81 protein-coding genes, 3 tRNA genes and 3 pseudogenes (1 of these 87 running past the window's edge) are annotated in these 99,150 nt (G+C 65.1%); 46 read left to right on the top strand and 41 right to left on the bottom strand.

Annotation, left to right across the window (positions count from 1 at the left end; genetic code table 11):
* Nucleotides 1-577 precede the first annotated feature (577 nt).
* Nucleotides 578-901, top strand: coding sequence for a hypothetical protein (locus AB4061_RS03450; RefSeq protein ID WP_441630894.1), 324 nt, complete (start codon nucleotides 578-580; stop codon nucleotides 899-901).
* A gap of 196 nt (nucleotides 902-1,097) precedes the next feature.
* Here the strand turns inward: AB4061_RS03450 and AB4061_RS03445 are convergent, their stop codons facing one another.
* Both AB4061_RS03445 and AB4061_RS03440 read right to left on the bottom strand, forming a co-directional pair.
* Entirely contained in the window at nucleotides 1,098-2,333 is a 1,236-nt protein-coding gene (locus AB4061_RS03445; RefSeq protein ID WP_441630892.1) for an FAD-dependent oxidoreductase, read from the bottom strand.
* A 49-nt stretch (nucleotides 2,334-2,382) separates the two neighbouring features.
* Nucleotides 2,383-2,868, bottom strand: a complete 486-nt coding sequence (locus tag AB4061_RS03440; RefSeq protein ID WP_441630890.1) for a hypothetical protein — start codon at nucleotides 2,866-2,868, stop codon at nucleotides 2,383-2,385.
* A gap of 113 nt (nucleotides 2,869-2,981) precedes the next feature.
* Here AB4061_RS03440 and AB4061_RS03435 point away from each other — a divergent pair, with 113 nt between their 5' ends.
* From AB4061_RS03435 to AB4061_RS03400, 8 genes are all read left to right on the top strand, one after another.
* Nucleotides 2,982-3,848, top strand: a complete 867-nt coding sequence (locus tag AB4061_RS03435; RefSeq protein WP_441630888.1) for an AraC family transcriptional regulator — start codon at nucleotides 2,982-2,984, stop codon at nucleotides 3,846-3,848.
* Between the two features lie 139 nt (nucleotides 3,849-3,987).
* Complete coding sequence (locus tag AB4061_RS03430) at nucleotides 3,988-4,425, top strand: MarR family winged helix-turn-helix transcriptional regulator (protein WP_441630886.1); 438 nt, start codon at nucleotides 3,988-3,990, stop codon at nucleotides 4,423-4,425.
* A gap of 42 nt (nucleotides 4,426-4,467) precedes the next feature.
* Complete coding sequence (locus AB4061_RS03425) at nucleotides 4,468-6,003, top strand: efflux transporter outer membrane subunit (RefSeq protein ID WP_441630884.1); 1,536 nt, start codon at nucleotides 4,468-4,470, stop codon at nucleotides 6,001-6,003.
* A gap of 73 nt (nucleotides 6,004-6,076) precedes the next feature.
* Nucleotides 6,077-7,348, top strand: coding sequence for an HlyD family secretion protein (locus AB4061_RS03420; protein WP_441630882.1), 1,272 nt, complete (start codon nucleotides 6,077-6,079; stop codon nucleotides 7,346-7,348).
* 110 nt (nucleotides 7,349-7,458) lie between these two features.
* On the top strand, nucleotides 7,459-9,024 hold the full coding sequence (locus AB4061_RS03415) for a DHA2 family efflux MFS transporter permease subunit (RefSeq protein WP_441630880.1): 1,566 nt from the start codon (nucleotides 7,459-7,461) through the stop codon (nucleotides 9,022-9,024).
* 254 nt (nucleotides 9,025-9,278) lie between these two features.
* Complete coding sequence (locus tag AB4061_RS03410) at nucleotides 9,279-10,493, top strand: NnrS family protein (RefSeq protein ID WP_441630878.1); 1,215 nt, start codon at nucleotides 9,279-9,281, stop codon at nucleotides 10,491-10,493.
* A 115-nt stretch (nucleotides 10,494-10,608) separates the two neighbouring features.
* Nucleotides 10,609-12,060, top strand: coding sequence for a MocR-like pyridoxine biosynthesis transcription factor PdxR (gene pdxR, locus AB4061_RS03405; RefSeq protein ID WP_441630876.1), 1,452 nt, complete (start codon nucleotides 10,609-10,611; stop codon nucleotides 12,058-12,060).
* 96 nt (nucleotides 12,061-12,156) lie between these two features.
* A complete protein-coding gene (locus tag AB4061_RS03400) occupies nucleotides 12,157-12,594 on the top strand; it encodes a carboxymuconolactone decarboxylase family protein (RefSeq protein ID WP_441630874.1) in 438 nt (145 codons plus the stop codon).
* Nucleotides 12,595-12,638: 44 nt separating this feature from the next.
* On the opposite strand, the gene AB4061_RS03395 is transcribed toward AB4061_RS03400, so the two are convergent.
* Nucleotides 12,639-13,163 carry an RrF2 family transcriptional regulator gene (locus AB4061_RS03395; RefSeq protein WP_441630872.1) on the bottom strand — a complete coding sequence of 175 codons (525 nt, stop codon included), beginning with the start codon at nucleotides 13,161-13,163 and terminating at the stop codon, nucleotides 12,639-12,641.
* A 301-nt stretch (nucleotides 13,164-13,464) separates the two neighbouring features.
* On the opposite strand from AB4061_RS03395, the gene AB4061_RS03390 reads away from it, so the two are divergent.
* Nucleotides 13,465-14,676, top strand: coding sequence for a globin domain-containing protein (locus tag AB4061_RS03390; RefSeq protein ID WP_441630870.1), 1,212 nt, complete (start codon nucleotides 13,465-13,467; stop codon nucleotides 14,674-14,676).
* Between the two features lie 74 nt (nucleotides 14,677-14,750).
* On the opposite strand, the gene AB4061_RS03385 is transcribed toward AB4061_RS03390, so the two are convergent.
* Nucleotides 14,751-16,175: a heavy metal sensor histidine kinase gene (locus tag AB4061_RS03385; protein ID WP_441630868.1), complete on the bottom strand. Its 1,425-nt coding sequence runs from the start codon at nucleotides 16,173-16,175 to the stop codon at nucleotides 14,751-14,753.
* Entirely contained in the window at nucleotides 16,172-16,843 is a 672-nt protein-coding gene (locus AB4061_RS03380) for a heavy metal response regulator transcription factor (RefSeq protein WP_441630866.1), read from the bottom strand. Before AB4061_RS03380 ends, AB4061_RS03385 begins: the two co-directional genes overlap by 4 nt.
* Before the next feature lie 147 nt (nucleotides 16,844-16,990).
* Here AB4061_RS03380 and AB4061_RS03375 point away from each other — a divergent pair, with 147 nt between their 5' ends.
* The 4 genes from AB4061_RS03375 to AB4061_RS03360 all read left to right on the top strand — a co-directional run bounded on the left by AB4061_RS03375 (nucleotide 16,991) and on the right by AB4061_RS03360 (nucleotide 19,671).
* Nucleotides 16,991-17,632: a hypothetical protein gene (locus tag AB4061_RS03375; RefSeq protein WP_441630864.1), complete on the top strand. Its 642-nt coding sequence runs from the start codon at nucleotides 16,991-16,993 to the stop codon at nucleotides 17,630-17,632.
* 61 nt (nucleotides 17,633-17,693) lie between these two features.
* Nucleotides 17,694-18,341: a cytochrome b/b6 domain-containing protein gene (locus tag AB4061_RS03370; RefSeq protein ID WP_441630862.1), complete on the top strand. Its 648-nt coding sequence runs from the start codon at nucleotides 17,694-17,696 to the stop codon at nucleotides 18,339-18,341.
* A 29-nt stretch (nucleotides 18,342-18,370) separates the two neighbouring features.
* On the top strand, nucleotides 18,371-19,123 hold the full coding sequence (locus AB4061_RS03365; RefSeq protein ID WP_441630918.1) for a molybdopterin-dependent oxidoreductase: 753 nt from the start codon (nucleotides 18,371-18,373) through the stop codon (nucleotides 19,121-19,123).
* A gap of 245 nt (nucleotides 19,124-19,368) precedes the next feature.
* Nucleotides 19,369-19,671 carry a hypothetical protein gene (locus AB4061_RS03360; protein WP_441630860.1) on the top strand — a complete coding sequence of 101 codons (303 nt, stop codon included), beginning with the start codon at nucleotides 19,369-19,371 and terminating at the stop codon, nucleotides 19,669-19,671.
* Nucleotides 19,672-19,906: 235 nt separating this feature from the next.
* On the opposite strand, the gene AB4061_RS03355 is transcribed toward AB4061_RS03360, so the two are convergent.
* The 3 genes from AB4061_RS03355 to AB4061_RS03345 are packed head-to-tail and all read right to left on the bottom strand — an operon-like array spanning nucleotide 19,907 to nucleotide 23,474.
* Nucleotides 19,907-20,902, bottom strand: a complete 996-nt coding sequence (locus AB4061_RS03355) for a hypothetical protein (protein ID WP_441630858.1) — start codon at nucleotides 20,900-20,902, stop codon at nucleotides 19,907-19,909.
* Nucleotides 20,857-22,836: a zinc-dependent metalloprotease family protein gene (locus AB4061_RS03350; RefSeq protein ID WP_441630856.1), complete on the bottom strand. Its 1,980-nt coding sequence runs from the start codon at nucleotides 22,834-22,836 to the stop codon at nucleotides 20,857-20,859. The genes AB4061_RS03355 and AB4061_RS03350 overlap by 46 nt, the downstream gene beginning before the upstream one ends.
* An 8-nt stretch (nucleotides 22,837-22,844) precedes the next feature.
* The gene (locus tag AB4061_RS03345) at nucleotides 22,845-23,474 is read right to left on the bottom strand and encodes a DUF2345 domain-containing protein (protein ID WP_441630854.1); all 630 of its coding nucleotides are present in this window, start codon (nucleotides 23,472-23,474) and stop codon (nucleotides 22,845-22,847) included.
* 615 nt (nucleotides 23,475-24,089) lie between these two features.
* Here AB4061_RS03345 and AB4061_RS03340 point away from each other — a divergent pair.
* Together AB4061_RS03340 and AB4061_RS03335 are read left to right on the top strand one after the other, a co-directional pair.
* Nucleotides 24,090-24,416, top strand: a complete 327-nt coding sequence (locus AB4061_RS03340; protein WP_441630852.1) for a hypothetical protein — start codon at nucleotides 24,090-24,092, stop codon at nucleotides 24,414-24,416.
* Between the two features lie 198 nt (nucleotides 24,417-24,614).
* Nucleotides 24,615-25,211 (top strand): annotated as a pseudogene (locus AB4061_RS03335) (IS4 family transposase); the annotation flags it as partial.
* 35 nt (nucleotides 25,212-25,246) lie between these two features.
* On the opposite strand, the gene AB4061_RS03330 reads toward AB4061_RS03335, so the two are convergent.
* The 10 genes from AB4061_RS03330 to AB4061_RS03285 all read right to left on the bottom strand — a co-directional run bounded on the left by AB4061_RS03330 (nucleotide 25,247) and on the right by AB4061_RS03285 (nucleotide 44,413).
* Entirely contained in the window at nucleotides 25,247-25,516 is a 270-nt protein-coding gene (locus tag AB4061_RS03330; RefSeq protein ID WP_441630850.1) for a CopG family ribbon-helix-helix protein, read from the bottom strand.
* Between the two features lie 201 nt (nucleotides 25,517-25,717).
* Nucleotides 25,718-29,764: a phosphoribosylformylglycinamidine synthase gene (gene purL / locus AB4061_RS03325; RefSeq protein WP_441630848.1), complete on the bottom strand. Its 4,047-nt coding sequence runs from the start codon at nucleotides 29,762-29,764 to the stop codon at nucleotides 25,718-25,720.
* 406 nt (nucleotides 29,765-30,170) lie between these two features.
* On the bottom strand, nucleotides 30,171-32,099 hold the full coding sequence (locus tag AB4061_RS03320) for an alkyl/aryl-sulfatase (protein WP_441630846.1): 1,929 nt from the start codon (nucleotides 32,097-32,099) through the stop codon (nucleotides 30,171-30,173).
* Between the two features lie 259 nt (nucleotides 32,100-32,358).
* Nucleotides 32,359-32,817 (bottom strand): (2Fe-2S)-binding protein, encoded by a 459-nt coding sequence (locus AB4061_RS03315; protein WP_441630844.1) that lies wholly within the window; start codon nucleotides 32,815-32,817, stop codon nucleotides 32,359-32,361.
* Between the two features lie 16 nt (nucleotides 32,818-32,833).
* The gene (locus tag AB4061_RS03310; RefSeq protein WP_441630842.1) at nucleotides 32,834-35,110 is read right to left on the bottom strand and encodes a molybdopterin cofactor-binding domain-containing protein; all 2,277 of its coding nucleotides are present in this window, start codon (nucleotides 35,108-35,110) and stop codon (nucleotides 32,834-32,836) included.
* On the bottom strand, nucleotides 35,110-35,262 hold the full coding sequence (locus AB4061_RS03305) for a hypothetical protein (protein WP_441630841.1): 153 nt from the start codon (nucleotides 35,260-35,262) through the stop codon (nucleotides 35,110-35,112). The genes AB4061_RS03310 and AB4061_RS03305 overlap by 1 nt, the downstream gene beginning before the upstream one ends.
* Before the next feature lie 28 nt (nucleotides 35,263-35,290).
* Complete coding sequence (locus tag AB4061_RS03300; RefSeq protein WP_441630839.1) at nucleotides 35,291-37,174, bottom strand: GMC family oxidoreductase; 1,884 nt, start codon at nucleotides 37,172-37,174, stop codon at nucleotides 35,291-35,293.
* A 21-nt stretch (nucleotides 37,175-37,195) separates the two neighbouring features.
* Nucleotides 37,196-39,559 (bottom strand): hypothetical protein, encoded by a 2,364-nt coding sequence (locus tag AB4061_RS03295; protein WP_441630837.1) that lies wholly within the window; start codon nucleotides 39,557-39,559, stop codon nucleotides 37,196-37,198.
* A 459-nt stretch (nucleotides 39,560-40,018) separates the two neighbouring features.
* Nucleotides 40,019-43,669: a hydantoinase B/oxoprolinase family protein gene (locus tag AB4061_RS03290; protein WP_441630835.1), complete on the bottom strand. Its 3,651-nt coding sequence runs from the start codon at nucleotides 43,667-43,669 to the stop codon at nucleotides 40,019-40,021.
* 105 nt (nucleotides 43,670-43,774) lie between these two features.
* Complete coding sequence (locus AB4061_RS03285) at nucleotides 43,775-44,413, bottom strand: winged helix DNA-binding protein (protein ID WP_441630833.1); 639 nt, start codon at nucleotides 44,411-44,413, stop codon at nucleotides 43,775-43,777.
* Between the two features lie 315 nt (nucleotides 44,414-44,728).
* Between AB4061_RS03285 and AB4061_RS03280 the strand changes: the two genes are divergently transcribed.
* The 8 genes from AB4061_RS03280 to pgi all read left to right on the top strand — a co-directional run bounded on the left by AB4061_RS03280 (nucleotide 44,729) and on the right by pgi (nucleotide 55,002).
* Nucleotides 44,729-46,072 (top strand): amidase, encoded by a 1,344-nt coding sequence (locus tag AB4061_RS03280; protein WP_441630831.1) that lies wholly within the window; start codon nucleotides 44,729-44,731, stop codon nucleotides 46,070-46,072.
* Nucleotides 46,073-46,218: 146 nt separating this feature from the next.
* Nucleotides 46,219-47,181: a TRAP transporter substrate-binding protein gene (locus AB4061_RS03275; protein ID WP_441630916.1), complete on the top strand. Its 963-nt coding sequence runs from the start codon at nucleotides 46,219-46,221 to the stop codon at nucleotides 47,179-47,181.
* Nucleotides 47,182-47,374: 193 nt separating this feature from the next.
* Nucleotides 47,375-47,926 (top strand): TRAP transporter small permease subunit, encoded by a 552-nt coding sequence (locus tag AB4061_RS03270; RefSeq protein ID WP_441630829.1) that lies wholly within the window; start codon nucleotides 47,375-47,377, stop codon nucleotides 47,924-47,926.
* Nucleotides 47,926-49,236, top strand: a complete 1,311-nt coding sequence (locus AB4061_RS03265) for a TRAP transporter large permease (RefSeq protein ID WP_441630827.1) — start codon at nucleotides 47,926-47,928, stop codon at nucleotides 49,234-49,236. The genes AB4061_RS03270 and AB4061_RS03265 overlap by 1 nt, the downstream gene beginning before the upstream one ends.
* A gap of 13 nt (nucleotides 49,237-49,249) precedes the next feature.
* On the top strand, nucleotides 49,250-50,539 hold the full coding sequence (locus AB4061_RS03260) for a D-amino acid dehydrogenase (RefSeq protein WP_441630825.1): 1,290 nt from the start codon (nucleotides 49,250-49,252) through the stop codon (nucleotides 50,537-50,539).
* Nucleotides 50,540-50,541: 2 nt separating this feature from the next.
* A complete protein-coding gene (locus tag AB4061_RS03255; RefSeq protein WP_441630823.1) occupies nucleotides 50,542-52,167 on the top strand; it encodes an NAD(P)H-hydrate dehydratase in 1,626 nt (541 codons plus the stop codon).
* Complete coding sequence (locus AB4061_RS03250) at nucleotides 52,164-53,129, top strand: DMT family transporter (RefSeq protein WP_441630821.1); 966 nt, start codon at nucleotides 52,164-52,166, stop codon at nucleotides 53,127-53,129. Before AB4061_RS03255 ends, AB4061_RS03250 begins: the two co-directional genes overlap by 4 nt.
* 238 nt (nucleotides 53,130-53,367) lie before the next feature.
* Nucleotides 53,368-55,002, top strand: coding sequence for a glucose-6-phosphate isomerase (pgi, locus tag AB4061_RS03245; protein ID WP_441630819.1), 1,635 nt, complete (start codon nucleotides 53,368-53,370; stop codon nucleotides 55,000-55,002).
* Nucleotides 55,003-55,014: 12 nt separating this feature from the next.
* Here the strand turns inward: pgi and AB4061_RS03240 are convergent, their stop codons facing one another.
* The gene (locus tag AB4061_RS03240) at nucleotides 55,015-55,713 is read right to left on the bottom strand and encodes an ABC transporter ATP-binding protein (RefSeq protein ID WP_441630817.1); all 699 of its coding nucleotides are present in this window, start codon (nucleotides 55,711-55,713) and stop codon (nucleotides 55,015-55,017) included.
* On the opposite strand from AB4061_RS03240, the gene AB4061_RS03235 reads away from it, so the two are divergent.
* Entirely contained in the window at nucleotides 55,712-56,395 is a 684-nt protein-coding gene (locus AB4061_RS03235; protein ID WP_441630815.1) for an arylesterase, read from the top strand. The genes AB4061_RS03240 and AB4061_RS03235 overlap by 2 nt on opposite strands.
* A gap of 72 nt (nucleotides 56,396-56,467) precedes the next feature.
* Here the strand turns inward: AB4061_RS03235 and AB4061_RS03230 are convergent, their stop codons facing one another.
* The 8 genes from AB4061_RS03230 to mnmC form a co-directional block, all read right to left on the bottom strand.
* On the bottom strand, nucleotides 56,468-58,417 hold the full coding sequence (locus AB4061_RS03230) for a SurA N-terminal domain-containing protein (protein ID WP_441630813.1): 1,950 nt from the start codon (nucleotides 58,415-58,417) through the stop codon (nucleotides 56,468-56,470).
* Between the two features lie 245 nt (nucleotides 58,418-58,662).
* Nucleotides 58,663-58,739: transfer RNA gene (locus tag AB4061_RS03225), tRNA-Asp, on the bottom strand.
* A gap of 56 nt (nucleotides 58,740-58,795) precedes the next feature.
* Nucleotides 58,796-58,871: transfer RNA gene (locus AB4061_RS03220), tRNA-Val, on the bottom strand.
* A 282-nt stretch (nucleotides 58,872-59,153) separates the two neighbouring features.
* Nucleotides 59,154-61,565 carry an endopeptidase La gene (lon, locus tag AB4061_RS03215; RefSeq protein ID WP_441630811.1) on the bottom strand — a complete coding sequence of 804 codons (2,412 nt, stop codon included), beginning with the start codon at nucleotides 61,563-61,565 and terminating at the stop codon, nucleotides 59,154-59,156.
* Nucleotides 61,566-61,814: 249 nt separating this feature from the next.
* Nucleotides 61,815-63,089, bottom strand: coding sequence for an ATP-dependent Clp protease ATP-binding subunit ClpX (gene clpX, locus AB4061_RS03210; RefSeq protein WP_006160855.1), 1,275 nt, complete (start codon nucleotides 63,087-63,089; stop codon nucleotides 61,815-61,817).
* Nucleotides 63,090-63,335: 246 nt separating this feature from the next.
* Nucleotides 63,336-63,986 carry an ATP-dependent Clp endopeptidase proteolytic subunit ClpP gene (gene clpP / locus AB4061_RS03205; RefSeq protein ID WP_043345919.1) on the bottom strand — a complete coding sequence of 217 codons (651 nt, stop codon included), beginning with the start codon at nucleotides 63,984-63,986 and terminating at the stop codon, nucleotides 63,336-63,338.
* Between the two features lie 73 nt (nucleotides 63,987-64,059).
* Nucleotides 64,060-65,421, bottom strand: a complete 1,362-nt coding sequence (tig, locus tag AB4061_RS03200; protein WP_441630808.1) for a trigger factor — start codon at nucleotides 65,419-65,421, stop codon at nucleotides 64,060-64,062.
* Nucleotides 65,422-65,646: 225 nt separating this feature from the next.
* Complete coding sequence (gene mnmC / locus AB4061_RS03195; protein WP_441630806.1) at nucleotides 65,647-67,671, bottom strand: bifunctional tRNA (5-methylaminomethyl-2-thiouridine)(34)-methyltransferase MnmD/FAD-dependent 5-carboxymethylaminomethyl-2-thiouridine(34) oxidoreductase MnmC; 2,025 nt, start codon at nucleotides 67,669-67,671, stop codon at nucleotides 65,647-65,649.
* A gap of 236 nt (nucleotides 67,672-67,907) precedes the next feature.
* Between mnmC and AB4061_RS03190 the strand changes: the two genes are divergently transcribed.
* Both AB4061_RS03190 and AB4061_RS03185 read left to right on the top strand, forming a co-directional pair.
* On the top strand, nucleotides 67,908-68,765 hold the full coding sequence (locus AB4061_RS03190; RefSeq protein WP_043345913.1) for a 23S rRNA (adenine(2030)-N(6))-methyltransferase RlmJ: 858 nt from the start codon (nucleotides 67,908-67,910) through the stop codon (nucleotides 68,763-68,765).
* 159 nt (nucleotides 68,766-68,924) lie between these two features.
* Nucleotides 68,925-69,581: an SOS response-associated peptidase gene (locus tag AB4061_RS03185; RefSeq protein WP_441630803.1), complete on the top strand. Its 657-nt coding sequence runs from the start codon at nucleotides 68,925-68,927 to the stop codon at nucleotides 69,579-69,581.
* A 47-nt stretch (nucleotides 69,582-69,628) separates the two neighbouring features.
* Here AB4061_RS03185 and AB4061_RS03180 read toward each other — a convergent pair whose 3' ends face one another.
* A complete protein-coding gene (locus AB4061_RS03180; protein WP_043345911.1) occupies nucleotides 69,629-69,880 on the bottom strand; it encodes a DUF1488 domain-containing protein in 252 nt (83 codons plus the stop codon).
* A gap of 353 nt (nucleotides 69,881-70,233) precedes the next feature.
* Between AB4061_RS03180 and AB4061_RS03175 the strand changes: the two genes are divergently transcribed.
* The 10 genes from AB4061_RS03175 (at nucleotide 70,234) to AB4061_RS03130 (ending at nucleotide 80,614) form a co-directional block, all read left to right on the top strand.
* Complete coding sequence (locus AB4061_RS03175; protein WP_441630801.1) at nucleotides 70,234-70,725, top strand: hypothetical protein; 492 nt, start codon at nucleotides 70,234-70,236, stop codon at nucleotides 70,723-70,725.
* A 278-nt stretch (nucleotides 70,726-71,003) separates the two neighbouring features.
* Complete coding sequence (locus tag AB4061_RS03170; RefSeq protein ID WP_416048292.1) at nucleotides 71,004-71,507, top strand: sigma-70 family RNA polymerase sigma factor; 504 nt, start codon at nucleotides 71,004-71,006, stop codon at nucleotides 71,505-71,507.
* A 69-nt stretch (nucleotides 71,508-71,576) separates the two neighbouring features.
* Entirely contained in the window at nucleotides 71,577-72,590 is a 1,014-nt protein-coding gene (locus AB4061_RS03165) for a FecR family protein (protein WP_441630799.1), read from the top strand.
* 180 nt (nucleotides 72,591-72,770) lie between these two features.
* Nucleotides 72,771-75,227: a TonB-dependent receptor gene (locus AB4061_RS03160; RefSeq protein WP_441630914.1), complete on the top strand. Its 2,457-nt coding sequence runs from the start codon at nucleotides 72,771-72,773 to the stop codon at nucleotides 75,225-75,227.
* Nucleotides 75,228-75,300: 73 nt separating this feature from the next.
* Nucleotides 75,301-76,464, top strand: coding sequence for a DNA polymerase IV (gene dinB, locus AB4061_RS03155; protein WP_441630797.1), 1,164 nt, complete (start codon nucleotides 75,301-75,303; stop codon nucleotides 76,462-76,464).
* A gap of 115 nt (nucleotides 76,465-76,579) precedes the next feature.
* The gene (locus tag AB4061_RS03150) at nucleotides 76,580-78,271 is read left to right on the top strand and encodes a sensor domain-containing diguanylate cyclase (RefSeq protein ID WP_441630794.1); all 1,692 of its coding nucleotides are present in this window, start codon (nucleotides 76,580-76,582) and stop codon (nucleotides 78,269-78,271) included.
* 229 nt (nucleotides 78,272-78,500) lie between these two features.
* Nucleotides 78,501-79,022 carry a hypothetical protein gene (locus AB4061_RS03145; RefSeq protein ID WP_441630793.1) on the top strand — a complete coding sequence of 174 codons (522 nt, stop codon included), beginning with the start codon at nucleotides 78,501-78,503 and terminating at the stop codon, nucleotides 79,020-79,022.
* Nucleotides 79,023-79,182: 160 nt separating this feature from the next.
* Nucleotides 79,183-79,704 carry a hypothetical protein gene (locus tag AB4061_RS03140; RefSeq protein ID WP_441630791.1) on the top strand — a complete coding sequence of 174 codons (522 nt, stop codon included), beginning with the start codon at nucleotides 79,183-79,185 and terminating at the stop codon, nucleotides 79,702-79,704.
* 194 nt (nucleotides 79,705-79,898) lie between these two features.
* Nucleotides 79,899-80,279: a helix-turn-helix domain-containing protein gene (locus AB4061_RS03135; RefSeq protein ID WP_441630789.1), complete on the top strand. Its 381-nt coding sequence runs from the start codon at nucleotides 79,899-79,901 to the stop codon at nucleotides 80,277-80,279.
* Between the two features lie 101 nt (nucleotides 80,280-80,380).
* Nucleotides 80,381-80,614: a DUF2188 domain-containing protein gene (locus tag AB4061_RS03130; protein WP_174424498.1), complete on the top strand. Its 234-nt coding sequence runs from the start codon at nucleotides 80,381-80,383 to the stop codon at nucleotides 80,612-80,614.
* Between the two features lie 68 nt (nucleotides 80,615-80,682).
* Here AB4061_RS03130 and AB4061_RS03125 read toward each other — a convergent pair whose 3' ends face one another.
* Nucleotides 80,683-81,114 (bottom strand): GNAT family N-acetyltransferase, encoded by a 432-nt coding sequence (locus AB4061_RS03125; RefSeq protein ID WP_441630788.1) that lies wholly within the window; start codon nucleotides 81,112-81,114, stop codon nucleotides 80,683-80,685.
* A 327-nt stretch (nucleotides 81,115-81,441) separates the two neighbouring features.
* Between AB4061_RS03125 and AB4061_RS03120 the strand changes: the two genes are divergently transcribed.
* Nucleotides 81,442-81,777 carry a hypothetical protein gene (locus AB4061_RS03120; RefSeq protein WP_441630786.1) on the top strand — a complete coding sequence of 112 codons (336 nt, stop codon included), beginning with the start codon at nucleotides 81,442-81,444 and terminating at the stop codon, nucleotides 81,775-81,777.
* Nucleotides 81,778-82,190: 413 nt separating this feature from the next.
* Complete coding sequence (locus AB4061_RS03115; protein ID WP_441630912.1) at nucleotides 82,191-82,943, top strand: carbonic anhydrase family protein; 753 nt, start codon at nucleotides 82,191-82,193, stop codon at nucleotides 82,941-82,943.
* A 150-nt stretch (nucleotides 82,944-83,093) separates the two neighbouring features.
* On the opposite strand, the gene AB4061_RS03110 is transcribed toward AB4061_RS03115, so the two are convergent.
* From AB4061_RS03110 to AB4061_RS03100, 3 genes are all read right to left on the bottom strand, one after another.
* A complete protein-coding gene (locus AB4061_RS03110) occupies nucleotides 83,094-83,561 on the bottom strand; it encodes a MarR family winged helix-turn-helix transcriptional regulator (protein ID WP_441630784.1) in 468 nt (155 codons plus the stop codon).
* Between the two features lie 14 nt (nucleotides 83,562-83,575).
* On the bottom strand, nucleotides 83,576-84,349 hold the full coding sequence (locus tag AB4061_RS03105) for an alpha/beta fold hydrolase (protein ID WP_441630783.1): 774 nt from the start codon (nucleotides 84,347-84,349) through the stop codon (nucleotides 83,576-83,578).
* A 1,394-nt stretch (nucleotides 84,350-85,743) separates the two neighbouring features.
* Nucleotides 85,744-86,211, bottom strand: a complete 468-nt coding sequence (locus AB4061_RS03100) for an RcnB family protein (protein WP_441630781.1) — start codon at nucleotides 86,209-86,211, stop codon at nucleotides 85,744-85,746.
* 380 nt (nucleotides 86,212-86,591) lie between these two features.
* Here AB4061_RS03100 and AB4061_RS03095 point away from each other — a divergent pair, with 380 nt between their 5' ends.
* Nucleotides 86,592-86,954 (top strand): hypothetical protein, encoded by a 363-nt coding sequence (locus AB4061_RS03095; RefSeq protein ID WP_441630779.1) that lies wholly within the window; start codon nucleotides 86,592-86,594, stop codon nucleotides 86,952-86,954.
* Between the two features lie 74 nt (nucleotides 86,955-87,028).
* Here AB4061_RS03095 and AB4061_RS03090 read toward each other — a convergent pair whose 3' ends face one another.
* Nucleotides 87,029-87,199 (bottom strand): hypothetical protein, encoded by a 171-nt coding sequence (locus tag AB4061_RS03090; RefSeq protein ID WP_441630777.1) that lies wholly within the window; start codon nucleotides 87,197-87,199, stop codon nucleotides 87,029-87,031.
* Nucleotides 87,200-87,544: 345 nt separating this feature from the next.
* Nucleotides 87,545-87,709: pseudogene (locus AB4061_RS03085) on the bottom strand (DUF2514 family protein); the annotation flags it as partial.
* 289 nt (nucleotides 87,710-87,998) lie between these two features.
* Here AB4061_RS03085 and AB4061_RS03080 point away from each other — a divergent pair.
* Nucleotides 87,999-88,202, top strand: a complete 204-nt coding sequence (locus AB4061_RS03080) for a hypothetical protein (RefSeq protein ID WP_441630775.1) — start codon at nucleotides 87,999-88,001, stop codon at nucleotides 88,200-88,202.
* Nucleotides 88,203-88,299: 97 nt separating this feature from the next.
* On the opposite strand, the gene AB4061_RS03075 is transcribed toward AB4061_RS03080, so the two are convergent.
* Complete coding sequence (locus AB4061_RS03075) at nucleotides 88,300-88,776, bottom strand: hypothetical protein (RefSeq protein WP_441630774.1); 477 nt, start codon at nucleotides 88,774-88,776, stop codon at nucleotides 88,300-88,302.
* A 1,747-nt stretch (nucleotides 88,777-90,523) separates the two neighbouring features.
* On the opposite strand from AB4061_RS03075, the gene AB4061_RS03070 reads away from it, so the two are divergent.
* The 4 genes and pseudogenes from AB4061_RS03070 (at nucleotide 90,524) to AB4061_RS03055 (ending at nucleotide 92,100) form a co-directional block, all read left to right on the top strand.
* Nucleotides 90,524-90,769 carry a hypothetical protein gene (locus tag AB4061_RS03070; RefSeq protein WP_441630772.1) on the top strand — a complete coding sequence of 82 codons (246 nt, stop codon included), beginning with the start codon at nucleotides 90,524-90,526 and terminating at the stop codon, nucleotides 90,767-90,769.
* A 10-nt stretch (nucleotides 90,770-90,779) separates the two neighbouring features.
* Nucleotides 90,780-90,986, top strand: a complete 207-nt coding sequence (locus tag AB4061_RS03065) for a hypothetical protein (RefSeq protein ID WP_441630770.1) — start codon at nucleotides 90,780-90,782, stop codon at nucleotides 90,984-90,986.
* A gap of 55 nt (nucleotides 90,987-91,041) precedes the next feature.
* Nucleotides 91,042-91,464, top strand: coding sequence for a hypothetical protein (locus AB4061_RS03060; RefSeq protein ID WP_441630768.1), 423 nt, complete (start codon nucleotides 91,042-91,044; stop codon nucleotides 91,462-91,464).
* Nucleotides 91,454-92,100, top strand: a pseudogene (locus AB4061_RS03055) (SOS response-associated peptidase). The gene AB4061_RS03060 and the pseudogene AB4061_RS03055 overlap by 11 nt, the downstream one beginning before the upstream one ends.
* 507 nt (nucleotides 92,101-92,607) lie before the next feature.
* On the opposite strand, the gene AB4061_RS03050 reads toward AB4061_RS03055, so the two are convergent.
* The 6 genes from AB4061_RS03050 to AB4061_RS03025 all read right to left on the bottom strand — a co-directional run bounded on the left by AB4061_RS03050 (nucleotide 92,608) and on the right by AB4061_RS03025 (nucleotide 98,010).
* Nucleotides 92,608-92,865 (bottom strand): hypothetical protein, encoded by a 258-nt coding sequence (locus AB4061_RS03050; RefSeq protein ID WP_441630766.1) that lies wholly within the window; start codon nucleotides 92,863-92,865, stop codon nucleotides 92,608-92,610.
* Nucleotides 92,866-93,500: 635 nt separating this feature from the next.
* Nucleotides 93,501-93,587 (bottom strand) — tRNA-Leu (locus tag AB4061_RS03045).
* Nucleotides 93,588-93,835: 248 nt separating this feature from the next.
* Nucleotides 93,836-95,167, bottom strand: a complete 1,332-nt coding sequence (locus AB4061_RS03040) for an MFS transporter (RefSeq protein ID WP_441630765.1) — start codon at nucleotides 95,165-95,167, stop codon at nucleotides 93,836-93,838.
* An 88-nt stretch (nucleotides 95,168-95,255) separates the two neighbouring features.
* Entirely contained in the window at nucleotides 95,256-96,590 is a 1,335-nt protein-coding gene (locus AB4061_RS03035; RefSeq protein ID WP_441630763.1) for an amidase, read from the bottom strand.
* The gene (locus AB4061_RS03030) at nucleotides 96,587-97,264 is read right to left on the bottom strand and encodes a DUF2848 domain-containing protein (RefSeq protein ID WP_441630762.1); all 678 of its coding nucleotides are present in this window, start codon (nucleotides 97,262-97,264) and stop codon (nucleotides 96,587-96,589) included. The genes AB4061_RS03035 and AB4061_RS03030 overlap by 4 nt, the downstream gene beginning before the upstream one ends.
* 47 nt (nucleotides 97,265-97,311) lie before the next feature.
* Nucleotides 97,312-98,010, bottom strand: coding sequence for a GntR family transcriptional regulator (locus tag AB4061_RS03025; protein ID WP_441630760.1), 699 nt, complete (start codon nucleotides 98,008-98,010; stop codon nucleotides 97,312-97,314).
* Between the two features lie 417 nt (nucleotides 98,011-98,427).
* On the opposite strand from AB4061_RS03025, the gene AB4061_RS03020 reads away from it, so the two are divergent.
* Nucleotides 98,428-99,150, top strand: partial view of an IclR family transcriptional regulator gene (locus AB4061_RS03020; protein ID WP_441630758.1) — the 5' portion only. The gene runs 117 nt beyond the window's last position; only the first 723 of its 840 coding nucleotides appear in the window; it begins with the start codon at nucleotides 98,428-98,430; its stop codon lies beyond the right edge, outside the window.

Here is a 99,150-nt window from a genome sequence, read left to right as displayed (position 1 = left end):
TAGATAGATAAGCTGACCAAAAAAAACGGGGATTCCCCGGGTGATGCGCTGGATCCTCTTTCCTGCTTCAGCTTTTCTTGCTGGGGCGGAGCAGCGGCTTCCATGTCGTGAATATTATCTACTGGTAGATAGATAGTCAAGGGGTTTTTTGATCGGATACCAGAAATCCAGGATATCGCGCAAAGCGCACATGGACCGAGGCGATGCGCTCGAAGAAAAACCAGGATAGCCAGGAACGCCAGAAAGATCAGGGGAATGCACCGGCCGCTGCGCACGTTTCGCGCTCCGGGACAGGGCGCTGCCGAAAGGAAAAAACGCAACAAGGATTTACAACGTTTTACTACGGCCTCCCCGGGATTCGCTCCTACGATGAACTGTGCGGGACGCGGCATAGGCGGGCGCGGGGCGAGTACTCATATGCCCTGGCCTGCCTTCACTTGTGTGCCCCGCTGGCCCACCGAGGTTACCGCCCCAGTTTGTCTGGCGTGGCGCAGATGCCAGCTATTCCGGCCAGCCTGTGCCCGAGCGCTCCCTCGCTGAACCATAGGCGACCACCTCCTTACCACCGGAGCAAGAGATGCGCAGAGTACTCACGTTGACGTTACTTGTCGCCGCCGCAACGGCTTCAGGCTTGAGCTATGGCCAGCAGAAAAAGTTCGACCCGTACACCGACGGGGCCAAGGCCAGCAAGGCCGATCCCTATACGGATGGAGCGAAAACCGGCAAATTCGATCCCTACACGGATGGCGCGAAGCAATCCACGCAAATGGACCTGAATGCCACGCAGGGCAAGCCCGATCCTTACACGGACGGGGCCAAGGCCGGCAAGGCGGATCCCTATACGGACGGCGCCAAGGCCGGCAAGGCCGACCCGTACACGGACGGCGCGAAATCGAAGTAACGAGCAGCCGAAAGGCGCGGCACCCTACGTTGCCGCGCCGCCGCGTGGCAATGCTGATGCCTGGGCAATAGCGCCCCGGCTTCGGACCTTTGCAGCGGCAACCCCGCGCGACCCCTTGCCTGGCCGCGGAGGCTGTACTTGTGTGCGCAAATTCACGTTGCCCTCCCCCCCTTGCCCGCTTCCCCCATCGCGACGTCTAGCCAGCCAGGATCCGCTCCGGTTGCCGGCCGCTGGCGCCCAGCAACACCTCCGTGCCGCGCTGCGATGCCAGGATGGCGCGTGCACTGTATTCGCGCATGGCGGTTTCGTAGCCGCCAATGGCCGCCCGCAGCGAGCGGCGGCCGGCGGCGGCCTCGCCCAGCTGCCGCGATAGCAGGAGCGCATCGTGCAGCGCCGTGTTCGCGCCCAGGCCGCCGGCCGGGCTCATGGCGTGGATGGCGTCTCCCAGCACCGTGACGGCACTGCTTGGCCAGGCAGCGGGCACATCTGCCGTCCTGACTGGCACCACGGCCAGCGAGGCACGATCGCTCTGCTGGAACAGCGGGCGCAGCCCGGCATGCCACCCCGCCGTGATGCGTTCGAGGCGTGCGGCAAGCGCGTCCTGTTGCAACGCATCCCCGGCTTCCCAGCCGATGCCAAGGGCTTCGCGCGCGCCAAAGATGGCCCAGTAAAGGTAGTCGCCAGGCATGCTCAGGCGGTACCCCGCGGGCGGTGGCCGGAACCGCATCGGATCGATGATGACGGCCAGGCCATCGCCGAAGACGATCGACGTCCTGGCCGGCAGCAAGCCGGATAGCCGCACCAGCGTGGCAGGCGTGGGATAGGTCTTGCCGTAGAGGCAGGCAAACCCGGTATCGGCCGGTGCCGCGCTCGGCAGGCGCCGCCGGCGCACCCTTGAATTGACGCCATCCGCCGCGACGAGTAAGTCCGATACGGTGGATGAACCATCGGAGAAGCCCGTTTGCACGCGAGCGTCGTCGTCCTCGCGGTAACGCACGAACGCCTTGCTGAAATGCACCCGGTCCTCGATGCCATGCATCAGGACTTCGCGCAGCGTCTGGCGGTTCACGCTCAGGTCTTCTGCTTCTGCTTCTGCTTCCGCTTCCGCTGCGGCGGGCGCATCGCCGCGGCCACGCCGCCACGACTCCACCCACCTGCCGCTGACGGCCTCGAGCCCGGTGTCGACTATGTTGACGCCAGCGTTGGGGATGGCACCAGTCGCCTGGAACACGCTGAGCAGCGCCGCAGGCAGGCAACCCTTCAAGGCCTCTTGGCCCGCGTGGTCGATCCGGATGCGGTAGCCCTGCGTACGGCTGGCCAGCGCGGCGTCGCGCTCATAGACGTCGAAGGCAATGCCGCGCCGCTTGAGCCCTTGCGCCAGGCATAAGCCTCCCAGGCCGGCGCCGATGATGGTGATGTGCAGTGGTTTCATAGGCAGGAAGAATGTCGCGGTTTGGGCCATGACGGTGGTTGTACAGCGCTCAACGGGCGGCTGCCCCGGGTGCCGGTGCATCCGCGGGTGCATCCGGCGTGGTCTCGTCCAGCGCCCGCGCGGCCAGCGCAAGCGCGTCGGCCATGGTGGCGGAAATCGCCATGGGAATGCCAAAGGCCTTGACGGCAAGCAATGCCTGGGCCCTGAGCGCGGCCCGCTTGATCGGGTCGGGCTCGATGTGGATCAGCGCCTTGCATACCGCGCCGAGCGGCGCCTTGCACTGTTTCAGCCACAAGGCGCGCTGCTTGCGGTCCTCCTGCGTCTCCTCGGCTGGCCGCTGGTCATGGATCAGGACAAAAGGCCGGCCCTGCTCGACCAGCGCGGTCATCTCCTCGCGCCACTGGATGGCATAGCCCGGCTGCATGGCCTGCGTGCGGCCGATCACGATGGGAAAACGGCTGGCGTCGTAAATCTGGCAGCTGGGAATTTCCGATATTGCGGGTATTGCCGGCATGGCGGGGATTGCGGTCTGCATGTGGATCTCCTGCGGCGCGGGGAAATGTGGATGGCGGCGCCTTGGGAGCAGTATCTGGCGTAAACGCGTAGACTCGATATCGTTATCCTGCCTAAAAATAATGCATTTCAGCCATGTCGTCGCATCCATCCCATCCTGCGCCCTCTGCCCGCGTGACAGCGGAGACGGAAAGCCTGCTGGCCGCCTTTGCCGACACCAGCGAACAGCCGGACGGCCCTGCCCTGATCGCGATGCGCGGCGCCGACAAGGCGGACAACGAGTTCCGGCTCGGCACGCGTGAGCTGGGCTGGCACAGCCACGTGCGCGGCCAGCTGTTCTGCATCGACAACGGCCTGGTGCATGTCCGCACGCAGCGCGGCTCCTGGCTGCTGCCCGCCCAGCGGGCTGGCTGGATGCCGCCGGGGGAAATGCACCGGGTCACGATCAGCGGCGTGCTGAGCGGCTGGAATGTGTGGATCGCGCCCGCCGCGGCGCAGGACCTGCCCAGCATGCCCTGCGTGGTGGGGACCAGCGATGTCATGCGCGCGCTGATCAGCCGCGCTGCGTCGTGGCCTTCACCGTTCACGCTGGACGCCGCACAGGAGCGGATCATCGCCGTGCTGCTCGATGAGATCCGGCAGGCGCCACAACAACCCCTGCACCTGCCGCTGCCCAGCGACCGGCGTGCCTGCCGCATCAGCGACGCCATCCTGGCGCAGCCCGATGACCACCGCAGCCTGGTGGAATGGGCGGCCTGGGCCGGCTTGTCTGCGCGCACGCTTTCGCGCGTGTTCCTGGGCGAGACCGGCCTGAGCTTCGCCAACTGGCGGCAGCAGGCGCGCCTCACGCTGGCGCTGGAGCGGCTCGCGCGCGGCGAGGCCGTGGGCGAGGTTGCGCAGGCGCTGGGCTACGCCACGCCAAGCAACTTCATCGCCATGTTCCGCCGCGCGTTTGGCGATTCTCCGGCCCGGTATTTCGCCAGCCGCGGGGTGCATGCGTAGCCATCCGTGCCGGGAAGCGGCGCATTGGGAACCTGTTGGTCGCCTTCTGCGCACGCGCTAAACAATGTAGATTCTGACCTTGAATTTATCTGACTTATCAAATATTATCCAGCCAGCAGACGGCAGACAGGAGGTAACCATGAAGCACTACACGAAAGGGACTTTCAACCTGACGGATAGCGTCGGCTTTTATCTCAACAAGGCTCGCAATCTTGTGCTGATGGAGATGGACGCGGCCCTGAAAGAGCTGGATATCACCGCTCAGCAGATGGGCATCCTGCTGTCGCTGTCGCGCGGCACGGCCACCACCCCGTTCGAGCTGAGCAAGCTGCTGGTGATCGACACCGGCCTGATGACCCGCATCCTCGACAAGCTGGAGCACAAGGGCCTCTTGACCCGCTCGCGCAGCGTGGATGACCGCCGCGTGGTGAACCTGGAACTCACCGCCAAGGGCCACAGCGTTGCCAACCAGATCCCGGAGATCGCCCCCGAGGTGCTCAATGCGCGCCTCAAGAATTTCAGCAAGAGCGAGTTCGACGAATTGTTGCGCCTGCTCGACAAATTCTCGGCCGCCTGAGCGCGCGTCTTTTTTTTAACCATTTATCTGACAAATCAGAAAATGAAAACGCAGACTTCTCGAACGACCGGCCGCGCCCTGCGCTCCGCCAAGGTCCTGCCCCTGCTGCTCAGCGCCTGGCTGGCCGGCTGCGCCAGCTACGCGGGCATCTCCAGCGACAAGCACGTCGCCGAGCCCAACGCGCTGGAAACCACTGCCAGCCTGCCCGCCGAGCAAGGCCACTGGCCCGCGGCCGACTGGGCCGCCCAGTTCGGCGACGCGCAGCTGCGCGCGCTGATTGCCGAGGCGCTCGAAGGCAGCCCGTCGATCGACATGGCCAAGGCTCGCCTGGCCGCCGCCGCTGCCTACAGCGAAGGTGCCAATGCCAACACCTTGCCGCGCGTGGATGCGGCTTACGCCTTGACCCGCCAGCAGTATTCGGCCACGGCCATGGTGCCGCCGCCCATCGCGGGTTCCTGGCAGACCGAAAACCGTGGCCTGATCAGCGCCACCTATGAACTCGACCTGTGGGGCAAGAACCGCGAAGCCCTGGCCTCATCGGTCTCGGCCCGCCGTGCCGCCGAGGCGGAATCGGAGCAGGTCCGCCTGTCCGTCAGCTCGGCCGTGGCCCGCGCCTATAACGAACTGGCCCGCCTGTACGCCCTGCTCGACATCGCCCAGGACGAAGTCAGGCAGCGCAGCGCGCTGGCCCGCATCACCCACGCGCGCGCCGCCTCCGGCCTGGACACCGAAGTGGAACAGCGCACCGCCGACGCCAACCTCGACGCCAGCAACGCGGCGGTCACGGCGCTCAACGGCGCAGTTCTCAATGCGCGCTACCAACTGGGCGCCCTGCTCGGCCGCGGCCCGGACCGCGGCCTGGCCCTCGCGCGGCCCACGCTGAGCCCCGGCGATGCAGTGCGGCTGCCGGACAACCTCCCAGCCGACCTGGTTTCGCGCCGCCCCGACATCGTTGCCGCAAGGTGGCGCGTGGATGCCAGCACACACGACATCAAGGTGGCCAAGGCCGGCTTCTATCCCGACATCAACCTGAGCGCCGCGATTGGCCTGGATGCCTTTGGCTTTGGCCGCTTTCTCACCGCCGCCAGCCGCACCGCCAGCGCCGGCCCAGCCATCCACCTGCCGATCTTCGATGCCGGCGCGCTGCGCGCACAGTTGAAGGGCCGCTACGCGGAATTCGACATGGCGGTGGCGAACTACAACCAGACGCTGATCGGCGCCCTGACCGACGTGGCGACGCAACTGGCCCAGATCCGCACGATCGATGCGCAACTGGCCGATGCACTGCGCGCCGAGCAAAACAGCCGCCGTGCCCGCGACCTGGCCCTTGCGCAATATCGCCAGGGCCTGACGACCCAGCTCACCGTGCTGAACGCGGAAACCAACGCGCTGGCCCGCACCCAGGCCGTAGCCCAACTGCGCATGACGCGCCGCGACCGCCAGATCGCGCTAGCGGCTTCGCTTGGCGGCGGCTACACGGACACGTCCGCGGTGGCGCACGCCGCGGCGGCCGCGCAGCCGCCGGTCCTTGGCGCCGCCGCGCCGGGCGCTCCCGTACAGCCGCAATATCCGCAATAACCGGGATAACCGCGATAGCCGCTCAACGCCGATACCGCCACACGCCACCGATACCAATACCGAGGTGATCAACATGACCGAAGCTACCCAGACCGAAACCACCGCCGACAGCAACAGGAACAGCAGCACTGCCCCCGCCAGCAAGATGGCCACCCGCAAGCGCCTGCTCGCCGCGCTGGGCCTGGCCTCCCTGACTGCCGCCGGCGGCTACGCTGGCTACTACTTCACCTACGCTGTGCATTACGAAGACACCGACGACGCCTACGTCAACGGTAACCTCGTGCAGCTCACGCCGCAGGTCAGCGGAACCGTGATCAGCGTCAACGCCGACGACACGCAGATCGTCCAGGCCGGCGAAGCCGTGGTCAACCTCGACCCGGCCGATGCGCAGGTCGCGCTGGGCAACGCCCAGGCCCAGCTCGCGCAAACGGTACGGCAGGTCAGCGCCCTCTACGTTAACAACAACGTCTACCAGGCCGCGATCCAGCAGCGCCAGGCCGACCTGGGCAAGGCCCGCGACGATTTCCAGCGCCGCAGCCAAGTGACGGAAACCGGGGCCGTGTCCGCGGAAGACGTGGCCCACGCCCGCGACGCGGTCAAGACCGCCGAGGCCGCGCTCGAAGCTGCCCGCCAGCAACTTGCGTCCAACCGCGCCATGACCGACCAGACCACGGTCGCCGAGCACCCCGCCGTACAGGCCGCCGCCGCCAAGCTGCGCGACGCGCATCTCGCCCTGGCGCGCAACACGCTGCCGGCGCCCGTCACGGGCTATGTGGCACGCCGCTCGGTGCAGGTCGGCCAGCGCGTGGCCCCAGGCGCCCCGATGATGGCCATCGTCCCGCTGGATGGCGTGTGGGTAGATGCCAACTTCAAGGAAGTCCAGCTCCAGCACATGCGAATCGGCCAGCCGGTTGTGCTGCGCGCGGACGTGTACGGCAGCAGCGTGCGCTATCACGGCCGCGTGGTGGGCTTCTCCGCCGGCACCGGCAGCGCGTTCTCGGCGTTGCCGGCACAAAACGCCACCGGCAACTGGATCAAGGTAGTGCAACGCCTGCCCGCCCGCATCGAGCTCGATCCGGCGGAGCTGCGTGCCCACCCGCTGCAGATCGGCTTGTCGATGCAGGTCGACGTGGACACCAGGGACCGCAGCGGCGCGCAACTCGGCGCGGTCAAGAAAACCACCTACAGCACCAATGTCTACCATGGCTATGGGGAGCAAGCCGATGCTGAAATCGCTCGCATCATCGCGCTGAACAGCACCTCGGGCGCATCCAGCCAGGGCGCACAGGCCACCGCGGTTGCCGCGAAGACGGCGGAAAAGCCGGCCAAAGGTGCAGTCCTGTAATGCCTTGCCAAGATTTTTCTTCGTCATTTATCTGATAACTCAGATTTCTAAATCGAAATCAAATCCGGCAAGGGCCGGCCGACACAAGCCAGTGACCCGTCGAGTTCAACATGGAAAACACCAACACAGCCGAACCGCTCCAGCCCCCGCCGCTTACCGGCGGCAAGCTGGTGCTAGCCACCTTCGCGGTAGCGCTCGCCACCTTCATGAACGTGCTCGACTCGTCGATCGCCAACGTGGCCATTCCCACCATCTCCGGCAACCTCGGCGTGTCGGTGGACGAAGGCACGTGGGTCATCACGCTGTTCGCCGCCGCCAACGCGGTATCGATCCCGCTCACAGGCTGGCTGACCCAGCGCATCGGGCAAATCCGCCTGTTCGTCGGCGCCATCCTGCTGTTCGTGCTGTCGTCCTGGCTGTGCGGCATTGCGCCCACCCTGCCAATCCTGCTGGCCGCGCGCGTGCTGCAAGGCGCCGTGGCCGGCCCGCTGATTCCGCTCTCGCAGGCCATCCTGCTTGGCTCGTATCCCAAGCAACGCAGTTCCACGGCGCTGGCGCTGTGGGCCATGACGGCCACCGTGGGCCCGATTGCCGGCCCGGCGCTGGGTGGCTGGATGACCGACCGCTACTCCTGGTCGTGGATCTTCTACATCAACATTCCCGTAGGCCTGTTCGCCGCCGCCGTCACCTGGATCATCTACCGCTCGCGTGAAACACCGAAGCGCGCGCTGCCGATCGACAAGGTTGGCCTGGCTTCGCTCATCACCTGGGTGGCAGCGCTGCAGATCATGCTCGACAAGGGCAAGGATCTCGACTGGTTCCATTCGTCGCTGATCGTGGGCCTGGGTGTCGTTGCGTTGATCAGCTTTATCTTCTTCGTGATCTGGGAGCTGACTGAAGAGCATCCGATCGTCGATCTCAAGCTGTTTGCCGGGCGCAACTTCCTTGGCGGCACCGTGGCGATTTCGGTAGCCTTCGGCGTATTCTTCGCTAACCTGGTCCTGCTGCCGCAATGGATGCAGCAGTACCTTGGCTACCCGGCCGTGAATGCCGGCCTGGTGACCGCGCCGCTGGGCATCTTCGCCGTGATACTGGCGCCGGTGCTGGGCAAGATCATGCCGCGCTCCGATACGCGGGTGCTGGCGACCATGGCCTTTGCCGGCTTCGCCGCAGTGTTCTTCATGCGCTCGGGCTACACCACCACGGTGGACACCTGGACGCTGGTGCTGCCCACGTTATTGCAAGGCATCCCCACCGCGCTGTTCTTCGTGCCGCTGACCGCGATCATCCTGTCGGGGCTGTCGCCAGACAAGATTCCGGCCGCCGCGGGCCTGTCGAACTTTGTTCGCGTGTTCACCGGCGCGGTAGGGACGTCGCTGGCCAGCACGGCCTGGAACGACCGCAATGTCCTGCACCACTCGCAACTCGCGGAGCAGGCCAGCCAGCACAACCCGGCCTTTGTGCACACGCTGGAAGCCTTGCAGGCCACGGCCGGGTTCAGCCATGAGCAGGCGATGGCGTTCTTCGAACGCAACCTCACCACGCAAGCCGCCATGCTTGGCTTGAACGATATCTTCTGGATCTCGGGCGTGATCTTCATCGCGATCATTCCGCTGATCTGGTTCACCAAGCCGGCCAAGGGCGGCAATGCTGCCGCTGCTGCGGCCGCGCACTGAAGGCGCGCGGGAGCTTGCATGAATGGGGGGCGATCCGGCCTGCTTGCTTGCCGCCCTGCCGCGCCGCGTGTCACCCCGTTGACACATCAGCATTTTATGTTGCATTTGAAATGCTTGTTTTATAGAATCGTTCACAGGTTGCTGCGCCGCACGATATGCGAAGTCTGTTGGCAAGCGCACAGACAAAGACCGACGAACACTGACAAACACCAACGGCAATCCAGCGTTTCATCCCACCCTTTGCGAGAGGCGTCATGCTGCCCCAGCCACAAACCCAGCCATCTACCCGGCCGCCAACCGGCGCCGGATACCACAGCCACCCCGTGCTTGCGCTCGCGTTCCGGCCCTTCTATCTGCTGGCGGCGGGCTTCGCCGTAGTGGCCATCGGCGTGTGGGCAGCCATTTACCTGGGCTGGTGGCCCCGGTCTGGCGCACAGCCGGCCATGGGCGGCATGCTGTGGCATGCGCACGAGATGGTGTTTGGCTTTGCCGCCGTGGTTGTGGCCGGCTTCTTGTTTACCGCCGGCAAGAACTGGACGGGACAGCAGACGCCGCAGGGCTGGCTGCTGGGTGGTCTCGCCGCTGTGTGGCTCGCGGCGCGCGTGGCGATGTGGACCGGGCCCGCCCCTGCCGCGGCCGTGCTGGACCTCGCCTTCCTGCTGCTGTGCGCCACCGCCTTCCTGCGCGTGCTGGTGCGCGCCGGCAGCGTGCGCAACTATGGCCTTGCCGCCGCCCTGTTCCTGCTGTGGGCGCTGAACGTGGTGTTCCACCTGGCGATGGCGAGAGGCGCCGTGCACGTCGCACTGCAAAGTGCCGATGCCGGCATCGGCCTGGTCGTCATCTTCATTACCGTGATCGGCGGGCGGGTGATCCCGATGTTCACCGCCAATACCGTGCCCGGCGTACGCATCCGGCGCTCGACGCCGGTGGAGCGCAGCGTGGTGGCGCTGACGCTGGCCGCGATGATCGCCTGCACGCTGGCGCCGCGCGGCATGGCAACCGCGGCCATCGCGCTGCTGGCTGCGCTGGCGCAAGCGCTGCGGCTTGGCGGCTGGAGCTCGTGGCACACGGTGCGCAAGCCGCTGATCGCCATCCTTCACCTGGCGTATGCCTGCCTGCCGCTGGGCCTGGTGCTGCTGGCGGCGTCCGCCCTGGGCTGGACCGACCGCTCGACGGCGCTGCACGCCCTCACCGTAGGCGCGATCGGCTGCGCCATCCTGGGGATGATCACGCGCACCGCGCTGGGCCACACCGGCCGCAAGCTGGAAGCGGGTGCGATGGAGCACGCCGCCTACGCGTGCATCGGCCTGGCCGCTGTCGTCCGCGTGATCGGGCCGCTGCTGTTGCCGCAATTCAAACCGTACTGGATCGCCAGCGCGGCGGCGCTCTGGATGGCGGCCTTCGCGCTGTACCTGCTGAAGTACGTGCCCTACCTGACCCGGCCCCGGGCCGACGGACGGGAAGGTTAAGGCTTCGCGCGATGCCCCCCTCCGAACGAGACCACGCGCCCCGCTTTCCCCACCTGCCCGCCTCGGCCTTTGGCATCATGGCGGATCCAGGTAACCACCGGCACAAGATGAAGAGATGGATGTCCATTTGAGCATTCACGGCCGGCAGGGCCTTGCCGGCCAACTCTATCGGCAGTTGCGGGCGGGCATCGTCGACGGCCGGCTGGCGCCGGGTGAAAGGCTGCCGTCGACCCGTGACCTTGCCACGCAGCTTGGGGTATCGCGCAAGACCACGCTCGACGTGTTCGAGCGGCTGATTGCCGAGGGCTACCTGCGCTCCCGCGCCGGCGACGGCACCTTCGTCGCGCACGAGATGACGGGCCTGGCGCCATCGCCGTCACCGCTCTCCCCCAGCGCCGGCTCCGGCTCGATCTGGGAAGCGCTGCCCGACCCCCTTCCCCATACGCCACCCGGCGCCGCGCCAGCGTTCGACTTCGTGGGCGGCGTCACCGACAAGGGCATGTTTCCCTTCGACAAATGGCGTAGCTGTGTCAGCCACGCGCTACGCGTGCAGGCCCGCGGGCGCGGCAGCTACCGGGATCCCGCCGGCGAGCAGGAACTGCGGCTTGCGGTGTCGCGCTACCTGGCGTTCAGCCGCGCCGTGGTCAGCAACTGGCAGGACGTCGTCGTCACGCAGGGCGCGCAGCAGGCGATCGACCTGATGGCGCGGGTGGTCATCCGCCCCGGCGACGTGGTGGCGGTGGAGGATCCCGGGTATCCGCCCGCGCGCATTGCGTTTTCCGCGCTGGGCGCGCAGGTGGCTTATGTCCCCGTGGATGCGCAGGGGCTGGTAGTGGAAGCCCTGCCGGACAACGCGCGCATTGTCTACGTCACGCCGTCCCACCAGTTTCCACTGGGCATGGCGATGAGCCTGGAGCGGCGCGTGGCGCTGCTCGAGTGGGCGCAACGCCGCGGCGCGCTGGTGCTGGAGGACGACTACGACGGCGAGTACCGTTTCATGGGCCACCCGATGGAGTCGCTCAAGAGCCTGGACAAGACAGGGGTGGTGGCATACGTCGGCACCTTCTCCAAGACGATCTTCCCCGAGTTGCGCATCGGCTACGTGATTCCCCCGGCGCCGCTGGGCACAGCCGTGCGCCGGGCCAAGCAGGTCAGCGACTGGCACAGCTGCACCATGACGCAGACGGCGCTGGCCAAGTTCATGCTCGACGGCCACTTCGCCAAGCACCTGCGGCGCATGCGCAAGGAGTACGCCGCACGCCGCGCCGCATTGCTTGAACACCTGCAGGGCCCGTTGAGCCCGTGGTTCACGCCCCACGCGCCGGCCGCGGGCATCCACATGGTGGCCCACCTGAAGATGCCGCACGACGAGACCGCGCTGATCGCGCGCGCCGCCGCCGTATCGGTCGGCCTGTATGGCATTGCAGGCATGTACGGCGGGCAGGCGCCGGCACCTGGCATCCTGTTTGGCTACGGTGGCATCAGCGTGGCGGACATCCACGCCGGCATGGAGAAGCTGGCCGGGGCGCTGGCGGCGGACGGTCCGCCACTGGTTACCTCAAATTAGGGAAAACTGGCTATTTTGCATAGCCAGTCGCCGTCCTATTCTTGTTCCCGTCGCGCCTCCACACTGATGGCGCAAAACGCAAGGCAGGAGCAAACCATGGAACAACGTCTCGACTTCTACAAAGCCAGTCCCGCCGCCATCAAGGCCATGCTCGGCCTGGAAGAACGCATCGGCAAGAGCGGCCTGGAAAAACCGCTGGTAGAGCTGGTGCGCCTGCGCGCTTCGCAGATCAATGGCTGCGCCTATTGCATCGACCTGCACACCACCGATGCGCGCAAGGGCGGCGAGAATGACCGCCGCCTGGCCACCCTGTCGGCCTGGCGCGAAACGCCCTTCTTCACTGACCGCGAGCGCGCCGCGCTGGCCTGGACGGAAGCCGTCACGCTGGTCGCCCAGGATCATGTGCCCGACGCTGTCTGGGAAGCGGTTCGCGCCCACTTCGGCGACGCCGAGCTGGTCGACCTGACCCTGCTGATTGCCACGATCAACAGCTGGAACCGTTTCGCCATCTCGTTTCGCAAGACGCCGGCCTGAACCCGGGCCGACTTCGCCAGCCGGGAGATCGGCGCAACGCGGGCTTACTGCTCGCCAGCGCCCTCGGCTGCCGCCTGGGAGGCCTTGGCCTTGCGCGTCACGTTCTTGACCGGGATGCCGGTCAGGGTGGCCGCGCCGCCGTCGCCAAATGCCCGGGTGAGCGCCGCAGGCTTCTCCACCAGATCCTGCAAGCTATACGCGTCCAGCACCTCGAAATAAGCCCGCAACGCCGCGGACAGCACGCCGCGCAAGCCGCATACGCGGGTGATGATGCAGTGGTTGTCGTCGCCCTGGAAGCACTCCACCAGGTTGAAATCCGACTCCATGGTCCGGATCACCTCACCCACATTGATCTCCGACGCCGGCCGGCCCAGCTCGATGCCGCCGGCGCGCCCGCGCACCGTATGCAGGAAGCCGGACTGGCCGAGCTTTTGCACGATCTTGATCAGGTGGTTCTTGGGAATGCCGAATGCATCCGCGATGTGCTGGATGGTGACCAGCTCGCCCGGATGGACCGCGACATAGATCAGGGTCCGCAGACTGTAATCGGTGTAGTCGGTCAGTCTCATGGAAAAGTCCGGTTTGCGGCGATGATGTACGGGGTAGCCAGGATGGCGCTCCGGCGGGCATTGCGCCTCAGTGCGGCGGCCGTCGCAGTCTAACATGGACCAAAGATGCATCTTTGCGCGCTGCCGCAAATTTTATGTTGCATTGCAAATGCATGTTTAATAAAATCGGTTCCAAGGCGTCGCCACCTGACCGCGTCCAGGCTGAACCGAGACCGCACCCAGACCGTACGGCGCCACCGCACCACGGTGCGGAGTCATTTTTCTTTTTTGTTGCATTTTATGCACATCTTTGGAGGTTGCCGTGCTGTCCGAACAATCGAGACCCCTGATCGACGCTAGCGTCCCCGTGCTGCGCGAACATGGCCTGGCCATTACCCAGACGTTCTATCGCAACATGTTTGCCGATCGGCCCGAGCTGACCAACCTGTTCAACATGGGCAACCAGGCCAACGGTTCGCAGCAGCAGTCGCTCGCCTCCGCCGTGTTTGCCTATGCCGCCAACTATGGCGACAACAGCGCCCTGGCACCGGTGGTCAGCCGCATCGTCCACAAGCACGTCTCGGTCGGCATCAAGCCCAGCCACTACGCCATCGTCGCGCGCCACCTGCTCGGCGCCATTGGCGAAGTGCTTGGCGATGCCGCCACCGCGGCGCTGGTCGCCGCCTGGGACGAAGCCTACTGGCTGCTCGCCGCCGAACTGATCGCCGCGGAAGCCCGTCTCTACGAGCGCGCGCAAACCGGCCCCGATCACCGCCAGCCCGTGCGCATCGTCGCGCGCGAAGAACAAAGCGCCGACATCACCGCCTTCACGCTCGAAGCCGTGGGCGGCACCACGCTGGCAGACTTCCTGCCCGGCCAGTACATCTCCGTGGTGGTGGAACTCACCCCCGGCGCCTTCCAGCAACGCCAGTACAGTTTGTCCGACGCGCCCAACGGCAAGACCTGGCGCATCTCGGTCAAGCGCGACCGCGGCAATGGCGAGGACCTGCCCGCCGGCGCGGTCTCGAACTGGCTGCACGAGAACGCCCGCGAAGGCGACGTGCTGCTGGTCAGCCAGCCCTTCGGCGACTTCGTCCCGCGCATCGAGCCCAGCACCCCCATCGTGCTGCTCTCGGCCGGCGTCGGCGTCACGCCCATGATCTGCGCGCTGAACACCGTCGCGCAGCGCAACCCTTCACGCAAGGTCGTATTCGGCCACGCCGCGCGCATGGCCTCGCACGTGGCGCACCTGAAGGACGTCAAGCATGCCGCCCGCAAGCTGCCCAAGCTGCGCACGCACTTTTTCCTGGAATCCGAGGAGCCGGCGGAATTTCTGGCGCAACCCGCCCTGCCCGGCCGCATGGATATCGATGTGATTCTGGCCGACGAAGATCTTGCGGATGCGGACTTCTACCTGTGCGGGCCGCTGCCGTTCATGCAGGCACAGCGCGCGGCGCTGCAGGCGCGTGGGGTGAAGGCGGAACGGGTGCACCGGGAGGTGTTTGGGCCGGATTTGCTGGATACGCTGCTGTAACGTTAAAAACCAGACGGCAACAAAGCGCGCGGGGACCCCGCGCGCACGGCTGGCAGGCGCCAGCCACCACAAGCTCAGGAAGCCGGCCCTTGCTGCCGCGGGAACCGCAGCGCAAACCGCACCAGCCCAGGCGCGGGGCAACTGGCCTTCACGCCACCGCCGTGCAGCACCATGATGGCCTTCACGATAGCCAGGCCGAGGCCGTTGGACTCGGCGACCCGGCTGCGCGCGGCATCGCCGCGATAGAAGCGGTCGAACAGGCGGTCGAGCTGGCCTTGCGGGATGGCCTCGCCCTGGTTCTCCACCGAAACGACAATGCCGTCAGCCTCTTCGGTACTGCTCAGGCGCACCACGCTGCCCGGCGTGCCGTAGCGCACGGCATTGACCACCAGGTTGTTGATGGCGCGCCGGCACAGCAGCGGATTGGCCCAGACCGTGCCGAGCGCCTCCACTTCGAATGTCATCGCCTTCTCGTCCGCCGGCCCTTCGAAATACTCGGCGATCTTGTTGAGCTCGTCAGGCAGCGACACCGGGGCACGCTCGATAACCAGCCCGGCATGGTCGGCCTGCGCCAGGAACAGGATGTTCTCGGCGATATGGCCAAGCCGGTTCAGCTCCTCCAGGTTGGACTCGAGGACGTCCTGGTATTCCTCCGGCCGGCGCGACTGGCTCAGCGTGACCTGGGTCTGGCCGATCAGCGCGCCCACGGGCGTGCGGATCTCGTGGGCCAGGTCGGCGGAGAACTGGGACAGGCGCTCGTAACCGTCGGCCAGCCGGTCCAGCATGGCGTTGAACGCGCCGACGAGGCCACGCAGCTCGGCGGGGGCATCCCGCTCATCCAGGCGCACCGCCAGGCTGGCCGGGCTGATCTCGGCGGCACGCGCGGCGATGCTGCCAACCGGCTTGAGCCCACGCCGGATAGCGAAAAAGGCGAGCGCGGTCGCCGCCAGCATGCCGACCAGCGCGGCCAGCACCACGCGGTCGCGGTAGGCGGCGAGCATCCGCACTTCGTTGCTCATCGGATGCGCGGCGATCACCTCGACCACGCCGCCGTCCTCGCTGGAGCGCGCCATCGCGGCCGCCCAGTGCACCGGCACGCCGTTGTCCAGCCGGGTGCGCAGGATGCTGGCCGCGCTCAGGCCGGCGCCGTCGCCCGGCGCGGACGCCTCGAGCTTTGCCGGCACCGGCAGGTTGTCCGGGTTGACGTGGATAAACGGCGGCTCGCCCGGCTTGCGGAAAATCAGCACGTCGCGCTCGGCGCCGAGCATGGATTCGAACAGCAAAGGCCGGTCCTTGAGCTCGCCGACGGTGTACACATCGCTGGCCAGCCGGCGGAAATGCGCCACGCGCCCGATCAGCTGCAGATCGGCGCGAGCCTCCATCGAGGTCTTGACGGACTGGTAGAAATACGCGCCCAGCGCGCCGATCACCACGCAGGCAATCGCGGCGAACAACAACGTGGTGCGCGCGGTCAGTGAGCGCGAGGACCAGGCTTTCACGCGCCCTCGCCAAAGGTATAGCCGATGCTGCGCACGGTATGGATGAGCTTCTTGTCGAAGGGCTGGTCGACCTTGGCGCGCAGCCGCTTGATGGCCACGTCAACGACGTTGGTGTCGCTGTCGAAGTTCATGTCCCACACCTCGGCGGCGATCAGCGTGCGCGACAGCGCCTCGCCCTGGCGCTTGACCAGCAGGTGCAGCAGCAGGAATTCCTTGTTGGTCAGCACGATCTCCACGCCCTGGCGCGTCACCTTGCGGCGCAGGACATCGAGCTTGAGGTCGGCGAATTCGAACAGTTCCGCCTCGCGCACCACGCCGCGGCGCAGCAGCGTGCGGATGCGCAGCACCAGCTCGATGAACGAGAACGGCTTGACCAGGTAATCGTCGGCGCCGAGCTCAAGCCCGTGGATGCGGTCGTTGACGTGGTCGCGCGCGGTCAGGAAGATCACCGGCAGGTCGCGCCGCGCGCGCAGCGTGCGCATGATTTCCCAGCCGTCGATGCCCGGCAGCATCACGTCGAGCACGACGAGGTCGTAGGGATGCTCCAGCGCCATGTGCAGGCCGTCCGTGCCGGTGCGCGCGAGATCCACGGCGTAGCCGCTTTCGCGCAAACCCTTCTTGAGGTAATCGCCGGTCTTGGGGTCGTCTTCGATGACGAGGATGCTCATGATGCGCAAAGCCATTCAAGGGTATGCCGCCATTCTAGCGGTGGCCGGATCCCTGATTTATGACATTTTGGTCATCAAAAAGTCATCCGAGCGACCCGACCATCCTCCTAACCTACGAAGCACTTTCCACGCACCAGGAGTTCCAGGATGAAGATCGTTTCGAGCATGTTGACGCGTACCTTGGTGGCCCCGGCGCTGCTCGCCGGCGCCATGTTTGCCGCATCGCCCGCGGTGCTGGCACAGCCCGCTCCCGCCGCCACGCCGACCGGCGTGCGCGGCACCGTGACCGCCTTCGCCGGCGACACGCTGAAGGTGCGCACGCGGTCGGGACAGGACCTGGAAGTGGGCCTGACCAAGGACACGGCGGTGCGCGCGGTGACGCTGGCCAAGGTCGATGAGATCAAGCCCGGCAGCTATATCGGCTCGGCCGCCGTGCCGCAGGCGGATGGCTCGCTCAAGGCGCTCGAGGTGCACGTGTTCCCGCCCAGCATGCGCGGCAGCGGCGAAGGCCACCGTGCGTGGGACCTCGGCAAGAACAGCAGCATGACCAACGGCACCGTAGGCAACGTGGTGGTCAGCAACGGCCGCACCATCACCGTGAAGTACCCCGACGGCGAAAAGCGCATCGTGATCCCCAACGACGTGCCCATCGTCAACCTGGAGCCCAGCGACCGCTCCTTGCTGGTCCCCGGCGCGCATATCGTGCTGTTTGCCAGCAAAGGCGCCGACGGCGGACTGACCGCGCGCTTTATCTCGGCCGGCAAGCAAGGCGTCGTGCCGCCGATGTAAGACCCGCCCGGGCCGGCGCTGTCCGGCCTGGCTCCTTGCTGTACCGCCAACGCTCCCCCTCATGCGCAAGCTCCCCTCCTCCGCACCCGCGCGGCGCGCCATCGTCCATCCGCTGGTCGTGCGCGCCACGCACTGGGTCAACGCTTTCGCCATGGCCTGCATGGTGATGAGCGGTTGGGCAATCTATAACGCCTCGCCGCTGTTTCCCTTCAAATTTCCGGCCTGGGCGACGGTGGGCGGCTGGCTGGGCGGCTCGATCGCATGGCATTTCGCGGCCATGTGGCTGCTGGCCGCCAATGGCCTGGTCTACCTGGCCTATGGCCTCGCCACGCGGCATTTCCGGCGCCATTTCCTGCCGCTGAGCGCGCGTGGCGTCCTGCGTGACGCGTCGCTCGCCATCCGGCTGCGCCTGCCGCACCGGCCCGGCGCCTACAACGCGGTGCAGAGGCTGATGTATGTGGCGGTGCTGCTGCTGGGCGTGCTGGTGGTGGCATCCGGGCTGGCCATCTGGAAGCCCGTGCAGCTGGACTGGCTGGCGACGCTGTTTGGCGGGTTCGACACGGCGCGCCATGTGCATTTCTTTGCCATGGCGGGGATCGCGGGCTTTGTGGTGATTCACCTGGCGCTGGTCATCCTGGTGCCGGCCACCTTGTTGCCAATGTTGACCGGACGCGCCGGGCGCGCTGGCCATGGAGATGTCAAAGCATGAGCGCCCCCAACGATGGCAAGCGGATCGGCATGCCGGCTTCGGAGCCGCCATGCGCGACTGATTTCAAGCCCCAGCTCGTGCAGCTCCAGCGGCGCCTGCTATTGCGCTCCTCGCTGTCGCTAGGCGCGCTGTCCATGCTGGCGGGCTGCACCTTGCAGGATGGCGACGCCGTGGACAAGGTGCTGTGGTCAATGTCGCGCTGGAACGATCGCGTTCAGGCCTGGCTGTTCAACCGCAACCGGCTCGCGCCCACCTACGCGCGCAGCCAGATCACGCAGCCCTTCCCGTTCAACGCCTTCTATCCTGAGTACGACGTGCCGGAGGTCGATGCTGCCGGCTACCGCCTCGAAGTCTCCGGGCTGGTCGCCGACAAGCGCACGTGGAGCCTGGCGCAACTGCGCGCGCTGCCGCAGGCGGGGCAGATCACGCGGCATATCTGCATCGAAGGCTGGAGCGCGATCGGCGAATGGCGCGGCGTTGCGCTGCGCACCTTCCTGGAACGCATCGGCGCGGACACCACCGCCCGCTATATCGGCTTCAAATGCGCGGACCGCTATTACTCCAGCCTCGACATGGAAACCGCGCTGCACCCGCAGACCATGCTGGCGCTGGATTTTGGCAGCGAGCCGCTGCCCGCCCGGTATGGCTACCCGCTCAAGCTGCGGGTGCCGACCAAGCTCGGCTTCAAGAACCCCAAGCATATCGCCGCGCTCTTCGTGACCAACGAGAATCCGGGCGGCTATTGGGAAGACCAGGGGTATAACGGGTTCAGCGGGCTGTAGGACAAGAAAGCACCGCCGCCGGCAAGTGACGAACTCTGGGTGATGCACTGTATGCCGGGCACCAAACACGGTGTGTGGTGTGCGCGCTGCCGCACCCGCAAAGCGCGCGGAGCATTCCCACCGCCGCCACACATGGGTAATATCAAGGCCATGCGCGCTGCCGCCACCCGGCCGGCACGCAGCCTGGATAGCGCAAGCCCGCCTGATCTCCCGCCGCGGGCACCGGCACGCGAACGAGGGAGACCATGGCTTCAGTGGCATCAGCGGCATCAGGCAGCAGCCCCTACCGGCAACTCTGGCACCTCACATCCGAAGGATGGGGCTACTGCGCGCTCGGCACCTTCAGCCACGATGGCCTGCCCCCGGAATGGCGTGCCGTGCTGCCCATGCTGCCGCTGCGCGACCGCTACTCGCCCGTGAAAGCCGCCCGCATGGTGCTGGTCACCATGCAGATCCGCGGCGCGGCGCCGGCATCGGCCACGCAATCGGATCCGCAGCGGCCGTTGTATTACGTTTATCAGGCCTGGAGTACACGGCGGGTGGCTTGAGGCAAGTCGTCTTAGCGATCCTCTCGGGTGTGCCACACCCGCAGCACGTAGATTGTCGAATCCCGACTGGTCCACTTAAGGTATAGCCGCCATGCATCTGCTCCGCGGCCACCAGGGCCGTATTGCAAAGCCCCCAGCCGAGCCGCCACCGATCATGGACTCGACCACGTACATGTTCAGGTGTCCCGCCTTGCGATTCAGCCCGGTCACCGCGAAGCCTTGACCGTCATCCTGCTTACACTCCGTCCGTGACCGGATAGGGTTCATCGGTCACCGTGTAGCCCAGGTCGCGCAGCTTTTGCTTGACCAGTTCGCGCTGCTCCTTGGAGTAAGTCACGTTATCCTCGATCTTGAACGGCACGTCCATTTTCAGCGTCTTGACGATGATGTTCAGCGCGTAGTCGCGGGCGCGTAGATAGCGCAGTTCTTCGGGTGTCATGGCCGATTCGCTGCCATCCGCGTTGTAGCGGCGCAATCCGATATCCTTGATTTCCATCGGGTCGTTCAGCACGGGAATCAGCGCCGGCACAAATTTCGGCGTGCGCCATGCGCGGAACTGATAGAAGATCATGAGCGGGTCCATTTTCCCGTCACGGTCACCCGCACTCAGCGCACGCGTCATCAGTTCCATACTGCCGGGGTCGTCCAGCAGCGCGAGGCCGAAGACCGCGCCGACCCGCACTCCATAGTCCTTTGCTCCCACATAAGGCTTCAGGTCGGCGACGCGCTGCTCCGCTGATACGGGGATCTGCGCCATGGTGAGCAGGAGATCCTTGTCGTCTTCTCTTGCTGGTGGTCGCAACTGCCCCTTCAGAATTGGGTAAACCTCGGCACGGGGGTTTTCGATCAAGCCAACCACGCTTGCCTGACCACCCCCTTTACTAAAGCCCTGCGCCAATAGCGTCGCCGATTCGAGCGTGGGAACCTTCCGCAGAAAGCCATAGGCAATTCTCATCGCGGTACTGCTTGTCCTCGGATCGCTCACAATGGCTTGGACTTCCGGCACGATGGCGTTCTGCTGCTGACGGACGTAGGCATGGACGTCATCCCAATCATCCCACCGATTTTGGCTGATATGTTGGTTCATCAATTGTGCGAGGCGAGGCATATTCGGTAGCTCCGGAATGGCGAGATCTTGCGCAGCCCATGTTTGTGGCAATGCAATGGTGCTGCCAAGCAACAGGCTCAGGCAAAGACGCCTTGCCCAGCGTTGTCGGACGGTGGTGCCCATGCTGTTTTCTTCTCCGTTGACGATTCATGTTTATTGAGCAGAGCAATCCCGCGCGCCGTGACAATTTCGGAATATCTCGACGAGGACACGATTTTCGGTACCGTCTTGCAGCACAGCATCTTGCCGCCGACATACCAGCCATTGCCAACGTCGTATTGCCTGCCGCGTTGCCGGGTATTGGCGTCCAGCGGATCGGTGCCGTTCAACCCGGTATAGACGTACATCAGCATCCGACGGGACCAGAAGTCCTCCAGGTTGTGATGCTCGTCCTTTCCGTCAATCTGGACGTGAACATCGTCCCCCTTGGGGTTATGCGTCGCAGGATGCCAGAGGCCAAGGAAGTGCCCGATCTCGTGGGCAAAGGTCTGGACAAGCTGATCTTGCGTGGACGGTTGACTGCCATGCATCTGCTCGGCGGCCACCAACGCGGTGTTGCACAGCCCCCAGCCGATGCCGCCACCGATCATGGACTCGACCACATACATGTTCAGGTGTTCCGCCTTGCGATTCAGCTCGGTCACCACCGGAAATTCGTTGATAGGGGCCTTGACCGTCATCGCCCCTGCCTGCGTCAGATCGATGGTGTCATTCAGCCATTGTGTGACTTGGAAGCGAACCCCCGCCGCACGCCAGATATCGTTGATCTTGTCGAAGATTGGTTCAAGCTTTGGACGCTGCAGGGACGGAGGAACCCGTGGAATCTCTGGCTTACCGGCTTGTCCAATGGATACGAAATGCACTGCCACGGCTACCTCAATGGGCTCGTAGACCTGCACAGCCAAGGTGTGCAGTAGCGGCCCACTGGCACCGCCATAACGCACTTCAATTGCGGCCGTCGTTCCTTTCGCTTTGTCGCGCTGACCAGCGATTCCCGTCAACTCGATCAGGTCACCCGTCACTTGACTGATCTTGACCGTGCTTTCATCCGTGCTGACGAAGCTCAGCGGCACGCTTGCCCCGACATGCAGTCGCAGCAGCAACAGGTCAACTCTCTGTCCAGCCATCAGGCTCACGATTGGCCCGTCATGCTCCAGGTAGCCGCGCTCGTCCAGTTCGGGCCTGCCCGAGTGAAAGGTGGTCGATTCGTTGTACCGCACGAAACGCACCGGCACGAAGCGGTGGCCATCGTAGATTTCGCGTGCCAACGGCTTCGGCGACGGCCCCGGCTTGGCAGGCGCCGCTACGCCTTTGCCTTTCGGTTGTGGCGGGGGCGGCACGGTGCACGGCTCCATGGTGCCTGGCGGCGCACTGCCGCCGCCCGCGGCCAGCTTTGCGATGAAGCCGGGATGAAACTGCTTGACGTTCGAGCCAGCGAGGTCGCGGTGGAAACCATACGCCTGCGACGGATCGACCTTGTTACCGGCGAGTTCGTGTCGCTCAATCTCACCGTTGGGTTCAAAGCCGCTGTCCACCTGAAAGCGCAGGATGGCATCCTCGATCTCGATGTGGTCCAGCTTGTCATCGGGTGTCTGCAACACGGCAACTTGGCCGGGACGTACGGGCCAGTAGGGCTTGTCGTAGTAGCCCAGCACCATCAGGCGGCGCTTGGCGCCCTGAACACCCATTTGCGTCGTGCCATTGGTTTTCTCGTCGTCGCTGTAGTCACGCGCGGTCAATTGGATTTGGGTACCAAGGATCTCCAGCTCGCCGGTCAGGCCCGGTTGCAGGCCCGGCAGCGGAATCTGACCGTTGGCCTCGGTCGTGCCCTCTGCGTCTGGTTGCCCTGGGATGCGCAGCTTGTAGCGCAGGCCAGCCAACCCGCGCTCGGCCTCAGTGCGGGAGATACCCGGAAACAGTTGGAAATAGATACGTAATGGGCGCAGCGGTAAAACCACCTTGCACACCGCGCCGCCCGGCTTGAGGGTCAGCTCGGGGTTGGGGTTGGGGGGTGCCGCAGGGGTCTTCTGCTGAGAACGTGCGGGATGTGTTGCCATGGGTGTTCTTACAGGATTTCGATTTTCACGGTTTCGCCAAACTCGGCCAGCTTGGGCGCGGTCTCGCCCTCGGCATTGGTCACGCCTTCGATGAGGCTGCCATCGGCGCGCGTAATGCGGTAGGGCTGGTACGGTGCAATGTGGTCATTGCCATCCCAATGCAGCTTGTAGAAGCCTTCGTAACCCTTGCCGAACCTCGGCATCGGCACGCTGGCAGTCTTCGGGCCGGTCAATTGCTTGCTGCCCGCGTGAACCGTCCATGCGCCACTGGTGCCGCTCTCGATGCCGCTGGGCGTCATGCGGTAGTAAGTGCCTCCAACGTTGAACACAATCTCCTTGGCGGCGGTGACTTCGATCCTGCCTTCGGTGCTGGTGACCTTCAGGGTGTTGCGCGCCACGACGTCCATTTCGTTGTCTTGCGCCTGCACCGCGACTTTGCCCTTGCGGGCGATCAGCTTCACGTCTTCGGTATGGCCGCACAGCGAGACTCCTTTGGCCGCGCTGCCGACAATGCTGTGACCCGCAGAGATAGACAAATGCTTGCCGGTGGTCAGCGCCGCATGGTCGCCGCTGTGCACGTGTATGGTCTTCGGTACCCATGCAAGTAAGCTCCGTGATGTCAGGCGCCCTCGGAGCATTCCTGACGCAACGCGAAAAAACCCCGGCCACCTTACGTGACTTGGGCTCCCGAAAAAAATCCGCTACTCCGATGAATTTAGCTTCACAAACCTATCGACTTGGAAACGGGGTGTCTATGAGACTATTCCGGAATTGAATCCAGAACGCTCCGCTCCAGGTGAAGTTGCATGATCCGCAAGGCCATGAGGCTTGAACCTGATGTACCTTGCGCCAGTGCTGGCGCACCGATCCGCAAGTGATTTTCACAAATACCAGGACGGTATCCTGCAGCGAGAAACGCTATGCCGCAATCGGACAAGTATGAAATTCGATGAGAAGTTTGGCGATGAGGGTGGCTATGAAACGATCAGAAAAGCGGCTACCGTTCGGTTCATTCAGCACACTGTGGGTACTCCGGCGCGAGCAGGCATGCTGCACCATCGAGGATGTGGAAGCGTTCTAACTTCCTACGGGACACCCTGCCACCCTCCTCCGCAACCGCCCCATCGCCGCCCACACCGCCAAAACCGAAGGCGCCTGTGCACCCGCCGACATCGCGCATCGAAAGACGCTTCTGGCGTTTCGCGAATGGCTGAACGCGCCCGTCAAGATCCGCCTGTTGTGGAGTTCGATCCATGAAAATAGGCACCAAAATCAAAGCCGAACCTCGCAAAGCCGAACTTCGGCTCCGTTCGGCGATTCGGCTGGCGGCGCTCGCCGCCGCTGCTGTATTTCTTGTTCTCTATAGCTTGGATGTTAGAGACGGATCAACTGCGCACGAATGCCAGCGGGAGGATTCTGGCGACTACATCGGTGAAACCTGCTATTTGGCGCGTGAGTACGGCACTTTGTTTCGCCTTTATGCTGCGCGTAGCGATGAATTACTCGCAGAGCGCACGTACCTTGACCCCGACGCTCCGCGCCTACTTTGGTTTCACGATCATGTGCTGAGAATCGGGTAGACCTCGGCACGGGGGTTTTCGATCAGGCCGAATACGCTGTTGTCTCTACCGCCCTCTCCCAGCCCGTGCGCCAACAAAAGAGCTGATTCCAGCGTAGGCACCTTTCGCAGAAAGCTATAAGCAATGTCCCTCGTGGTGCTGCTTGTCTTTGGGTCATCCGCGATAGCGCGGACTTCCGGCACGATGGCATTCTGCTGCCAGAAGGCGCGCGAGGTTAAGCAGGAACTACGCGCACAACGTGTGAAGCTGCCGGGTCAGGCGGGCTCGGTTACATGTGTGGCGGCCCACGAGATCGGTGCGCCGGCGGGCGTCACACCTGTGGTGTGGCGACTGCTGACCAATCGCGAGGCGCAGAACACGGACGCCATTGTCGAGTTAATTGATTGGTATCGAGCCCGATGGGAGATCGAGATGTTCTTCCACGTCCTGAAGACTGGATGCAAGGTCGAGGCGCTGCAACTATCGCAAATGGAGCGTGTGGAGCGGGCCTTGGTGTTGTACATGGTTGTGGCATGGCGCATTGCCAGGCTGATGCGGTTGGGCAGAACCTGCCCTGAGTTGGACGCATCGCTGTTCTTCGACGCTGACGAGATACGAGGGGCATATGTGCTCGCGAAAAAGGCCCGTCCAAAGACACCGGTTACGCTCAATCAGATGATCCGCTTGGTCGCTTCTCTGGGCGGGTTCCTTGGGCGCAAGAGTGATGGCGAGCCCGGCGCCAAAACGATCTGGATCGGCCTCCAGCGAACAATGGATGCCGCGTTCATGATTCAGGCGCTGCGGGAGGACTCATGACTTCTGTATAACGGTCCACTTAAGGTCCATCAGCATCAGCGCGAGACCGGCGGGGGCGTGTCCGTGCCGAGACCATCGGCCCAAGCCTGAACGGCCTGATGATCGATCACGCGACCTGCGTCCACGTCAGCCAAAGCCTCACGTGTCAGCCGGCTGCGCTCTTCCTCCTGATCGATCCAGGCAGATAGGGCCTGCTTCATGATCCAGCCGCGCGAGCGCTCCAGGCGGGTCGCAAACTGATCGACCTTCTCGGCCAGTGGCAACGGCACATGAACGGTCAGCACCTTGGTTTCGGTCTGTGCCATATGTAGTCCTTCTCGATGCGGGTTGAATCACAGTGAATCATAGCGATTAAAGATGGCCCGTCCAAACCGAAGGCCTTGGTTGGGCATTTTTCAGCACTTATCTGAGGCAGCCAACCCGCTCAGTGAATCCCGCATCGACAAAAGGAAAAGCCCGCGCGAAGCGGGCTTTTCCTTTCTACAGCGCGAAGAACAGCAGGCCGTTCAACCCACCCACTTGCGCGCGTTGCGGAACATGCGCATCCACGGGCTGCCGCCGTCTTCCACCTGCTTCCAGGCGTCCGGCGCCCAGCTCATGGTGGCGGTGCGGAACACGCGCTCCGGGTGCGGCATCAGCACGGTGAAGCGGCCATCGGTGGTGGTCACCGAGGTAATGCCGTCCGGCGAGCCGTTCGGGTTCAGCGGGTAGGTTTGCGTCGGCGCGCCGTGGTTGTCCACGAAACGCAGCGCCACCTGGGCCTGGCTCTTGTCGCCTTGCTGCGAGAAGTCGGCGAAGCCTTCGCCGTGCGCCACCACGATGGGGATGCGGCTGCCTTCCATACCGGCGAAGAAGATCGACGGCGAGGATTGCACTTCCACGGTGACGTAGCGCGCTTCGTACTGTTCCGACTGGTTGCGGGTGAACTTGGGCCATGCGCCCGCGCCGGGGATGATCGGGGCGAGGTTGCTCATCATCTGGCAGCCGTTGCACACGCCCAGCGCGAAGGTGTCCTGGCGGTTGAAGAACGCCGCGAACTGCTCGGCCATCTGCGCGTTGAACAAGATGGTCTTGGCCCAGCCTTCGCCGGCACCCAGCACGTCGCCGTAGCTGAAGCCGCCGCAAGCGACGAAGCCGGAGAAGTCGGCCAGGTTGGCGCGCCCGGCGATCAGGTCGCTCATGTGGACGTCGTGCGTGTCGAAGCCGGCGCGGTCCATGCTGTACGCCATTTCGATCTGCGAGTTGACGCCCTGCTCGCGCAGGATCGCCACGCGCGGACGCGCGCCGGTGGCCACGAACGGTGCGGCGATGTCTTGCGCCGGATCGAAGGTCAGCACCGGCGAGATGCCCGGGTCCGCCGCGTCGAGCACGCGATCGTATTCGCTGTCGGCGCAAGCCGGGTTGTCGCGCAGGCGCGCGATGCGCCAGCTGACTTCGCTCCAGGTGCGCTGCAGCTCGCTGCGCGCGGCGCCGAATACCTTCTTGGCATCGCGGTAGATCTCGATCTGGTCGGTGGCATTGGGCTTGCCCACCACGTGGCTGCAGGCCGACAGGCCAACTTCGCGCAGCACGGCGAACACGGCGTCACGCTCTTCCTGGCGTACCTGGATCACCGCGCCGAGTTCTTCCGAGAACAGCGCGCGCAGGGTCTGCTCGTCGCGGCGGCCGGAGATTTGCTGCGCCCAGTTCTTGGCGTCGCCGAAGTCCTGTTCCTGCACGGGGTCCAGCGCCAGCATGTCGACGTTGAGCGACAGGCCGCAATGGCCGGCAAAGGCCATCTCGGCCAGCGCTGCCATGAAGCCACCGTCGGAACGGTCGTGGTAAGCCAGCAGCTTGCCGTCGCGGTTCAGGCGCTGGATCACGTTGAAGAAATTCTTCAGGTCTTCGGCGCTGTCCACGTCCGGCGTGGTGTCGCCAACCTGCTGCGTCACCTGCGCCAGGATGCTGCCGCCGAGACGGTTCTTGCCACGGCCGAGGTCGATGGCGATCAGCACGCTGTCGCCCGCATCGGTGCGCAGTTGCGGGGTCAGGGTGCGGTCGGTGTCATCCACGGCGGCAAACGCCGAGATGATCAGCGAGACCGGCGCGACCACTTCCTTGTCGACGCCGTCGTCCTGCCACTTGGTGCGCATGGACAGCGAATCCTTGCCCACCGGGATGCTGATGCCCAGCGCCGGGCACAGTTCCATGCCGACCGCGTGCACGGTGTCGTACAGCTTGGCGTCTTCGCCGTCCACGCCGCAGGCGGCCATCCAGTTGGCGGACAGCTTGACCTTGCCCAGGTCCTTGACCGGCGCGGCGGCCAGGTTGGTCAGCGCCTCGCCGATGGCCATGCGGCCCGAGGCGGGGGCGTTGATCACGGCCAGCGGCGTGCGCTCGCCCATGGTCATGGCTTCGCCGGCGCGGCCCTTGTAGTCGAGCGTGGTCACGGCCACGTCGGCCACCGGCACCTGCCAGGGGCCGACCATCTGGTCGCGCGCGTTCATGCCGCCAACCGTGCGGTCGCCGATGGTGATCAGGAACGACTTGCTGGCCACCGTCGGGTGGCGCAGCACGTCGCGCACGGCCTTGTCCAGCGCGATGCCGGTCACGTCCACCGGGGGCAGGCTTTGCTCGACGTGCTTGACGTCGCGGTGCATGCGCGGCGGCTTGCCCAGCAGCACGTCCATCGGCATGTTCACGGCATAGTGTTCCTTGAGCGCCGCGTCGACATGCGCGTCGACCAGTTGCAGCTGCTGCTCTTCGGTGGCGATGCCCACCACGGCAAACGGCGAACGCTCGCGCTGGCACATGGTCTGGAACAGCGGGAAGGACTCCGGCGCCACCGCCATCACATAGCGTTCCTGCGACTCGTTGCACCAGATCTCGGCCGGGCTCATGCCCGACTCTTCCAGGTGCACCTGGCGCAGGTCGAAGCGCGCGCCGCGGCCCGCGCCGTCCACCAGCTCGGGGAAGGCATTGGAGATGCCGCCCGCGCCCACGTCGTGGATCGACAGGATGGGATTGTCGTCGCCGAGCTGCCAGCAGGCGTTGATGACTTCCTGCGCGCGCCGCTCCATTTCCGGGTTGCCGCGCTGGACCGAATCGAAGTCCAGGTCGGCTGTATTGGTGCCGGTCGCCATCGAGCTGGCGGCGCTGCCGCCCATGCCGATGCGCATGCCCGGGCCGCCCAGCTGGATCAGCAGCGAGCCGGCCGGCAGCGCCTTCTTGTGCGTGTGGCCGGCGTCGATGTTGCCGATGCCGCCGGCGATCATGATCGGCTTGTGGTAGCCGCGCACGGTGCCGCCGACATTTTGCTCGTAGACGCGGAAGTAACCGCCCAGAATGGCACGGCCGAATTCATTGTTGAACGCGGCGCCGCCGAGCGGGCCTTCGGTCATGATTTGCAGCGGCGAGGCGATACGGTCCGGCTTGCCGGTCACGCTCACCTTGTCGTCCGGGTTGCGGTGCGCCACCGGCTGGGCGGCGTCGCGCGCGTTTTCCCAGCCTTCCACGGCGTCGGGCAGCATCAGGTTGGAGACCGTGAAGCCGGTCAGGCCAGCCTTGGGCTTGCCGCCACGGCCGGTGGCGCCTTCGTCGCGGATTTCACCGCCGGCGCCGGTGGAGGCCCCGGGGAACGGCGAGATGGCGGTCGGGTGGTTGTGCGTCTCCACCTTCATCAGCGTGTGGGTCAGCGCCTCATGGCGGCCGTACTTCTGCCCGGTGCCGCGCGGGAACCAGCGCTCGGCCACATCGCCTTCCATCACCGCGGAGTTGTCCGAGTACGCCACGATCGACCCTTGCGGGTTGAGCTGGTGGGTATTGCGGATCATGGCGAACAGGGATTTGTCCTGCTGCACGCCGTCGATGGTCCAGGTGGCGTTGAAGATCTTGTGGCGGCAGTGCTCGCTGTTGGCCTGCGCGAACATCATCAGCTCGACGTCGGTCGGGTTGCGTTCCAGCTTGGCGTAGGCGTCGACCAGGTAGTCGATCTCGTCTTCCGACAGGGCCAGGCCCATTTCGGTATTGGCTTGCGCCAGCGCGGCGCGGCCACCGGAGATGTCGATGAAGCGCAGCGGCTTGGCCGGCAGTTCCTGGAACAGGCCGGCGGCGTCTTCACGCGAAGCCACCACGCTTTCGGTCATGCGGTCGAACAGGTGGGCGGCCACCGCGGCGCGCGTGCCGGCATCCAGCGTCTTGCGCCCGCGCAGCAGGCCCTTCTTGCAGATCACTGTGATCTCGATGCCGCGCTCGATGCGGTGCACATGCTCGAAGCCGCAGTTATGCGCGATGTCGGTCGCCTTGCTGGCCCACGGCGAGATGGTGCCGAAGCGCGGAATCACCACAAAGCGATCACCGTCGGTTTGTGCCTCGAACGGCGCGCCATAGGTCAACAGCGCGCCGATGCGGGCGCTGTCGTCTTGCGACAGCGGCACGTCGGTGTCGACAAAATGCAGGAACTGGCCGTGCACCGACTCGATGTCGGCGTCGATCTGCTTGAGGGCGGTGAGCAGGCGTTGCTGGCGAAAGGCGGAAAGCGCCAATGCACCGGGGAAGCACGAGAAATGCGCCATGGTCTGAGCGGTCGGGAGGGCAGGAGGTAGGGGCTGCTACCGGCCGGCGCCGCTGGTTGGGGCGCCGTGCTGGCGGGAAACCAGGATTATACCTTGTCGAGGGGGGTTTCCCGCGTTGCAGCAGAGGTGGCTTGACGGACAAAGGCGGCAGCGGCCCGGACAAGCTCCGCAGCCATCACGCGGGCCAGGCGACATCCGGGCTAATTGCGCCTGGAAAATCACATGATCCTCCCCCACCCCAATCCACCCTGCTACCCGCTACTGCCCGCTGCCGCCCCATCCCAGCCCACGCCACCGCGTTGCCATCCAGCGCGTGCTGTGGCTCCAGCGCCACCGTGGCCTTGCCGTGACCTTGCACCGCCAGCCGGAACGGCTGCGACTCGCCGACGGCGAGGCCGTGGCCGGCTCAGCGGTCCGGCCAGGGCGCCGCGTCCACCACCGGGAAGCTGCCGCTGAACTGGTCCAGCAAGCCCATGAAGCGCGGCAGCAGCGACACATCGCCGCGCAGCGTGAGCCGGCCTTGCGCCACAGCCTCGGCCGCCGTCCAGCGCCGGGCCAGGACGGCGTCGAGCGTGTCGCGGCGGGTCACGATGACCACGTCCGCCGTGTCCGCCACATCAGCCGCGTCCACCAGCAGGCTGCTCAGCGCGCAGTTGGACAGCGTGCTCAGCCAATGCTCGCCGCTGTCGGTGAACTGCCAGCCGATCTGGCACGCCATGCCCTGCGCGCGCTGACCGTGGATGCGCACCGCCAGCGCGTCGAACAACAGCTCGTTGCTCATCGCGCCCATCAGCGCGTTGGCCGGCGGCCCCTGCGGATTGGCCTGCGGTGGCCCTTCGCGATACTCGCGCGCGGCCAGCAGGTAGGCATTGCGCCACGTCGCCGACTCGGCCTGGAAGCCCATCTGCTCCAGCGCGCGGGCCGCCAGCTCGCGCGCCTCGGCATGCGCGGGATGCGCGTAGACCGCATGCTTGAGCACCTCGGCCACCCAGCGGAACTCGCCGCGCTCGTAATCGGCGCGGGCCTTGGCCATCACGGCGTCGATGCCACCCATGTATTCCAGGTGCTTGCGCGCGGCGGCCACCGGCGGCAGCGCATGCAGGTTGGCCGGGTGCGCGTCGTACCAGCTCAGGTAGTGCTGCACGATCGCCTTGACGTTGTGCGACACGGTGCCGTAATAGCCGCGTGTGTGCCAGCGCCTGGCCAGCGCCTCCGGCAGTTGCAGCCCTTCGGCGATCTCGCCGGCTTTCAGGCCATGGCTCATCAGCCGCACGGTCTGGTCGTGCAGCACGCGGTACAGGTCGCGCTGCTCGGACAGGAAGCGCCGGGCGCGCTCCGCGCCCCAGGTCGGCCAGTGGTGCTGGGCCAGCACCACCTCGGTACGCGGGCCGTAGCGGCGCAGCGCGCGGTGCAGGTACTTGGACCACGCCAGCGCGTCGCGCACCTTGGCGCCCCGCAGCGGGCACAGGTTGTGCAGATTGTGGGTAGCGTTCTCGGCCAGGTTGAGCGCGCCCTCGGACGGGATGAAGAGGTGCATCTCGGAGGGCGCCTCGGTCTCAGGCGTGAGCTGGAACTCGATCTCCACCCCGTCGATCACGTGGATCTCGTGCTCGGCCTCGATCGACCGCGTTGGCGCGATCAGCGTGGAGCGGCCCATTGGCAGCGTCTTGCCCAGGCCAGCATCCACCTGCGCCGCCGGCCCCTTGGCCAGCGTATGGCCAAACTGGAACTGCGCGCGGCGCGCCATGGCCACGCCGCCGATCACGTTCTCGGCGATGGCGTGGTGCATGAAGCCGGAGGGCGCGATCACCTGGACCCGCCCGGCGCGCACGTCGGCCTCTTCCACCAGCCCCGCCACGCCGCCAAAGTGGTCGGCGTGGCTGTGGCTGTAGATCACGGTGTGCAGCGTGCGGTTGCCGCGATGCGCCCGGTACAGCGCGAGCGCCGCCGCGGCGGTCTCCGGGCAGGTCAGCGCGTCCAGCGCGATCACGCCGGTGTCGCTTTCGATAAAGGTGATATTGGCGATATCGAACCCGCGCACCTGGAAGATGCGCGGCGTGACCTGGAACAGGCCGTGGATGCGGTTCAGGCGCGCCTGCCGCCACAGGCTGGGGTTGACGGTATCCGGCGCCTCGGCGGCGTCCAGGAAGCCGTAGGCCTCCAGGTTCCACACGCCGTGGCCGTTGGCGCGCGCCACCTTGGCATTGGGGATGGTGCCGACAAAGCCGCGCTGCGCGTCTTCCCAGTCCTGCTCGTCGTGCTCGGGCAGCTCGCGCGCCAGCAGGCGATGAAAGTCAGCCGTGGCCGCGTGGGCACAGCTTGCGTTGTCCGGCATGGGGTCTCCTTGGTGGCGCGTGGACGATGTTCAGGTAAGCCAACAACGCCGGGACCGGTCAGCACAGTGTGAATCGGCACGCTGTGCAATGGATGATCGAACGCAACCCGCTTGTTAGCCGCGGCGGCGCGGCCAGCGCAAAGGGCGGCTTCGCCTCGATGGGCATGGCGCGAAAAACCTGAACAGGAATTCGGGTTTCATTCTTTGTCGCGCCCTGCGTTCACGTTATCGGTAAAAACCCTCGCCAGGCGGGGCTGCCTCAGGTGCGTGACTGCCCGGCGGCCTGGTGGATGGCAGCGCGGATCCGCGGGTAGGTGCCGCAGCGGCAGACAATGTGCTCCATCGCTTTATCGATGTCGGCATCGCTGGGTTTTGGGATGCTTCTCAGGAGCGCGCTGGCGGTCATGAGCTGCGCGCTCTGGCAGTAGCCGCACTGCACCACGTCCAGATCGAGCCAGGCGGCCTTCAGGGCTTGCGCCTGCGCGCCGCGCAAGCCTTCGATGGTCACGATCCGGATATTGGCCAGCGTGGAGACCGGGCTCATGCAGGCGACCTGCGGCGTGCCGTTCAACTGCACCGTGCAGGCCCGGCAAACGCCGATACCGCAGCCATATTTGGTGCCGGTCAACCCCAGCTCGCACCGCAATACCCACAGCAGCGGGGTATCCGGATCGGACTGCACGGACACCGTCTTACCGTTGATGTTCAGGGGCAGCATGGCTTTCTCCCGGGACTCAGGCCAGTTTCAAGGGCAACGCGCGCAGGCGCTGTCCCGTCAGCGCAAACAGGGCATTGGCCACCGCCGGCGCAATGGGCGGCGTGCCCGGCTCACCCACACCCTGGGGATGGCCCTGGCTTGGCAGGATGTGGGTTTCGATTGCCGGGCAGTTGTTCATGAAGATGACGGGGAAATCGCCAAACGTTTTCTGCTGCACCTGGCCATCGGCGATCGTGATCTCCTCGAACAGCGCGGCCGACAAGCCGAAGATGATCGCGCCTTCCATCTGCTGGCGGATCAGGTTCGGGTTCACGGGCATCCCGCAATCGATCGCGCAGACCACCCGGTGCACACGCACGGTCTTGTCCGGCGCCACGGACACCTCCGCCACCTGCGCGACGATGCTGCCGTATGCCTCGTGCAGCGCCACCCCGCGTGCGCGCGCGGCGCCGTCTGCCGTCTTCCCTAGCGGCTTTCCCCAGCCGGCCTTGTCCGCGGCCATGTGCAACACGGCCAGATGGCGCGGATGCTTGACCAGCAGGCCGGCACGAAAGGCAACGGGATCCTTGCCGGCGGCCGCCGCCAGTTCGTCGATAAAGCTCTCGGTGAAAAATGCCTGGTGCGAGTGGCCAACCGAGCGCCAGAAGCCCACCGGCACAGGCAGGTCGACAATCACGTGCCCGACGCGCGCGTTCGGCCATTCGTAGGGCCGGTCGAACGCGCCTTCCGTCGTGGTCTTGTCGATGCCCAGGCCGGGCAGGCCAAGCAAGCGCGCCAGCATGGCCGGCACGATCGCCTGGCTGGCCGACGTGTTGTGCCAGGCCACCAGGTTGCCCGCGCCATCGAGCCCGGCCTTGAAGCGCGAGAGGCAGGCAGGCCGGTAGAAGTCGTGCGTGGTGTCCTGGACGCGCGACCAGATCGTCTGCACCGGCCGCCCACCGCCCGCGCGCGCGATTGCCACGGCCTGGGAGATGAAATCCACCTCCAGCCGCCGCCCGAACGCGCCACCGATCAGTTGCGGCTGCACATCGACCTTGTCGGCATCGATGCCGAGCACCTTCGAGGCCGCCCGGCGCGCCAGGCCAGGCAACTGCGTCGAGACCCAGACCCTGGCCGCGCCGTCGCGCACCTGCACCGTGCAGTTGATGGGCTCCAACGCCCCATGCGCGAGGTAGGGCGCGCTGTACTCGGCGCTGACTGGCCTGGCGGCGGACTTCAATGCCGCCTCGACATCGCCGTGCCGGTAATAGGCGTGGCCGTCGGAGGCATCCAGCGCCTGCGCGAGACGGCGGCTCACCTCCGGGCTGGACAGCGCGGCGGCGGGGCCAGGGTTCCACACGATCTTGACCGCATCCAGCGCCTTCATGGCCCGGTACGCGTTGTCGGCGATCACCGCCACCCCGCCGGTGCCGCCGTTGTAGGCATCGACCGCGAGCACCTTGACGATGCCCGGCATCGCGGCGGCATCCGCGCCGTCGAAGCTCGCCACCGTGCCGCCCAGCGTCGGGCACATCGTCACGCTGGCGTACAGCAGGCCCTCGGGCAGCACGTCGATGCCAAAACGCGCCGTGCCATCGATCTTGGACGCGGCCTCGATGCGGCGTGTGTCCTTGCCGATCAGCTTGAATTCGGATGGCGTCTTCAGCGCCACCTTTGCCGGCAGCGGGAGCTTCCCGGCTTGGGCCGCCAGTTCACCGAAGGTGGCTGTCTTCCCGGAGGGATGGAGTACCTTGCCGTCCTGCGCGCGGCACTCGCCCGCTGGCACGTTCCAGCGCGCGGCTGCCGCGCCAATCAACATCGCGCGGGCGGATGCGCCGGCCTCGCGCATCGGGTCCCACAGGTCATTGAGGCTCGACGAGCCGCCTGTCACCATCTCGCCGATCTCGCGCATGAGCTTGGCGGTCAGCCAGGCTGCCAGATGCCTGGCCACGCCGTCGTCGTCCGCGCGGAACGGGAGATCCTCGACGACGACTTCCAGGTTGTTGTAGATCTTGTCCACTGGCGCGTGCTCGACCTTGACGTGCGCCCAACTGGCATCCAGCTCGTCGGCCAGCACCATGGCCAGGCCGGTGTGCACGCCCTGCCCCATCTCGGAGCGGCACATCATGATGGTGACGGTGTTGTCGGCTGCTATCTTGACCCAGCCATTGAGCCCCACCTGCGTGCCAACCGCCGGCAATGGCTGCGATGTGGCCAGCCGCTGCCGTGGCGGCAGCACCGACCAGCCGATCAGCAACGCGCCCGCTGCCCCGAAGCCACCGATGCCACCGACCAGGAACGTTCTGCGTTTCATCAGAACGCGAGGCAGAAATCGATCAGGCGATGCGAGATGATCGCGGTGCCGGTGGCCTCGCCATCCGCAATGTCGCCCCCCGGGCTGGCGCGAAACAGATCGTCAAGCTGGTCCTGGCTCGTTTCCAGCAGCGTGCGCACGTCGTATGCCATATCCGCACCTCCAATGTGGGTCGCCTGCCTATAGCGCCGCTGTCGCCGCTGCCGCCGCTGCCGCCTTCGCCGTGGCCTTCGCTTCGCGCAAGAGCACATCGGCCGCCTTCTCGGCAATCATGTAGACCGCGCTGGCCAGGAAAAAGCCAGGAATCCTCGGGAAGACGGACGCATCGACAACCCGCAGCCCGCGCGTGCCATGCACGGAAAAATCGCTGCCCAGCACGCCGCCCGCCTCGCGCGCGCCGATGGCGCAACTGCACGAAGCGTGATGCCCCCAGGCGTTGTCGCGCACATAGCCGGCCAGCTCATCGTCGCTGCGCAGGTGCGCGCCAGGAAGCTGCTCCTGCGCGATCACGCCGCGCTCGATCAGCGGCGCTGCCAGCTTGCGCACAAAGCGGATGGCGTCGATCACCGCGCGCAGATCCTCGTCCGCCCCCGCCCCGCCTTCTTCGAAATAGTGGAAATTGATCAAGGGCGGTTCGAGCGGATTCGCGGAGCGCAGCCGCACCGTGCCCGCGCGGTTGCGCGTGTGCGCCTTGAGAATGGCCCAGGTGAGTGCATCGTCGCTCTGGGCGAAGAGTTTGGAGTAACCCGGGAAATAGCCGGTGAAATGCTCGACCAGCGCCATGCAGAACACATCCGGCACGGGCGCGGATTTGCGCGAGCGCCGTGCCACCGCGATCGCCACGCCGTTGGAAGTGTAGACCCCATGCCGGCCGTCGCGCCAGCTGCAATAGGCCGGATCATCCTTCTGGAAGCGGGCGCCATCGAGGATGCGCCACGGCTGCGCCATCCGGCTTACCACGCCCACCTCATAGCGATCCTGGAGATTGCGCCCGACACCCGGCAAGTCCACGTTCACGGCAATGCCGTGCGCGCGAAGGTGCTCGGCCGGGCCAATGCCCGACAGCATCAGCAGTTGCGGCGTATTGAACGCGCCGCCCGCCAGGATCACCGCACGGCGCGCGTGCACTGCATGGCGCACGCCGGGCGCCGTGCTTGGCGAGACATGGGCCCGGTAGAGTTGCTTGCCTTTCAGGTATTCGACACCGGTCGCCGTGCCGTGCGCGTCCAGCAGCACGCGCGTGGCCAGCGCGTCCATCTCGATATGCAAGCACGACGGCAGGCGGGCTGCCACGTCGAGCACCCGTTCGCGCGCGCCGTTGCGGGCATGCCCGCGCGTGGAAAGCGGCGTGTAGCAAACGCCGTTGAAACATCGCCCCCCCCAGATCCTGGCGTTCGGATCGCCCTGCCAGCGCAAGAAGCTCAGGACCGCGTGCAGGCGCCGCGGCACGCTGCGCGCCGCCAGTTCCATGGAGCCCAGGATCAGGCGCGTGAGCGCATTGTCGGTCAGCGCTTCCAGCGGGAACGCGCGCTCGGTGCTGAGCCATCCGTCCCAGCCGTGCGCCGTGGGATCGAAGCCAAGGCGGCGCGCGAGCGCCCACAGCGGACGGTGCCGGCATTGCTCCAGCGTCTTGGCGTACCGGCGCATGCGGGCGGCTTTCCACGAGTGGTCGCCGGTCAGCTCGGCAATGCCGTCCCAGTCCGAGTCGTGCGGGTAGAGGAAGATCATCGCGTTGTGCGCGGTGCAGCCGCCCAGCGTCGCCGCCCGGGGATAGAGCACGCCTTCGCTGCCGTACTTCGGGTCCCTGCGCTGCTGTGCGTCGTCCGCGTAGTGGCGCACAAAGAAATTCCAGCTCATCGCCGGATTCTCGGAGGCGCAGGCGTGAAACGCCGGCACCTCGTAATCCTCCGGCATGCAAGCCGTGCCAGGCTCGCGCGCATCGTTGCCGGCCTCGAGCAGGAATACGCGCATGCCCGCCTCCGCCAGCCGCGCGGCGAGCGTGCCGCCCCCCGCGCCGGAACCGACGATCACGTAATCCCATGCTTGTTCGCCTGGAGCAGACATATCCCCGCCGCGCCGCCTACGTCAAAACGTCTTGAGAAAGGCAATCAAGGCCCGTTTATCGTCATCGCTCAATACCGGCTCCTGCCCGAACGATTGCTCATCGGCGCTCAGGCCGGCCTGGTTGTTGAACTCCGCCGTGCCGAAGTAATGGCCGCGGTTCACGACAAAATCCGGGCACTTGCTGAGTGCCAGCATGGGCTTGACCAGGTTGGCGTAGGTCTTGCCCAGATCCGCGTCGGTCGCACCCTCGGGCACGGAGGCCAGGTCCGATCTCAGCTTGAGCGCAAGGCCCACCACCTTGGCCGCGTGCTCGGCCTTGGCGCCGACGTCGCTGGTCTCAGATAGCGGCTGGATATTGGCCAGCAAGTTGACCGGCATCTGCTTGGGTGCCGGCCCGATGGTCACATCGCCGCCCGCCCCCACCAGCCACGGCGCATAGCGGTGCATGAAGCCCTGCAACGGCTTGAGCGCGTCCGGCACGAAGCCCTCCGGCACCGTAATCTGGCTGCGCTCGGTGGTGCGGTCGATGGTGCCTGGCACCTTGGCGCCCAGGATGTCGTCATGCACGCGCTTCTCGGGCCAGAGCAACTGCTCGATGGAGGCATCGAAAACCTGGATGCGGCTGGCAACCGACGGATCCTCGCTGAAGGGCCCAAGTGTGTTGTTAAGCAGGAACGGGGCCGTCGACCAAACGCTGATCAGCGAGGGCACGCGGGTATAGCCACGGCCGCCGGCCGGCATCCGGTAATGCCAGCGCTCGCCAGTGAAGGGGTCGTTGAGGGTGACGCTACCCACCGAGGGCAGCGTCTTGTATGACTCCGACGAGAAGTTGTCCCAGATATTTCCGCGCAACGCATTGGTCGCAAGCGGGCTGCACACGTTGGTCCGCAGCAGCGTGGCGGGAATGCGCGCATCGGATGACAGATAGTTGCCCGCCAGGAAGTCCGGCGCCTTGACCATCTCGCGCATCTGCGCTTTGAACGCATCCGTCTGCGTCCATTTCCAGTACCGCATGAAGCAGGCGAGATAGTTCGGGCCCGCGCAGTTCCGCAGGTTCAGGCTGGCCGGCGGCGGCGGCGCCTTGCTGGAATGGCAGCGCGCGCAAGTGTCGGCGAACACGACCTTGCCCCGGTCGAGCATCTGCGCGCCGGCCGGCGTGGACGTATCCGCCAGGAAGCCAGCGCCGCCCGGGGCATCGCGCAAGTGGTCCGGCGGGGTCGCCTTCAGCAGGAACAGCGCCATGTTGGTCGTGCCGGCTTCCGTCGCCCCCCAGTAGCTCGAGTTCTTCTGCGCCACGGCAAGCTCGACGGGCGAGATCGCCTTGCCGCCAAGGATCGGGTTGAAGTGCAGCAGCCATTCCTCGCTGAACAGGCCGATATTCAGGTACACCCGGTTCAATGCGCCCAGCACGCCGACCGAATCGGCGCCGTCCTTGAGCACGTGCGGCGTCCATACCGTATCGGGCGGCGTGTAGAACTGCGTCAACGCGCCGGTCTTGACGAAGTCATTGAGCTGCCGGTTGTTCAGCTCGCCCCCGGCCAGCTTTTCTTCGCCGATGCGCCTGGCCACGCCCATGCGCGCCATCAGGTCGTAGAGCGCGTTCATGGTGCGGGGGTTGTTGATGTTGTCCGTGGACACCAGCGAAGTATCCATGGTGCCCGGGCGGAAGGTATGCACGAGCTGGAACATGAAATTCTGCCGGCCCTCGGGTGTCGATGCGTTATGGATGAACAGCCGGTCTACCCACATGTACTGCGCGCCCACCGTGGAACTCAGCTCGGGCCATTGCGGGTGCGCGGGATCCCCAGGGGGATGGATCGGGCTCGGGCCCACGTGGCAGAAACCGCATGCCATGCCAACGCGATAGGGCCGCACGAGATCCGCGCGGTTGTAGTACTTGGGATCGATGTAATAGCGCTGCGGATCCCATGCCTTCGCGGCCTTCTCGTCAAAGGCCGGGTTGGGGAACAGCCGCAAGCCGATGATGCCCGTGGGGTAGCCGTAGTAAGAACCCACCGGCAGCTTCGCGCCATTGGCGAACGTGGTGCCGCGCGCGCCAATCTTGACGCCAGGATAGGCTTGCTCGTTCTCGAAGGGGTCGGCCGGGCAATCCTTGACCCGTTGGTCCAGCCACAGCCCGAAGCGCTGCGGATCGGGCCCCGCGGGCTTTTCGAAGCAGGGCTCGTTGAGCAGGCCCAGATAGCGCCAGCGGGTGTCGCGGGAATAGCCCTGGCTCGGATGCGAGCTGATGGACTTGAGCAGGTCGAACGCGCCGAACGTGAAGTTCGTCATGTCGTCCCAGAACCTGTCGTTGCCGCCGCTCCACACCAGCCACATATTGCGGCCGGCGATTTCTTCCTGGGTCAGCGCAACGCCGCGATCCATGCCGTGGAAATAGTCCTCCGATGCGTGCCGGAACGTTTCAGGGCCCCGGCCGGCCTGCTTCGCCTCGTCAAGGACTCGGCCCGGCTCCGGCCTGGAACACCCGCCTGCGGCGAGCGCGCCGATCAATGCGCCAATCAATGCGATACCAAGAACGATTGATCTGCTGCGTGGCGTCACCGCGGTCCCTCCCTTGCCCCCCGCGAAGGACCACATGCTGCACGATGGCCTCGCCCCCCGGGGTCTTCATAAACCTAGGAATCACCTGAGGATAAGTCAAGGAAATTGCTGCAACGCGATGTGTCCGGCAGCGACGCCAGGCGTGCCAAACCTGGCGAAAACGATGGATCGGACATTTAGGAAGTGACGAAAGACTGATCTGTTGGAAATGAAAATTTGTCGCGCCCGCGAAGCGCGTGCAACGAGCCGGAGCATTGCGCTCCGGCTCGCCCCGCCAGGCCCTTACACCTTGCCGTAGCCCCCGCCTCCCGGCGTTTCCACCACGAAGACATCGCCCGCTTTCATCTCGCAACGCCCGACATGGCCCAGCGCTTGCTCGCTGCCATCACCCCGCACCACGTAGTTGCGGCCCATGGCGCCGGGCTCGCCGCCGGCCATGCCGAACGGTGCGTGCAAGCGGTTGTTGGACAGGATCGACGCCGTCATCGGCTCCAGGAAGCGCACCTTGCGGATGCCGCCGTTGCCGCCGCGCCACTGCCCCGCGCCACCCGAGCCCGGCCGGATCTCATAGCTCTCCAGCCGCACCGGGAAGCGCCATTCCAGCACCTCCGGATCGGTCAGGCGCGAGTTGGTCATATTGGTCTGCACCACGTCGCAGCCGTTGAAACCCTGCCCTGCGCCGCTGCCGCCGGAGATGGTCTCGTAGTACTGGTAGCGTGCGTTGCCGAAAGTGAAATTGTTCATGGTGCCCTGGCTGGCCGCCACCACGCCCAGCGCGCCATACAGCGCGTTGGTGATGCACGAGGACGTTTCCACATTGCCGGACACCACCGAGGCCGGATAGCGCGGATTGAGCATGGAGCCTTCGGGGATGATCACGTGGATCGGCTTGAGGCAGCCGGCGTTGAGCGGGATGTCCTCGTTGACCAGCGTGCGGAACACGTAGAGCACAGCCGCCATGCATACCGCGCGCGGCGCGTTGAAGTTGTTGGGCAGTTGCGCCGAAGTGCCGGTGAAGTCCACCACGGCTTCGCGCCTGGCCTGGTCCACTGTCACGCGTACCTGGATTTGCGCGCCATTATCCAGCGGGTACCGATAGGCACCGTCCTTCAGCGCGGTGATGACGCGGCGCACGGCTTCCTCGGCGTTGTCCTGCACATGGCCCATATAGGCGCGCACCACCGGCAGGCCGAACTGCGCCACCATCTTGCGCAGCTCTTCGACGCCCTTGGCGTTGGCCGCCACCTGGGCGCGCAGGTCGGCCATGTTCTGGTCGATATTGCGGGCCGGGTAGCGCGCGCCCGCCAGCAATGCGCGCATGCCGGCATCGTCGAGCACGCCGGCCTTCACCAGCGGAAAGTTGTCGATCATCACGCCCTCTTCCTCCACCACCGTGGAGTCCGGCGGCATCGAGCCCGGCGTGATGCCGCCGATATCGGCGTGGTGGCCGCGCGAGCCAACGTAGAAGAGGATCTCCTCGCCGGCCTCGTCGAAGACCGGCGTGATCACCGTCACGTCCGGCAGGTGCGTGCCGCCGTTGTATGGGTCGTTGAGCACGTAGACATCGCCATCGGCCATGTGCCCGGCGTTGCGCGCGATCACCGTCTTGATGCTCTCCCCCATCGAGCCCAGGTGCACCGGCATGTGCGGGGCATTGGCGATCAGGTTGCCGCCGGCATCGAAGATGGCGCAGGAGAAGTCGAGCCGTTCCTTGATGTTGACCGAGTACGCCGTGTTCTGCAGCCGCTGGCCCATCTGCTCGGCGATCGACATGAACAGGTTGTTGAAGACTTCCAGCATGACCGGATCGGCGTCGGTGCCCATGGCGCGCCGCTGGGGACGCGGCACGGCGCGGGTCAGCACCAGGTGGTTGCGCGCGGTCAGCTCAGCCTGCCAGCCGGGCTCGACCACCGTGGTGGCGTTGCGCTCGGCGATGATGGCGGGGCCCGGCAGCACGTCGCCGGGGCGCAGCGTATCGCGCGGGAACAAGCCGGTGTCGTGCCAGGCGCCGCCGCTGAACATGCGCACCAGCTCCGCCGGCACGGGGCCGCCGCAGCGCGGCTGCGCGTCGGGCAGCTTCTCCTCGGGCGGCTCGCTGCTGCCGATGGCTTCCACCGACAGGGCTTCCACGACCAGGGGCTTGCCCTGCATCAGGAAGGCATAGCGCTGGCGGTACGCGGCATCGAACGCCGCCTGCATGGCAGGCAAGGTGCCGAACGGCACCACCAGCGCCGAATCCGTGCCCTCGTAGCGCAGGTGCGCACGGCGCACCACGTCGATCTGCGCCTCGGCGACTTCCTGCTCCAGCAGTTCCTTGCGCGCATCGCTTGCCAGCGCATCGAGCGTGGCTTGCAACGCGGGCCATGCACGGTCGTCCAGGCGCGTCTCCACGGCGCGCTCGCGCATGGCGGTGCGGTCGGCCAGGCCCATGCCGTAGGCCGACAGCACGCCCGCCAGCGGATGCACGAACACGGTCTGCATGCCAAGGGCGTCCGCCACCAGGCAGGCATGCTGCCCGCCGGCGCCGCCGAAGGTGGTCAGTGTGTAGCCGGTCACGTCGTGGCCGCGCTGCACGGAGATCTGCTTGATGGCGTTGGCCATATTGCCGACCGCGATCTCGATGAAGCCTTCGGCCACCTGCTCGGCGCTGCGTTGATCGCCGGTCGCCTCCGTTACCGCTTGCGCCAGCGCCGTGAACCTGGCCACTACCGTGTCGCGGTCCAGCGCGGCATCGGCCCGTGGGCCGAACACAGCGGGAAAATGCCGCGGCTGGATCTTGCCGAGCATGACATTGCAGTCGGTCACCGCCAGCGGGCCGCCGCGCCGGTAGCTCGCCGGCCCCGGGTTGGCGCCGGCCGAATCGGGGCCGACGCGGAAGCGGCTGCCATCGAAATGCAGGATGGAGCCACCGCCGGCGGCCACCGTATGGATGCTCATCATGGGCGCGCGCATGCGCACGCCCGCCACGCTGGTCTCGAACACGCGCTCGAAATCGTTGGGATGGTCGCCGTTGAAGTGCGAGACATCGGTCGACGTGCCGCCCATGTCGAAGCCGATGATGCGCCCGAAGCCCGCGCTCTGCGAGGAGCGCACCATGCCGACGATGCCGCCGGCCGGGCCGGACAGGATAGCGTCCTTGCCCTGGAAGCGGTGCGCATCGGTCAGGCCGCCGCTGCTCTGCATGAACTGCAGGCGCACGCCCGGCATCTGCTGCTCCACTTGCCCGACATAGCGGCGCAGGATCGGCGACAGGTAGGCGTCCACCACCGTGGTGTCGCCACGCGAGACCAGCTTCATCAGCGGCGACACCTGGTGCGAGACGGAAATCTGCGTAAAACCGGTCTCGCGCGCGATCCGCGCGGCGGCCTGCTCGTGCACCGCCTGGCGGTAGCCGTGCAGGAACACGATGGCGATGGCGCGGATGCCGCTGTCGAACACACGCTGCATATCGGCGCGCAGCGCGGCTTCGTCGAGCGGCGTCACCGTTTCGCCCTGCGCGTCCAGGCGCTCGCCCACCTCCACCACGTCGCGGTAGAGCAGCTCCGGCAGCACGATGTTCAGGTCGAACAGGCGCGGCCGGTTCTGGTAGGCGATGCGCAGCGCATCGCGAAAGCCGCGCGTGATGAACAGCGCCACCGGCTCGCCCTTGCGCTCCAGCAAGGCATTGGTCGCAACCGTGGTGCCCATCTTCACCACTTCCACCTGCGCCGGCGTGACCGGCTCGCCCGGGGCCAGCCCCAGCAGGTGGCGGATGCCGGCCACGGCGGCATCGCTGTACTGCTCCGGGTTCTCGGACAACAGCTTGTGCGTGACCACCGTGCCATCCGGCCGGAGCCCCACCACATCGGTGAAGGTGCCGCCGCGATCGATCCAGAATTGCCAGCGGCGGCGGTCCGAAACAACGGCAGCGGAGGATGGCAGCGACTGCGGCATACGGGGGCTTCCTTCTAGGGCGTGATGGAGATGTCGGGAAAAAAAAGGGCGCTCAGGCGGCAGCGCGGCCTGGATGCAGGCCGGACGCGCGCGGTGTCCTTGCTGCTACAGGGACGTCGCCGAGCGTGCGGCCTGCTCGTACAGGCCGGTCAGCACACGCAGCAGCCGTGCCAGCTCGCCGATCTCCACGTTCTCGGCACTGCCGGCGGAGAAATTGCTGGTCAGGCATTGCTCGCGGATCTCGCGGTAGCGCGCGCAGGCCTCGGTGCCGGCGGGAGTGGTGATGTAGGTGGCTTCCTTGCCGATGCGCTCGCCCTCCACCAGCGCCAGGCCCTGTAGCTTCTTGAGCGCGTAGGTGACCAGGTGGGTGTCCTCGACGTTGAGGACGAAGCAGATATCGGCGAGCCGCTTGGGGCGCGCCCGGTGGTTGACGTGATGCAGCACCAGCACGTCCAGGAAGGTCAGGTCGCGCACGCCGGAGGCGCCCATGCAGCGCACCACCCAGCGGCTGTAGGCGTTGTAGGCCGTGTTCAGGCCGAACTCGAACTCCGACAGCTCCGGGCTGCGCTCCGACACCAGGTGCGAAGACGAAACGATATTGGGGCCCAACGGACGCGCCAGCGCACTGGCCGCGGACCTGGCGCTCGCTTGGCCACCCTCGGCGTGAACGGCTGCTGGCCCTGGCTCGATTGCTGGCTGCGCTACTGGCTCGGTTGCTGGCTCGGTTGCTGGCTTACGCGCCATGTCTTCACTCCTTTCAGGGGTTGGTGTGCGCAGCGAACGACAAGGATGACTAGGTGTATCCCCGATGTCCTGGCCACCATATTTGGCTTGACAGTTTATTAACAAATTATGAGGATAAACACAAAATAAATCCAAGCAAAACATCGGGGATGTCACCGTGGATTCTGCACGAAAAAAGGGCGGGGAACGCGGGAAGCGCGGGTTGCGCACTATCGCGGGGACGCCGGCGTGCCCCGCCATGGGCTGGTTGCGCAGCGCGGACGCACTGGATAGACTCGATCGGACCCCTCCTGAGCGCGACTGATCGCGAGCCCCATGCCTACGGATATCCATACATTACAGACAAGGCTTCACGATGGCGCGATCTCCCGCGCCGACGTGATCGCCCAGGCTGCGCAGCACGCGCAGCAGCCGGACGCGCACGCCGTGTTCCTGCACACCACCTTCGACACCGCCGCGCAGGTCGCCAAGGCCGCCGACGCGGCCTGCCTGGCGGGCAAGCCGCTGCATCCGCTGGCAGGCCTGCCGGTCTCGGTCAAGGACCTGTTCAACATCGCCGGCGAAGCCTCGCGCGCCGGCTCGCCGGTGCGCAGCGACGCGCTGGCGGCCACGGCCGACGCCACGGTGGTGCGCCGGTTGCGCGAGAGCGGCGCGGCGCTGGTGGGGCGCACCAACATGACCGAGTTCGCCTTCTCGGGCGTGGGCATCAACCCGCATTTCGGCACGCCGGTCAACCCGGCGGACAAGCAGGTCGCGCGCATTCCCGGCGGCTCGTCGTCGGGCGCCGCGGTGTCCGTGGCGCTGGGCCTGGCGGTGGCGGGGCTGGGCAGCGACACCGGCGGCTCCATCCGCATCCCGGCTGCCCTGTGCGGGCTGACCGGCTTCAAGCCGACCGCCCGGCGCGTGCCGCTGGACGGCGCCTTCCCGCTCTCCTATACGCTGGACACCGCCTGCGCCATGGCGCGCACGGTGCAGGATTGCGTGCTGGTGGACAGCGTGATCGCCGACCAGGCGGTGCTCCCCGTCATCAAGGCCGCGGCGGGTATCCGCCTGGCCATCCCGCGCCAGGTCCTGCTCGACGACCTCGATGACACGGTGGCGCGCGCGTTCGACCGCGCCCTCGGCCGGCTGTCCGCGGCCGGCGTGCAGATCGAGCACATCGACCTGCCGGAACTGGCCGAGCTGGCCGCCATCAACGCCGGCGGCGGCTTCACCGCCGCCGAGGCGCATGCCATCCACCGCCACGTGCTGGCCACGCGGCGCGAGCAATACGATCCGCGCGTAGCGTCGCGCATCGACCGCGGCGCGGCCATGAGCGCGGCCGACTACGTAGACCTGATGCGCGCCCGCCTCGACTGGATCACGCGGGTTGCCGCCCGCATCGAAGGCTTCGACGCCGTGGCCTGCCCCACCGTGCCGATGGTGGCGCCGCCGATCGCCCCGCTGGTGGCGGACGACGCGCTGTTCTTCCGCACCAACGCCCTGCTGCTGCGCAATACGTCGGCGTTCAACTTCCTCGATGGCTGCTCCATCTCGCTGCCCTGCCACCAGCCGGACGAGTTGCCCGTGGGCCTGATGCTCTCGCACGGTGCACTGCGCGACGCGCAGCTGCTGGGCACGGCAATTGCATTGGAATCCATCATCAAGCCGGCCGCCTGAGGCGCCGCGGCAAGGATAGACGTAACCCGCGCCACCCCTGAGCCAGGTGGCGCGGGCAAAACGACTTCGGAACGAATACCAAGACAGACGTAGCCACAATGACTAACCAGGAGAGATCGATGCAAGGGAAGGCCACACTGAAGTGCATGTTGCTGGGCGGGGTGCTTGCCACCGCTGCCGTGATGACGCCGGCCGCGCAGGCGGATACCAAATGGGACCTGCCAACCGGCTACCCGGTGAGCAACCTCCACACCGAAAACCTGCAGCAGATGGCCACCGACGTGGAGAAGGCCACGGGCGGCAAGCTCAAGATCGTGATCCATCCCAACGGCTCACTGCTCAAGGCCAACGAGATCAAGCGTGGCGTGCAGACCGGCCAGGTGCAGATGGGCGAGATCCTGATGTCGCTGCTGGCCAACGAGAACCCGGTATTCGGCGTGGATGCGGTGCCCTTCCTGGCGACCAGCTACCAGGACTCCTACAAGCTGTGGCAGGCCTCGCGCGCGGTCACCGACAAGGTGCTGGACAAGCAAGGCATGAAGCTGCTGTACGCGGTGGCCTGGCCGCCGCAAGGCATCTACGCCAACAAGCCGATCAACGCCGCGGCCGACATGAAAGGCCTGAAGTGGCGCGCGTATAACCCCGCCACCTCCAAAATCGCCGAACTGGTGGGCGCGCAGCCGGTGACCATCCAGGCCGCCGACCTGGCACAGGCGCTCGCCACCGGCACCGTCAATTCGTTCATGTCCTCGGGCGCCACGGGCGTGGACACCAAGGTCTGGGAGAGCGTGAAGTACTTCTACACCGTCGATGCCTGGCTGCCGAAGAACATGCTGGTGGTCAGCAAGAAGTCCTTCGCCGCGCTGGACAAGCCAACCCAGGACGCCCTGCTCAAGACGGTGGCCGAAGCCGAGAAGCGCGGCTGGCAGATCTCGGAGCAAAAGACGCGTGAATACCTGGCCGTGCTCGGCAAGAACGGCATGGCGGTGCAGCCGCCCTCGCCCCAGTTGAAGCAAGACATGCAGAAGCTTGGCCAGGTGATGGTGGACGAATGGGCCAAGGGCGCCGGCGACGACGGCAAGGCCATCCTGGACGCGTACAAGAAGTAGGCGTTGCCGTCATTGCCGTAGTTTGCGCCGTAGTCAATGCCGCAGTTAATGCTGTAGTTAATGCTGTAGTTTGCGCCCTAGCGAGAAACAAGCGATCCGTATCCGGCCACGGCGGCGTTGCCCGCCGCCGTGGCCTTGCTGCCGCAAACCTCCCGCGCCTTCTTTTTCACCGCATCAACCCTCCCCACTCGCCATGGAAGCCACTTCCGTCAACAAGCGCTGGCTGGACCGGCTGCTTGACCTGTTCGCCGTGCTCGGCGCGCTGTGCATCCTCGGGGTCTGCCTCATCATGATCCTGATGTCGTTCTCGCGCGAGACCACGTTTATCTTCAAGGGCGGCGACGATATCGTTGCATGGCTGTGCGCCGCCTCCGCCTTCCTGGTACTGGGCCAGACCTTCCAGCATGGCGGCATCGTCCGCGTGGAAATGCTGCTGGAGGCCGTCAATCCGCGCGTGCGCTGGTGGCTGGAGCTGATCTCGCTGACCATCTGCGCGGTGTTCGCCGCCTACGCGACCTGGGCCTTGTTCAGCTTCGCCTGGCAGAGCTGGGAGATCGGCGATGTGTCGCAGGGCCAGATCGTCGTGCCACTGTGGATTCCGCAGAGCTTTGCGGTGCTGGGCTGCGCCGGCTTCATGCTGGCGGTGCTGGACGAACTGTTGCGCGTGGCGCGCAAGCAAAAGCCGCGCTACCAGCTGGCGCAGGAAGCCAAGCTGGCCGCCGGCGACTTCGGGGAGACCGTCTGATGAGCACCGTCCTGGTTTCCCTGATCCTGCTGGTGGTGATGATCGGCTTCCTGGTCATCGGCGCGTGGATTCCCGTGGCCATTGCCGTCACCTCCTGGGTGGGGCTGGTGGTGTTTGCCGATCGCGATGCGCTGGTCAACCTGGCCAATGCGTGGTGGTCGTCCAGCGCGTCGTACACCCTGGCCTCGCTGCCGCTCTTTGTGTGGATGGGCGAGATACTGTTTCGCACCAAGCTGTCCGAGCAGATGTTCAACGGGCTCTCGCCTTGGCTGAACTGGCTCCCCGGGCGCCTGATGCACGTCAACATCCTGGGCTGCGGCATCTTCGGCTCGGTATCGGGCTCGTCCGCCGCCACCTGCGCCACCATCGCCAAGTCGGCGCTGCCCGAGCTGACCCGGCGCGGCTACGATGAGCGCGTGACCCTGGGCTCGCTGTCGTGCGCCGGCACGCTCGGCATCCTGATCCCGCCATCGATCACCATGGTGGTCTACGCGGTCTCGGCCGATGTGTCGATCATCCGCGTGTTCCTGGCCGGCTTCCTGCCCGGGCTGCTGCTGATGCTGCTGTTCTCCGGCTACATCGTGGTGTGGGCGCTATCGAACCCGGACAAGACACCGAAGGCGGAAATCTTCAACTGGCGCTCGCGGCTCGCCTCGATCCGCCAGTTGATGCCGTGCATCGTGCTGATCGCCTTTATCACCTGGATCATGATCACCGGCTACTCCACCGCCACGGAAGCGGCCGCCTACGGCGTGGTGGCGTCGCTGGCGCTGGCGTGGGTGGGCGGCTCGCTCACACGCAAGGCGTTCTGGGAAAGCCTGATGTCGGCCACCCGGCTGACCGCCATGATCATGTTCGTGCTGGGTGCGACCTCGTTCCTGTCCGTGACCATGAGCTTTACGGGCATTCCGCGCGCGCTGGCGGAATGGGTGGCCTCGATGCACCTGTCGCCCTGGGCGCTGATCGCCGTGCTAACCGTGATCTACATCCTGCTGGGCACCGCGCTCGATGGCATTTCCATGATCGCGCTGACCACCGCCACGGTGCTGCCGATGGTGCAGGCCGCGGGCTTCGATCTGGTATGGTTCGGGATATTCATCGTGCTGCTGGTGGAGATCGCCGAGGTGACGCCACCCGTGGGGTTCAACCTGTTCGTGCTGCAGAGCATGACAGGCAAGGACAGTAACTACATAGCGCGGGTCTCGCTGCCGTTCTTCATGATGATGGTGGTGGCCATCGGCATCGTCACGGTGTGGCCGCAGATCGTCACCTGGCTGCCCGATGTGGTGATGCAAAAAGAGCTGAAGTAATCTACGGAGCGCCATGCATGTGATCGTCATCGGCGCCGGTGTCATCGGCGTGTGCTCCGCGTGGTACCTGCGCGAGGCTGGCTTCGACGTAACCGTGGTCGAGCGCCGCGCGGCGCCGGCGCAGGAGTCGAGCTTCGGCAATGCCGGCGTGATCGCGCCGGGCTATGTCACCCCCTGGGCGGCGCCCGGCATGCCGGGCAAGGTGCTGCGCAACCTCTTCGCCAGCACCTCGCCCGTGCTGTTCCGGCCCAGCGCCGATCCGGCCATGTGGCGCTGGATCGCGCGCTGGCTGGGCGAATGCACGCTGGAGCGCTACCGCATCAACAAGCTGCGCATGCAGCGCCTGGCCTTCTATAGCCGGGAATGCCTGCATGCGCTGCGCGGCCAGCTCCAGATCGACTACGAGCAATCTCAAGGCTACCTGCAGCTGTTCCGTACCCAGCGCGACCGGGACCTCGCCGAGCCGGCGCTGGCCCTGCTGCGCGAGCACAAGGTGCCGCACCGGCTGGTCGACGCCGACGGCTGCCGGCGCATCGAGCCTGGCCTGACCACCGACACGCCGCTGGCCGGCGGGCTGCACCTTCCCGAGGACGAATCCGGCAACTGCCCGATGTTCGTGCGCCGGCTGCGCGTGCTGGCCGAAGCCGCGGGCGTGCGCTTTGTCATGGACAGCGACGCCAGCGCCCTGCGGCCGTTGCCGGGCGGCAAGCTCTCGCTTGACCTGTGCGGCACCGGTGCCGGCGATGCCCGCAGCGCGAGCGAAACGCTCACCGCCGATCGCGTGCTGGTCAGTGCAGGCATAGCCAGCGCCGCGCTGTTGCGCCCGCTGGGCCTGCGCATCCCCCTCTACCCCGTCAAAGGCTATTCCGCCACCGTGCAGGTCAGCGACGAGCTGCAGGCGCCGCTGGGCGCGCTGATGGACGAGTCCTACAAGGTCGCCATCACCCGCATGGGCAACCGCCTGCGTATTGCCGGCACCGCCGAGCTCGGCTCGCGCAAGCTCGACCTGCGCCCCGCGGCCATCAACACCTTGCTCAAGGTGGCGCGCGACTGGTTCCCGGTTGCAGGCCACTATGGCACGGCCACGCTGTGGGCCGGCGCCCGCCCGATGCTGCCCGATGGCCCGCCGCTGATCGGCGCCACGGCCGTGCCCGGGCTTTACCTCAACCTGGGCCACGGCTCCACCGGCTGGGCGATGGCATGCGGCTCCGGGCGCATTGCCGCCGACCTGATCGCAGGCAATCGCCCCGGCATCGACCTGGATGGCCTGACCCCCGACCGCTACGGCTTAGGCCCACGCTGACCATGCAAAGCTCTGCCCCGACGTCTCCCACGCTTGCCGCTGCGCCGCCCGACGATGCCTGGCTCCCGCTGGACGCGGCAAGCGCCAGCGCGATCCCGCTGTACGACGTGGCGGCCCTCCGCCACATCGAAGCGGCCGCCATGGCCAGCCTGCCCGCCTTCACGCTGATGTCCCGGGCCGGCGCCGCGGCGGCGGCCTGGCTGGCGCACCACACGCCCGCGGGCCCACTGCTGCTGCTGGCCGGCCCGGGCAACAACGGCGGCGACGCGCTGGTGGCCGCCACCCGCCTGCACCAGGCCGGGCGCGAGGTCCAGGTGTGGTTGACGGCCGAGCCCGATCGCCTGCCCGCCGACGCCGGGCGAGCCTGGCTGGAGGCGCGCGCGGCTGGCGTGATACTGCACGCCATGCCGGAGTCCGCCTGCCATGGCACCCTGCCGCCGTTTCCCCCGCACACCTGCGCGCTGGTCGACGGCTTGCTCGGCATTGGCCTGAACCGCGCCGCCGATGGCTTCACGGCGCAGTGGATCGCGCACCTTGCCGAGTCCCGGCTGCCCGTGTTCTCGCTCGATATCCCGAGCGGGCTGTTCGCCGATACCGGCGCCGGCGCGCCGGCGGTACGCGCTTTGCGCACCCTCACCTTCATCGGCGCCAAGCCGGGCCTGCTCACGCTCGATGGGCGCGATTGCGCGGGCGAGGTGGATATCGCCCCGCTCGGCCTGAACTATCCGCCGGCCCAGCCTGCCTGCGCCACGGTCAACGTGCCGGCGTCGTTCGCATCGGCGCTGCCCACGCGGCGCCATGCCACCAATAAGGGCACATTCGGCTCGCTCGCCGTGATCGGCGGCGGCATCGGCATGACCGGCGCGCCGCTGCTTGGCGCGCGTGCCGCGCAGCACCTTGGCGCCGGGCGCGTGCACATCGCCTTCCTGGCGCAGCCCGCGCCGCTAATCGACCCCGTGCACCCGGAGCTGATGCTGCACCCGATCGCGGAGATCGAGCTGACCAATATGTCCGCGCTGGTGATCGGCCCGGGCATGGGCACAGGCACGGCGGCGCGCAAGCAGCTGGCGCAGTTGCTGCAAGCCAGCGTGGCCGCCACCGAGCCGCCCGCGCTGGTGCTGGATGCCGATGCGCTGAACATGCTGGCCGCGGACCCCGCGCTTGCCGCCATGCTTGGCGGCGGCCCGCCGGTGCGCGTGATGACGCCGCACCCGCTCGAAGCCGCGCGCCTGTCCGGCATCAGCGTGGCCGAGATCCAGCGTGACCGCCTGGCGGCGGCGCGCTCGCTGGCAGCCCAGTGGCAGGCCGTGGTCGTGCTCAAGGGCTCGGGCACGGTGATCGCGTCGCCACCGGATGCGCTCGGCAGCGTGTCGTTATCGATCAACCCGACCGGCAATGCCGGGCTGGCCACCGCCGGCACCGGCGACGTGCTGGCCGGCATGATCGGCGCCCTGCTGGCCCAGGGCATGCCGGCGCTGCAGGCCGCACGGGCCGCGGTCTGGCTGCACGGGCGCGCCGCCGACCACCTGGTGGCGCAGGGCACCGGCCCCGCCGGCCTGACCGCGAGCGAGCTCTACCTGCCGGTGCGCGACCTGTTCAATGCCCTGCTGCGGGCGCAGCAGGCATGAGCAAGGCGACGGATAGCGGCGCCCGCCTGCAGGCCGCGGCCAGCCGCTCGCCGGCCCGGCGCCAGCTGCTCACCGGCGTGGCCCTGCTGGTGCTCGGCCAATGGATCCTCAGCCTGCTGGATGCCAGCAGCAAGACGCTGACCCAGCAGGGCCTGCCGGTGGTGGGCGTGGCCTGGGTACGCTACGTGGGCCATGTGGCCGCGATCTTCCTGCTGCTGGGGCCGGCGCGCTTGCGCCAGCAATGGCGCCCCGCGAAACCGGGCCTGCAGTGGCTGCGCGGGGGGATGATGCTGGTCTCGACGCTGGTGTTCTTCAGCGTGCTCAAGCTGATGCCGCTGGCCGAGGCCACGGCGCTGAATTTCTGCGCGCCGCTGTTCGTGGTGGCGTTGTCGCCCTGGCTGCTAGGCGAGCGCCCGAGCGCGCATGCGCGCGCGAGCCGCTGGAGCGGCGTGGCTATCGGCTTCGTCGGCATGCTGATCGTGGTGCGCCCCGGCGGCGAGCTGAGCGGGGCCGGCATTGCGCTGGGCTTGTTGTCGGCACTGGTGTTCGCGTTGATGCAGATGCTGACGCGGCGCATTGCCGCGCATGACGCGCCCATGACCACCTTGATCCAGAGCGGCGTGACCGGCGCCGTCCTGACCACGCTGCTGGTGCCCTTCTTCTGGTTCGAAGCGGCACCCACGCCGCTGCAAGCCGTGCTCCTGCTGAGCACCGGCATCACCGGCTCGATTGGCCACTATTTTGTGATTCGCGCGTTCCAGTACGCGGATGCGTCATTCCTCAGCCCCTTCCTCTACCTGCAGATCCTGTCGGCGACGACCATCGGCTACCTGGCGTTCGGCCAGTTGCCGGACTGGATCACCGCGCTCGGCGTGGCGGTGATCTGTGTGGGCGGGGTGTGCGTGGCGGGGGGCGAGTCAGCGCTGCGGGCGGTTGCGCGCCGGCTCGGGCGCCCCGGCTGACGGGAGCACAGCGCCGGCGCGCGAAGGAATGCGCCCGGCGATCGATCCCCTCGGAAGCACTAATGCCGTCTTTTGCCGCCAAAACGCCGAGTCGTGCCAGATGGGCGCGTTATACTTGAGAGGCTCCTGACCGTCGCGCAAGGCCAGCCGGGCTGGCTACCGGGGAGCATTGATATCTAGCGGAAACACCAAGCTTCACACGGTACTTCCGCGCTGTCCTTCAAAGATTTCCGCACGCATGCCCACAGACCTCCACGCCTGGCACTCACTTCTGCAACACCACGACGCCATTCGCGAAACGCCGATGCGCGAGTGGTTTGCCGCCGGCTCCGCGGAACAACGCGTCGAGCAGTTCTCGCTGGAAGCCGCAGGCCTGTATCTCGATTATTCCAAGAACCGCATCACGCCGCAGACCATGGCATTGCTGATGCAACTGGCGGATGAAGCTGGCGTGCCCAAACGCCGCGATGCCATGTTCGCCGGCGACCACATCAACGCCACCGAGGACCGCGCGGTCCTGCACATCGCGCTGCGCGCCGGTGCCGACGCAACGTTCAAGGTCGACGGCAAGCCCGTCATGCCCGCCATCCACGCCGTGCTGGACCGCATGCGCGTGTTCTCGCAGCGCGTGCGCAGCGGCGACTGGACCGGCTTCACCGGCAAGCGCATCACCGATGTCATCAACATCGGCATCGGCGGCTCGGACCTGGGCCCGCGCATGGTGTGCCGCGCGCTCTCGCACCTGGCCGGCAGCGGCCCGCGCATGCATTTCGTCTCCAACGTGGACGGCACCGAACTGGCCGAATGCCTGGACCGGCTCGACCCCGAGCAAACCCTGGTGATCGTCTGCTCCAAGACCTTCACCACGCTCGAGACCATGGCCAACGCCTGCAGCGCGCGCCAGTGGTTCCTCGACAAAGGCGTGGCCCTGGACCAGCTGGCCAGCCATTTTGCCGCGGTGTCGACCAATGTGGAGGCGGTGCGCGCCTTCGGCATCGACCCGGCGCACATGTTCGAATTCTGGGACTGGATCGGCGGGCGTTTCTCGCTGTGGTCCTCGGTCGGACTGTCGATTGCGCTAGCGGTTGGCTTCGACGCGTTTGAAGACCTGCTGATCGGTGGCCGCGCCATGGATGCGCATTTCAGCAGCGCGCCGCTGGCGCAGAACATGCCCGTGGTGCTGGGCATGCTCGGTATCTGGTACCGCAACTTCTTCGGCATGCCGACCAGCTGCATGGCGCCGTACTCCACCTCGCTCGAATTGTTTCCTGCCTTCCTGCAGCAGCTGGAAATGGAGAGCAACGGCAAATCGGTACAGCTTGACGGCCGCCACGTGCGCGCCCATACCGCGCCGGTGGTCTGGGGCTCCGCCGGCACCAACGGCCAGCACGCCTATTTCCAGCTGATCCACCAGGGCTCGCAGATCGTGCCGGTGGATTTCGTGGCGCCGCTGCGCCCGCCCCGCCTGCTGCCCGGCCATCACGCCAAGCTGCTGGCCAACTGCTTTGCCCAGGCTGAAGCGCTGATGCTCGGGCGCACGGCCGAGGAACTGCGCGCCACGGGGCTCACCGACGAGATCCGTATCGCCCACATGGTGTTCGAGGGCAACCGGCCGAGCAACACGCTGCTGATGGAAGACATCACGCCGCATACGCTCGGCGCGCTGATCGCGCTCTACGAACACCGCACCTTCGTGCAAGGCGTGGTCTGGAACATCAACTCGTTCGACCAATGGGGCGTGGAACTCGGCAAGATCCTGGCCAAGCCGATCGAGGGCGAGTTGAACAATGCGGCAAGTGCCGCCGCCGGGCAGCACGATGCATCGACCGGCAGCCTGATTGCGCGCGCGCGCGCGGCGCTCGGCAGCGCCTGACGCAGCGTTTTATCAAACCGGCGCGGTCATCCACTCGTCGCTGGCAACCCGTCCGGCTTCGATGGTCAGGATGCGCCCGCAGCGGGCCGCCACGGAGCGATCGTGCGTGACCAGCACCAGGGTGGAACCGGCATCGCGGTTCAGCTCGAACATCAGCGCAATCACGGCCTCCCCGGTGGCCGTATCCAGGCTCCCGGTAGGCTCGTCGGCAAAGAGGATGTCGGGCCGGGCCACAAACGCCCGCGCCAGCGCCACGCGCTGCTGCTCGCCGCCGGAGAGCGTGCGCGGATAGTGGGAAAGGCGCCCGCTCAGCCCCACGCGGGCCAGCATGTCGGCGGCGCGCTCGCGCACGCCCGCGGTCTCTCCGCGCAACTCCAGCGGCAACATGACGTTTTCCAGGGCGCTCAGGTGCCCGACCAGCTGGAACGACTGGAACACAAAACCCACATGGCGCCCGCGCTGCGCTGCCCGCTGGTCTTCGTCGAGCTGGAACAGGTCCTGCCCGTTGAGCTTGACGGTGCCCGTGGTGGGCAGGTCCAGACCCGCCAGCAAGCCCAGCAGGGTTGATTTGCCCGAGCCGGATGCGCCCACAATGGCCAGCGTTTCGCCGGGCGTGACGGAAAACGTCACGTCGTGCAAAATCGTCAGCGAACCTGTCGTGTCGGCTACGGTCTTTCCTAATGACTCGACTGCAAGAATGGATGAAGACATGAGCAAGAAGTTCTGGTGCGGTTGGCGAAAGCTGGCGCTGGCGGTGTGCGTGACCACGCTGCTGCCCGCGATGGTGCCGGCCACGGCGTCGATGGCGCGGGCGGCAACGCCCGCCATCCTGGTGCTGGGCGACAGCCTGTCCGCCGAGTATGGCCTGGCCCGCAATACAGGCTGGGTCAAGCTGATGGAGGCGCGGCTGCGGGAGGAACGTTTCGATTATAGCGTCGTGAACGCCAGCATCAGCGGCGAGACCACGGTGGGCGGCAAGACGCGCTTGCCCGACCTCCTGGCAAGGCACCATCCGGCCGTGGTCATCGTGGAGCTGGGCGCCAACGATGCCTTGCGCGGCCTGCCGCTGCAAACCACCGAGGCCAACCTGCGCAGCATCGTCACCAGCGCGCAGCAAGCCAAGGCCAGCGTACTGCTGGTGGGCATGCGCATCCCGCCCAATTACGGGCCGGACTACACCGAGCGCTTCTTCTCGCTCTACCCCAAGCTGGCCGGCGAGTACAAGCTCCGGCTGGTGCCCTTCCTGCTGGAGCAAGTCGTCGCCAAGCCAGAGTGGTTCCAGGCGGACCGCCTCCATCCCACGGCGCAGGCGCAGGGCACGCTGCTCGATACCGTCTGGCCGCAGCTCAAGCCCTTGCTGAAGGCGCCAGCGGCCAAGACAGCTACCCGCTAGTTGTCCGCGGCTTTGCCATAAAGAGAAAGGCGCCCGAAGGCGCCTTTCTCTTTATGGCTGCGAGCGGCAGTATTACTGCGCGCCAGCGCCGCTGGCCGGAGCCGCTTCCGTCGTGGCAGCGGGCTTGAGCAGCTTCACCTTGGCCCGGTCCTTCAGGCCTTCGTAGAAGGCTTCCAGCTGGCTCTGGCCCAGCATCTGGCCCAGTTGCTGCGCCTCGCCCTGGCGCTGCGCGGCATCCGCCTGCGCAGGCTGGCTGACCTTGCCAATGCGATAGATCGCGTAGCCATCGGCGCCCAGATCCACGCCGACATACGCGGGCAGCTTGGCGGTATCGGCACGCATCACGGCTTCCACAGCCTTCGGTGCCAGGCCGTCGGCCTTGGCACGCGAGACGGTTACCGATGCGCCGAAGCCGTCGGCGCCGCCGCTCTTCTTCAACGCTTCGAGACGTTCAGCGCCTGCCTTGGCGGCAAGCTCGGCTGCCTGCTGCGCGATATAGCCTTCACGCACCTTGGCCTGCACGTCTTCGAACTTGCGCACCGTGGCCGGGCGGTAGTCGACGATGCGCGCCGCCACCAGCGTGGTGGGGCCAACCTGCACGGCCTCGGTGTTGCGCTTGTTCTTGACGGATTCATCGCTGAACAGCGCCTTGAGCAGCTTCTCGTTATTGAGCGGGTTTTGCGCGCCCAGGGCCGGGTTCGGCTGGCGGGTCACGTTGTCGGCGCTCTGGATCGTCAGCTTGAACTTGTCGGCAGCCGGCTTGAGGCTGTCGGACTGTTCATAGACCGTATTGCCAAACGTGTCGGCCAGTTCGGTGTACTTCTTGGCGGCGAGTTGCTTGCGCAACTCCACTTCCAGTTCGGTACGGACCTGTTCAAGCGGCTTGGTCTCGGCCGGCTTGATGCCGGTGACCTTGATGATGTGATAGCCGTAGTCGGTCTCGACCACGTCGCTGATCTGGCCATCCTTGAGCGCATACATCGCGTCTTCAAACGGCTTGACCAGCGCGCCACGGCCCATGAAGCCGAGGTCGCCGCCCTTCTCCGCCGAGCCCGGGTCCTGCGACTGCTTGCGGGCCACGTCGGCAAACGTCTCGGGATGCTTGCGCAGGTCCTCGAGCAGCTTGGTGGCTTTTTCCTTGGCGGCCTGGCGCTCCGCTGGCTTGGCATCCTTGGGCGAGCCAATCAGGATGTGGCTGGCGCGGCGCTGCTCGTCGGTGCGAAAGCGCGCGATGTTGCTGTCGTAGTAGGACTTGAGCTCTTCGGGCGTGACCGGCGTCGAGGCGGCCAGCGCGTCGGCCGACAGCACCAGGTATTCGACCTTGGCTTGCTCGGGCACCGAGAACGCTGCCTTGTGGCTTTCGTAGTACGCCTTCAGCGCGGCGTCATCCGGATTGACCTTGGCGGTGAAATCGGCCGGCTTGATCTGCAGCGCCTGCACGTCGCGCTGCTGGTCGCGAATGGCGATCAGGCGGTCCAGCAAGGACTTCGGCACGAAGGCGGTAGCGCCAACCGAGGAGCTGAGCTGCTGGGTGGCCAGGTCGAAACGCATGCGGGCGTCGAACTGCTCGGGCGTCATGCCTTGCTGAGCCAGCAGGCCGACGTAGGCCTTGTCGTCGATCGTGCCATCTTTCTTCTTCGGCAACTGGGCGATGGCGGGAATGCTGCTGATCGTCTCAAGCAGGCGTTCGTTGGAAACGGTCAGGTGCTTCTTGGCCACCTCATCCGCTACCACGCGCTGCAGGATCAGCTGGTCGAGCACCTGCTGGCGTGCCTGCGCGCCTTCGAACTGGCGCGGGTCGTAGTTCGTGCCAAGCATCTGGCGCATGCGCTCGCTCTGGTCACGCACCACGTTATCCACTTCTTGCGCCGTGATAGCGCGGCCGTCGACCTTGGCAAGGTCGTGCGAGCTGTCCATGAAACGCGAGTAGCTCTCCACGCCGAAGAACACAAACGACGGGAAGACAAGCACCAGCAGCAGCAAAAGCATCAAGCGCCGGTTGTTGCGTACGAAATCAAGCATGCTGACTCAGGAAAAGGGTTGTACGAACGGCAAACTCCGGGATTCTATCAGGAGCGGCAGGCTTCACGCGATTTGCAGCCCTGCGGCGCAATTGGCGAGCCATGTCTGCCCTTGCCCGGCGGGTGCTCCGGGACACTGCAAGCCGGAGCCGGTTTGATCAAGAACGGAGTGCGGAATTGGTAAAGCGATGAGATGCGCAAAAAGCAAAACGGGCCACTAAGGGCCCGTTTTGCTGACTGCTTGTTTGGCGGAGTGGACGGGACTCGAACCCGCGACCCCCGGCGTGACAGGCCGGTATTCTAACCAACTGAACTACCACTCCTGAATCGGTGTTGCAGGATGCATCCGTGTGTCTGGCTTGTCTTGCGGCAGGAGCGGTGGTGGGTGCTGAGGGGCTCGAACCCCCGACCTACGCCTTGTAAGGGCGCCGCTCTACCAACTGAGCTAAGCACCCGCTCGTACCGCAGCCGCACTGCATGCTGCAAGCATCGCCGCGCACATATCAGAGTAATTACTGCTGTTTGCGTTGCGAGGGCGCAAGTGTAATACAGCCTTTGGCGTTTTGCCAAGTATTCTTCGCAGGCATTTTTACAGGCCGGAAAATGCACCTACACCTTGCGCAAGGTGGCACGGATCGCAGGCGGAACAGGAGACAAAATAGAAAAACGCCGCGGGGGACACCCGCGGCGTTTTTCATGCGCTGCCAGGAAGCTACGGCAGCATCAGCGAGACATCATCAGTGATGAATCATCTCGACCTTGGCAGCGCCCTTGTCCGCCACATCGGCAGGCTTGGCCACTTCTTCAGGCAGAGGCTCGGGCTTGCGCTCGAGCGCGAGCTCCAGGACCTTGTCGATCCAGCGCACCGGGATGATCTCGATGGCGTTCTTGACGTTGTCCGGAATCTCCGCGAGATCCTTCACGTTCTCTTCGGGGATCAGCACCAGCTTGATACCGCCGCGATGCGCCGCGAGCAGTTTCTCCTTGAGGCCACCGATCGGCAGGACTTCGCCGCGCAGCGTGATCTCACCGGTCATGGCCACGTCAGCGCGCACCGGAATGCCCGTGAGCACCGACACCAGCGCCGTGGTCATCGCACCACCTGCCGAAGGGCCATCCTTGGGGGTGGCGCCTTCCGGCACGTGGATGTGGATGTCGCGCTTCTCGAACATCTCGTCCGTAATGCCCAGACGACGTGCCCGCGAGCGCACCACCGAACGTGCTGCCTCGACCGACTCCTTCATCACGTCGCCCAGCGAACCGGTGCGGGTGATGTTGCCCTTGCCCGGCATGATCGCGGCTTCGATGGTCAGCAGATCGCCGCCCACTTCCGTCCACGCCAGACCGGTCACCTGGCCCACCTGGTTTTCCTTGCCGGCCAGCCCGAAGTCGTACTTGCGCACGCCAAGGAACTTGTCCAGGTTCTCGGACGCGACCTTGACCGTGCCGGTTTCCTTCTTGAGCAGCAGCAGCTTCACCACCTTGCGGGCGATCTTCGACACTTCACGCTCGAGCGAACGCACGCCTGCTTCCCGCGTGTAGTAGCGAATGATGTCGCGCAGGGCGTCTTCGTTCACTTCCATCTCGCCGGGCTTCAGGCCATTGTTCTTGATCTGCTTGGGCAGCAGGTAGCGCTGGGCGATGTTGACCTTTTCTTCCTCGGTGTATCCCGACAGGCGGATCACTTCCATCCGGTCCAGCAACGGAGGCGGAATGTTGAGCGAATTGGAGGTCGCCACGAACATCACATCGGACAGGTCGAAATCGACCTCGATGTAATGGTCCTGGAACGTGTGGTTCTGCTCCGGATCCAGCACTTCGAGCAATGCCGACGACGGATCGCCGCGGAAATCCATGCCCATCTTGTCGATCTCGTCGAGCAGGAAGAGCGGATTGCGCACGCCGACCTTGGCCAGGCTTTGCAGGATCTTGCCGGGCATCGAGCCGATGTACGTACGACGGTGGCCACGGATCTCGGCCTCGTCGCGCACGCCACCCAGCGCCATGCGCACGAACTTGCGGTTCGTGGCACGCGCAACAGACTGCCCGAGCGAGGTCTTGCCCACGCCAGGGGGCCCAACCAGGCAGAGGATCGGCGCCTTCACCTTGTCCACGCGCTGTTGCACTGCAAGATACTCAAGGATGCGTTCCTTGACCTTCTCGAGACCATAGTGGTCTTCATCCAGCACGCGCTCGGCGTTGGCGAGGTCGTTGTTGACCTTGCTCTTCTTGCGCCACGGCAGGTTGACCAGCGTGTCGATATAGTTGCGCACGACCGTGGCTTCCGCCGACATCGGCGACATCAGCTTGAGCTTCTTGAATTCGGCGTCGGCCTTTTTCTTGGCTTCCTTCGGCATGCGCGCAGCCTTGATGCGCTTGTCGAGTTCTTCCAGGTCGGCGCCTTCTTCGCCCTCGCCCAGTTCCTTCTGGATGGCCTTGACCTGCTCGTTGAGGTAGTACTCGCGCTGGCTCTTCTCCATCTGGCGCTTGACGCGGCCACGGATGCGCTTTTCCACCTGCAGGATGTCGATCTCGCCTTCGAGCTGCGACAGCAGGCTCTCCAGGCGCTCGGTGACATTCACCATTTCCAGGATCTTTTGCTTCTGCTCGAGCTTGATCGGCAGATGCGCGGCGATGGTGTCGGCCAGGCGACCCGGCTCGTCGATGCCCGACAGCGACGTCAGGATCTCGGGCGGGATCTTCTTGTTCAGCTTTACGTACTGGTCGAACTGCGACACGATGGCGCGGCGCAGCGCCTCCGTCTCGGCGGTCTCGACCGGGCCCGGCGGCACGGGCACGGCTTCGCACATGAAGTGCGATTCGTCTTCGCTCACTTCGCGGATATTCGCGCGCTGCGTGCCTTCCACCAGCACCTTGACGGTGCCGTCGGGCAGCTTGAGCATTTGCAGGATGTTGGCGATGCAGCCCACCTCATAGAGGTCGTCGGCGGTCGGCTCATCCTTGGCCGCCGTTTTCTGGGCCACAAGCATGATGCTTTTGCCCGCCTCCATCGCAGTTTCTAGCGCCTTGATGGACTTCGGACGTCCCACGAACAGTGGGATCACCATGTGCGGAAACACCACCACGTCGCGCAGCGGCAACAGTGGCAAGCGAATCGGCTCAGCCGGGAGGAGTTGTGTTCCGGACATCATTTTCCCCAGTCAGTCATTTAGGCGTAAATTGGGTCTCATGAATCGATTGCAAGACATCCTTTGCGCGCGATTCGATGCTAGTTGCAAAATGCTGCTCCCCGCACTTGCAAGACCCGTCCAAACAGCATACCCCCGTTTCCTCCCCTTCGTTTTACGAAAATGAAGAAAAAAAGCCGCTCGCTTTTCGCGAACGGCCTCTCAGGACTCGCTGCCGGCCTGGCATCGTCATAAGCGCCGGCGTTCGCGTCAGTTCGAACCAGCCACCTTAGGCTGTTCCTCGTACATCAGCAACGGCGGAGCGTCCCCGGTGATGGTGTTCTCATCGATCACCACCTTTTGCACGCCCTTGTAGTTAGGCAGGTCGTACATCACATCCATCAGCGATTGTTCGAGGATCGAACGAAGGCCACGTGCACCGGTCTTGCGGCGGATTGCCTTGCGGGCAATCGCGGAGAGCGCGGCCGGGCGGATTTCCAGCTCAACGCCTTCCATCGCCAGCAGCTTCTGGTACTGCTTGATCAGCGCGTTCTTCGGCTCGACCAGGATCTGCATCAGCGCGGCTTCGTCCAGCTTGGCCAGCGTAGCCACTACCGGGAGGCGGCCGATCAGTTCCGGGATCAGCCCGAACTTGATCAGGTCTTCCGGCTCGACCTGCGGCAGCACTTCGCTGGCCTCGCGCTCTTCCTTGCTCTGCACCTGCGCGGCAAAACCGATACCGGTCTTGTCCGAACGCTGCATGATGACCTTTTCGAGGCCATCGAACGCACCGCCGCAGATAAACAAGATGTTGGTGGTATCCACCTGCAGGAAGTCCTGGTTCGGGTGCTTGCGGCCGCCTTGCGGGGGCACCGAAGCCATGGTGCCTTCGACCAGCTTCAACAGGGCCTGCTGCACGCCTTCACCGGAGACATCGCGGGTGATGGACGGGTTGTCGGATTTGCGCGAGATCTTGTCGATCTCATCGATGTAGACAATGCCGCGCTGTGCCTTTTCCACCTCGTAGTTGCAGTTCTGCAGCAACTTCTGGATGATGTTTTCCACGTCCTCGCCGACATAGCCGGCTTCGGTCAGCGTGGTGGCATCGGCGATCACGAAAGGCACATTGAGCAGGCGCGCCAGCGTTTGCGCCAGCAGCGTCTTGCCCGAACCGGTGGGACCGATCAGCAGGATGTTGCTCTTGGACAACTCGACGTCGTCCTTCTTGCCGAGGTGCTTCAGGCGCTTGTAGTGGTTGTACACCGCTACGGCCAGGATCTTCTTGGCCTGCTCCTGCCCGATCACGTATTGATCCAGGCTTTCGCGGATCTCGTGCGGGGTGGGGAGATCGGACTTGGCCGAGGCCCCCGCGTCCTTGTCGGATGCAGCAGCCTCGTCGCGGATGATCTCGTTGCACAGGTCGATGCATTCGTCGCAAATGAACACCGACGGGCCCGCGATGAGCTTCTTTACCTCGTGCTGGCTCTTGCCGCAGAACGAGCAGTAAAGGAGCTTCTCGCTGGATGAACCTTTTTTATCCGCCATAGGAATCAGTCACATTAGCAGTGTGCGTGCCGCAGTGCCGGAGCGCTGCGGGGATACGCTTCAAACGCATCATACGCCAAAAAAAATGGCGCGGCGGGTAGACCCCCAAGCTGTGGGGCAAAAGCAAAAAACGAGGCACAAGGCCTCGTTTCTGTATAGCCTTCTTCGTTGCGGCCGGGCGGCGATACCCGAAGGATCGCCACCCGGCCCCTGCCCGGCCCGCCTTGCGGCAGCCGGGCCGGTCTGTCAGGCACGGCGGGCGAGCACCTTGTCGATCAGGCCGTAGTCCACTGCCTGCTCGCCGCTCATGAAATTGTCGCGATCAGTGTCGCGGGCAATCTTGTCGACCGGCTGGCCGGTGACTTCCGACAGGATCGTGTTGAGCCGCTCGCGCAGGTACAGGATCTCGCGGGCCTGGATCTCGATGTCCGAGGCTTGGCCGCGCGCGCCGCCCAGCGGCTGGTGGATCATGATGCGCGAGTTGGGCAGCGCCGAACGCTTGCCCTTGGCGCCAGCCGACAGCAGGAAGGCACCCATGCTGGCTGCCATGCCCATGCACAGCGTAGCCACGTCCGGCTTGACGAACTGCATGGTGTCGTAGATGGCAAGGCCAGCCGACACCGAGCCACCCGGCGAGTTGATGTAGAGCGAGATGTCCTTGTCGGGATTTTCGCTTTCCAGGAACAGCAACTGGGCGACCACCAGGTTAGCGGTCTGGTCGTTGACTTCGCCGACCATGAAAATCAGACGCTCCTTCAACAGGCGCGAATAGATGTCATAGGCGCGCTCGCCCCGACCGGACTGCTCAACCACCATCGGCACCAGCCCCAGTCCCTGCGTTTCCAGGGCGGAGGCCTGCGTGGTGGCCAGACGGTCAAGCAAATCATTGCGGGTCATGCAAGTTCTCCTGGAGTTCGGTAAGAGACAAGGCTGCGGCCAACGCGCCACGCGCGCCGGCCACGGGCCAGGCTCAGGCCTGCTGAGGCTGGTTGTTGCCTTCGGCAGTCAGTTCCTCGAAGGACACCGTCTTGTCGGTGACCTTGGCCTTGTCGCACACGAAATTTACCACGTTGTTTTCGAGCACGTAGGCCTCCATCTCGGCCAGGCGCTGTTGGTCACCGTAGTACCAGCGCATGACTTCCTTCGGGTCTTCGTAGCTCTTGGCGAAGTCTTCGATCTCGGCCTTGATCTGGTCTGCCTTGGCGTCCAGGCCGTGAGCCTTGACGATCTCGGCCAGGATCAGGCCCAGCTTGACGCGGCGCTCGGCTTGCTGCGTGAACATTTCGGCCGGGATGGGCATGTCCTTGGCGTTCGGCATGCCGCGTTGCTCCAGGTCGCGACGCGCCATTTCCACCAGGCGCTCCTGGTCTTGCTCGATCAGGGCCTTCGGCACTTCCAGCTCGCTCGCCTTCAACAGCGCGTCCATGACCTGGTCCTTCAGCATGGCGTGCGTGCGGCGCTTGACTTCGCGCTCCAGGTTTTCGCGGATGTCGGCGCGCATCTTCTCGACGCTGCCGTCGGCGATGCCCAGCGACTTGGCGAACTCGTCGTTCACTTCCGGCAGGTGCGCCCACTCGATCTTCTTGAGCGTGACGGTGAACTCGGCAGTCTTGCCGGCCACGTCCTTGCCGTGATAGTCCTCGGGGAACGCCAGCGGGAAGGTCTTGCTCTCGCCAACCTTCAGGCCCAGTGCGGCTTGCTCGAACTCGGGCAGCATGCGGCCTTCGCCCAGCACGAAGGCGAAGTCGTCAGCCTTGCCACCGGGGAATTCCACGCCGTCGATCTTGCCGACGAAGTCCAGGGTCACGCGGTCGCCGTTCTGGGCGGCCACTTCCGCACCGCCGTCGCCGTGCTCGCCGGCTTCGCCACGGGTGTGGTAATGCACGCGCTGCTTGCGCAGGATGTCGATGGTCTTGTCGACTTCGGCATCGCTGATTTCGGTCTTGGTGCGGGTCACTTCGGCGCCAGCCAGGTCACCCAGCTTGACTTCCGGATAGACCTCGAAGGTCGCGTCGAAGGCCACTTCGTCTTCGCTCACGCCGTCGGTCTTGACTTCGAACTTCGGCTGGCCGGCAACCTTGACGTCTTGTTCTTTGGTGATGTCGAAGAACTTGCGGGCAGCCTTGTCGAAGCGCACTTCGAACTCGACTTGCTGGCCGTATTGCTTCTCGACCATCTTCATCGGTACCTTGCCGGGACGGAAACCGGACATCTTCACCGTCTTCGACAGGCGAACCAGACGTTCCAGCTTTTCCTTTTCGACTTCGGCCTTGGGAATGGCCAGGGTCACCTTGCGGTCCAGTTTGCCAAGGTTTTCAATGACATTCGACATGGTCGTTGATCCAATCCAGAGTGTTGTTGTGTTCGTAAGCGCACCCCGCTCGCGTGCCCGAGAAGACACAGGCAAAGCGACGGCAAATGCCGATACCCGGCACGCGAACCGCATCGCACGCAGCGGACACGCGCAAAAAATGGCGTTTCCAGAGCATCCGGGCGCAGGTCCCCGCAAACGGAAAACGGGGATTATCGCACGGTTTTCATTCGGTTCCGGCAGTTTTTAGCCGGGAACCGGCTCGGCGGGCACATCGCCGCTGGCCACGGTCCCCTGGCGCAAGGCGCGCACCAGCAGCCGCGCCGGATCGATTGCCTCGGCCAGCTCGAGCTCGAGCGGCAATGGCTCCCCTTCGATCTGGCTGGCCAGCAATTCCGCCCCCAATGCGGCCCATGTGAGGCCGCGCGAGCCATATGCAAGTGCCGCGTAAAGCCCCGGCAGCCGAGGGATATCCCTTAGTCGCGCCCCGCTGAGCGCCGCGGCGTCCCGCGCCGCCTGCGCCTCGTCGGCCACGCGGCCGATCAGCGGCAGGCGGTTGTGCGAGACGCTGCGCACGCCCACATACCCTCTGAGCATTGCCGGGTCCAAGCTGGCGGCCGAGCCGGCAAGCGCCGGCAGCAAGGCGCCAAGCCGGGCCAGGTTCTCGGCGTGCACGGCGGGGCGCTCGTACAGCGCGCCGGATTCCTGCGCATCCGGCTCGTAGCTGGAACCGATGCGCGCGGTGCCGTCCGCGGCGCGCGGCAGCAGGTAGCCGGTGCCGGTGACCACGCAATCGGGCCATTGCCCAAGGCGCGCCAGCTCTGCCGGCTCCAGCGTGGTGAGCTGGCCGCGCACCCGTTCGATCGTCATATGGCGCAGCGCGAGCAAGCGCAGCGCCTCGTAGGCGTTGGCCACGACCACCACCGGCGCCGCGGCCATCACCATGCCCGCCTCGTCCAGCGCCTGCCAGCCATCCGCCACACGCGCCAGCCGCGCGACCCGGCTGCCATAGCGCGCCGTTACCGCCGTCCCGGCCCGCGCCAGCTGCGCGCGGCAGATCTCGGGCGGCGGCGCCCAGCCGCCCTGCCCGAACCACAGCCCGCCGTGGGGCACAGGCGCGCCATGCCGGCTGGCGGCTTCCTCGGCGCTCATCCACCGCGCGAAATCTTCCGGAAAACCCAGGGCGGCAAGGGCCGCCCGCTGGATATCCGCGTCCGCAACACCCGCACCCGTCTGCAGCACGCCGCAGCCCTGCCAGCCGGGCGCATGCCCCGCCGCCGCCAGCCCCGCCCAGGCCCGCAGGGCCTGCAGGTTGCCGGCGCGCGACAGGCGCGACAGGATGCTGTCATCCGAGGACAAGTGCGGATGCATGGCGGCGGCACGATGGGAAGATGTCAGCTGCGCCGGGCCGTCATGGGCATCGAACAAGGTCACGCGCCAGCCACGCGCGGCCAGCCTCTCGGTGACCGCGCAGCCGGCCAGGCCGGCGCCGATGACGATCGCGTGCCGCTCGGGCCACGCCGCGGCGGATGGCGGCGGCTGCCGCCGCGTGCCGCGCATCACAGGGAAGCGCGCCACGGTCATCGGTGGCTCTGAGCCATATCCCGGTGCGGAACTGGCCACGAAGCCGGCGGCTTGCAAACCCTGCTGGAAGACACTGTCGGCCACATGCGTGGCCAGCGTAGCCCCCGGGCGCGCCAGCCGGGCCAACCGCTTCATCAACTGCGGCTGCCACATATCGGAATTGCGGGCTGGCGAAAAACCATCCAGGCAGAAGGCATCCGCCCCCAGCACCAGCCGCGGCAGCACGGCGGCGATATCGCCAAACGCCAGCGTCAGCGCAACCGCCCCACCCTCGAATTCCAACCGGTGCAGGCCGGGCAGCGCCAGCGGCCATGCGGCCCTCAACTCAGCGGCCAGCGGCGCGAGCGGTGCCAGCGCGCCAAGGCTGGCGTGCATCGCGGCAAGCCCCTCGCTCGTAAACGGATGCTTCTCGATCGACACAAAGTGGAGCCGCCGGCAACGCTTGGGATCATCTCGCCATGCCTGCCAGGTTGCCAGGAAGTTCATCCCCAACCCGAAGCCGGCCTCCACAATCACGAACTGGTCGCGCCCGCCCCAGGCCTGCGGCAAGCCGTTGCCAGCAAGGAAGACGTGACGGGCCCGCTCCAGGCCCTCCTCATTGCCGTGATAGGCCTCATCGTAGCGCGGCGAGTATGGCAAGCCTGTCGCGGAAAAAGCGGGCTCGGCGAGATCTAGGCTGCGGGACATGGGCAAGGCAACAAGGTGACAAGGGTCGGGAGAACGGGAAATGCGCAGGAGCGTCAGACGCGGAATGCACCGGAAGCGCATTGGGACCGGAGGATGGCGAAGGAGCCGGCAATCGCCCGCCAGGCGCGCCCTCCGGCATGCCGCCGGCCCGCCCCAAAGCCCGGCGATGGTAGCATAGCGCCCTGTGCCGCCGGCCCCTCCAGGCCGGCACCCGCACGCCCTTTTCCCGCCTCGCCATGCTCAGCTACCGTCACGCCTTCCACGCCGGCAACCACGCCGATGTTCTCAAACACGCCATCGTGGTCCAGTTGCTGGAGCAGTTGAGCCAGAAGGACAAACCCTTCTGGTACATCGATACGCATGCTGGCGCCGGGCTGTACGCGCTCGATCACGCCTACGCGCAGAAAAAGGGCGAGTTCGAGACCGGCATTGCCCGGCTGTGGCAGGCCGCCGCCGCCAAACGGCCCATGCCGACACTGGTCGAGGATTACCTGGAACAGGTACGCACGCTGAACCCGGACGGCAACCTGAAGCACTACCCTGGCTCGCCCTGGCTCGCCTGGCAGATGCTGCGCGACGCAGACCGCCTGCGCCTGTTCGAGATGCACAGCACCGAAATCCAGGTGCTGCGCGACAACTTTCGTGGCGCCGGCCGCCGTGTCATGCTGTACGACGGCGACGGCTTTACCGGCATCAACGCCATCCTGCCCCCGCCGCCGCGCCGCGCGCTCGTGCTGATCGACCCCTCATACGAGGACAAGCAGGACTACGGCCGCGTGGTGCGCAGCCTGCAGGATTGCCTGCAGCGCTTTGCCACCGGCATGTACGCGATCTGGTATCCCGAAGTGCAGCGCCGCGAATCCGTGCAGTTGCCGGTGCAGCTGAAAAAACTGCCGCTCAAGAGCTGGCTGCATGTCACCCTGCGCGTCAAGCACCCGGTCGCCGGCGGGCTGGGCCTGCACGGCAGCGGCATGTTCATCGTCAACCCGCCGTGGCGCCTGAAGGAAACCCTGGAGGCAGCCATGCCCGCCCTGGTGACGATGCTGCGCCAGGACGACGGCGCCGGCTTCACGCTGGAAGCGCAGGAAAGCTGATTCTCGCGCCGGCCGGGCCGCGCGCAGTTGCGTAGCTCACGCGACGGCATCGGCTCGGCAATCGGCGCGCTTTTGCCCGCACCGGGGCTTTGGCCCTTCCCCACCCATCCTCCATACTGGTTAATCCCCTTAGCAAGCGGCGCCCGCTGGAGGCAGCCCATGTGCATCAACTACGCACCCGCGCAGGCCGGCCTGCTCCGCGACGTATTTGGCGTCACCCGCCCGGCGCAGGAATGGCCGCCGGAAACGTGGCCCGACTATGCGGCGCCGCTGCTCGTCTCGGACCACGATGGCCAGCGGCAATGCCTGCTCGCTACCTTCGGCATGGTCCCCAGGAAACGCATTCCACCGGGCGTGGCGAGGTTCGACACCACGAACGCGCGCTCGGAATCGGTGGCCGAAAAGCGAACCTTCTCCGGCGCCTGGAAGAACGGCCAGTTCTGCCTGGTGCCAGCGGATTGCTTCTACGAGCCCGACTACGAGACCGGCAAGGCGGTACGCTGGCGCATCCGGCTCAAAGACGCCGCGCCCATGGCGATCGCGGGGCTCTGGCGCGCGTGGCCAGGCGAGGATGGCCAGCAGGCCTTCAGCTTCACCATGCTGACCATCAACTCGGAGCGCCACCCGTTGATGTGCCGCTTCCATGCGCCGGGCAAGGAAAAAAGGATGATCGTGATCGTGCCGCCCACCGATTGGGACGATTGGCTGAACTGCCGGGATACGGAGCTGGCGCGTAGTTTCCTGCGCCCCTATGCCGCGGACAAGATGGCGGCGGAACCCGCACCGCTGCCGCCTCGCACGGCAAAGGCATCGTGAGGGGCGAGCACCCCTCACGATCGGAACCGCCAGCGATCGCGCCCCCGTCAGGAAATGGTGTACCTGTTCTGCCGGCTGCGGGAATAGAGCCCGCGCGCAAGTTCCAGGATGTGGTCGCGGTGGCGGTCGAATGCCTCCAGCACGGCAGGCTCGTCCGGGCGCAGTTCGGGGCTGAGGTTGGAGAGTACCGCTCGGTCGACCTCGAAGGAGATCTCACGCGAACTGTCGTAGCCCCAAAAACATACGCAATGCCTGGATGGGTCGTAACTCCGGCTGGGATTGGGAAAATTAAGTGCCATCTCTGTATCCTAGTCCGATTCGCCCCCCTCTGTACGGTATAGAAGGCGGGACTGCCGTATTTGCACCGGATTGGGCAACGATCCCATCAGCAAGTCTGGAGAAGACCGCTTCTCGTTGCCCTATCGCTTACCGGTGACCTGGTGTCGAGCCGTACAGAGCCATACAGAGCCATGCAGACATGACGCGACATAGCTGCCGGGAAAACCAGATCTAAGCATCTTCTACTTCGCCCGCGCACGGCCAGACCGTACGATTCGCATCACAACCACGGTGGCAGGATCTCCGTGGTCCAGGACAGGACGGCAACCATAAAGCTGTCCGCCGGACATCAACACAAGGGCCAAGGGGTCTTATGAAAAGCTTGCGCGGAGCCAGCAACGGGTGGGCGCCGGACGTCGAGGTGACGGACAGGGGCATCTGGAAAAACACGATCGCCGCAGCCAGCCACGCGCTGGAAACCGTCGCCCTCATCGAGCACGGCGTTGGCATGACATTAAAGCTGCAGCGCAAGGTCCGCGCGCTGCGCGAGCGTTTGCACGCCACGCAAACCGAACTGGACCGCTACCGCGACATGCACGCCGCCGCCATGGAGGCGTTGCGCCAGGCCGAGGTAACACCGCCCGAAGACACCGGCCGACTGCGCGCCGAAGGCCAAGCCCTGCAGATGCGGCACCGTGCCTACAAGCTGCTGGTCGAGCATTACGCCCGGGCCGGCATTCCCATCGACCTGGCCGTCTTCGCCAGGCAGCGCCGCCAGGTCCTCCAGCACATCCTTTTCCAGCAGCGCCGCGGCGTCGCGCCAGCGCAGATCAGCGTCGACGATATCGCCTTCCTGCTCCGCTGATCCCATCGCCAGAGGGGAAAGACATTCCGGCGTCCATTGCGACAATCGCGAGCCAGCCGGATCCGCTTACACCGGCTGCGCTTTCAATGGCCCGTGCAATTCGCGGGCTTTTTTTTCGCGCCGGCGGGCGGGCGCCATGTTGCTGCTCCGTATTGCAGCTCCGTATTGCAGCCCCGTATTGATGCGCCATGGCGCCACTCAATGTAGCTATTGACGAACATTGCCCGCGCAAATGATAATACGTCGCATTTGCAACCACCCGCAACCGCGCGCACGCCATGCCGTCACATCCCTCGCGCGCGTTTGGCTTGTTCGCCTACTACGAAGAACTGGTTGGCACCTGGACTCGCAAGCTCGCCAATCGCTTTGATGCCGAGGACCTGACCCAGGACGCGCTGCTCAAGGTGCTGGAGCGCAAGGACAGCCCGCCCGAGCATCCCCGTGCCTACCTGCACCAGACCGCCCGCCACCTTGCCATTGATGCCTTCCGGCGCGAGGGAGGCCGGCAGACGCTCCCGCTTGACAGCATCGACACGCATCACGCAAGCTCCGGCGATCCCGAAGCCGCGCTCCACGCCATCCAGCTCGCCGCCGCGCTCGAGCAAGCGCTGGCGGAGTTGCCGCTGGCATGCCGTCAGGTCTTTGTCTGGCAACGCCTTGAAGGGCTCTCCCAGCAAGAGATCGCCGAGCGCCTTCAGGTCTCCAAGAACATGGTCGAAAAACACATGATCCGCACGATGCGCCATCTGCGCGACCGGCTCGGCCCGCAAGCACCCCATTGAGTACCACGCCTTGATCCCGGCTCCTGCCCCCTCCTCCTTGCCCACGCCCCTCCCTGGGGCCGCACGCCGATGACGCCAATCACGCCGCCGCCGGACGCTCCCCGTGAAGCCGCGGCACGCTGGTTTGCGCGCGTGCGCGCTGGCTCGCTCAGCGAGCAGGAACGCATTGAGATGGCGGCCTGGCTCGACGCCAGCCCTATGCACCGGGCGGAATACACCGCGCTGGAGCGCATCTGGCAAGTGGCAGGCGCGCTCGACCCGGAGCGCCTGCGCGCCCTGGCGCAAGACCCGGCACCGGCCGCCTCCGCCCGGAGATCGCGACCTGCCTTGCGCGCCGCCATGCTGGCCAGCCTCTGCGCGGTGGCCGTTGGCGCCGCCTGGCTCATGAGCCAGCATGCCGCGCCCGGCCCGGCTACCGATGTGGCCGGCGATGCAAGCCACTTCACAGCCAGCTTCAGCACCGCGCCTGGCGAGTGGCAACGCGTGACGCTGCCCGACGGCTCCGTCGTCGAGCTCAATACGCGCACGCGGCTATCGGTACGATTCGAGCCCGGACAGCGCACTGTGACGCTGGCCGACGGCGAGGCCATGTTCGAGGTCGCCCACGCCAACGAGCGACCCTTCGTGGTCGATGCCGGCAGTGGCAGCGTCACGGTCACCGGCACTCGCTTCGATGTGCGCCGGGACGGTGCCGAGGTCACGGTCGCGGTCGAATCCGGGTCGGTGGGCGTACAAGGGCGCAGCGCGGCTGCGTCTGCGGCGCGCCTGTCGGCCGGCCTTGGCACGCACATTGCCGGCGACGGCCGGGTCGCGCCCGCGGCGGCGGTCGATCTCGGCGCCGCCATGGCGTGGCGCGAAGGCAAGCTGCTGTTCAAGGACCAGCCGCTGTCGCTGGTAGCCGCCGAGGTCTCCCGCTATCGGCACAGCCCGGTCAGGATCCGCGACGCCGGCACCGGCGCGCTGCGGCTGAGCAGCGTGTTCCGCGCCGACGATACCGATGCCCTGCTCGCCGCCCTGCCGCAGTTCCTGCCGGTGGGCGTGCGCACCCTGCCCGACGGCAGCACGGAAATATTTTCGCGCTAGATTCAGGTTTTTGCTGCGCGTTTCGTCTTCTCCCGGAACGTGCCCGCGCACCGCGGGCCTGCGTGCCTTTATGCCAATCCGGCCTCTCCGAGAAGACCCGACGTGAACCAGCAATATCCTGAGAAGCAGCAACAGATCCCGGCCCGCCACGCACGCGCCAGGCCCCTCTTGATGGCCACCATGGCCGCCGCGCTGATCGGCGCCGTTGCCACGCCGGCAACTGCCCAGCCGGCCCTGCCATCGCCGGTGGCGATCGACATCCGTGCCCAGCCGCTGGCCGACGCGCTCACGCAGCTCGGCCGCCAAACATCGCTCCAGCTGTTCTTCACGCCCGCATTGGTGGCCGGCAAGCAAGCCCCGGCCGTGCATGGCAGCATGTCCGCCGAAGCCGCGCTCGATAGGCTGCTCAAGGGCAGCGGCATCCGCTACCAGCGCAATGGCAGCGGCATCGTGCTGCAGCCCGCGGGCCAGGCCGGTGCCGCCGCACCGGTCGCCGCCGCCACGACGTTGGCCACCCCGGCAACGACGGCCGCGCCCACCCCGGAGGCCGCCAGGATGCTCGAAGCCGTCGAAGTCACCGCCTCGCGAACCTCCAGCGACCTGATGCGCCCCACGCGGCAAGTCACGGTCATCGACCGCGAGGAGCTCGATGCACTGAAGACCGGCTCCGACAGCGTCGCCACCCTGCTCTCCAAGGTCGTTCCCGGCATGGCCGACTCCAGCCATACCGTGACCGATTTCGGCCAGACCCTGCGGGGCCGCGGCATGCTGGTCCTCGTCGATGGCATTCCCTTAAACACCAATCGGGACTCGGCGCGCAACCTCGCCAACGTGGACCCCGCATTGATCGAGCGCATCGAAGTCCTGCGCGGCAGCAGCGCCATCTACGGCGGCGGGGCCACCGGGGGCATCGTCTCCATCAACACGCGCCCGGCCGGCGGCCCGCCGCTGTCGGAGACCACGTTTTCACTCACCTCGCCGCTGTCCCGGCTGCGCGCGGACGGCATGTCCGGCCAGCTGCAGCAGCATGTTTCCGGCAGCGAGGGGATGGTCGACTATGCCTTCGACGTCGGTGCCCGCCGCATCGGCAGCGCCTACGATGCGCGCGGCCAGCGTGTCGCTCCGGAGCCCAGCCAGGGCGACATGTTCCAGTCGGACAACTACAACATCGGCGGCAAGCTCGGCCTGCGCCTGACGCCGGAGCAGCGCGTGCAGCTTGCGGTGAGCCATTTCAACGCCAAACAGGACACCGACTACGCCTCCGACCCATCGGTAGCCCGCCTGGCGCCTGGCAGCGTGCCCGCACGCGCCATCAGCGGCCTGCAGCTCGCCGACCAGAACCAGATCCGCAACACGCTGGTCAATCTCGAATATGAGCACAAGGACCTGGCAGGCAGCGCGGTCTCCGCGCAGCTCTACTACCGCGACTACTTCACGCGCTTCACGCCCTTCGACGCGCGCGCGGTCGTCACGCGCGGCGGCAATGTCGACCAGTCCATGCAAAACTCCGACGTGTTCGGCAGCCGCCTCACCATCAAGACGCCGCTGGACAGCGCCAAGCGCACCCGCCTGGTATGGGGCCTGGACTTCGAGCAAGAGCGCAGCGACATGCCGATCGACATCTTCGATCCCAAGGCCTATGACGCCAGCGGTGGCCGCGTCTTCAACAAGACCGGCACGCTCACCTACATGCCGCAGATCACCACGCGCAGCCTGGGCGGCTTTGGCCAGTTGCAGCACAAATTCAACGCGCAATGGTCGGCCGAGGGCGGCCTGCGCTACCAGTACGCCAACGCCCGCTTCAACGATTTCGTGCCGCTGTCGCAATCGCGCCTGGCACAGCCGGCCACGGTAAAGGGCGGCTCGGTCGACTACACCGCGCTGCTGGGCAATGTCGGCGTGGTGTACAAGCCGCTCCAGGGGCACGAGCTCTATGCCGCGTTCAGCCAGGGCTTCAACCTGCCCGACATCGGCCTGCAGGTACGCAACGCGCGCGCCGGCTTCGATCTCGGCGCCTCCGACCTGCAGCCGGTCAAGACCAACAACTACGAGCTCGGCTGGCGCGGCGCCTTCGGCAACACCCTGACCTCGCTGGCGGTGTTCTACACCACCTCCAACCTGGGCGACGTGCAAAGCTTCAACAATGGCCTGATCCTGACCCGCACCGCCGAGCGCATCTATGGCGTGGAAGCCTCCGCCGACTACCTGTCCGACAACGAACAATGGGGCACCGGCGGCACCTTCACCTGGATGCGCGGCCGCGAAACCCCGCAAGGCAGCCCGAGCCAGCAGATGAGCGGCTACCGCATCCCGCCCCTCAAGCTGACCGGCTACGTGCAGTACCGGCCCACACCCGCCTGGAGCCACCGCCTGCAAGCCACCTTCTTCGCCGGGCACGACTACCGGCTCAACGGCGCCGACAGCTTTGGCCGGCGCGATGTGGCCAGCTACACCACGCTGGACATCATCAGCCGCTACCAGGTCAGCAAGAAGGACACCATCACGGTGGGCATTCAGAACCTGCTCAACCGCTACTACTACCCGCTCTACAGCCAGTTGCTGCGCAACAGCAACAACACCTCGCACCTGCCCGCGGCGGGCATCGTCATGACGGCCACCTACGTGCATCGCTGGTAGAGCGACCGGGGCGCAGCGGTATTGCCGGCAGAATTCGATATACTGTATATGCATACAGTCACTCACTGACGCCATGTCATCTGCACCCCGCCGCATCGCCCACCTGGATATGGACGCGTTCTACGCGTCGGTCGAGCTATTGCGATACCCAGAGTTGCGTGGCAGGCCCGTGGTGATCGGTGGTGGACGAAATGCGGTACCCGCGATACTTCCCGACGGCAGCCGGCGCTTTGCCCGCCTGCGCGACTACGCCGGGCGCGGCGTAGTCACAACGTCCACCTACGAAGCCCGCGCGCTGGGCGTGTTCTCCGCCATGGGCATGATGAAGGCCGCGCAGCTCGCCCCCGACGCCATCCTGCTGCCCACGGATTTCGACTCGTACCGGCACTACTCCCGCCTGTTCAAGGCGGCTGTCGCCACCTTCACCGGCGAAATCGAAGACCGGGGCATCGACGAGATCTACATCGACCTGAGCGACGTGCCGGGCGAGCCTGCCGATATCGGCACTCGCATCAAGCAAGCGGTGCGCGAAGCCACGGGACTGAGCTGCTCCATCTGCATCGCCCCCAACAAGCTCCTCGCCAAGATCGGCTCCGAACTCGACAAACCCGACGGGCTCACCCTGCTGGCCGCCAGCGATGTGCCACTGCGCATCTGGCCGCTGCCCGTGCGCAAGGTCAACGGGATCGGCCCGAAGGCCACCGAAAAACTCGCAACGCTGGGCATCGCCACGGTCGGCGACCTCGCCAGCGCGGACCTAGGCATGCTGCAGAGCCATTTCGGCCGCAGCTACGCCGCCTGGCTAGCCGAGATCGCGCAAGGCCATGACGAACGCCCGGTGGTCACCAGCTCGGAGCCCAAGTCCATGAGCCGAGAAACCACCTTCGAGCGCGACCTGCACCCCAGGCAAGACCGCCAGACCCTCTCTGAAGTCTTCACCGGCCTGTGCCAGCGCCTGGCGGAAGACCTTCGCCGCAAGGGCTATGTGGGCCGCACCATCGGCGTCAAGCTGCGCTACGACGACTTTCACACCGTCACCCGGGACCTCAGCATGCCGGCCCCGACGGCGGACGCCGCACAGCTGCGGCGCGCCGCCACCGAATGCGTCAAACGCGTTCCGCTGGACCGGAAAATCCGATTGCTGGGCGTGCGGGTCAGCGCGCTGACACCCGCGGGAGAACTGGCGCCGGCTGCGCTGCCGGCACAGGCAGAGTTGCCTTTCACCGACAGCGCTTAGCAGACCCCGCCGCGGGCCAATCCGTCTGATAGTATTGGCACAGCCGTGCATAACTGCAGCGCCGGCTGCACGAGCAATACTTTCGGGCTAACGTCAATTGTCATTTGACCTGGATATGCGGGCCTCTACCGAAGCTGAAACCAGACATGACCGCATCGACGCCTCGAAGCCGCTGAACCTGAAAGCCGCATTACAGCAAGAGCGGTTTGACGCGCTGACACGCCTCGCACAGCATCTCTTCAGGGTCCCGGTTGCGCGGGTCACGCTGCATGACGTGCCCCATGATGCGCATCCCGGCGACGTACCCATCCTCATCGACGGCTTGCGCATGGGTTTTCATGCGGCGTGCCCCTTGACCACATCGAGCGGCAGCCAGCTTGGCGCCTTCTGCCTGTTCGACGCCGGATCGCGCGAGCTGGACCAGGTGGAGCGCGGCCTCCTGCAAGACTTTGCCGACATGGCGGTCGCCCTCATCGAGCGCGACCTGGCCCAAGGCAAACTGAACGACGACGCCGGCAGGCTGGAGGGAAACGAAAAGCGGCTCGAGCTGGCCATCGCGGGAAGCGGCACGGGCGTCTGGGACCGGGATGTCCAGGCGGGCAGCATCCACTACTCGGCCGGCTGGAAAGCCATCATCGGCTACGAAGCGTCCGAGATCACCAACCGCATCGAAGACAGCTATACCCGCGTCCATCCCGACGACCTCGCCTACGTCCAGGCCACCATACAAGCCCACTTCAACCAAGAGACGGAAAGCTACGCGGTGGACCACCGGATCCGCTGCAAGGATGGCAGCTATAAATGGATATCCAGCCGCGGCAAGGTAGTCAGCCGCGGCAGCAACGGCGAGCCGCTGCGCATGATCGGCACCACCACCGATATCACGGCCATCCGGGCACTCTCCGAAGAACTGCAGCAAACCGTCGACCTGATCACCAGCCTGACCAACGAAGTCCCGGGCCTGGTATTCCAGCATCGCCTGCTGCCAACGGGGGAATCCTTCCTCCCCTACGCCAGCGCCGGCATCGCCGATATCTATGAACTCACGCCGCAACAGGTCGCCGCCAGCACAGCCTCCATCCATGCCGTCATCCACCCCGACGATCTGGAAGCCTATTGCGCTTCGCTTCACGCATCCGCCGCGAGCCTGACGCCGTGGCGCCTCGAGTACCGCGTCGAGCTGCCCAGGCAAGGGCTGCGCTGGCGGCAAGGCGACGCGCGCCCCCGGCGGCTCGACGACGGCAGCACGCTATGGCACGGATTTATCACAGACGTGACCGAGCGCAAGCGCATCGAGGGAGAACTGCAGGAATTCGCCACCATCGATTTCCTGACGCAACTACCCAATCGCCGTCACTTCGTCGTGCGGATCGAACAGGAACTCGCCCGGATCCGGCGCACCGACAGCCGCCCTGCCGCCGTCCTGACGTTTGACCTCGACCACTTCAAAGCCATCAACGACACCTGGGGCCACGCCATGGGCGACCACGCCCTGCGGTGTTTCGCGGCGCTGCTGCGCAATGCGCTGCAAACGCACGATTTCGCCGGCCGCATCGGCGGCGAAGAATTTGCCGTGGTGCTCCCCGATGCGAGCCTTGATGCGGCGACACGATTCGCCAGGCGCGTACAGCATCAGATCGCGGAAACCCCAATGCTTGACGGCGGCCAGATCGTCACGCTGACCGTCAGCGTCGGTATTGCCCTCATGCATGCCACCGATCCCAGCGCGGACCTATCGCTGCTGCGCAGCGACGGGGCGCTCTACCGCGCCAAGGAACGCGGCCGCAACCGCGTCGAGTGTTATTGATCCACGCCAGGCCGATGACTGGCGATGCGGTCCTCCACAGCAATGACGGACAGGCAGGATCCCATGCGACCCACGTGACCCACGTGACCCGGCCAGCCTCTCACCCATTCATCAATGGCCTCAAAGCGTTCCCTGATGCATAAACCACCCATTAAATTACCTATTAGTCATTGAATTTGCAGTACCCACAGAAAATTTACCTTCAGGTAATGCACAGGTTTAATGGGCCATGGATATTCAAGACACGCGTCAACAGCGCCTAGCCCAGATCATGGCCGAACAGTTCGGCGGCTCCATAGCGCGCCTTTCGGACCGACTGGACCGCGACCCCTCATACTTCTCCCGCATATTTTCGGACACAGGCAAAGCCGGAAAAAAACGCATCGGCGAAACTCTCGCACGCGACATCGAAGCCAAGCTCGGCCTGCCGCGCCTATGGCTGGACGGCGACGCGCAAGACGCTGCCGCACCCCCAAAAGAAGAAACCCTGCCGCCCGAGATCGCCGCCCGATTCGCCCGCCTGATCAATGGCTTGCGCAACGAAGACATCGACAGGATGCTCGCGGCCATCGAATTGATCACGCAGGTCGAAGCCGTGCAATCGGTGCGTAAATACAAGAAAAACACCAAAACCGCCCGCGTGCTGAAGACCGATGGGAGAAGCACGGCATTCAAGCAAGCCAGCAACGCCGTTCACGAAAGCGGCACACAAACACCCGGCAAGCCACGCAAGAAGACGTCCGCAAGCTGAGATCGACGCGGTGTCCGGCTTGCCGGATGTATCACCCCGCCCTGCGCACTCCGCACGCCCCCCGGGAGCATTTCGATTACCCGATGAGCTTGCCTTTTTAGTTACCCATGGGTAATCTATGGCATCGACTTCCCTGAAGCTGCACGACCAAGGAAACTTCATGCTCATCGGACTCTGCGGCCGCCCGGGCTCCGGCCAGGACCTCATTGCGAACCACCTGGCCTGCGGGAACCACGCCTTCCACGTCATCACCTTCGACGCCCCGCTGCGCCACATGATCCAGGCCTGTGCTGGCATCCATGAGACGCACTTTGGCCTGGCAAAACGCAACGACGTCATCCCGGCGCTCGGCAAGGCCCCCGCCCAGTTGCTGCACGCGCTTCGGGAGTCCTGGATCCGTGCGCCAATGGATCCGGATGTGCTGGTCAGGTACCTCGCGCAAACGCTAGCCCGGCTCGACGGCCGCGATGTTGTGGTCCCCGATGTGTCCACGCAGGCAGAAGCTGAGTTCATACAGGCGCGCGGTGGACGGTTGATCCGGGTCGTTTCGCGACGCGGGCTGGGAGCCGACCCGTTGATCAAGGGCGCATGGATTGATCTGGAGCTGGAGGTGGGTGAGGGGCCGGACTGGCCGTACGCGGAAATTGATGCGATCGTGGGCGAGGACGTTTTGGTGGGTTGACGGGTTGCGACGCCGGCCAATGATCAGGGCTCGGCGCATCGGGCGCGACGGCAACCAGCAAACAATATTTGCACAATTGTTAGCCGCAATGGCTAACATGAAGATGCACACGATCGCGTTCGCCAGGCAATCGGCCCGGCTGGCCAAGCCAGCCCGCAAATGCCCGGGAACGTCCATCGAGGAGGTGCCTTGCCATGATCCATATTCAGTTCATCGAACGCGACGGCCACCCCGAGTTCGCGGTAGTGCCTATTGAGGTGTGGGAGCGGATCAAGCATCGGGTCCAGGATCCGGACTATGTCTCGCTGCCAGACCACGCCAAGGCCCAAGACAACGCCTTTCGGATCCCTGCCGCCATCCTGGACGCCGAACTCGCCGGGGATAACCCGGTCAAGGCCTGGCGGGAATATCGCCGCATGACCCAGGATGCGCTGGCGACAGCGGCAGGCCTTAGCAAGCCCTACCTTAGCCAGATAGAGAACCGCAAACGCGATGGCAGCCCCGAGGTTTTCCAGAGCCTGGCGGCGGCGCTGCGCGTCCCGCTCGACGTATTGGTCGGACAGCCGGAAAAATAGCGCGACAGCCGATGTCCAGACGACGTATCGGACACCTCCCGCTATTGCGCGGACAGAGCATCCCCTAAAACAGCAGTAGCGCACTGCTCAGAGAGACAACCATGGATTCGATACCGCAACGTAACGTACACGTCGTGCCTCATGGCGACGGGTGGGACATCATCCACGAAGGAGCAAAGGGCGAAAGAGCGCACTTCCTCACTCAGGAAGAAGCGGTGGAAGCCGCAACAGTGATTGCACAACGCGAGAAGGTGGAACTCCTGGTGCACGGTCAGGATGGCCAGATCCGTACGCGGAATAGCTACGGGCGGGACCCCAGGAGCATAAGGGGCTGATCATGCTCAGGCGGCTGGCGCCGGGGACCCGGCACGCCAGCCTGGCCATGGAATGGCCGCCAGGAGGATCAGAGCACTTTCTTCATCGAGGGAGCAGGATGGAGGACATAGCTCTCGCGCTCATAGAAAGGAATGGCCTCCGGCCGTGCGTCGAGAAACACGGCCGTCATCTCGCGCGCACGCGCGTCGGCTTCCGCATATGCCATCAGGGCGTGACCGGCACCACTGCCGCGCACTTGCGCATCGACCACAAGGTCGTCTACGTGCAGGTGTGCCCCACGCGCCAACGTATGGACGGGCCGCATCCCCATCACGCCGATCAGCTCGTTGCCTTGAAAGGCGCCAACAAGCTCGTAGCCAGAATGCGATTGCCGGCGCGCTCGGCGCAGGAACTCGGCTTCATCCAGCGAGCGCAATTGCGTGATGACAGGAAAAGCTTGCCCCCATTCCGCCGGGGAAAGCCTTCGGATCTCCAGACTGGCGCTGCGCTTTGCAGTCATCGTTTCATTCCTTCCTCATTATCGAAATCCCGATTCTGGCACAGCCTGTAGCAGCCTGCATCCAACGTGCATGGCGAAGTCACCCGCTATCACGTCAAGTCCCGGCAATCCCCTGCTTGATGCGATTCTTTCCGGGTGCTCAGCCGGCGCTATCTCCCTCGTCGCCATATGGCCCACCCCGCAAGGCGCTCAGCCCCCCCTACGGCGGGGTACTGAAACTGGTGCGACGCACCACAATCAATAGCGGCGACAGACTGCCCCTTGGCCTTCTCTCGAGGGTGTAGGCAACCAGCTTGCCCCCCCTTTTTCACCCCACCGGGATGTAGCATGAGAATGACTCCGATTCTTGCTCTAATGTTGGTGCCGGGCGCGGTTCATGCCCAACTCACGGCATACAAATCTTCCGGATCGCCTGGCTACGGTGGCTATGCCGCCGCCTCGCAGCAGCACGGCAGCACGGCCTACGGCTCAGCACAAGGTCAGGGCAATTCGCTCTCCGGCGTAAACGGCGCCATTACGCAGCGCTATAGCAATGCCACCTCAGGGCATCAGCGAGAAGAGTTGACCGCTGCACAGACTGCGGGAGCTTCGCGGGACTACGGCGGCGGTGGAAGCAAAACCTCGTTGAATCCATCGACAGCCCGCGCTCAGCCGGGCAAATGAATGGAAGCGACGCTGCCGAACCGAGGCCATGAGCGTCCCCGTTCTCTTGCGTGCCCAAAGCGATACGCGGCTCCGGGAAATTCAGGCGGCATGCCCGCCTGGCTCTCAGGCACATAGATCTGAATTGCCGGCTCATCCCAGGACTTTCCGCGCGAGTCCGGCATCCGCTTCTGCACAAGCGAAGCGATAACGTCCGCAACGACGATGCGCCCTCCCCAAGGGACCAAAGTCCTATAAGCCTGGGAACCTCACTTCAAATCAAATACCATGTGTTTTGGGGCTAGCTGCGAAGCAGGTGGCTTGGCGATCTGCTGTTGCCTGTCCGGCAGCCGGCGCGAAGAGAATCGCCCATGCATGACAGCTCCGTGATGCCGGCAACAATGATCGCCTTGCGGTTGTTTGCGGAGAATGAAATGCACAAGAAGACTGACTGTTGTCCAGCGGCGTCCTCCAACAGCGTTGGAAGACGCACCGTACTGAAGACTGCGCTCGGCGTCGCAGCCGTTGGGCTGGCGGGAACCATGGGGGGCGTTGAATCGGCTTACGCGGCGGCGCTATCGAAGTCCGAGCGAGACAAATTGACGCCGGACCAGATTATCGAGAGCCTTAAGCAAGGAAATAGACGTTTCCGTTTGGGGAAGATGCTGCCCCACGATTATCTGGCACAAAAAAGAGTGACTGCCGGCGGGCAGTATCCAGCGGCGGTGATCTTGAGTTGCATTGACTCCCGGGCACCGGCCGAGATCATCCTTGACACGAAAATTGGAGATACATTTAACGCGCGTGTCGCGGGCAATATCGTCAATGAGGATCTCATCGGAAGCCTGGAGTTCGCCTGTGCGGCGGCCGGCGCTAAAGTTATCTTGGTGCTGGGGCACACAGGATGCGGGGCAATCAAGGGCGCGATTGATCACGTTGAACTGGGAAACCTGACTGGTCTCCTGGCCAAGATCAGACCGGCCGTGGATGACACGCAGTACGCTGGCGACAGAAGCAGCAAGAATGATGCATTTGTCGATGCGGTGGCACAAACCAATGTTCGACGCACGATTGACGCAATACGAAACGGGAGTAACGTGCTGGCGCCGATGGAGAAAGATGGGAAATTAAAAATTGTCGGCGCGATGTACCACTTAAACGGTGGAGTTGTCGAATTCCTCGCCTGAATATGAGACGCGGTGCGGGGAAATCCGACAGGTAGTCGGGGCGTTGAATAGAGAAGCGCGATTCAATGCGGGACGCGTTTCTCCTTGGCAGTTTCAAGCGTATCGAGGAAGGTGCGCATAGGCGTTTTGCCGTAGCGCCAGCGCCCTCGCTCATATCTCGCCGGGGCTGATTGGTGTCGCCTCGACGCAAGAGATGATTTCCTCGATCGTTGTTTTGCACTGGATGAGCTGTTCAGCGCTGAATTTCTGACTGACTGCATTCGCCCAGGCTGCTTGACGCGTTGCCAATAGCGCCACGGCAGAATGGCCTGCGGCGGTTGGGGCAAGCAATTTGGCGGATTTATGTGATGGATTGTCGATAAACATCGCTAGCCCCTCGCCTACCAGGACATCGGCTAGGCGCTGCACACTCTGCCGGGTTAGCCCCATGAAGCGCCCAATCTCCGCTACAGTGCGGTGTTCATGGAGCACGGCTCCGAGAACACGCCATCGGGCCGCCGTCAATCCCGCTGGCGCAGCGATCCGTTCGGCTGCTTCCATGAAACCGCCTTCGAGCCGGAACACCATCAGCACAATATCCGTCAGAATCGCGCCGGCTTTGGTTTTATTGACAGTCATTTCCGAACTCCTCCCTATCGGACGCTAGCGATGAAGCGCAGGATTTCTCGCTCGACGCGATCGGGCTGGTCGAGCTGTATCCAGTGCCCGGTATCGGCCACCACGGCATGCGGCAATGCCGGCCGCAGCCTATGGAGCGCACTTGGCTTGTCGTTCGCGCTGCTGACCAGGAGAAAAATGGGGCCCTTCCATGCGTCGAGCGCAGCTTCGGGATTCCAGTTTGCAAACGCGGCGGCAAATCCCAGCCGTGCTGCCGGATCGACCGCAGCACAGTCTTCCAGCACTCTGGCCTTTACCTGTGGGTTGTTGCCCGCGATCGAGGCATAGAAGCCCTGCTGCACATCAAGGCTCGCAACCCCATTCAGGGCCTCTAGAAATCCGGCGCGAACATCGGCAGGAAGCGCCCGTGGATCCGTCGCAGGATCCAGCAGGAACAGTCCCGCCACCCGGCCCGCGTGCCTGGCAGCATAGTCCAGCGCAGCTGCACCACTTCCGCTGTGTGCCACGATAATGAACCGATCGAGTTTCAAGGACGCGGCTGTATCGCCAATGTCCTGTGCTCGCCCCGCATATGAATAATCACCATCCGCAGCAGGGGCACTATCTCCGCTTCCCCGCGAGTCAACCGCATACACCCGCCTGCGTCGCCCGATGCGTTCGAGCATCTCCGACCACTGGCTTGCTCTCCCCGAGTCCGCATGCAGGAACAGTACGGACAGATCGGCGCCGTCGCCCGCCTCAAGCAGCGCAAGATTGCCTTGCGTGCCAGCGACTGTTGTTCGCTTCATCGTGATCTCCTGTATCGATCCCGCGGTTTTCGCGGGGAAACTGGCGAACCGCCGGCAACTGCGATCAGCAGTGCGATGGTCTGCATCAATAGCTTGCCCGGGCGCATCACCAAAGCGCCGAGCCCCCATCAATTTGACAGGATGCTGTCACTTTGCCCAAATTGACAGCATCCTGTCAAGCTGGAACCGTGTTGAAAGTGCCGGCGCCAGGCCAGTGGCGGCCTGAATGGTTGTTTCGGTTACCAAGACCTCGAAAAATGAAGAAGCCAGCACATGGCTGGCTTTGGCTGAACTTAGGGACATCTTGTCATCTGACTCTTACAAATTAAATATGTTGCACATCAGATCTTAATTTGATTTAATTCGCGCCGCACAGCATCTGCTGTGCCCCTTTGCGCTCCTGCTTCTGCGCAAGACCGGCAAGGATCTCCCGTCTCGGCCGGTCTTCTTTTTGTGCCCACACCTGATACGGCGTACCCGGCGCTGGCCAGCCGCTGATTGCCTTTGGCGCTCACTTTGGTCGCCCACCCGTGGCTAATTGCAGCGAGGCATGATCCCGAGCGGCAAGCAACCCGACAGTTCCAAGGCAAATCTCTCTGACTGGTTTCATCACTGTCTCCTGCAGAGCTTCGGAAGGCATCCGCAACGCGGCCGCCTACATTGCGGCTGCGCGAGGTGCGCTCCCTTACTTGACGCGCCACAAACGGAGGATCTGGCCTTCTACCGGGCCGGTTTCAACCAATTCACGGCTTCGCCACCATAAGCTGCCAAAGCACGTAGGCTAATCCTGGCACCAACAAACAAGCCGCAATCACCAGGTAGTACCGCAGACCGTGATACGGTGATTCGGAGTGAGAGTGAAAGTGGTGGATCACTGGTTTCATGACGCGCCTCCGAAGGCTTGAGAAGTACCAAAGCCCCGATTCCAGAATAGGCCCAGGCCTCGCCCAACACGACCGAGGTATGCGGTTGGTCGCCTGCCATTGCGACATCCAGCCCTGACTGAGACCTGGGCGAGACCAGCACCGAAGCTGTGGCGCTGGCACTTGAGTCAGAACTGACGTTCAAATGTGTCGCCCCACCTAAGGCGCGGGTTCTTGTCCGTATCAACCTATGTCAAGACTTGACACGCTCGGGCACGGCGGGAATGGCCTACACTGGTTGCATAGCCACCCAATAGGAGGCTGCCATGGTTGCCTCGCTAGTCGTCCTGCTCATCGGATTAGCGCTATGCGCGATCGTTGTCTGGGTGCTCCGCGAACATGATCCGACCCTGCTATCAACACAACAGCGTGCCGTCCAGACATGGTTTGACCACCTGATTCATCGACACTAAGGGCTTATCGTCAAATCATCGTAGCCCGCCACCCGGCGGGCTTTTTGCTGTCCGCAGCCTAGCGCCCGATGACCACCTGGAAGACCACGCCGGTCGGAACGGCGACGAGAAAGTAATCCCCGCCAACGCCCACCCACTGGTATCCGCGCGGCGGAGGCGACAGCCGATAAGCGCGCCAATCATCGATCACGTACTGACGCTGACGATACTCCGGGGGGACCCTTTCACCCCTATGCCAGCTGCCAGGGCCCGGACGATCGGCGCGACGATCAGGGCCATACCTTTCGTCCATGTGTTCCCTGCCCCTGTCGCCCTCCCAGTGTCTTTCACCTTGCCAGCGGTGGTCACCATCCCGGCCGCGGTCGTTGTAGCCGCGCTGGTTATCGTGATTTTGTCCCTGATCATGACCCATGGGCGGCCTTCCGCGATCATCGCCGCCAGGCCCCCTATCTTGGGCATAGCCCGCAATCGAAGTGAGAGTACACGCCGCCAGCGCCAAGCTGGCGAACACCTTGATCTTCCGCATCTCGATCTCCTATAGCCCACGTGTGAGGACCTATACGATTCAGTCTATTCCGCCCCCCCGCGCCAACACGTTACGAAATCGTAACGTGTGCATCACAAGCCCATTGGCGCCCTCACCCGCGCATCCATGCCCAGCTGGTATAGGGTCGCCACAACCTGTCCCGACCCCGGGTGACTTCGCCCCGGACGCCTATGTCCTGGCGCGCAGCGAGCAATTCTGTGCATGCGTACCGCACAACGGCATCTCCAGGATCGACGCCGCCGAAGCCCGCGAGATGGTTGGCGGGAGGCACTGTATATCCATACAGTTAACTCAACTATCCACGCCTGGCTTGAGGCGGCTCTTATACTGGATATCCATACAGTATCAGTGAGAGAGACATGTTCGCCTGCGCCCCCGGTATCGTCTACCTCTACAGCCAGTCCCACGGGGTAGCGCGTTTGGCGATACGCTGCCTCCACCTCGCCATCGACGATCCGCTGCTCGTGGCCGACACATGGAACCCAGAGGCGGAGGCCATCGCCCAGGCCGCGAGCGCGACCCTGACCCTGACTGGGGTCGATACCGCAGCAATCATGGCGCTGCCGTGGACAATCGACCGCCTGGCGTTCGATTACCAGGGCACAACGCTAAGCTTCCAACTCGCCCACAGCATCCAGTTCGCGGGGCCTCGCTCAATCCGCCTGCGCACCCGCGGCGAGCGCCACTATGCCACCCGTCAGGAGATGGCATGTTCGCCGTGACCTATCAAGCGGCATCGATCTTCCTGGGAACCCAGCGCCTGCCCCGCTTTCTGTTTTCTCTGCTTTCATGGTGGTCACGGCGAGCAAGGACCAGCCAGGGCGCCGTTGCGGCGCTCGGGCATGATGAGGCAATCGCGCGCGGCGGCCGGGTCCGCGTCGATGCCGCCGATGCACTTCCAGGTTGCGATCATGTTGCCAACCTGGGAGGCGGCCTTCTTGACGTAGCCGTTGCGGATCTTGCCCACCACATTACGCAGTGGCCGACGAACTGGCGGATGTCCTGCGCACGTACCAGGCCGCCCCCTGCCCTGACTGCGCCGCTCCCCCGGCACCTGTCAGCCGGGCGGGACCGCACCAATGAACAACCCCGAATCACGACACGCACCCCGCTCTCCAAGTCCTCCACCGCCCCCTTGCTGCTCCTCGACGCTTCCCCTCGTTGGCGGGGTACTGAGTTTGATGCGACGCACCATAATCAATACCGGCGACAGATTGACCCCGTTGCCGATCCTCACGGGTGTAGGCGTTTTCACCCTGTCGCCTACACCCCTTTTTTCTCTCCGAGCTTCACAGCCCCCGACTACCGCCGCTCATCCGCCCACCACGCGGCCCTGCGGTGATCCATTCAACGCGTCACAGGCCCGCTCGCAGGCCTGGCCGGCGATGCTCGCGGCGTCAGCGTACCCAGCCAGGATTCCCGCGCGCTGGTCAGCCCGGCCGAGCACGTCGGCAAGCCCTCCGAGGGGATCGCCAGCTGCCGAGCCTGAGCCGGAGGCAGCGGGATTGCCAGCGGTGCAAGGGACGGCAAGTTGATTGGTTCGGACATTTGTGACCCCGAGAAAGAAGAAGCCCGCTCGGGGCGGGCCGTGGCTCTACTTCATTGCCGCCTATCCTCGCAGCGCGGAAACAGGCTTTGTGTGAAGGAAATACTGAGGGGTGGGGAGCCATTCGAGGAACTCAGACGTTCCCCCAATATTGGGGGATCAAAGAACGCACGCCGGCCGTACACTGCTTCCAACGTGTGCACTGCACCATGAGGCCGCTATGAGCATCTTCCTGCTGGGCTTCCTCGTCTTCGAGGCGCTCTGGTTCTTGCCATTCCGGAAGGTTTTCCGGACGGCTCGCTTCGAGTCGGGCTATGAGTATCTGGCCCTGATCCCTGTTTTTGGGCCTCTGGCCTGCGTCTGGATTCTCGCATTCAGGCCTTGGCCGCTGAAGTCGAGACTGGTGCGCACGCTGGCGCCCTAGATGAAAAAGCCACTCGGAGGTGGCCAAGAGCGGCAGCCGGTGAGGGCTGCGGAAAAGAGAAAGCCCCCGAAGATGGCCGAATTCCGGCAAATCGGTTCTACCGCAGTCGCTTTATCTGCGGAAGCGACTCCTGGAATCCGTGGAGCAAACAGCCGACGAGGGCCGGACCGTAGTTGCTATCCGGACCATCTGGGATCTTCCATTCGAAGAAGCCATCCTCGGCAAAGGTTGCGTTCCCCTGCTCCTCGATCAGAATCACGTGGAATGGAACCAGCCGCATCATCTCATCCGCGCCTAGAATGAAGCGCGAAAATTGGTACCGTCCCACGAGGCGCCCATCCCACTTCGCAAAGCCGAACTGAGCATAAACGCGGCCAAAGCTAGTATTGAGTTCGAAACTCTCTCTCTCGTCACCCGGCAACGCTGGGCCTTCCACCGCGGCGCGGGCCATGAATCCCTCTTGAGCAAGACACTCGCCCACGAACTTCATGAACCGCCTCGCCTGCGCGCGAAGCATCTCGGCACGCATGGCGTTTTTCTTGGCGGCGTCGCCCTGCTCTTTTGTGGCTTCCATGTCAGCTTCATGAGAGTGAAGTGATGCCCAGTCTCCGACGTGCCGGCGGTGCCTGCAATAGCCCTTTATGGGGGAATGTAGATCGCCGGATCGAGGTGGCGTGGCGAACCAATAAATACGGAAATCCCACGAGAGGAAGTGCGCTATTTAACTGGTGACAATGGTTTCCTGCAGCAGGTACACGGACCCTCTGCAATACGAAGAGCCGACCACATGGAATAACTGATCGACTTTGCCAGCCTACTCTGCATCCTCATCGCACTGAGGGGATAGCGTCATGCGAGAGCCATCCGCGCTGGCGCACTCTGCGGCCGTTAAAAAGCCCGCCAAGGGCGGGCTGTGGTGTTGGACTAGCGGAATAGCCGCACTAGCGCTGAGCGACTCTCGCCGAGCGGCATCGGTAGTTGCGTCGGACTGGAAACACCGAGGCTATCTATAGCCATAGTTGACACCGCTTGCCTTGCGGAGATAGGCGCCGCCATGCGCGCCGCAATCGCCAAAGGAGAGACGAAGTGATTGCCTCGCGCCACTCAGCAGCGGCCCTTCTTTGCTTGCCCAGGCGGGCAAAAGGACGCGTTCCCGTCTTGGTCAACTCGACAATTCCCCTTCTTGGCTTGCCCGGGAGGGCAACCGTTGCCTTGGCCACCGCCGTAACCATCGTCGTAAGGGAGCATTGCACAGCCGCTGAGCAGTGCGCCACAGGCGATCAGCAGCAAAAGAATGGGGTTCATGGCTCGTTTCGCAGGGGAACTATTGATTTCAAGACAGCATACCAGCCGCAATCCACCTCATCGTGAACGCGGGACGCGAAGCAACTCAATGATCCGCCACCATGCCTCGAGTGCTCGGCCATTGATCGTTACCGTCACTATCGTGACTCTGCGCCACGCCCTCACTGAGGCCACCCACATCGCACTTCCCCAGCCCGAATGCATCTTCATACGGGGACGCGACGCAAAGCCTGAGAAATGCGCCGCAGGCAACGGCGATGGCGAGAACAGTAGTCATTGATCGGCAATCGGATTTAGGTCTCGGGGGCAAACAGGCTACCAGCACCGGCCGATTTCGATTGCAAAGAATAGTCAACAAAAAACCGAGGTGTTCGCATGATCCACCGCGAACACAAGACGTTCGGCTTCTGCTGCGGCCTTGGCGGCGGCGCCATTTGCTTCAAGAAGCTGCCTCCCAGGTGGGCGACATGGTGGCCACCTTCACCTGCGCGCGCCTGCCTGCTGCGGACTCCGTAAAGTGCGCCATTTCGTGGGGCCGAACGTGGGGCCGCTATGGGGCCGGAGCGCCGATGATAAGTGAAATGGGATGTAGCAGAGTGCAGCGAGGCGATTGCTGCAGATCGCCTGCTAAGCCTTGTGGGGCCTAGCTTTTTGGGCTGAAGTGATGCGGAAATGCGCGCGGTGAAATGATGCGTGTAAGTGATGTAAAAAAGACTTTTGTGCAGCGAATGAGACTCGATATCTTTTTAATATCAGTCACTTAATAGTCACAAGCGTAGATTTGGCGTAATCCATTTTTGGAGGGGGTGCTCCAAAGAGGACTCGCACACCCTGATGGATGTGACGCAAGATGCCCAAGGAGCACAACCATGCCCGATACGGATGGCGGGCAGCCATACTGTATATCCATACAGTTAACTCAACTATCGGCAGCCCCATTCAGACAACTCCTATACTGTATATCCATACAGCTGATGTGCTGCATTCCGCAGCACCCACCGCCCGGAGTTGCCACCGTGTTCGATACTCGCGCCGTCAAGTACATCATCGTGCCCTACCGCAAGGGCAAGAGCGACACGCTCCTGCCCGGCGAGATCCGCCAGGCATCAAGCGAAGTCAGCGCTATCCGCATTGCCAGCGCCATGGCGTCGAGCTTCGCCGGCGTTGCAGCCTATGAGGTCTTGGTGGACGAGGAAACGGGCGAGATGAATTCGCCCCGAATCCTCGCGCAGGAAGGGAGCATCCCCGCTCTCGGCGAGTGACGAAATGGCCATGTCCATCTTCCTCGAATCCCACTTCCTGCCCGGCGACACGGCCCAGCTGCCCCTCGACTGCGAAAGCGTCACGGTAACGGCCAGTGCTGTGACCGTGCACGGCATTGAGACGCGCCACATCGAGAAGATGGCGTGGACGGCCGACTACCGTCGTTCGAGCAGGACGGCCAGCACCACCGGATCAGGGTCGCCCGGCCGGCGGTGAAAACGCCGCTGCGCGCGCGGTTCCCGCGCCGCTGACTAGCGGCATCCGCCTCGCCATGCCCCCCGACACCTCAGAGAATTGGGTACGCGCGCTGCGCCATGCCGTTCGCGGCGGCACGCCGGATGCCTATGGCAATCCGTTCAGCATGCAGCTGTACCTCCTGGATCCTCACGGCCAGCCAGTCCATACGCTGGACGGCAACGCGCATCATGAATTTCTGAGGGGCTGGTTCAAACGTTTCGTGCTGCGCACTGACCTTCCCGAGCAGGATGCCCGCGTCTGGACATGCTTCTGCCCATGGTCAGACACGATGAGCGACAAGCCGGTCTTCCTTACCCACCTGGCCGGCGGCGGCATCGACAAGATCTTCACCTCGGCGACGTGGCAAGATGCGCAGGACAAGCACCGGCGCGTCTCGGAAAAGGCGCGACGGGTGTTGCCGCTCACGCCCCTGCCAGGAGACGAGGATGTGCACTAACTATGCCCCGGTGCAGCGTCAGCTGCTGCGCGACGTCTTCGGCGTCGAGCCGCCGCCCCTTGACTATCCGCCCGAGACCTGGCCGGACTATGCGGTGCCGATCATCGTGGGCATCGGCGACGGCACGCGCCAGGCGCTGGTGGGCACATTCGGCATGGTGCCGAAGGCCCGCATCCCGCCGGGCGTGGCCAAGTTCGACCCCACGAACGCGCGATCGGAGACAGTTGGCGAGAAGCGCTCGTTCTCCGGACCGTGGAAAAAGGCCAGCTCTGCCTGGTTCCGGCAACCAGCTTCTACGAGCCGAACTACGAGGCCGGCCCCAAGTCCGTGCGCTGGCGGATCTGGCTGAAGGATGAGCCGGAGTTCGCGATCGCGGGCCTGTGGCGAGATTGGCCGGATGGCGCGCTCTCGTTCACCATGCTGACCATCAACTGGGACAAGCACCCGCTGATGAACCGCTTCCATGCCTCGGGCAAGGAAAAACGGAGGAACGTGATCGTGCCGCGGGCGGAATGGAATGACTGGCTGACGTGCTGGAATCCGGAGCGCGCGCGGAGTTTTATGCGACCCTACCCGCCCGAGCTCATGGACGCCGCGCCGGCGCCGCGGGCGCCGAGAGCGAAGGCGGCCGAGTAGACCCGCCCGCGAACACTCCATGGAATAGCTTCGGAGATGGAGCGATGACTAGGCTGATTTCAAGTTTTCCACTGTCACTAGCTTTCATCGCCGCACTCGTGAACTTGGCATCGTGCAACCAGAAAACGCCTTACGAGCGCGAGGTGCAATGCCGCACGACATGTGGCGAGCAAGGAAAATATGGAACATTGGAGACAACACGGCCTCGGCCCCCAGCGTCCAAGGCCCCACTACCAATTGAATACGAGTGCGTCTGTTCCTAATGGCAATCCGCTGGCGATGAAGCTGAGAGCATCGTTGGGTAGTGCGCGGTCAGCACCTATCGGGTCAGCGCGCACAATTTGTGAGGATCAAGCGGCCGAGCGCGGTGCCGGCGCAGCGGCTCTACAGGAGGACTCAATAACAAAGGGCGCCCTCAGGCACCCCCGGCGGCGGTCACTGACTGTTCCCGTCCGAGTCTCCATCCCAGCCACCTTCAGCGCGCGTTTGCAGTGTATCAAGGGCGCCTCAGCGCGCATCCCTAGCCGTCTCGATGGCGAACAGGAAGGCCACGCCGACGCGTTGCTTGGGTAGGGCGACGGGGAGCCCCTCCTGATAGCCCAGGGCCGCCGTGATCGCGGCAACCTCGGCCTCGGAGATTCGCCGCGCCCTGGGCCGGCTGTCTGGCCGCCGGCGGACCGGCTTCATGGGGTCAGTGATCAGCCAGCCCCACTCGTCCCGGGCCACTTTGAGCGCATGAGACAGAAGGCACGTCTCGCGGGACACGGATGCCCCTGACACCTCGCGTAAGCGGGCGTCGCGCCAGGCGGTGATGTGTTGGACTTTCAGGTCGGCGAGCCGGATCGCGCGGAACGGCTTGCCGTCGATCTCCTTGCTGCCAATGAGCTCGAGCCGGTAGATCTCCCCTGCGCTAGCCCCGCTTCTGGGGGCTGATTTCTCGCTGGTACCGGTCTAGAACGTCGCCGACCGTATGCGTCTTGCTGCCTTGACCATCGGCCAGGGAGCGCAACTCTGCTTTCCGCTGTACGGCCCAGGCCTGGGCCGCTGCCTTGGTATCGAAAGACCGGCTTTCGCGCTGACCGTGGACGAATACCGACGCCTGCCATCCTGCTGCCTTTTTCCTCAGACTTGCCATGGCCCAAATTCCTCAGGGCCCCCCGGACCCAGAGCAAGCGCGCTCATCCCGATATTGTGGTGTGCTTATCACATGGCATTTTACCGAGCAGGCTGCGCCTGACGTAGTGCGGGCGTAATTTAGGCGTAATGAGGCATAGTTTCGTTGGTTTTTGTGCGGCATTCCAGACATGGGTGCCGAGGCTCGCAAAAGCCTAGAAACCCTTGTGGGGCTTAGGTTTGCGGCATGATTTGGTGTGGATTTGGGTAGTGCGGAAAGAGGACTTTGGTGCGAGGGAGGGGACTCGAACCCCTACACCATTGCTGGCGTCAGGACCTAAACCTGGTGCGTCTACCAATTTCGCCACCCTCGCAGTCCCTGCGGCGTGCATCCCTGACGGGAGGCCGCTGTGCTCGTTGCCTTACAGGCGTGCCGGGCAGCGTGAGAGATATCACAAGAGCACAAAAGCACAAAAGCAAACAGGCGGCTGAAACTGCCCGCCTGGCTTTGTTACCTGTGCTGCCGGCGCACTTTGCGCATGCAGCGCAACGAGGCAGCGGATTCTAGCGCAAAGCGCCGCTGGAATCCAGCCCCCTCGTGCTGCCGGTGGCATCTCTCGGGCTATGCCTTCGCGCTGACCTTGGTTTTGATGAATGCCAGCACCAGGACGGTGGCGCAGGCTTCCAGCGCGGCGACAAAGTACAGGCCGGACGAGAGCTGGCCGGTGCTGGTTTTGAACCAGCCGATCATGTAGGGCGCGACAAAGCCGGCGAGGTTGCCGATGGAGTTGATGAGGGCGATGCCGCCGGCGGCGGCGGTGCCGGCGAGGAAGGCGGAGGGCAGCGACCAGAAGACCGGGAAGGCGGCGAGGATGCCGACGGAGGCGATGGTGAGCGCCACCATGGCGAGCACCGCGCTGTGCAGCCACATGCCGGTGAGCACAAGGCCGGCGGCGGCCATCAGGGTGGCTAGCGCACAGTGCAGGCGGCGTTCGCCGGTGCGGTCGGAGTGGATGCCGTTCCAGACCATGGCGAGGGTGCCTGCGATGAAGGGAATGGCGGAGACGAGGCCGATCTGCAGGTTGCCCTTGACGCCGAGTTCTTTGATGATGGATGGCGACCAGAAGGCGATGGTGGCATTGCCGCTGACCACGCAAAAGTAGATGGCGGCACAAATCCAGACGCGCGAGTTGGTGAAGGCGGCGCGCAGCGAGGAATGCTTGGCGGGGTCGCGGTTTTCGGCTTCGATCTCGCGGGTGACGAGGTCGCGTTCGCTGGGGCTGAGCCATTTGGCGCTGATGGGCTTTTCAGGCAGGAACATCAGCACGGCGATGCCGGCGAGCACGGAGGGGATGCCTTCGATGACAAACAGCCATTGCCAGTTGGCGAGGCCGTCGACACCTTCCATGCTGCTCATGATGAAGCCGGCGAGCGGGCCGCCGATGACGCCGGCGATGGCGAACGAGGTCATGAACAGGCCGTTGATGCGGGCGCGGCGCTGGGCGGGGAACCAGTAGGTGAGGTAGAGCACGACGCCGGGAAAGAAGCCGGCTTCGAACACGCCGAGCAGGAATCGCAGCGCGTAGAACTGCATGGGGGTCTTGACGAAGATCATCGCCATGGAGGCGAAGCCCCACAGGATGGTGATACGGGCGAGCGTGCGGCGCGCGCCGATTTTTTCCAGCAAGAGGTTGCTGGGGACTTCGAACAGGAAGTAGCCGATGAAGAAGATGCCGGCGCCGAAACCGTACACGGCTTCGCTGAATTGCAGGTCTTGCAGCATCTGCAGCTTGGCAAAACCGACATTGACGCGGTCGATCCAGGCGAGCACGAACAGGAACACCAGGAAGGGAATCAGCCGCACCGCGATCTTGCGGTAGGCCTCATTGCGCTCTGCCGGCGTGTGGGCCGGGCTCTCCAGGGCGCCAGGGGCGCCGGTCATCACGGAAGACATCGGTGGTACTCCTTGGGTGTTGATTGACGGGGCCGCGCTGCTTGGTCGCGGCCCTCGGTCTTTTCTTCTATCTTCTGGCTGCTACGCGTTACTGCAGCGCGGCTTCGATGGCGCCGGCCACCTGCAGCACGCGCGCGTCGCGCCCGTTCAGGCCGCCGACGCTCAGCCCCATGCCCTGCTCCGCCGCCGGCATGGGCAGCGATACGGCGCAGCCGTCGAGGAAGTTGAGCACACTCGGGTTGCGCAGCACGAGCCCGTTGGTGGCGAAGAAGGCTTCGTCGCTTTGCAGGGCATCGAGCCGTGGCGGGCGCACGGCGACCGTGGGCATCAGCCAGGCGTCGGCTTCGCGCAGCAGGTCGGCGGCGCGCGCCTGCATGGCGCGGCGTTCGGCCAGCAGTTCGATGTAGTCGGCGGCGCTGAGTTGCTCGCCGCGGCGGATGCGCATGGCGACGCGCTGGTCGTAGGCATTGCCGCGTTCGGCCAGCAACGGCTTGTGCCAGTGCCAGGCTTCGGCGGCCGTGAGGCCGCCGGCGGCGTTGATCTGCGGCAGGCGCTTGAGCTCGGGGAATTCAAACGGGACGATCTGCGCACCGAGCCGGGAGAGCGTGGCGAGCGCGGCGTCAAAGGCTTGGGCGACTTCGGCGTCGAGGCCGTCGCACACGAAATCGCGGGTCACGAGCAGACGCAACCCGGCCAGCGGCGCGGGACGGCTGTCCAGCGTTTCGCCGCTGACGATGGCGTCGAACGCGGCGCAGCAGGCAACCGAGCGCGCGAGCGGGCCGGCGGAGTCGAGCGAGGTCGACAGTGGCACGGCACCGGCCAGCGGCACGCGGCTTGCGGTGGGCTTGAAGCCGGTCAGGCCGCAGAACGCGCTGGGGATGCGGATGGAGCCGCCGGTGTCGGTGCCGAGCGCCGCAACGGCCATGTCGAGCGCCACGCTGACCGCGCCGCCGGACGTGGAGCCACCCGCGATGCGTGCTTCGTCGAAGGGCGTGCGGGGCGTGCCGTAGTGCGGGTTCAGGCCGAGGCCGGAGAACGCGAACTCGCTCATATTGGTGCGCCCGATCAGCACGGCGCCGGCGGCGCGCAGGCGCGCCACCACGGGCCCGTCGGCGCTGGCGGGTTCGCCCGTGAGCGCTTTCGAGCCGGCCCGGGTCACCTGCCCTTTTACGTCGAACAGGTCCTTGACGGAGACTGGCAGCCCGGCCAGCGGCGATGCCACCAGCCCCGCGGCACGCGCCTGGTCGGCAGCGCGGGCAGCGGCCAGCGCGCCGGCGCCGTCGACTTCCAGGAAGGCGGTGCCGCCAGCGTTACGGTGGCCGTCGATGCGAGCCAGTGCCTGCTCGGTCAGCGCAATGCTGGTGGTGCGCCCGGCGGCCAGGTCGGCGGCAAGCGCGGCGATGGTTGGCAGCGTGGTGCTCATGGTGCGACCGCCAGGCTTTCCACGCGATAGGCATGGCGCAGCGTGCGCTTGAGCACCGGATCGTGGAGTTCGACTTCGAAGGCTTCGCCGCTGCCCAGTTCGCCAATCACAGCTTGCGTGCCGCAGAACATGGCGGTGCCCACCGGCAGCTTGTCTTCGCCGGTGAAGCGCTGGATCAGGTCGCGCGGGTCCAGCAGGCGCGTGACCAGCCCTTCCTGGTAGAGCTCGCGCTGCGCGTTACGGGTACGCCAGCAGCGCATCTGCAACTGGTCCCAGTGCGCGGCGACATCGTCGAAGCGCCAGACTTCAGTGCCCAGGGGCTTGGCGCACATCTGCTTGGAGACGGTGACGTCATAGGCTTCGACCTTGCGGTCGGTGTGGTCGGAGCCCACGCCGATGTACATCGCGTCCTTGGCCGCCAGCAGCACGAACTCGATTTCGCCGGAGGAGTCTTCGCGCGGCACTTCGAGCAACGCGCTGGTGGTCAGCAGCGAGGCGGCCAGCGGGTAGAAGCATGGCACGGTGGTCGGCGGCTTGACGCCGATCTCTTCGAGCTCGCGGATGTGGTGGTTGACGGCGTCGGCGTCGCGGCCGGTCCAGCCGGCGATGATGAGGCGCTGGATATCGAGGACGAGTTCACCCTCGCCGGCTACCTGGAATTGAAGTGTCGGCATTGCTCACTACCTGTTGCAGTTGTTGCGGTTGTTGCGGAAAAAAACGGTCAGATGGTCCTGATGATGTTCTTCCGGAATTCGTCAATGTGTTCGCGGATGGCCTCGCGCACCGCCGGCACGTCGCGCCGCTCCAGGGCATCGATGATCACCAGGTGCTCCTGGTAGACGTTCTCCAGGTGCTGCGGGTCGGACAGCGAGAGAAACCAGAAGCGCGCCTGCTTCTCGTGCAGGCCGCGCAGCAGGTCGGCCAGCACGCGATTGCGCGAGGCGGCCGACATGGCGGTATGGAACTTGAGGTCGAGCGCGGCCAGGCCGGTAATGTCGCGCCGCGCGATCAGGTCGGGCGAGCGGTCGACGATCTCGCGCATGGCCTTGAGATCGCTCTCGTGGGCGCGCTCGCAGGCCAGCGTGGCGCACAGCACTTCGTTGGTGGCGCGCACTTCGATCATGTCGAGCACTTCGTTGAGCGACAGTGGCGAGACCAGCACGCCCTTGCGCGGCAGGATCGACACCAGCCCTTCCACTTCCAGCCGGTGCAGCGCCTGGTGCACGGGGGTGCGGCCAATGCCGAGCAAGGCCGCGACCTGGGCTTCGTTGAGCGGCTCGCCGGGACGGAATTCGCAGGAAATGATGCGCCGCTTGATCTCGGCATAGGCCTGCTCGCGCAGCGCGGCGCCGGTAGCGGCGCGCGAGGCTGGCTCAGGGGTGTGATCGGCGCCGCCGACCAGCCGGATCGGGTTCGACATGGTGATTCCCGCAGTGTTGAAGTTGTTGTGATACTAGTCTGATATTTCACTGATCGTCAACAAATCAGGAATGCGGGTAAACACTGAAGAGGAGCGAATCGACGGCATTGCACTGTCGCGCATGCGCTGCATTTCTCGCCCGCTCGCAACCAGGAGAATTCTCCGGAAGCCTTATAGAACAAGGCATTCGACCGACACAAGGAAGATCGCGCGCCAAAATCGGAGAGTCGGTTGCAGCGCCGCTATTCCCAAAGAAAGACGACCCGAATATCATGGACGGAACCCAAACGAATCGATAATCGATTCAGTCGTATATTGGTGCAATATGCGCTCATCGTGGTGCAGGCCTTCCCAGCGATGGTGCCCGTCACTCGTACGAAGACTCGGAAGACCCGGAAGACTCGGCGGAACGCGAACATGAACCGGCAAGACCATCAGGAAAACGGCGGCGCAGCGCCAGCCATCGACACGGAAAGCGCCGAAAAGACCACTCGCCCAGACCCGCTTTTCAATCAGTCGCTGGAGAAGGGGCTGGAAGTGCTGCGGGCTTTCAGCGCGGTCCATCGCACCCTCACGCTGGCCGAACTGGCGGGACTGACCGGCATGACCAAAAGCTCCGCGCAACGCACCGTGCATACGCTGGAAACGCTGGGCTATGTGGCCAAGCACCCGCAGACGCGGCGCTTCCGGCTGACGCCCAAGGTGATGGAGATCGGCTACAACTACCTGTCCGCCGACGCGCTGATCCAGGTCGCCAGCCCTTACCTGTCGCAGCTCGCCAATGCCAGCGGCGAGACCGCCAACCTGACCGAGCCGGTGGGGCTGGAGATGGTCTACGTGGCGCAGTTGATGACGTCGAAAACCATCCCGGTGCTGACGCCCGTAGGCATGCGCATCCCGATGTACTGCACCAGCAGCGGCCGCGCGTACCTGAGCACGTTGCCCGACGATCAGGTGATGGCCATGCTGGAGGACTCGGCCCGGGTGGCGCGCACGCCGGCCACGCTGACCGATGTGGCGGCGATCTTCGAGACGGTGGTGGCTTGCCGGAAGGTGGGCTACGCCTGCAACAACGAGGAGTTGTTCCTGGGCGATATGGGCGTGGGCGCGGCCATCGTCAACAGCCAGGGGCAGGCGGTG

Origin of the sequence: Cupriavidus sp. YAF13, from assembly GCF_052113425.1 — a bacterium.
Taxonomy (GTDB): domain Bacteria; phylum Pseudomonadota; class Gammaproteobacteria; order Burkholderiales; family Burkholderiaceae; genus Cupriavidus.
Note: the sequence above shows the minus strand (reverse complement) of the source record. Positions and strands in the feature narration are given on the sequence as shown.

Bases quoted from the DNA above. Each gene is read 5' to 3' on its own strand.
- AB4061_RS03285 (WP_441630833.1), bottom strand. From the start codon at position 44,413: ATGGCGCGTAAGCCAGCAACCGAGCCAGCAACCGAGCCAGTAGCGCAG.
- AB4061_RS03295 (WP_441630837.1), bottom strand. From the start codon at position 39,559: ATGGATCGCGGCGTTGCGCTGACCCAGGAAGAAATCGCCGGCCGCAAT.
- AB4061_RS03080 (WP_441630775.1), top strand. From the start codon at position 87,999: ATGAGCATCTTCCTGCTGGGCTTCCTCGTCTTCGAGGCGCTCTGGTTC.
- AB4061_RS03425 (WP_441630884.1), top strand. From the start codon at position 4,468: ATGAAAACGCAGACTTCTCGAACGACCGGCCGCGCCCTGCGCTCCGCC.
- AB4061_RS03260 (WP_441630825.1), top strand. From the start codon at position 49,250: ATGCATGTGATCGTCATCGGCGCCGGTGTCATCGGCGTGTGCTCCGCG.
- AB4061_RS03370 (WP_441630862.1), top strand. From the start codon at position 17,694: ATGCGCAAGCTCCCCTCCTCCGCACCCGCGCGGCGCGCCATCGTCCAT.
- AB4061_RS03320 (WP_441630846.1), bottom strand. From the start codon at position 32,099: ATGCCGGACAACGCAAGCTGTGCCCACGCGGCCACGGCTGACTTTCAT.
- AB4061_RS03040 (WP_441630765.1), bottom strand. From the start codon at position 95,167: ATGTCTTCCGTGATGACCGGCGCCCCTGGCGCCCTGGAGAGCCCGGCC.
- AB4061_RS03240 (WP_441630817.1), bottom strand. From the start codon at position 55,713: ATGTCTTCATCCATTCTTGCAGTCGAGTCATTAGGAAAGACCGTAGCC.
- AB4061_RS03170 (WP_416048292.1), top strand. From the start codon at position 71,004: ATGCCGTCACATCCCTCGCGCGCGTTTGGCTTGTTCGCCTACTACGAA.
- AB4061_RS03255 (WP_441630823.1), top strand. From the start codon at position 50,542: ATGCAAAGCTCTGCCCCGACGTCTCCCACGCTTGCCGCTGCGCCGCCC.
- AB4061_RS03190 (WP_043345913.1), top strand. From the start codon at position 67,908: ATGCTCAGCTACCGTCACGCCTTCCACGCCGGCAACCACGCCGATGTT.
- pdxR (WP_441630876.1), top strand. From the start codon at position 10,609: ATGGATGTCCATTTGAGCATTCACGGCCGGCAGGGCCTTGCCGGCCAA.
- AB4061_RS03145 (WP_441630793.1), top strand. From the start codon at position 78,501: ATGGATATTCAAGACACGCGTCAACAGCGCCTAGCCCAGATCATGGCC.
- AB4061_RS03395 (WP_441630872.1), bottom strand. From the start codon at position 13,163: ATGAGACTGACCGACTACACCGATTACAGTCTGCGGACCCTGATCTAT.
- AB4061_RS03275 (WP_441630916.1), top strand. From the start codon at position 46,219: ATGTTGCTGGGCGGGGTGCTTGCCACCGCTGCCGTGATGACGCCGGCC.
- AB4061_RS03400 (WP_441630874.1), top strand. From the start codon at position 12,157: ATGGAACAACGTCTCGACTTCTACAAAGCCAGTCCCGCCGCCATCAAG.
- AB4061_RS03165 (WP_441630799.1), top strand. From the start codon at position 71,577: ATGACGCCAATCACGCCGCCGCCGGACGCTCCCCGTGAAGCCGCGGCA.
- AB4061_RS03380 (WP_441630866.1), bottom strand. From the start codon at position 16,843: ATGAGCATCCTCGTCATCGAAGACGACCCCAAGACCGGCGATTACCTC.
- pgi (WP_441630819.1), top strand. From the start codon at position 53,368: ATGCCCACAGACCTCCACGCCTGGCACTCACTTCTGCAACACCACGAC.
- AB4061_RS03270 (WP_441630829.1), top strand. From the start codon at position 47,375: ATGGAAGCCACTTCCGTCAACAAGCGCTGGCTGGACCGGCTGCTTGAC.
- AB4061_RS03130 (WP_174424498.1), top strand. From the start codon at position 80,381: ATGGATTCGATACCGCAACGTAACGTACACGTCGTGCCTCATGGCGAC.
- clpX (WP_006160855.1), bottom strand. From the start codon at position 63,089: ATGGCGGATAAAAAAGGTTCATCCAGCGAGAAGCTCCTTTACTGCTCG.
- AB4061_RS03185 (WP_441630803.1), top strand. From the start codon at position 68,925: ATGTGCATCAACTACGCACCCGCGCAGGCCGGCCTGCTCCGCGACGTA.
- AB4061_RS03430 (WP_441630886.1), top strand. From the start codon at position 3,988: ATGAAGCACTACACGAAAGGGACTTTCAACCTGACGGATAGCGTCGGC.
- AB4061_RS03095 (WP_441630779.1), top strand. From the start codon at position 86,592: ATGTTCGCCTGCGCCCCCGGTATCGTCTACCTCTACAGCCAGTCCCAC.
- AB4061_RS03105 (WP_441630783.1), bottom strand. From the start codon at position 84,349: ATGAAGCGAACAACAGTCGCTGGCACGCAAGGCAATCTTGCGCTGCTT.
- AB4061_RS03355 (WP_441630858.1), bottom strand. From the start codon at position 20,902: ATGGGCACCACCGTCCGACAACGCTGGGCAAGGCGTCTTTGCCTGAGC.
- AB4061_RS03340 (WP_441630852.1), top strand. From the start codon at position 24,090: ATGAAAATAGGCACCAAAATCAAAGCCGAACCTCGCAAAGCCGAACTT.
- AB4061_RS03125 (WP_441630788.1), bottom strand. From the start codon at position 81,114: ATGACTGCAAAGCGCAGCGCCAGTCTGGAGATCCGAAGGCTTTCCCCG.
- AB4061_RS03140 (WP_441630791.1), top strand. From the start codon at position 79,183: ATGCTCATCGGACTCTGCGGCCGCCCGGGCTCCGGCCAGGACCTCATT.
- AB4061_RS03350 (WP_441630856.1), bottom strand. From the start codon at position 22,836: ATGGCAACACATCCCGCACGTTCTCAGCAGAAGACCCCTGCGGCACCC.
- AB4061_RS03440 (WP_441630890.1), bottom strand. From the start codon at position 2,868: ATGCAGACCGCAATCCCCGCCATGCCGGCAATACCCGCAATATCGGAA.
- AB4061_RS03135 (WP_441630789.1), top strand. From the start codon at position 79,899: ATGATCCATATTCAGTTCATCGAACGCGACGGCCACCCCGAGTTCGCG.
- AB4061_RS03445 (WP_441630892.1), bottom strand. From the start codon at position 2,333: ATGAAACCACTGCACATCACCATCATCGGCGCCGGCCTGGGAGGCTTA.
- mnmC (WP_441630806.1), bottom strand. From the start codon at position 67,671: ATGTCCCGCAGCCTAGATCTCGCCGAGCCCGCTTTTTCCGCGACAGGC.
- AB4061_RS03230 (WP_441630813.1), bottom strand. From the start codon at position 58,417: ATGCTTGATTTCGTACGCAACAACCGGCGCTTGATGCTTTTGCTGCTG.
- AB4061_RS03110 (WP_441630784.1), bottom strand. From the start codon at position 83,561: ATGACTGTCAATAAAACCAAAGCCGGCGCGATTCTGACGGATATTGTG.
- AB4061_RS03450 (WP_441630894.1), top strand. From the start codon at position 578: ATGCGCAGAGTACTCACGTTGACGTTACTTGTCGCCGCCGCAACGGCT.
- AB4061_RS03180 (WP_043345911.1), bottom strand. From the start codon at position 69,880: ATGGCACTTAATTTTCCCAATCCCAGCCGGAGTTACGACCCATCCAGG.
- AB4061_RS03280 (WP_441630831.1), top strand. From the start codon at position 44,729: ATGCCTACGGATATCCATACATTACAGACAAGGCTTCACGATGGCGCG.
- AB4061_RS03115 (WP_441630912.1), top strand. From the start codon at position 82,191: ATGCACAAGAAGACTGACTGTTGTCCAGCGGCGTCCTCCAACAGCGTT.
- AB4061_RS03415 (WP_441630880.1), top strand. From the start codon at position 7,459: ATGGAAAACACCAACACAGCCGAACCGCTCCAGCCCCCGCCGCTTACC.
- AB4061_RS03375 (WP_441630864.1), top strand. From the start codon at position 16,991: ATGAAGATCGTTTCGAGCATGTTGACGCGTACCTTGGTGGCCCCGGCG.
- AB4061_RS03100 (WP_441630781.1), bottom strand. From the start codon at position 86,211: ATGCGGAAGATCAAGGTGTTCGCCAGCTTGGCGCTGGCGGCGTGTACT.
- AB4061_RS03120 (WP_441630786.1), top strand. From the start codon at position 81,442: ATGAGAATGACTCCGATTCTTGCTCTAATGTTGGTGCCGGGCGCGGTT.
- AB4061_RS03025 (WP_441630760.1), bottom strand. From the start codon at position 98,010: ATGTCGAACCCGATCCGGCTGGTCGGCGGCGCCGATCACACCCCTGAG.
- dinB (WP_441630797.1), top strand. From the start codon at position 75,301: ATGTCATCTGCACCCCGCCGCATCGCCCACCTGGATATGGACGCGTTC.
- AB4061_RS03330 (WP_441630850.1), bottom strand. From the start codon at position 25,516: ATGGCACAGACCGAAACCAAGGTGCTGACCGTTCATGTGCCGTTGCCA.
- AB4061_RS03315 (WP_441630844.1), bottom strand. From the start codon at position 32,817: ATGCTGCCCCTGAACATCAACGGTAAGACGGTGTCCGTGCAGTCCGAT.
- AB4061_RS03300 (WP_441630839.1), bottom strand. From the start codon at position 37,174: ATGTCTGCTCCAGGCGAACAAGCATGGGATTACGTGATCGTCGGTTCC.
- AB4061_RS03345 (WP_441630854.1), bottom strand. From the start codon at position 23,474: ATGCTCCGAGGGCGCCTGACATCACGGAGCTTACTTGCATGGGTACCG.
- AB4061_RS03030 (WP_441630762.1), bottom strand. From the start codon at position 97,264: ATGCCGACACTTCAATTCCAGGTAGCCGGCGAGGGTGAACTCGTCCTC.
- AB4061_RS03065 (WP_441630770.1), top strand. From the start codon at position 90,780: ATGTCCATCTTCCTCGAATCCCACTTCCTGCCCGGCGACACGGCCCAG.
- purL (WP_441630848.1), bottom strand. From the start codon at position 29,764: ATGGCGCATTTCTCGTGCTTCCCCGGTGCATTGGCGCTTTCCGCCTTT.
- AB4061_RS03265 (WP_441630827.1), top strand. From the start codon at position 47,926: ATGAGCACCGTCCTGGTTTCCCTGATCCTGCTGGTGGTGATGATCGGC.
- AB4061_RS03290 (WP_441630835.1), bottom strand. From the start codon at position 43,669: ATGCCGCAGTCGCTGCCATCCTCCGCTGCCGTTGTTTCGGACCGCCGC.
- AB4061_RS03150 (WP_441630794.1), top strand. From the start codon at position 76,580: ATGCGGGCCTCTACCGAAGCTGAAACCAGACATGACCGCATCGACGCC.
- AB4061_RS03410 (WP_441630878.1), top strand. From the start codon at position 9,279: ATGCTGCCCCAGCCACAAACCCAGCCATCTACCCGGCCGCCAACCGGC.
- AB4061_RS03365 (WP_441630918.1), top strand. From the start codon at position 18,371: ATGCCGGCTTCGGAGCCGCCATGCGCGACTGATTTCAAGCCCCAGCTC.
- tig (WP_441630808.1), bottom strand. From the start codon at position 65,421: ATGTCGAATGTCATTGAAAACCTTGGCAAACTGGACCGCAAGGTGACC.
- AB4061_RS03160 (WP_441630914.1), top strand. From the start codon at position 72,771: ATGGCCGCCGCGCTGATCGGCGCCGTTGCCACGCCGGCAACTGCCCAG.
- lon (WP_441630811.1), bottom strand. From the start codon at position 61,565: ATGTCCGGAACACAACTCCTCCCGGCTGAGCCGATTCGCTTGCCACTG.
- AB4061_RS03435 (WP_441630888.1), top strand. From the start codon at position 2,982: ATGTCGTCGCATCCATCCCATCCTGCGCCCTCTGCCCGCGTGACAGCG.
- AB4061_RS03310 (WP_441630842.1), bottom strand. From the start codon at position 35,110: ATGAAACGCAGAACGTTCCTGGTCGGTGGCATCGGTGGCTTCGGGGCA.
- AB4061_RS03175 (WP_441630801.1), top strand. From the start codon at position 70,234: ATGAAAAGCTTGCGCGGAGCCAGCAACGGGTGGGCGCCGGACGTCGAG.
- clpP (WP_043345919.1), bottom strand. From the start codon at position 63,986: ATGACCCGCAATGATTTGCTTGACCGTCTGGCCACCACGCAGGCCTCC.
- AB4061_RS03075 (WP_441630774.1), bottom strand. From the start codon at position 88,776: ATGGAAGCCACAAAAGAGCAGGGCGACGCCGCCAAGAAAAACGCCATG.
- AB4061_RS03420 (WP_441630882.1), top strand. From the start codon at position 6,077: ATGACCGAAGCTACCCAGACCGAAACCACCGCCGACAGCAACAGGAAC.
- AB4061_RS03305 (WP_441630841.1), bottom strand. From the start codon at position 35,262: ATGGCATACGACGTGCGCACGCTGCTGGAAACGAGCCAGGACCAGCTT.
- AB4061_RS03250 (WP_441630821.1), top strand. From the start codon at position 52,164: ATGAGCAAGGCGACGGATAGCGGCGCCCGCCTGCAGGCCGCGGCCAGC.
- AB4061_RS03360 (WP_441630860.1), top strand. From the start codon at position 19,369: ATGGCTTCAGTGGCATCAGCGGCATCAGGCAGCAGCCCCTACCGGCAA.
- AB4061_RS03035 (WP_441630763.1), bottom strand. From the start codon at position 96,590: ATGAGCACCACGCTGCCAACCATCGCCGCGCTTGCCGCCGACCTGGCC.
- AB4061_RS03235 (WP_441630815.1), top strand. From the start codon at position 55,712: ATGAGCAAGAAGTTCTGGTGCGGTTGGCGAAAGCTGGCGCTGGCGGTG.
- AB4061_RS03060 (WP_441630768.1), top strand. From the start codon at position 91,042: ATGCCCCCCGACACCTCAGAGAATTGGGTACGCGCGCTGCGCCATGCC.